Here is a 91,437-nt window from a genome sequence, read left to right on the forward strand (position 1 = left end):
CCTTAAAAAGGGATTACATATTTTAAAAAAATCATTTAATAACATATTAAAATTGCTTTATCAAATGATAGTAACCGTTCATTCAGAGGCTTGCCCCTTTGAGTGAATTTCGTGTGGATCTCTCAGGATCAAGTCGCGGGACGTAGGAAAGGGGTGGGGTTTATACTTATGGGTAATGATATGGTCGTGGGGCGTAGGTGGGGGCTTGGGACGCTACTTTTAGATGGCTTGATTTAAATCAAAAATTGTCTTATTAAATGGCATGTAATATATACCCAAATAATCTGAAACTACCGTTTTTAGTCGATGATCTTTGGCTGCTTTTTGAACCAAAAATTCCTAAGGTAAAACAATTATCTGTCATAATTTTTGGCATCAAAAATCATCTCAAATTTTATGCCTAAAAATCGGCATTTCCAAATCATTTGGGTATATAAGTTTTTATGGATTATTTTTAAATCATGAGTAGTTTTTCAACAAAAATTCTTGATTGGTATCATCACGCTCAAAGAAAATTGCCATGGCGGGCAAAAGATCCTATCAAACCAAATCCCTATCATGTTTGGTTAAGCGAAATCATGTTGCAGCAAACAACAGTTGCAACAGTGATTGCTTATTTTTTAAATTTTACTGAAAAATGGCCTGATGTGAAATTTTTAGCGAATGCTTCAATTGATGAAGTTTTACACGCTTGGCAAGGACTTGGTTATTATTCACGCGCGCATAATTTACATAAAACAGCTCAAATAATTGCAACAGATTACAATGGCATTTTTCCAAAGACAGAAAAATTACTTCTTCAATTGCCCGGCATTGGTCCTTATACATCTGCAGCTATTATGGCTATTGCTTTTAATCAAAAATCACTTGTGATAGATGGTAATGTTGAACGTATTTTAGCGCGTGTTTTTAGGCTTCCTTTTCCTCCTAAAGAGGATATGAAACAATTGCGCATTGTACTTGAAACCCTATCGCCAAACGATAAATTTGGTGAATTTGCTCAATCAATGATGGATCTTGGCGCGACTATTTGTACACCCAAAAATCCAAAATGCGATATTTGTCCCGTGAACAATTTTTGTGAAAGTTACAAGAATCTGACGCAACATCTTTATCCTATTGAAAAATTAAAAGCTAAACGGCCTCAAAAATTTGGATTTGTATTTTGGGTTGAAAATGATAAAGGTGATATTTGGATTCGCAAACGTGAAAATCGATTACTTAAAGGATTGATGGAAATTCCTTCAACCTCGTGGGAAATAGAAAATTGGAAGAAAGAAGAGGCAATCGCAAATTCGCCTTGGCCAGAACATTCATGGACAAATGTTATAGGGCAAGTGAAGCATGTTTTTACGCATTTCGAATTGTATTTGAATATTATTAAAATTAAAAAATCTGGATTAGATTTAGAAGATGGCTTTTGGTGCGCACAAAAAGATCTTAAGGATCACGCTTTTCCAACATTAATGCACAAGGTCATTAAACATCAATTAGGCGCGTTAAACAACAAATAAGATTGTTGTGATCATTGTAAAGGTAAAATTAACGTGAAAATAGAACCTTGATTCTTTCCTTTGCTTTCGGCTATCAAATCACCACCAAGTTCTCTTGCAGCTAAGACGCTACTATGTAAGCCGAATCCATGCCCATTTTCTTTTGTTGTAAAACCAAAAGTAAAAATTTTAGAAATATTTTCGTCTGTAATACCTATTCCACTATCTTCAACAGAAATATTAATAAATTCTTCAGGCGAGTTTTTTTGGACAGAAATAGTTAGTTCTTTATTTTGATTTTCTCTATTTTCAATAATGGCTTCTTTTGCATTTTTAATGAGATTGATCATAATTTGAGTTGCTTTAGATTTATCTGTTAAGACAAAATCATTTTCAGTATAATTTTTGTTTAGTTGTATATATTCTTTTAAATTTTCGCCACCGCTAATTTGCAATGCGTCGTTTATCAGTTCATGCAAAAATGTTTTTTCTTTTAAGCTTACGACACGACTAATGTTTTGCTGTTTTGAAACAATTTCTTTCATATGGTCCAAATGTTTAGAAATATTTTGAATTTCTTGACCAAATATTTCATAATCCTTTGCTAAAGTTTCTCCTATGCTTACTAAATAGCGCGGAACAACTTTGCCTTTAGGATCATCTTTTATATAATCAACAATATTTGGTAAATTATCTTTAATCATTTGTATAACAGCAATAAGTTTTTGATAGTGATCATTTTTAAGCTTTTGTAATATTAAACCTAAAGAAACATTAGCACTGTTAAGTACATTACCAATATTATGTAAGACAGATGTTGCTACATCCGCCATACCTGCCAGTCGCGCTGTTGTAATCAATTTTTGATTTGATACATTTAATTCAGTTTCAAAATGTTTGCGTTTGCTTATATCCATCGCAATGCCAGAAAATATATTACTTGTATGTTCAGGATTTTTATCATACGTAACGCTTATAAAATACCAAAAATAATCATTGTTATTATAATTTTTAACTTTAATCTCACAATCAAAAGGAGTATAATCTACACATATTTTACTTACTTTTTCTTGAAATAAAGTTCTATGTTCCTCATGTATAGATGAAAGAAAATTCTCATAATTTATCGGTGTAATTGATGCATTTAATCCACATATTTCTGATAATGTATTTGACCATTGCACACGATCCTTTAATTTATCATATGACCAATAACCAAGTCGTGAAATGGATTGTGCATTCTCGAGCTTTTCATTTAAAGAAAGCAATTCCTGAGAAGATAATTCCATCGATCGCTCAAGAAGATATCTTTCTTGGTCACTATTCTCGTAAGCATTGCTAACAGATTGTATAAATTGTCGCCATTCTTCTTGATCTGTAGGTAAAGAATCCAGCGTCATGCCCGATCTTTTTAATTGACGCTGGATTAATTTGTTCAATTCCATAAAAATTTCCTAATTCATAATTGCTTATCTTGTGGGTAAATTTGTCATCAATTCAATTTTGTTTTTTTGAAAAGCCTTATACCCAAATAATCTGAAACTACCGTTTTTAGCCGATGACTTTTGGTCGCTTTTTGAACCAAAAATTTCTAAGGTAAAACAATTATCTGTCGAAATTTTCGGTATCAAAAATCACCTCTAATCTCATGCCTAAAAATCGGCATTTCCAAATCATTTGGGTATAGACAAATTTATCCACAAAAAAGCTTAAATTGCATCAATTCTCGTAAAACAATGTTAACGTTAATGTTTGATTATGCAAATCGCATTGACCGGTAGAATAAGGCGATAATTCACCATAGGAATAAAAACCAATCTGATGTGCTTTTGCAGGCAATGTTTCACGAACAGTTTCTACTTCTTCCTCAGTGCGTTCGCCAAGCAACAATCTTCTGCCTACGCAACTAATAGAAATACACGCAACGGGAAGTGCATCTTTGTTACTTTTAGTAATAATTTTCTTAATACTACTTTCACCTGCTTCGCCCGCACTTGCAATTAAACGATCGAAATTAGCGCGCATCAACTGTGCTAAATTCCCCAAAGGAACATCGCCCGCAAAGGTTAAAGATTGATCTTGTTCATTCGTTGCCAATATTGTCCGAACCAATTGCCTAGAATCGTCTTTGTTCGTACGAATAGCAAGTGGATACAAAAGACCAGTTGCTGGTAATCCTTTAGCTTTATCGCCGAGATATTCTTTGTAAAGCTCTAAAGCCGGTCTACCGTCAAGTTCATATAAAATATTATTTTTTGAGCGCGTAATATGGCGCTCTGGACCAAAAATATCCCACCCGCCACGAGACGCATGCGCAATTTCAATGGAATCCCCATATAGACCAACTGCGATAATAGTATTTAAATGTATTTCACCATTTAAAATAGTCCATGTTTGTTTGAAATTACTACCATCACCAGCGAGGCCGCCTGTAATAACAACTTTTTTATCGTCTATTGTATTTAGGCCTTTTACAAGTTCTGATCCATTGACGTTTAAGCCTTCAGACAATACAAAAATGCCCGCAAGACCTTTTCCTTTTAATTCATCAGCTAAATATTTTCCACATGCATATGAATCTTCTGGATTTTTAATTTCTCTTTTAATAGCTTTTAATTGTGTTTTGTCAAAATGAAGGATGGCGACTGTTAGGCTTTTATCATAAATAAAAGATTCAAATATTTCACCAGAACTTGAACATCCTACCATAATAGATTTCGGATAATGCTGACTTAATTCTTTGATAGGTGCCGCATTTCCTATAAATTCAGGTGCAGCAAATACGATGATGAGCGTATTTTCAGAATCCATTTTTGGAAAAGTATCAACTGACCAACCTTTATTTTCCACATATTGAATTGTTTGAATCTGCATAATTTGTCTCCTAGCCCTTGTAATTATTTATATTTTTTTCGGTATTTTATATCCCTTGATTTGGAAAAATATATAACAATCCAGTTATAAATTCATATATTTATAGGGATGTATTAAGTTGTCGCATCTGCTTTTAAAATTATGTCTCATCCTAAAACAAAATGCAACTCCACCAAATACTTGTAAAAAATGTTTATTTTTCACTGAAAACATTAATTTTTTTTTCTTTTTTAAATGGTTCTTGGAATTCTTGAACTATTTTATGACTCAATTCACGCATTGTTTTATAAGAGCGCTCTTTAACGCCAATGGTAATTTTTTGATTGAGACTTGGAAATTTATATGTTCCAAACACATAATCCCAAAACATAGTGCTGACACCAATATTTTTCATTGATTCTTCTATTTTTTGAGAATGATGAATTTCATGTTCCCAAATGGTTGGAAAAATATACCCTAAAATGCTACGTCCCGTTTTAAAATTTGCATGATTCATTGTTGAAACAATAAGGTTAACCATAAAAGGTAAAACCATCGCTTGTATTGGAATACCAAAAAGAATGGGTAAAATCCAAAGCGACGTTGTCGTCATTAAAAAATGAAATGGGTGATTCCAATAAGTGACAAACCAAGATAGTTTTTGCGGCATATGATGTAGGCGATGAATGCGCCACAAGACAGGAATTGTGTGCATAAAACGATGAGACCAATAGCTGCTAAACGAAATACAAAAATAAGCTAAAAAAGATTGAAATAGCCAATGGCTTTCGCGTGGCCATAAATTATAAAAAATACTACCTTCATTAAGGGTAGCTAAATATGGATAGGCAAATTCTAAGATAATAAATCCAAAAAAGGGTTTATAGATAAAACGATCAATGGCAACAAATCCAAGATTGAGTCCAAACTCGCTTTTTGAAAGACAATATTCTTTATTACGAGGGATAAAAAGCTCAAGCAAGGTAAGGACGATACCCATTGCAACAATAAGAATTGTAAAACAAACGCTAATTTCGATATTAAAGCTAAAAAGACATATTAAAAAAAGGCCTATAAAACTGAAAAAGACAAGATTATACAGCATGAAATCCCTATTTTTTTCGTTTTGTTGTAAGCTTTGGTAGCTTAGGTTCGTCCATGCCTATCCAACCTTTTCTTTTGAAGAGGAGTAACATATAAAATGTAATAGCAAGGCCTGAAAGAACAAAAATTGCATATCCCCAAGGCTCATTAAGTTTAATGGGATTCCAACTATCTGATTCAGTATAAAAATTCATGCCAAAAACACCTGTTAAATAAGCAAGGGGCGTAAAGATAGTCGCAACAATTGTTAAAATTTTCATAATTTCATTAAGCTTGTTACCTTGACTAGAAAAATAAAGATCAACAAGACCCGCTATAGATTCTTTATATCCTTCTATAATATCAAGATATTTACTGACTTCTTCCAAATTACTTTGAAATAAACTTAAATGTTTACTAGAAATATAATCAGGGGGCGTTTTTAAAAATACACGTAAAATTTCTGTAAAATGCCCCAATGTTTTTTTTGTTTCTATAAGATGCTTCTTAAGTTCATGAATTGTTAGAAAGGTTTTATTCGTTGGCAATAAAATAGCCTGATCTTCTAATTTATCAACAAGATCTTCATAAACTTCAATAGCAGGTGTGAAAGCATCAATAAGTGTATCCATTAAAATATATGAAAGATAAATTGTATTTTCACTTGCTAATTGATGATTACCTTCCTTAAGACTTTTTTTAACGCCAACAAATATAGGCTCTATTGAATCATGAATAGTTAAAACAAATTTATCATTAAAAATAAAATAAATTTTATCACTTTGTAAATTATGCTGAAGTTTTTTAATCTGTTGAAGCCGTGCAAGTTTTACAATAAAAAATATGTAATCACTTCTTAAATCGCATTTAGGACGTTCATTTATATCATGTATCGTATCAATAGTTGCTGCATCTATTTGAAGAAGCTTTAAAACTTCATGAATTTTTTCCTTTTCATGAAAACCTTCAATATGTATCCATTTTTTATAATCAGACTCTTTTAATTGTTTTTCTAAATCATTAATATTTTCAATGAGTTGCTCATTGTAGTAATTAATTCCATAGTGCATAATGGTAATATTTGTTGTCATTTAACTCTTCCAAACAATGAAATCTTACATCTAAATCCTAGCATCTTTTTTATTATTGTCCATTTTTACCATGCATTTAGATTGCTTTTTTAAATGAAAAATGTATTCTTCACACAATATAGAAAATATGGGACGGAAACCTCGGAAAGTTAGGAGGAAAAAAAAGGAGAAACTAAATGATTCGACAAAAATTAGCAGCAATCTCTCTGTCTGCGATTGTCATTCTATCACTATCAAGCCAAAATCTATTTTCGTCACCTTTAGCTGAAGATAAGACATTTCGTTGGGCAGCATCAGGCGATGCAAACAGCCTAGAGCCCTATGGTGCTTTTGAAGTGCCTACATTAAGTTTTCTTGACAACATATATGAAACATTAGTGCGTCGTAATAAAAAAATGACGCTTGAACCAGCTTTGGCTACCAAATGGGAACAAACTGCACCTGATATCTGGCGTTTTGAATTACGTCAAGCATTGTTCCATGATGGAACGCCTTTTAATGCAGATGACGTTATTTTCTCACTTAATCGTGCGAAAGCTCAAGGATCTGGTATTGCTAATAAATTAGTATCTATTAAAGAAGCACGTAAAATTGATGATCGTACAATTGAGTTTGTAACAGACGGCATTAACCCCATTTTACCTGCAGAAATAGCCCAATGGTACATTATGTCTGAAAAATGGTGTAAAGCGAACAATACTGAAAAACCAACTAATTTTACAAAAAGTGAAGACAATTTTGCAGGTCGTAATGCCAACGGCACAGGACCATTTAAGGTTGTATCGCGTGAACAAGATGTTGAAACTGTTCTTGAATATAACGACAAATGGTGGGATAAAGGCGATTGCAATTTTAAAAGAGCAATTTTTACACCCATTAAATCAGCACAAACGCGTGTTGCAGCTCTTTTAACAAATAAAGCGGACGTCATTTTTCCAGTACCACCACCAGATGTTGAGCGCATTAAAAAATCAAAAGATCATGTTGTTCTTCAAGGTCCTGAATATAGAACAATGATTATTGGTATGAATCAATGGGCTGATGAATTGCCAGAATCGGGTATTAAAGGTAAAAATCCGTTTAAAGACAAAAATGTAAGACTTGCTTTATATCACGCGATTGATATCGATGCGATGTATCAAAAAGTTATGCGCGGTGCGTCTGTTCCAACAGGACTTATTTTTGCGCCAGACACACAAGGCTTTAATGCAGATTTAAACAACAGACTTCCTTATGATTTAGAAAAAGCTAAAAAACTAATGGAAGAAGCAGGCTACAAAGATGGATTTAAAGTGATATTCGATGTACCTACAGATCGTTATGTGGCGGATGAAGAGATTGGTAAGGCAGTAACCGCAATGCTTGCTAAAATTAATATTAAAGTTGAATTAAACGCTCAACCTAAATCAAAATTCATTCCTAAAATATTGTCACGAGATACAAGTATGTATTTGTTTGGTTGGACGCCAATGAGTTTGGATGCTTATGATCCATTATCTACTTTGGTTCAAACGGTTGAGGGTAATATTAAGGGTCTTTATAATCTTGGTAAATATTCAAATCCAACACTTGATGCGCTCATTGATAAAATTCGTATTGAAATCGATCAAAATGTGCGTAATAAGATGATTTACGATGCTTGTAAAATTGTTAAAGATGATGTGGCTGTGATTCCTTTGCATCAGCAAAAGCTTGATTGGGGACATCATAAAAATATTGAATTAACACAAACGGGTGACGATTATTTCCGTTTAAGATGGGTAAGCATTAAATAGTTAATATGTAATATTACCCTAATTACACTAAAACCTTAAGAAAACAAACCGTCGCAGAAATATAAATTACCTTTCTTGTGACGGTTTGTTGTGAACTTACCACTAATCAAATGCTTTTAGATCTATTTATTTCCCCATCGGTTGTCACCATGAATTCGGTTCGGTAGAGTTATTTAGAGATTTCGGGGATTCATTTCAACTGTTTTTGGTTACCAAGAGATGGCATCATGCAGATCCCCGTTTGTAAAAATATGTTTCTCTATATGAAGTTGGAGATAAAAATGAAAAAAAGTGGTTTGCTAATACGGGCAGCTATACCTGTATTCGCCCTCTTGGGAGTTCTAGCGCCTAAGTCAGAAGTTCAAGCTTATGATGCAGGCAGGAGAGTATTTAAATGGGTTGATGTTCAAACAGACGTGAATGTTGGCTATAGAAACGATCAGTTGAAGTTTGAAAATAGAGCAACATCGATTTGGACAGATGTGTTCACTGACAATCTTTATGGAACGGGTCCGCATTCAGCTATTGGTGAATTTGAACAACCTTTTGTTTCGCAAGAGTTTATTAGATCAAGACAGGATCTTATTCAAGCGCGCACTAAAACAACGATTTCAGCTGTTGATGGTGCTTTAACAAATTCCTTTCTCGAAATGATGGCTGATATTGCATTTCCTGTAAGTGAGCATAAAGTTTATCATGGTCATGGTATCGAAGATGGCAATGGTAGCGAGTTTAACAATCGTAGACCAAGATTTAAATTTGATAATGATAACAATCATCATCATGGTAATGGCCACCATCATGGCGATCACCATAACGGAAAAAATGACATAAGTGGTAATGCTCGTGCATTTGATGCGCATGTTATTGTTGGGTATGATATTGCTAAACTTAAAAACCCGTGGAAAGACTTTGCTTTCAAGCCTTTTGCTGGTTATTATTGGATGCGTCAAAAAACATCTAAAAATAACATTCGTGGATTTCACAGGCCAGACGTTCGTCCCGGCGATGTACCTGGATCTGTGATAAGCTCTATTGGTAACAATGTACCAGAAAGCTACCTTTTACAAGGATTTCCATCACGTGCAACTGTTGAAACTTCAGCAAAATGGCATGGATGGTTTGGTGGATTTATCGCTGAATCAACTTGGGGCGATCACACATTATGGGTAAGACCTGAATATCGCGGTGTACATACATCACGCTTCTGGACACAAACACGTATCCATAATGTTACATCAAAAAATCATGTTAAATCAAAACGTGGTAAAAATGGATATGGTTATAATCTAGGTGGTGGTTATAAATATCGCATCGATCCAGATTGGACATTACATTTAGATGGTGCATGGACAACAATGATCTCTAAAAAACCACGCCATAAAGAACTTAGAAAAATTAATAGAACAAACAAAGCAACTTTGCGCTCATATAACTTTAACTTGGGTGTAGGCTTTAACTACTAAGATAATTTAACGAGAAATCGTTAAAATAATCTAAACTGAAAAGGGGCTCTTTTGGGTCCCTTTTTTTATAGTACAAGCGCAAAACCATGGGGCTTACCCCGTGGATGAAGAAGTCCCTCTATTTTTCAAGAGGATTTAAGATGTTTCTGCTTTTCAAATAGAGGGCAAGCTTGCTTGTAACAGACTGATACCACGGGGCTTGCCCCGTGGAGTTTCACTATTATAAAAAGATAACTTAGTTTAAAATTGAATTTAAAATTAAAACTGCCCATTTGATATTTTGGTGGTTTTGATTTAGGTCAAGTGAAGAAATGAAGTGTAGTCTTTAACAATCTACCGTACAATTTTTGACAAATTAACGCTTTTTGCATTAATAAGAGTAACAGTAAATAAAGACAAGCATTTTACTCTTGCAAGATTTATGCTGAAATTCTTTTTTAATAAATAAATTAGAACGAATTGATTGAAACAGATAGAAATAAAAACAAAGAGTCTCGATCGAGTCACCTTAGGTTCATACCATAAGTGACTCAATTCGAAAAGCTATGTTTTTTATAAGGTTAACATTAACTTTTTGGTATTAAGTGAAGTAAAATTGTATTTGCTCATACTACTTAGGGCGTTTAAGAAATTTCTTCCAATTGATCAATATAACGCTCGATCACAGACAAGCCTTTTTTCCAGAAGTTTTTATCACTTGCATCAAGGTCAAAAGGCGCTAAGGCTTCTTTATGATGATGAATACCACCAGAGGATAAAAGTTCCATATATTTTTCAACAAAACCATCTGGTTTGTTTAAATACGTGTCATAAAGCGAATTGACTAAGCAATCACCGAACGCATAAGCATACACATAAAATGGTGTATGGATGAAATGCGGAATATAGGACCAGAAAACATGATATTCTGGATCAAAATCAAATGAATCGCCAAGGCTTTCATGTTGTTTTTCCATCCATATTTTACCTAAATCTTCGACTGTTAATTCAGATGTTTTGCGTTTTTCATGCACTGTTTTTTCAAAGTCACAAAAGGCGATTTGACGTATAACGGTATTCAGCATGTCCTCAATTTTAGACGCTAAAAGAAGTTTTTTAGATTCTTTGTCTTTTGTATTATCTAAAAGTGATTGGAAAGTGAGCATTTCACCAAAAACAGATGCCGTTTCGGCAAGTGTTAATGTTGTTTGGGATAAAAGCGGTCCTTGATTGCTTGCTAATACCTGGTGAATACCATGCCCTAATTCATGGGCAAGGGTCATAATATCGCGTGTTTTACCTTGGAAATTCATAAGGATAAACGGATGGGCTTTAGGCACCATGGGATGTGAAAAAGCACCAGCATCTTTGCCGGATCTAACTTTGGCATCAATCCAATTTTTGTCAAAAAACTCTTTGGCGATATGTGCTAATTTTGGTGAAAAAGATTCATACGCCTTAAGAACGATGTCGCGTGCTTCATCCCAAGAATACGTATTATCCGCATTTTCTTGTAAAGGTGCGTTGCGATCCCAATACGATAATTTAGGTAAACCCAACCATTTAGCTTTTATTTTGAAATAACGGTGGGATAATTTAGGATAATAATCTTTAACCGATTCCATGAGTGTGGTTACAACTTGATCATCGACATAATTGCTTAAATTACGTGAGGACATAGGATGTGCGTAGCTACGTTTTTTATCCTCAATGTCTTTGTCTTTGCACAACGTATTGTAAATATGGGCAAGAAGTTTGCTGTTTTTAGACAATGTTTTTGCAACGGAATGAGCTGCTTCTTCGCGATGCTGACGATTATTATCGCTTAAATATGAAAAAATTTCAGCTGAGGTTAAATCTTTGCCTTGATAAGGGAAACGTAATCCTGCCATTGTTTCATTGAAAAGACGAATCCATGCATTATGGCTTGTAATTGATTTATCAAGCGCATATTGCTCAAGATCATCGCTTAATTGATGCGGTTTGAAAATGCGTATATCGCGTAAAAAAGGTGCATATTTCGATAAAGCAGGATCTTTTTTTTGCGTTGAAAGAGTTGCATCATCAATTTTATTTAGTTCAAGCGTGAAAAATAATAGATGACCTACAATTTCAGTATATTTTTCTTGAACAGATTGATAAAACTGACCAATTTTAGGATCATCCATGCCTATAGCATGATGTAATTGCGCAAAACAAATGATCAGGTCAAGGTCTTCATAAATTTTTTCATAAATTTCAACGGCTTTTCCAAGATCAGCACCTGGTAGGGAGCTCAATTTACCTTGATAAGATTGTTGGAATTTTTTGGCGCGATCTTGAATTTGATCAAGATCTTGATTTATCTGGGGATCATTAATGGATTTATAAAATTCACTTAAATCCCATTGAGGTAATAGGCCTAAATCTTCTTTTTCTTTTTTTAACTGACTTTGTTGCATTTTAATGTCACTCCCACTTTGTGATAATCCTTAAACCATTCAATGAATTTTGGTATGCCTTCATAAATAGTTGTTTTTGGTTTGAAGTCAAAAACTTCAATGCTTTCTTTGATGTCAGCAAAAGTTTCTTTAACATCGCCTGGCTGAATCGGATGAAGTTCGGTCATTGCTTTTTTGCCTAAAGCTTTTTCAATTTCATGAATAAAATCTGTTAATTGTTCAGATCGATGATTACCTAAATTGAATACGCGATGAGGAATAGGTAAATCAATAGGTGGTTTTTCATAACAGGCCAAAATGCCTGCTACGATATCATCGACATAGGTAAAGTCACGTTTCATATCACCATGATTGAATATCTTGATGGGTTTTCCATCTATTATATTTTGAGCGAAAATATAGGCCGCCATATCGGGGCGTCCCCAAGGTCCATAAACGGTGAAGAAGCGTAAACCTGTTAAAGGAAGTTTATAAAGATAGGCATATGAATGACTCAGAAGTTCGCCTGCTTTTTTGCTTGCGCCGTAAGGGGCCAAAGGGCTATCGGTTTGGTCGTCGATACTAAAGGGAAGTTTTGTATTGGCGCCATAAACAGAAGATGAGCTTGCGTAAACAAAATGTTTTAAATGCTTTAGTTTTTTAGCGCCTTCCATAAGCGCAACTTGCCCCGTAATATTGACGCGCACATAATCGTGCGGGTGAGTAAGTGAATGTCTAACGCCTGCTTGAGCACCTAGATGAATAATGCCAGTGATTTCTGGGTATTTTTCTATAAAATCAAATACTTTTTGTTGATCAGAAAAATCCATTTTTTCAAAAATAAAATTAGGATATTGCTTTAAAATGAGGAGTCTGGCTTCCTTCAGTTTTGGATCATAATAATGATTTAAATTATCTATACCGATAATTTTTTGGCCTTTTTGAAGTAATGCTAGGGTTGTATGTAAGCCTATAAAACCAGCACAGCCTGTAACGAGAATTGTCATAATCACCTTCACAATAGATTATTAGAATGTAAACGAAAAAAGCGTAAAGCCCAAGTGGTTTTTGATGCCATGTTTTAAGTATTTACAATTTTAGAGAAATCTTTAGATTATAATTTTTGCTCCTTATGTTTTTAAGTGCCTAAATAACGTTGGATATTTTTTGAATGTATATTCACTTTGACTCCCTTTCTGAAAAGCATTTTTCTCTTATTTTGGAATGGTTTAATTTTCCTCATGTTCAAAAGTTTTATTCTTTAAGATCATGGACTTATGAAGAAGTCGAACTAAAAATGCGTCCTTATATTACAGACGAAAAAAAGGTTTCTGCTTTTATTGCTTATATTGATGGTACACCTATGGCTTCTGTTCAAAAATGTAAAATTTTAGACCATCCTTGGCCTGATATGGAATTATCAGATGAAATTATATCGAAAGCTGCAGGGATTGATTTTTTTATTGGTCCATCAATATTTCTTCGAAAGGGTTTAGGATCAAAAATTATTCATCAATTTCTGAGTCAAGAAATTTGGCCTTTTTTTGATTATTGTATTGTTGATCCAGATGTAAGAAATGTCGCATCATGCAAGTTTTTTAATAAACTAGGCTTCAGAATGGATAAGATAATTCAAACGAAAGATGCTTTGGGTGAAGATGTTGAATTGAATTTGATGATATTAAAAAAAAGTTAATATATATACCCAAATAATCTGAAACTACCGTTTTTAGCCGATGACCTTTGGTCGCTTTTTGAAGCAAAAATTTCTAAGGTAAAACAATTATCTGTCGAAATTTTAGACATCAAAAATCACCTCAAATCTCATGCCTAAAAATCGGCATTTCCAAATCATTTGGGTATATAATAAAACGGGATTTGGTTCCCGTTTTATTATAGCAATAATTAGTTATTTCTTTTTAGTTGCGCTTGATGCATTTGATCCGCTTGTTGAACCGGATTTTGTGCCGCTTGTTTTAGCTGCTTGTGTTTGATTTTGAGCATTTTTAGCGTTTTGTGGATTTACGTTATTGCTCGCATTCTTGCTATTGTGTGCTTGATTTTGTCCAGCGCCCGAATTTTGATTTGGGCCTGATTGTGAACGTGCTGAAGAAGATGCTCTGTCAGCTGCTCTAACTAATTTGGTCATCGTTACCTCCAAAAAGATTATTTCTTACAATATAGTATAGATTTCAGGTTATTTAACGTCAATAGAGTTCGCAACATTGTAATATTGTTACTTGTTTAAATGATATCAATTGGTTGTAAGTAATTAGATAAAATTTTAAATATTAATCTTTATTGAGAAATTGGTGCCGAAGAAGGGATTCGAACCCCCGACCCACGCATTACGAATGCGTTGCTCTACCAGCTGAGCTACATCGGCAAAATTTGAAGACCCATCAGACTTTTTTCGAAACTCTACTACTGTAGACGATTGATGCGTCGCTTCGGTACTCAGATCCTCATGTATGAAGAATACACTGTGGTCTTCCGTGCCGAATCTTCTATCACTCGCCACACATTAGCGAGTTTCGACAAGAAGTCTATCAAATATACCGAAAAAAACTTGCCAATCAAGAGTGTTTGTTTAAAATGATTGATAAGATTTTCTTATATAACTTTTAGAGAGCGATTACGTGAAAACAAAAATTTACCCTCAACCGATCGATACTTCTATCACGCCACGTTTTGCATCATTTGCAACTTTTATGCGATTGCCAATTATTGAAGATTTGTCACAAGTTGATATTGCTCTTTTGGGTCTTCCTTGGGATGGTGGCACTACCAATCGTCCTGGTGCGCGTCATGGACCTCGTCAAATTCGTGAAATGTCAAGCTTTATCCGTAAAATGCACCATGTGAGTAAGATCCCACCATTTTTAATTGCACGTGTTGGTGATTGCGGTGATGTACCCGTTAATCCAATGGATTCCATGGATACGATGATTAAAATTGAAAATTATTATAAAGATCTAAGTCTTGCAAATGTAAAACCATTAACAGCAGGTGGTGATCATTTAATGACGTTACCGATTTTGCGGGGCATTGCAAAAAGTGGCATTCTTAAGAATGAACCTTTGGGTCTTATTCAATTTGATGCACATTCTGATACGCTTGATATTTTTTTTGGTTCAAAATACACCCATGGCACAGGTTTTAGGCGTGCGATTGAAGAAAATTTGTTGGATCCGAAACGTATGGTTCAAATTGGGATTAGGGGCGCTATATATGATGAAGATGATTATAAATTTGCCCGCGATGCAGGCGTTAGAATTATTACAATCGAAAAATTCTATGATTTAGGTATTGAAAAAGTCATCGCAATCACGCGCGAAATTATTGGAGATAAGCCTGCTTATTTAAGTTTTGATGTTGATGGGTTAGATCCTGTTTATGCACCAGGGACCGGAACACCTGAAATTGGTGGCATGACAAGTTTTGAAGCACAACGCGTTCTTCGTGGCTTTGAAGGGCTTCATTTTATTGGTGGTGATGTCGTTGAAGTGTCGCCCCCCTTTGATCCAACTGGCAATACAGCCTTGGTTGCGGCGACTTTGATGTTTGAAATATTATGCCTAATTGCAAAATCGCATGAAATGCGTAAAACTTAGGTATTAAGAGAAAACTTGGGGGATTCTATACCCATACTATTTCAAAATGTGGGTAGGAAGATGAGTGGTGAAGCACACGGAGTGTACCTTTTGTACATGAGTATGCTGAATCCCGAAATATGACGCCCTCCACAGTTGGAAAGAGTATGGGTATATGCAAATTCAAACACCTTATTTATTGTTTTTAGGCGATGTACAAGATTTGTTGTCCGCTAAAACAGCCTTTGGTATTGCCTATTGGCGGCCTGAAAAATGTATGGGGCAATTGCGCCTTCCTGGTTGCAAAGTTGATCTAAAAATACAAGATTTATCTTTGGAAGAAGCTTTTCAAAAAGGTGCAAGGACGTTGATCATTGGTGTTGCTAATCGTGGCGGCATTATTAGTCCTAACTGGATCCCCATACTTCAAAAAGCATTAGTTCTTGGTTATGATCTGGCATCAGGTCTGCATCAGCGCTTAAATGATATTGTTGAATTAAAAGAAACGGCGCAGCTTCATAAAAGATTTTTGTTTGATGTGCGTCATCCTAAGGAAGATTTTCAGGTTGCAACAGGTCTTAAAAGAACAGGTAAAAGATTGTTAACAGTTGGAACGGATTGTTCAGTTGGCAAAATGTTCACATCTTTGGCGCTCGCGCGTGATATGAAAGAAAAAGGTTTTAGTGTCGATTTTAGAGCCACTGGTCAAACAGGTATCTTTATCGCGAGTTCGGGCGTTTCTATTGATGCCGTTATTTCTGATTTTGTGGCAGGTGCTACTGAGACATTAAGCCCTAATAACCAAGAAAATCATTGGGATATTATCGAAGGGCAGGGCTCTTTATTCCACCCATCTTTTGCAGCTGTTACTTTAGGCCTCATTCATGGGTCTCAACCGGATGCGATTATTATGTGTCACGAACCTAATCGTCCACATATGCGCGGTCTTCCACATTTTATGTTGCCCAGTATTGAAGAATGTATCGATCTGAACTTAAAAGCGGCTCGTCTTACAAATCCAAATGTAGAATGCGTTGGTATTTCCTTTAATACATCTTTGATGCCTGTATCCGAGCGTATATCTTTTTTAGAAAATATGGAGAATAAATATAATTATCCATGTATAGATCCAACGATTGATACGCTACCAATTGTTAATCGATTAAAACAATCTTATAAAGTGGCGTGTTAATGATGATTTCGGCTTATGCAGAATCTTGGCCAATTCGAGGAAGATTTACAATTTCGCGTGGTTCTAAAACAAGCGCTGAGGTGATTGTTGTCGAATGCCATAAAAATGGACAAAAAATTGGCTGGGGTGAGGCTGTTCCCTATAATCATTATGGTGAATCAATAGCGCAAAGTTTAGAACAAATTGAAAGCGTTAAAGATAAAATTCAAAATGGATTAACGAGGGTAGAATTAATCAATCTTATGCCACAAGGTGCTGCGCGCAATGCTATTGATTGCGCTTTGTGGGATTTAGAATCCAAAGAAAAAAATGTGCCTGTATGGCGTCTTGCAGGACTTCCAGAACCAAAACCTATGATTACTGCTTATACAATAAGTTATAAATCGTCTATTGAGATGGGGCAAGACGCTGCAATGCATGCGCATCGACCTTTGCTTAAAATAAAACTTTCTAAAGAAGATGATTTAGAACGTATTGAAAATGTGCATAAAAATGCACCTAATAGTAAAATAATTGTCGATGCTAATGAAGCTTGGACGTTAGAAATTCTTGAAAGATTAGCTCCTAAACTAACAGATTTAAATGTTGTGTTGATTGAACAGCCTTTGCCAGCAGACCAAGACAATGATCTCATAGGTAAAACATTTCAAGTGCCGCTTTGTGCTGATGAATCATGTCGTAAAATTGAAGATCTGCCTGATTTAGCTAAAAAATATCAATATATTAATATTAAGCTCGATAAAACCGGTGGCTTAACACATGCTATTGATTTTGTTAAAGAGGCGCAGCGATTAAATTTAAAAATGATGATTGGCTGTATGGTTGCAACTTCATTATCAATGGCACCTGCTATGCTTTTGGGTGCTTATGCTGATTTTATAGATCTTGATGGACCGCTTTTACTTGAAAAAGATCGTGAGAATGCTATTTATTTTGATCATAGCTTGATGCATCCGTCAGCAATATGGGGGTGATACCTTATGTTTAGTATTTTTACTTGTTTTGAATTAGCGCATTATGTAGATTTGAAATTAAGTTTGCCTATTTTTATGATTAATGATAATAATAACGTATAACTAATTATTAATATTTAAGAGTATAATTTTTTATACTATGTAATCTAGAAATGTATGCATTTAGTGGATTACGATAACTTTGTTAGTGATGCGTTTGTGTGGATGTATAAAATTTAATAAGATATTAAATTTTTACAGATATAATGAAGTCGTAGACTTACGTTTAACAACAAAATAAAAGGATGTAAAATGAGTATTTTCTGGAAAAGAATATGGGCTTATCTTATTGATTTAGCGTTTTTTAGTATGTTTTTTTATTTATTTTTTGTTGTAATGAATAAAATACATTTTTTTGAATTATTTTCGTTTGTTCCAAAATACTTTGATGTTGATTTATTGGTTTTTTTATTATTTTTTATTTTATTAAGTGTGTATTTTGCGATTTTAGAAAGTTCGAAATGGCAAACTTCAATTGGTAAAAAAATCATGGGGCTTATTCTGACTGACGCTGAAGGCAATCGACTTAGTTTTTGGACGTGTTTCGCCCGCGCTTTTGTTTTCCAAATCATATTTTGGATAGAAATTTTAGCTTCAGGAGTTTACCAAAAAGAATTTTTTCACGATAAAATTTTTCATCACACTAAAGTAATCTACAAAAGATAAATTATTAAAATTTGTATTTTTATAAAAAACAAAATGATAAATTGAAATAATTTCTTATAAATATTAAAACTATATTCTTTAGAAACCCTAAATATTAAACAATCCTATTCATGAAAAAATTTTTTAAAATTTTCTCACGTGAATGTTCACAACAATCTAAAAAAATGAAGCTTAAAAAAACTATACCTAAATAATTTGGAAATGCTAGTTTTTAGGCATGAAATTTTTGGTTCAAAAAGCGACCAAAGGTCATCGGTTAAAAACGGTAGATTCAGATTATTTGGGTATAAGGTACTAGCGTAATTTTATTCTCTATACTAACATGTTGTAATGAGGGAAAAGTGCATGCTAACCAATAAACAAAAAAAAATAAGCATCTTTTTAATTTTTGCAATCTACGTATCCCCTTTGTTTGCAAGGGATTATATCCATATTGTAGGCTCTAATACCATTTATCCGTTCTCAGCAAGTATTGCAGAAGCTTATGCTCAAAAAACAGGCGTAAAAGCCCCAATTATTGAAAGTATGGGTACAGGCGGTGGTGCCAAATTATTTTGTGCTGGCATTGGTCCAAATAGTCCCGATATTTTAAATGCGTCTCGTGCTTTAACTGAATCCGAAATTAAAAAATGTCGTGAAAAAGGGGTTGATTTTGTTGAGCTCACAATAGGATATGACGCAATTGTTTTGGCGCAATCAATGCAAAGCACGCCAATCAATTTAAATTTTGAAGAAATATATAAGGCTTTAACGAAATCTACATTAAGCAAAGGAATGTTTGTTAAAAATTATTATAAATTATGGGATGAAATTAATAATTCGACATTAAAACGTAAAATTATTTTTTATGGACCGCAAGCAGGATCAGGCACACGCGATGCACTTATTCATATGATTATTGAAAAAGGGTGTAAGGAACTTCCAGCCTATCAAAATTTTAACGAGCGACAAAAAAAAGATTATTGTTATTCAATTCGTGAAGATGAGCATTATGTCGAAATTGGTGAAAATTACCAATTTGTCTTTCACAAAACCAATCAAAATCCAGATGCAATTGGCATTTTTGGGTATAGTTACTTTTTATCAAATAAAAATGTAATTAACGCCATTCCTATAAATGGGTATTTACCTGATATAAAAAACATTTTAGATCATACATATCCTTTAATACGTCCTTTATATCTTTATATCAAAAAAAATAATATTAAACATATTAAGTCATTCAAGTCATTTTTGAAATTCATTAAGAAAAGCAATGCCTTTGCTGCAGATGGATTTTTAATAAAAATTGGTTTTATTCCACTGAAAGATAACGAGTATAAAATTTTTAATGGAGAATTAAATAAGATTATTGGAGATAAAAATGGCTCTTAATCTTATTTTTTTGTTAAGTATTTTTGCTTTAGGATTTGTTGGATATTTTTATGCGACAGCTAAAAAAGAAATAAGTATTGCACATAAAAAAGATCGATTTTTTATTTCATCTTATCTTTTTTTACGCGTGTTAACGTTAAACCTATCGATTTTTATTATTTTTTTATTTTTTGAAAATATTATTAATCAACATATGGATTTAGAAAATAATATTTATTTTTATATTAAAATTATTTTTTTATCTTTTTCCTTTTTATTTATTGTGTTTATGTCACTCAAAAAAATAAGAACAACAACTCAATTTCTTATAAAGCGCGATCAATATCTTAAAATATGGATATCCATACCGCTTTGGATCACTATTTTTTTGTGTTTCGGTATTATTATTATTTTAATTGATGGAACAATTCAATTTTTCCAAAAGGCAAATATATTTGACTTTTTGTTTGAGTTGGATTGGAAGCCTTTTAGTGTGATTACACAATGGGGGCATGATTATGAAGGTGGATTTGGTGTTATTCCGCTGCTTTTTGGTAGTTTTTTTGTAGCTTTTATTGCCCTTTTTTACGCCATCCCTTTGAGTATTTTATCGGCTTTATTTTTAAGCGAATATGCATCGCCCAAATGGACAAATATTCTTAAACCAATCATCGAACTTTTAGCGGGTATTCCAACGATTGTGTATGGATTTTTTGCTGTATTAGTCGTTACTCCTTACGTTCAGTTTTTAGCACATCTTTGTGGTTTTACTGCTTCATCGGAAAATGTACTTTCAGCATCACTCGTTATGGGTATTATGCTGATTCCTTACGTGCTTTCAACTTCATTGGAAGCTTTTCAAGCAGTACCTAAAACGATGCGAGATGCATCATATGCGATGGGTGCCACAAAATGGGAAACGATCTATCATATCATTTTGCCTGAAACGTGGGGGACTGTTTTAGCTTCTATTCTTTTGGCATTATCGCGTGCTTTAGGTGAAACGATGATTGTGGTGATGGCTTTAGGTGTTTCAGCACAATTAAGTCTAAATCCATTGGAATCAACGACTACAATAACTGTTCAAATTTTATCTATTTTGACAGGGGATCAAGAATTTGATAGCCCTAAAACATTGGTGACTTTTGCATTAGCCTTAACGTTGTTTATAATTACCTTTATATTAAACACAATTGCTTACAAAAAAATAAAAGGTAAAAAAAGAAATGGATAATATAAAAAAAAGAAATTTCAAAAATACTTTTTTTAAAATTTTTAGTTTTTTGTTTCTTGTTAAGATCACGTTTTTAGTTTTAATACTTGTTGGGTCTATTTTTTTAAGTGGGTATAGTGCATTTTTTAAAACCACTTTAAATCTTGATGAAAAAAGTCTAAATTTATTTAGTCAAGAAGAAAAAGATCTTTTGTTTATTCAAGATGAGGCAGGCGATTTATTTCCAACAGATGAGCTCGATTTGATCCATAGAGGAACATTTAAAAAAATTAAAAAAGACGAGGATCAAAAGCTTCAAGATCTTTATCAAAAATTAAAGGAACTTAAAGCGATTAAAACCAGTTTTAATCTTGATTTTTTAATACATTCCGACTCAATGAATCCATATAAAGCAGGATTAGGGGCTGCTATTATTGGTACCTTATATATTTTATGTATTGTTATTGTGATAACAGTTCCTTTTGGTATTGCCGCAGGTATCTATTGTCAGGAATTTTTATCGACAAGACTTAAAAAATGGATAGAGCCTTTGATTTTAAATATGGCGGCCATTCCTTCTATTATTTATGGTTTGGTTGGGCTTGTTGTTTTTATACAATTTTTTCATCTTCCACGCTCTAGTGGTTTAGTAGGCGGCCTTGTTTTAAGTTTTCTAGTGCTCCCACAAATGATTGTTATCACGCAAGAAGCTTTAAAATCAGTGCCACAAACTTTGAAAGATGCGACTTTGGCCATGGGGGCAACAAAAATTCAAACGATTTGGCAACATGTTTTGCCTTGGGCTATGCGTCCTATTTTAACGAGTGTTGTTCTAAGTTTTGCCCGTGTTATTGGTGAAACAGCGCCACTTTTAATGATTGGTATGGTGGCTTTTATCGCAAGTCCTGCTTCATCGCCCTTAGAACCAACGTCAACTTTACCAGTTCAAATATTTTTATGGTCTAGAAATCCTGATCCAGCTTTCGTTGAAAAGACATCGGGGGCTATACTTATTTTAATGCTGCTTTTAATATTGGTGAACGCCATTGTAGCCTTTTTAAGGCATAAGATGAAAAGAGTTCAATAATGCCGGTCAAAGAAGATCCTTTTATCATTTGTGCAAAAGATGTTTCTGTTTTTATAGGTAAATCGCAATTAATCCAAAATGTGCATTTAAATTTTCTTAAGAATAAGGTAACGGCTCTTATTGGTGCATCTGGTAGTGGCAAATCAACTTTTTTAAGATGTATCAATCGGTTAAATGATGATGTTGATGGTTTTAAACTTGAAGGCGAAATTTTATTTCATGAAAAAAATATTTATGACAATCAAACAGATTTGGTGAGTCTACGCACTAAAATTGGGATGGTGTTTCAAAAACCAACAGCTTTTCCCAAATCAATTTATGAAAATGTTGCTTATGGTTTAAGATTGCACAATCTAACGAAGTCGGGAAAAGAATGCGACGAAATCGTTGAAAATGCACTTATGCGTGCGTCTTTATGGGAAGAAGTTAAGGATCGTCTTGACGACGAAGCATATCGTTTGTCAGGTGGTCAATTACAGCGTTTAGCCATTGCACGAAGCATTGCCATAGAACCAGAGGTTATATTAATGGATGAACCTTGTTCAGCGCTTGACCCAATTGCAACGGCACGTATCGAAGAATTGATTGATGACCTTAAGCAAAAATTTACGATTATTTTGGTGACGCATTCAATGCAGCAAGCAGCCCGCGTTTCAGAGCGAACAGCTTTTTTTAATAAAGGGATATTAATAGAAGAAGGGCCATCAAACGAATTTTTTACAAACCCACAAAATGAATTAACGCAACGTTATATTACAGGAAGAGGTTAATGAAATGAGTCCCGAACATAAACATATTGTGAAATCATTTGACCAGGATTTACAAAGATTACAAGAGCTTTTTATGGAACTTAATGCGCTTGTGATTCTTCAATTGGAAAAAGCGTCTACGGCTGTCATTGAACATGATAAACATATGGCAAAAGAAATATACGAAGATGACGATAAAGTAGATGCAATAGAATTTGAGATAACACAGTTTTCGCTTAGGCTTTTAGCGCAGCGTCAACCGTTAGGGGAAGATCTTAGACGTATTGTATCTGCTTTTAAAATTGCTACAAATTTAGAACGTATTGGTGATTATGCTGAAAATATGGCCAAACGTATTTTAAAAAGTGAAAATCATCGTAAGCTTCATGAAAGCAATCCATTTAGACAATCTTTTTTAACGCTTACCAAGGTTGTAATGAATCGCTTGGAAGAGGTTATGAAGGCTTATGTTGAAAATGATGCCGAAACAGCCCAAAAATTGTGGAAAAAAGACGAAGAAATAAATGAATTTTATTGGCAATCATTTCAAGAAATTCTTAATTTTATGATAGCACATCCACAAGATATTCCTTTTTATACTGATTTGTTATTTATTTTGAAAAATCTTGAACGTGCTGGCGATCGTATTTCCAACATTGCTGAATCAATCGTGTTTATAAAGTTGGGATCATTGAAGGTAAAAAAAGAGAAGTAATATATTGCTCAATCTACCGGACAAAAAATGAAATTGTTTCGGTTTCACCTCTCCCCTTGTGGGAGAGGTAGGCGCGCAGCGACGGGTGAGGAGTATCTAAAGCGTTCACAAAGAGCAACACCATCATGCCATAATCTAAGCATTGCCAAACAAATACCCCTCACCCGCTCCCTTTGGTCGCGACCTCTCCCACAAGGGGAGAGGTAAAAAAACACCGGTTTTGCCCGGGTTTTTCAAAAGTAATGTGGGAATAAGATTTAGTAACGAAGTTTTATACCCATGGTTAAAGGGAATGATAATGTGCTTTTAGCTGAACGTGTGACTTTGCTATAGGCTTTTAAAACACCTGGGCTTATACGAACTTGATTGAAATGTTTGTTGTATTTTATGCCAGTTGATCCAATTGCTTCTGCCATTGCAACAATCGAAAATACATCAGATAAACGATAATCAAAGCCTAATTGCAATCCACCGCTAAAACCTGTTGAGTTTTTGAAAAATGGCACATGAGTAGGTGTTGGATTTCGGTTACGAGAAGTTAAATTTCTGACTGAAAATTTTCCATGTGTGCGATGTAAGAACCCTAATTTAGCACCAACAAAAGGTGTTACAAAGGAATCAATATCAACGTAAAAACGACCACCTACATAACCTGCATAAGAATTATAATTTTTTGATTTTGATCTAAGTGTATTGTTTCTACCCGCGAAAGTAAAAGGCGTATATCGACGATCATCTGCAGCTGCATAACTATAATCGAAGTTCAAAAAAAGCTCTAAATTATTCATAATACCGTAAGCGATTTCAGCACCTGCTGTAAAAGGAAGATCATAAAGATCGCCCCAATCAAATTTTCTGGAATCTCTATAAACGGATGTGTTGTTGAGGATTGAATAATTGCCACTAGGAATTGTAACTGGTCCCCTTGTAATATTAGCAATGGTGCCAGTTAGTTTAATATCATTGCTAAACATGGTAGGGGCAATACCTGCACGTGCAGCGACACTCCATTGACCTTCGTGAATAGCATAATTTGTATGGCTCGATGTGTTGTCTGCATTAGAATAAACTGTTTTTTGTTGATGGGGACCCATATCCTCCATGCCACCAGCAAAAATAGATGATGAAGCTGTCAAAAAAGCAATAGAAGCAATGGTAGTTACAATGGATTTTTTTAACATGTTAACTTTCCTTATTAAAAATAGAGGGACATTCTTATATTTTGATAAATATACTCAAATAATTTGAAAATGCCGATTTTTAGGCATGAGATTTGAGATGATTTTTGATGCCAAAAATTATGATAGCTAATTGTTTTACCTTAAGAATTTTTGGTTCAAAAAGCATCCAAAGATCATCGACTAAAAACGGTAGTTTCAGATTATTTGGGTAATACCCCTTTCGATTAACGTAGTCTGAAGGGTAAGGATGTTTTTTGTCTATAAATGTGTATAGGTTTAAATAAGAATTTTATGGAGATGTAATAAGACTATCACAGTTGAATGTGATGCGAATGGTTTGAAAGGGAAAGAAGAAAAATGGATATGAAAAACCCCTCAGAGGAGGGGTTTAACATTTATAGTCATAGTGTAAAAGTTCTTAATTACAGACGGACTTTTATGCCTGCAGTAATGGGGAAAGAAAATGTTCCACCGGATGAGCGTGTTGCTCTAGAATATAGACGGTCACCACGTGTATCAGTGAATACATGTGCATCTCTTCTATGTGTATTGGAACGTGTTGTGCCAATAGCTTCAGCCATTACAAACAAAGAAACGGGATCATTGACGCAATAATCAAGCCCTGCTTGTACACCAGCACTAAAGCCTGTTGAGTCTTTATTGTGATGTGCTCTATAACTAGCATCTAAGAGTGTACTACTAGTTTGAGTTATAACTACTCTCACTCTATCTTTGCCATGTTGACGATTAAGAACACCCAATTTACCACCAATGAATGGTGAGAATCTACAATTTAGATCAAAGAAATAACGTCCGCCAAGGTAGAATCCATAAGAATTGAAATCATCTTGCTTGTAGCGTGTTGAAACATAAATTGTTCCTGCTGGATCACTTATACTGCGTCTCGTATGACGATTTTTAGATCCTGACGAAGTCGCAAAATCAAAATTGAAGAATACTTCAACATTGTCCATTGGTACATATCCAAGATCAACGCCTGCTGTAAAAGGTGTATTATGATGATGTACATCATGTGTGTGCGTGTGAATAACACCACCTGTTACGCTATTTACAAACGTCACTTTAGCACGCCCTTTTCTATTCGAAGCTGATGGTGCAATACCAGCGCGTGCTGTGAGTGTCCATTGACCTTCTTTTAAAGTTGGCCCTTCACAAGAACGAGCAACTACTGGTTCTATAGGTGCTGGATGATATACTGGTGCTTGACGTGGCCCCATGTCGCCTGTGCCACCTGCAAAAGCAGGCGTTAATGCTGTTGAAAAGGCAACAGCTGAAATTATTGTCAAAAAAGATTTTCTTAACATGCTTACTTTCCTTCATAAAGATAAGGGGATTTCGTCTCCCAAAACTAGATTTAATTAGTTGTTTTTTTTAGGCAGACAGGTTCTACAGGGTACATTAAAATTGGTTTGATAGGCATACCCTTTTCAATAAAAGTAGTCTGCATTGGAAGAGTATTTTCCGTCTACATGTTACTGTAAGATTAAAAAAGAACTTTGTTGAGATGTTGTAAAGTTGCAATATATGAGTGTATCTTAGATGTGACAAGAAAGAATTAAGATTCAAAAATGGATATAAAAAACCCCTCAAAAGAGGGGTTTTTCATTAGGTACGAAAAGTTTTTAATTACATACGGACTTTGACGCCTACAGTAATAGGGAACGTGAAAGTTGATCCAATTTTATGTGAACCATATGTATAGAGTCTATCAGAACGAGGTGCATCAGTGAAAACGAGTCTTTTGTGTACATGTGAATTGGAGTTTGTTATACCAATTGCTTCACCCATAATAAACAAAGAAACGGGATCACTTACACAATAATCAAGTCCTGCTTGTATACCAGCACTAAAGCCTGTTGTGTCTCTATGTAGAGGTGATCTATAAAGACCATTAATGAGTGTGCTGTTGTTTTGAGTTACAACAACCCTAACATTGTGTCTATCATGGTTACGATAACTAACACCCAATTTTGCGCCTACGAAAGGTGAAAAATTGCAATCATCTAATTCAAAGAAATAGCGTCCACCAATATGGAATCCATAAGAATTTAGATTACCTTGTTTGTAGCGCGTTGAAAGATCGATTGTTCCATCGTGATCAGAAATGCTATTACGAAGGTGTTTTTTTGAACCTCCAGAATAAGCATAGTCAAAGTTAAAAAATACTTCAACATTGTCCATAGGTACATAACCAATGTCAAAGCCTGTTGCGAAAGCTAGGTCATTATGGTGTTTGAATCTATTGTGAACAACACCATGTGTTGAACCATGTGAGTCATATGTTGAACCATGTGAGCCATATGTTGGGCCATATACTGGATCATATGTTGAGCCATATGTTGAACCATTAACAAAAGTTTGTCTTACGCGTGCTTTGTCATCACCATCGGATGTTGGTGCAATACCAGCGCGTGCTGTGAATGTCCATTGACCTTCTCTTAAAGCAGGTCCTTCACACGAGCGAATAACTTGTGTTGGCACTTCAACTGGTGCTGCTGGATGATATACAGGCGCAGGACGATGGCCCATGTCACCCGTTCCACCAGCAAAAGCAGGTGTTAATGCTGTTGAAAAGGCAACAGCTGCAATTGTTGTCAAAAAAGATTTTCTTAACATGTTTACTTTCCTTCATAAAGATAAGGGATTTTCGTTTCGTCTCCCAAAACTAGTTTTTACTAGTTGTTGTGTTCTTAATTAGATCAAGATCCGAAAGGTACATTTAAAATACTTTGATAGACATACCTTTATAAAGATATTATGTATTTGGAAGAACGTTTTCCGGTCTATAAATAAGTGTAAGATTAAAAAAACATTATGTCTAGATGTTATAAGATCTCAACATATGAGTGTGTTATAGATGTGGCAAAAGAGAATCAATTAAAAAAAATGGATATGAAAAACCCCTCAAAAGAGGGGTTTTTCATTAGACAGGAAAGATTCCTAAATTACATACGGACTTTGAGGCCTGCAGTAATTGGGAATGAGAAAGTTGATTTAGGTGAACGTGTTACTTTTGTGAAAACAGTGTGGTTGCTTCCTGTACCTGTTTCACGATATGCAAGATGTGTTTTTTTATGTGTTTTAACACTTGTAGAACCAATCACTTCACCCATGACAAACAAAGAAACTTGTTCGTTTAGGCAATAATCGCCACCAAGTTGTAATCCAGCACTAAAGCCTGTTGAATTTTTGTATAAAGGAGCATTATACCTTTCAATGCTTGTAATACCGTAAATGATGTTAGTGTCAATGATGCTATGTTTTCCATGCGTACGATGAATAAGACCTAATTTAGCACCAACAAAAGGTGAGAATTTGCAGTCTAAGTCAAAGAAATAACGTCCACCAAGGTAGAAGCCATAAGAATTAAAATTGCCTTGTTTGTATTTTGATATTGATGTAATACCATCAAATTTGTTGTCTATGGTTTTTGAGCTTCCGGAAGCATGTGTGTAGTCAAAGTTAAAGAAAGCTTCAACATTATCCATGACAGCATATCCAACATCAAAACCAGTTGTAAATGGCAAACTATTTGATTTTACGTTGTAGGATCTACGGTCGAAACCATTCACATCCGTAATATCTTGATGTCCAACTGGAAAAGTTACAACTTGATTAGGTGTTGTACCAGTATAAGTACGTGTGATACGTGCTTTTTTAGAGCTTGTTGGTGCAATACCAGCGCGTGCTGTTAATGTCCATTGACCTTCTTTTAAAGCTGGACCTTCACAAGTAGGCATTGCTTGTGCTGGCATTACAGCTGGTTCAGCATGTTGTACTGGTTGTTGGTGTGCGCCCATATCCTGAGTGCCGCCTGCAAATACATTTGCAGAAACTGCTGCTAAGAGCATTGTGCTCAATAAAATTCTTTTCATATAAAATCTCCAAAGACATTGAATTATCAACCTGATGTCATATGACATCTTTATTAACCTAAGCAAGGCTGATGAAGGAACAATAAGGGGGAATTTAGGGGAGGGATATTGTTATTGTCATAACTGATGATTTTTAATGGGTGGAATGTTACTTTAAGGCAACATTTTTGACCTGAAAACTGATTATAGGAAAAGTATAAAATACATATAAAACAAATGGTTGAAATGAAAAACCCCTCTTGAGAGGGGTTTGACACGAAGACTTAAAGTTTCTAAATTACATACGGACTTTGACGCCTGCAGTAAGTGGGAAGGAGAAAGCTGTTTTAGGTGAACGTGTCACTTTAGAGAACACAGTTTCATTGTTGCCTCTACCTTGTATGCGATAAACAAGATTTGTTTTCTTGTTTGTTTTAATGCCTGTTGAAGCGATAGCTTCAGCCATTGCAACCAAAGAAACTTGTTCACTTACACGGAAGTCAAAACCAGCTTGTAATCCACCACTGAACCCAATTGAGTTTTTGTAAAGTGGAGCTGAGTATTTTTGAGTAGAATCGAATCCACCATTAAATATTTCTGTATCTTTAATTTTATGTTTGCCATGTGTATGACGAACAAGCCCTAATTTACCACCAACAAAAGGTGAAAATTTAGAATCTAAGTCAAAGAAATAGCGTCCACCAAGGTGAAAACCATAAGAAGCATAATTGCCTTGTTTGTATTTAGAAACTAAATTATATTTTGATGTTGGTAATTTGATTTCTTCACGAATACCAGTTTGTTTCTTCCCACTTGCTTTTGTGTAATCAAAGCCAAAGAATACTTCAACATTGTCCATAGGTGCATAACCAAGATCAATACCAAAAGTGTAAGGCATGTTATGTGATTTTGCGTTATAAGATCTACGAACAAAAGTATTATCAGCAACATCTTGATTGCCAGCAGGAAAGTTTACAACTTGACCTGGTGTTGTTTTAGTAAATGTGCGTGTAACGCGTGCATCTTTAGAGCTTGTTGGTGCAATACCAGCATGTGGTGTTACAGTAAATTGGCCTTCTTTAACAGCAAGTTCTGCATTTGTTTGTGCTGCAAATAAGGTTGTTGCTAAGAGCGCAGTGCTCAGTAAAATTCTTTTCATTGAAAAACCTCCAAAAAATTAAAATATCAACCTGGCGCATGATGTTATAATCATTACGTAGATCCAGTTGATGAAAAAATGATATGTCAGTTAGACAGACAAGGAAATGATGTATGTCATTATTGGCAGTATTTTTAAAAAAGAGTGTAACAATAAGACAACATATATGACATTATATACATTAAATTGAATGCATTAGAAAAAGCGCATTAACTTTTAATTCACTTTTTATCGATAAGATGGTTTTATGATGATGAAAATTGGAGTGTTAAATGTTTAAAAAAACTGGTGTGTATTTATTTTTTATCTCGATGCTTTTAACTCAAGCAGGATGTGTAAGTGATGGATTAATAAACAAAAAAGTTAACTTAAGCTCAAACCATCATCTTGAATTGAAATGTAAGACATTAAAAACGAATGTTGGCATGGCCAACCATCAAGTGAAAATTGTTGAGCGTGAGGCGCACGAAAAATTGGGTAATCGTTTTAATAAGACGGAAAGATCTTTGGGGAAACATCCTGATCTTCTGAACACCTATTCAATATCACTCGATAATTTAGCCCAAGCTGTTCAAAACTATAAAAGCCAACCCTGTCATTAAGAATAAGATAATATGAAATTACTATCATGGCGCGAGATTCTAAAATTATTAAACCCTCCCTTTTGGCCCATTTTTTTTGGATTTTGCGCTATTCTTATTGCAAGTGTAACTTTTTTAGCTTTTGGACTAGGTGTTAAGTTTTTGATTGATAAGGGCTTCGTGAGTCAAAATCCCGAGATTTTAAATCAAGGTCTTCTCTATTTAGGCATCATTATTTTTGTTTTATCGTGTTCAAGTTATGTAAGGTATTATTGTCTTAATTGGGCAAGCGAAAATGCGCTTTTAAAACTAAAAGATAGATTTTTTCAGCATAATATTCACCAAGATCGTTATTTTTATCAAAAAGAATCATTGGGATCGCTTGTTACGCATTTCAGTCAAGATTTAACCTTTGTGCAAACAACACTCAGCCAAACAATGCCTGTTATGGTGCGTAATATATTGCTTTTTATAGGTGGCGTTTTTCTTTTATTTTGGACAAATTTTGAACTTGCAAGTATAGCCTTGTTGCTTATACCGATTATCCTTTTACCAAGTCTATGGATTGCAAAAAAGATAAAAGTTTTTTCGCAAAAAATTCAAATGGATCAACAAGATCAAACGCAGTTTTTAATGGAAGTTTTTGGTCAAATTCCTTTTATTCAAGCAAGTGCTAAAGAAAATTATTTTCATCAATATTATAAGCAAAAATTAAATGCCTTTAAGGATATTATCCAAAAAAGACTTCGCTTGCGCTCTGCGCTCATTATGATTGTTTTTACGCTCGTTTTTGGTGGTATAGGATTTGTGCTTTGGTATGGGGGGCACCAAGTATTTTCCCATGACATAAGTGCAGGCGATTTATCGAGTTTTATTTTTTATGCCATTATAGCCGCGTCTTCACTGAGTGTTATAAGCGAAAGTCATCAAGAGTTTAGTCAAATGAAACTGATGCTCACCAAAATAGCCGCTTTGCTGGATTATAAATCTGAAATATTTTCGCCTTTAAATCCTTTGTTTTTTAAAAATGAAACACCAGAACTTATTTTTGATGCCATCAATTTTGCTTACCCTGGGATGGATCAGGGTCAAAAAGCGTTACAGGATATTCATCTTAAAATTAAAAAAGGTCATAAAATTGGTTTGGTGGGCGCATCAGGCAGCGGCAAATCAACCTTATTTCGTCTTTTGTTGCGCCTTTATGATCCGATCAATGGACAAATTTTGTGGAATGGCATCCCATTAAATCAATTTGATCTAAAGGAATTACGGTCAAAAATAGCTTATATCCCGCAAGAGCCTGTTATTTTTTCAACTACAATTCGTGAAAATTTAACCTTAGGTGAAAAAATTGAAACAGATAGACTCATTGAAGCTGCTAAATTAGGCCAATGCTATGATTTTATACAAAAATTGCCACAGGGTTTCGAAACATTCATCGCAGCATCAAAAGGGGGCATAGGCATCGAATTATCAGGCGGTGAAAAACAACGTCTTGCTTTGACCCGTGCATTTTTACAAAATCCATTGCTTATTTTGCTTGATGAAGTCACGAATGCTTTGGATAATCAAAATGATGCCTTGATTCAAAAAGCATTACATTTTTTGATGCAAGATAGAACGAGCATCGTTATTGCGCATAAATTATCAACAATTGAACAATTAGATTGGATTTTTGTGCTTGATCAAGGAAAATTAGTCGAAGAAGGGACACATCTTGATTTGCTGTCGAAAGATGGGTTTTATGCGAAGCAATATTACGCCCTTATTTAATTATGTTGTAATTTTTTTAACTTAAAGTATATTTCTTTTTTATTGATTTTTTAATTAAGTTGATGTATTAATAATTATCTAATTATTTTTATAAGGAAATATCATGACTAAATATAAAAACATTTCTTCTTTGTTTCTATTGATTTCTGTATTTTGTTGTAATGCAGCATTTTCTATGTATGAAGATGATAACTTTAATCAAAATATCATTGTAATAAATGACGAAAACAGCATAAAAAAATATACTGAAGAATATTATTTGGAATTACTTTCAAATGATAGAACGCAAGAACAAGAAAATGAATTGATTGATCTTATTTATAATGGAGTTGTATTACAACAAATTATTGATCTTGAACAACGAGAAATTATAGATTTAGATAATAAAATAAAAAATGATGAAAGATATTACGGATTATTGACAGCATTTAAAATGAATGATGTGTTGACTAGATGTTATCCAACTATTCTTGAAAAAGCTAAGTCAAATAACGTACATTGCCAAAATATTTTAGGCGTTATGTTTCTCTATGGATTAGGGGTAATGCAAAGTAATATTACAGCATATGCATGGTTTCAAAAAGCGGCAGATAAAGGATATCCACAAGCTTTACACGCAATCGGTTTTAAATATTATGCTATGGGTAATTACATAAAAACATATGAATATGTAAAAAAATCTGCGGACAAAGGATATCCAGTGGCTCAATATTGGATTGCATATATGTATCAGAATGCAATAGGTGTAGAGAATGATTGTAAAAAAGCCTTTAAGTGGCATGAAAAAGCTGCAAATCAAGGATATGCGAATGCTTCATATGATCTTGCTAGGATGTATAATAATGGAATAGGTGTAGATATTGATAAAATAAAAGCGCATGAATGGTATGAAAAAGCTGCAAATAGTGGATATAATCCTGCTAAAGATAAATTTAATTTAAGAAGATGGACGGCAGACTATTTGAATGTTTTAGGTGAATAAACAAAAAATGATGAACTGAATCATTTTATTTATAAAGCTCAAGTGTTTGCGCAATAACAGCTTCAATACTGAAATGATCTTCAACAAGTTTACGGCTTTCTTTGCCCATTTGTTGCCGCAATTGGGCATCGAAAGTTAGTTTTTTGAGGGCCTCTTTAATTGCAAAAGCATCTTTTGCAGGGACAAGAAAGCCATTTAAACCATCAATGCAGATTTCACGACAGCCTGGCACATCCGTTGCAATAATGGGGCGGCCACAAGAAGCTGCTTCAAGCAATGATTTGGGTAATCCTTCCCGATAAGACGGAAGCACTGCAATTTGTGTGCGTGTCCAAAAATCAGCAATTTTTGTTTGATGTCCAAGCCAGGTGATGAGTCCTTGTTGTTCCCAAGTTTTAATATCTTCTTCTTTAAGGGAGGATGGATTATGGGGATCGGGTGCGCCAATAAACAAAATCTTTAGGGGCACATTTTCAGCTTTTAGCATTTTGGCGGCTTCAATAAGTTCAATCACACCTTTGTCTTTAAGCATGCGTGCGATAAATAAAGCTGTAATTTCGCCCTCTGGTTCAGGACTGAAAGGAAAATCTGAAAGATGGACCCCTGATCCGCGAATTAAGTGTAATTTTTCAGTTTTGGCTAATTTTTGTGTTTTAAAAAAATTAAGATCATCCACATTTTGAAGGATAATATCTGATTTTGTGCGTTTAAATATAAATCTAAAAAGATTAAGTGCTACAAAAGAAGCTGTTTTAATGGTGACTTTGGTTGATGTGAATAAATACCCTAACCCTGTAAAAGCATTAATGATTTTTGGTTTTTTCTTTAAAAAAAGTGCGGCAATTGTTCCATACAGAATGGGTTTTAAGGCAACCTGATGGATGATGTCGGGTTGTATTTCAGTGTAAATTTTTTTGATGCTGCGAATATGGTTAAGTTCAGTTAAGGGGTTGGTGCCTTTGCGTTCAAGGCTCAAAGGCATTAGTTTTAAACCTGCATCTGTAATAACAGAACCGTGGTTGTTAACATTTGTCATAACGTAAACATCATATCCGTTTTGGCGTGCTGCTTTAGCGAGTTCAAGGCGATGCGAACAAAAATAATGATCTTCAGTTACAAAATAAAGAAGCTTTTTCTTATCCATTAATGTTTTCCTTTTGCGCCCATTCTGCAAACATTAACATTGTCCATAATTGATGCATGGATTCACTACGTCCTTTTGTAAAACCAATCCATTTTTCTTGAATTAAGGTATGGTTTAAGAAATCAAGATTGCGGAAAGATTTCGAATATAATAGATCCTCAGCCCATCCCCGTAATTCGTTGCTCAACCAATTTTTAAGGGGGATTGCAAAACCTGATTTGGGGCGATCATATAATGCGTTGGGGATATATGATTTGAGCAATGTACGTAAAGCCCATTTGGGCGTGTAATCATTTAACTTCATATCATAAGGCATTGAATTTGCATAAGAAACAACGCGATAATCTAGGAAGGGATTCCGGGCTTCGAGTGCATAAGCCATGGACGCCCGATCAACTTTGGTTAGAATATCGTCAGGCAAATAATATTGATAATCCAAGCTTTGAATAGATTCAACTAAATTTTGAGTATTATTGGGGATAAGATTTAATTTTTTGCCTTTAGATATTAAGGCATCTGTATCTGACCATTGGCCAAAAAGATGGGCATAAAGATCATCAATATTGGATTGCATTAAGCTATTGGAAAATTTGTGAATTTTATCGCCAATCATTTTAGGACGTATTGTTGATGGCAAAAATTTTAAAATTTTATCGTAATGATCAGGGGAAAGAAATAAAAGGGGACTAAGGAGTGCTTTTTTAACTTTGGGTGAATAATCCCAAAATTTTTTGAAGCGTTCCAATATGGGGTAACGATTATAGCCTAAAAACAATTCGTCTCCGCCATCGCCGCTTAAAGCAACCGTTACGTGTTGGCGTGTTAGTTTTGACAAAAGTAATGTTGGAATGGATGAGGAATCGCCAAAAGGCTCATCATAAATGCTATTTAGGTTGGGGATAAGGGCCAATCCATCTTTAGGATCGACATAAAGGCTTTGATGGTCTGTGCCTAAAAAGGCGGCGATTTTTTCGGCATATGGGGCTTCATTATGTTCAGCACTTGTAAAACCAATCGAAAATGTTTTGATAGGTGTTGTGCTTTGTTTTTGCATCATCGCTGTGATAAGCGAACTATCAATGCCGCCAGATAATAAGGCACCAATAGGGACGTCTGAAAACATACGAATTTTGACAGCATCACACATTAAATGATCAAGATTTTGTAAAATATCTTCTCGCGTTTTCGGTATATCCATTTTCGGCATGTGCCAATATTTATGATGTTGAATATCACGTGTTTGAAGGTCGATTTTAAGATAATGGCCAGGCTCTAATTTATGCGTGTTTTGATAGATCGATAAAGGGGCTGGAATAAAGCCCAAGCGAAAATAATTGTAAAGCGCATCTGTATTGAGCTCTTTTTTAAAATCCGGCAAAAATTTTAAGGCCTTGAGTTCTGAGGCAAAGCCAAGAATATCATCATCCCAGGACCAATAAAGGGGTTTAACGCCCATACGATCGCGTACAAGATAAAAATTGTTTCGTGTTTTATCGTAATAAGCAAAAGCAAACATGCCGTTTAATTTAGGTAATGTTTTGTCTATACCCCAATGAATGAGTGCTTTTAAAAGGACTTCAGTATCCGATTGACTTTTGAACGCAATATTGTTTTCTCGTAATTCGTGTTGAATTTCTTTGAAATTATAAATTTCACCATTATAAACAAGGATATGATTATGGTCATTCGAAAGATAAGGTTGATGCCCTAAAGGTGAAAGGTCTAAAATTGCGAGGCGACGATGCCCCAAGGCAATATTTTTTTCAGGTTCAACCCAAATGCCTTCATCGTCGGGCCCACGATGTTGAATAGAATTGATCATTAATTGTGTTATATTGCGAAGGTGTTCTTCGTTCAACCGTTTTTTAAAATCAATAAAGCCTGCAATGCCGCACATTTAATAGGTTTTTCTATGTTAGGTATTTGAGAAAATTCTTTGTGGCATCATAGCGAAAGCAGATGCTTTTGGCCAGTGTTATGCTAAAAACTTTTCTTAATATATTAATCCTTGATAAGACATCCGACATTGCTTTTGCGATTCATGATAATGGTAGTTGCTATAATGCCTAATGAAATGAGCCGTATGGGCATTATTTTACTGCATTGCTTTTTTAATAAATTGTTTTGCCAGGGGGCCTTGTATTACAAGAGTCGCGTCAAAATTATGATAGTCACTTTCTTCGCTTGCTGAAGAAGAAAGCCAATTAAAAGATCCTTCAGCGATCAAATTGTTATCGACAATAAGTGTTTTTTGATGAAAATCATCATCTTCAAATATTTCAATTTTTCCAGATAAATCGGGATCGTTTTCAACTAAACGCCGTAATCTATCTGTCGCATTATTTGACCCAACAAATACTTTAATTAAAACACCTTCTTTAATAATTGAAGCTGCATCTTTTAATCTTTTTTCAGCATTAGCAAAAGTAACGTGAGGAGAATAAATTTTGATTTCATGATTTGCTTTTTTATACATACATCGTAAAAAATCTTCATGCAATTTTAAAGATGTTAAAAAGTGTAATTGTGAAGAATGTGGTAATTCAAGTATAAATTGACGACAAGGTTTAAGACACCCGTCCGCATACTCGAATTCCTTGTGATAAGTTCTTGCCCATAATCGTCTAATATATTCATTGTTTTGAGAAATCTTAAAAGAAGAATCATTCGATTCATTCCTAAAATCTAACCAATTGTGAGATCCAATAATAATACATTTACCATCAACATAAAGGTATTTCATATGCACTTGTTCTTGGGATAAATTAGCTTTAATTTCATTAAAAAATTTTTTCACTGATGAAGGTATATATTTTCGGTAAGAAATACGTATTTCGACGCCTCTATTGTTGAGCTTTCGAAATAAGTTAAAAATATCTTTATCAAGGAATGAAATAGATTCACTTGATATTGATATTTGCTCATGTGCAGATTTCATCATTTTTTTTAATAAAGCCTTATGTGCTTCAAATCCCTTAATATGTTTTATGGAACAATGGGATTTCGTTTGAACAGGCTCTACATGAGATATAATTTGTGGTGGTGCTAAGCTCATTTGCTTTGATGTCTTTTTTTGATCAAGTTCTAACAAAGCTCTTTTTTCAATTTGATCTAATTCTTTTAAAAATTCTTCATCTTCAAAATCATCATCAATGAACGAGTCTAAAGTGACAATTGGTTCTGAACTAGCCAAAAGTGGCAATGTTGGATTTATAATCGGCATACCCAATAAAGTTTTATCTTGATCTTTTTCTTCTATTTTTTTAGGTGAAGTTAATTTAATTTTATCCGCCTGAACTGCACGTGTCTCTAAAGCATGTGGTGAAATTGACTTTATTGAAGATTTTTTTTCTTCTTTCTTTTTAAGCATTTGTTTGTATGGAGAAAGTCTTTGTTTTCGCGGTTTATCGCTTGCAGGATAAGGGTAAAATCCTTCTATATATTTAGGTATAGAGATAGGTTTAGCTTGGGCAAAATAATCGCTAATTTTTTTTTGTGTTGTTTTTTGACCTATTGGTGTTGTAAATGGGTTTGTTTGATGTTTAGGAAGAATCTCCGAGGCTTCGTCTTTTTCTATTTCGTCTGCCTGGGTTTCTGAAATTACAACCGAACTATTATTGGTTGATTCTGGATCAATTTTTCTTATCTTAGCAGGAGGTTTATCTGCAGAACATGGAATATCAGCTGAAATCTCATTTATTGTTCTTTTTTCAATACGTTTTACAGAAAAAGATTTTCCATCCTCACTAAAAATGATTCTGCATTTATATTTATTGTAAGCACATTTTTGATTTCCTTCGTCGTCAAAAACACGAATAAGATCACCATCTTCAACGAGATGATATGACAATACTTCATTGCTACAAAAAAAGATAAATAACATTAAGATAATGCGCATTATAACGTGAACTCCATTAGTCGATTGTATTTGATTAAATTAATTTATGTTATTATATAGCAATATTTTTTATGTATTGTAAATATTTTTAATTTAATACAGTGGTTAAAATTTGATTTTTTCTATTAAAAAAAGATTTTTGTAAAAAAAATCATAATAAATTTTAATACAAACAGCAAACAAATTAATATAATTTTTAATTTATATTGAATTTTATTGAAAATTAAAGTAAAACATAATTTATTAATCGTTTTTTTTGTTTAAGGAAATATGAATGTTGTTATCGTTGTGTAATCTCGTTTTTAAGAAGAATGTTGTTTTATCGATTGTTATTGCTTCTTTTTTTGGATTGCAGGTAGAAGCTGCTCGATACCCTTGGACGCATAGAGGCGACAACATGTACCTCTCGAATCAAGCTGAATTGATCCTTGTCACTAAGCATCATGGCGAAAGGAAGATTGCTCTTTATCCTCCAGATGCTGAACAATATTACAATTATTTAGATCAATTACATTCAAATGATCAGATATTAAGAAAAGACTTTAATTCAAATCATCTTTTGTTATCGTTAAGAATTTCGTATAAAGCGCCAGGCATATCAGGATTACAGGATAAGGTGTTTTCATTATGTATGCGTGAAGAGGATAATAGTTTCTTTTTTAAAGATAATGCTGATTCTAGCCAATATTGTTTGGTTGATTTTTACAACCATGCCTCTCAAGAATGGACTGAAGAACCGGTTGAGGATCTTCAAGGTGGTGTAAAAGCAAAATTTGTGACCTGTGCTTCTTTGTGGCCAGATTGTGATAATAGATCTCATAGTGAAGCTGCAGCGATTGGATTTATGAATGGCAAAAAAAATCTTTTTGTGAAAGCTATTGAGCAACTTCCTGTCAATTCTAAAGTGAAATTACTGCAAATTGGTTTTCATTCTTACTTGGATTTTTGTAAAGATTGTGAAAATATGATTAAATATTTTCAGAATGAATTTAAAACACATCTTGTAACTTATTTAAAAGAAAATTTGCCTGAAAATTATTTTCTTGCTTCGAAGAAAAAAGAAAAATCCGATCAAATTCTTTTTTTATCAACGGGATTTAATGTTCGCCCATATAAATATAATGCATATTTTTTTGGTCCTGAAGATGCTGAACAAGAACACACTTTGTTTGGATATTTTTTTCAACATTATTATCCTTATGCAGGAAAAATTTCTTGTGCTCCCAGTAAACAAGGTGATTTTCGTCTTCTTACTTTTTTAAAAGAAGCTACGCCTTTGTTAAGTTCTTCTGAAATAGATCAAACAGTTTTTGGAAATGATCCTAATTTTAAAATACCTCTTGTTGAAACTGAACTTATAGAGGATATGGAAGATGATATTGTTACTGAAGCGCCTATTGAACAAATACAACTTCGAACACAACCTTTTTATGATGCAGCAAAATGGACGGGAAAAAATTTAAGCGATCTTACGCAACGTGCAAATGAAGGTGATAAAGACGCCCAAGATCAAATTATTGAAGGGTTTTATTGGGGTTTTGTGCAGTACACTCAAGAAAAGGGTCGTTTTGGTCTTAAGGTTTCAACTTGGGACGATATTGAAAATAGAGCAATTTTAGATGATCGATATGCCTATGCTTTAATACATTCTTATGAACATGTCTTGCGTTGGCTTTTCCGTGGGATTGGCAGGAAACCTTTTGTTGAAACTTTTCCAAAACTTTTTAAAGCAATCCAAGAAGGTGCAGAACGAAATGATCCTAATGCACAATTTCTTTTTGGAATATTACATTTAGAATTACAAAATATTGTTGCAACAGGATCTGAAATACCTCCTGCTGAGTATCGTGCAGCTGCTTTGAAATGGGTTAAAAGTGCGGCGGATCAAGGTCACTTACGTGCTTTAATATCGTTAGGTTACATGGTTCAACATGGTAATCCAGAAGGCCGTAGTGAAGTTGAAGCTTTGCGTTGGTGCTTTGCATCACAAGAGACTAAAATTAGTCAAGATGCTTTAAAGACCAAATTGTTAATTGTTAAAGATAGTGCGTTAGAAAAGGCAAATCAAGATGCGCGAAAAAATAGATTATTAAGTGTTGAACAAATCGCATTACAAAAAGAAAATACGTTTAAAGAAAAACTGCAACAGGATATTGAAAAGTTAATATTTTTAGTGGATAGTCACAAATTTCAAAAAGAACTTCATAATCCTGATGGTGGTCAATTTGAAAATCAATTGGCTATTCCACAATTTGCGGAACTTTATGAAAATCTTTTGGGTTTTGAAATTGAAGCGGGTGAATTCTTGACGATGCTTCAAAAAGCGAGGCCTGGATTTATGGTTAATGATATTATGATAAGAGAAATACGAAGTAGGGAGACATTGATAAATATGCAAACTGAACCACATTATGCGTCTGTCAGTAAGTTTCAAGGAGCAGAATATCTTAATTTGGGTGAAGAAAATGTCAAAATGGCAAAACAATTGCTTTCATATAGTGCTGAAATTGATGAAAAATTCGTAATAGCAGAAAAAGCACTTAAGAAGATTAAGAAATATTATAAAATAGCGTTGGATGCCTCTTTATCTAAACTTGCAAGAGCAAGACTTGTTGCGCTTAAGTTTCAAGATGAGGCGTCCGTTCTAAAGTTTAAGAAAAAGGAAGAGCGTCTTAAAGAAGACGAGCTTATATTCCGTCCTTTACTGAATGCAGCGAAGAATGAACGCATGATTTTAGTTGAGGTTAAAAACAATATAAAGAATTTAATTGCTGGTAACGTAAGTAACCGCAATGCTGATTTTTTTGAGGCATATCCTTTTTTCTTAAAACCATAATTCTTATGTATTTTTTGTTTATGTTTTAAGATAATTAGAGTCGATATGTTTATAAACTAGAAACCAGGATCAATTGATGAGCCTGGTTTCTGTTTAAAAGGGTTCATTCTGAATCGATAAAATGCACTCTTCTTACGGAAGGTTAGTAACTATTCCACATTTATAATGCCTAACAGTTCTAATGCTTTTTGAGCGCCTTCTTCTTTTAAAGTGGATTGGTTGTCATCAATAAATGGATCTTCGGTAAAATAAGGTTCCCAATAATTGATATTTGAATCATCCATTGCATCGTTTTCTTTTAGAAATTGAGCAAGTTCTTCGATTGTAAAAAAACTATTTTCTGCTATAGCCTTTTTTGTATTTTCAATAATGCATTCAATAAGATAATGAGGTGTAAACTTCATTAAAAAAGAATCAAGTACTGACCAAGGGTTTCCTTCAAAAGGATCGTTTGTAGGGATAGGTATACGTATTTGAGTTGGGATGTTTTGGCAATAAAGTCCAAGATCATCATTCAAAGACGTTTTGTAATAAGATCTAATTGGAATTTGATATTTTTCGTCAACATTTAATAATGTTGAATCAAAACATAATTCTTTTTTATATACTATAAATTGAAGCAATCTATCTTTTACATCTTCTATAAGATGTAAGTCACTTTTTTGTAATTCTGATAAAGTTGGTTGTATAATCTCTATAGAATTTAAAGGATTAATAACAGCTTGTACTAGGTGTTGCATGAATAAGAAAATAAGTCCTTTATCTTCTTTAACATTAAGTTTTGTAAGGATATAAGCTAATATATTTTTTAATAGCAGTTTGTTTTCATCTAGTATGAAACTTGCTGTTTCTCCTTTGGAAAGAGGCATATTCCAAATTGTTTTAAGAAATCCTTTTGCAAGAGGAAAAACAACTTGTTGAAAACATTTTTTATTTGTAATGGGATCAATATCATCAATCCAGAACCCAGTTATGTCATAAAAATCTAAATACAAAGGTCTGTCGTCACTTTCAAGATTAAGACTTGTGGATAATTTATTAAATAGAGAGATCATTTCATTGCCGTCTAAATCAGCTTCAGGTAAATCTTTTGGACGTATTTCTGAAAGATTATCTAAATCGATATGTGGGTATTTCTTTTCATTTTTTTTATAAACAGCTGATTTTAAAGATTTATTATTAAAATTTGCCGAAAAATATTTTTTTTCTTTTTGTTTTCTTTTTAAAAATTGTAAATCATCTAAACCAATATTTTCTCCTTCACCCATTTTTTGAAATGTATCATTTGATAGAACAATATCACCCCCTGATGAAAGCCAATTTTTAAACTCCTTAGGAATACTTCGTATGAAATTATCCGAAAAAATAAGTTTTTTTATACTTTTATTTTGAACAAGCCATGATGGGATGGCACTGATCCTATTTTTAGATAAGTCAAGTAAGCTTAATGTAGTAAAATTTTTTAAACTTTCAGGTACATCAGTAAATAAATTATTAGAAAGATTGAGTTCTTCGATGTTGTTAAGTTGAGAAAGGTCATCGGGCAAAGAAACAATTTTATTGTTTGAAATATTCAATATTCTTAATTCCTTCATAGAGGATACAAAATCAGGAACATTTTCTAAGTCAAATCCTGATAAATCAATTAACGTTAGCCAAGTAAATATAGCTAACTGATCAAAGCGGGACCTAAGATAGTCTTTTGAGTCTTCATTGGAATGATTATAAGAAAGCTGATTATGATGTGCCAGCCTTGATAAAAGATCATCATGAGCCATGCTGTTTATGTCTTTTATGTCTTTTAAGAATTCTTTGGTAATTTTTTCTTTTTCTCCTCTAGATATTGCGTTTAGATTTAGTGCAAAAACCAACATAAAAATCGTTATACATATACGTTGAATCATAATCTTCCTCTATTGTTGTTAGTTGTATTAGAACGTATTTATTTTTTACAAAAATTTTTTTGTTATATGAAGAATTTATAAAAGAAAATTCTTAAATAGATCAAAAAAATTTTTGTATATAGATTAAAAAGAGTGTGTTAACAAGATATTAAATGAACTCTTTTTAAATATGTTGCTAATTACTCCTCATTAATAATACTAAAAAGTTCTAATACTTTTTGAGCACCTTTTTCTTTTAATGTGGATTGGTTGTCATCAATAAATGGATCTTCGGTAAAATAAGCTTCCCAGTAATTTGGATTTGATCCATCTATTTCATCGTTTTCTTTTAAAAATTGAGCTATTTCTTTAGTTGTAAAAAGACTATTTTCTTCTTTATTCTTTTTTGTGTTTTCAATAATTGAGACGATAAGATAATTAGGTGTAAATCTCATTAAAAAGCAATCAAAGATAGTCCAGGGATTTCCTTCAAAAGGATCATTTGCGGGTATAGATAAACGTATGTGAGGCATTATATCTTGGTAAGAAAGGCCAAGATCTTTATTTAACGATAGTTTATAATAGCATTTAATTGGAATCTGATGGTTTTTGTCAATATTTGATAACGCTAAATCAAGGCATGACTCTTTCTTATAAACTATAAATTGATACAATCTATCTTTTATATCTTCAATTAGATACAAATCTCTTTTTTGTAACTCAAGTAAAGTTGGATGTATAATTTCTAACAAGTTAAATGGATTGATAACTGATTCTATCATCTGATACATAAAGGAAAAAACAAGGTCTTTATTCTCTTTAAGATTAAGTTTTGTAATGATATACGTAAATATTTTTTTAAATAAAAGTTTGTTTTCCTCTATAATAAAACTAGATATTTTTGTTTTAGAAAAAGGCATATCCCAAACTGATTTTAAAAATTCAATTACAAAAGGAAAAGCAATTTCTTGAAAACGTTTTTTATTTGTAATTGGATCAGAATCATTAGGCCAGAATCCAGTCAATTCATAAAAATCTAAATAAAAAGGTTTGTTGTCATTTTGAAGATTAAGCTTTTCAAGCAGTTTATTAAATAGAGAGATCATTTCATTGCCCTCTAAACTAGTTTCAGGTAAATCTTTTGTACGTATTTCTGAAAGATTATCTAGATTGATATGTGGATTTTGTTTTTCAATTTTTTGGTAAATAGCAGATTTTAAAGATTTATTGTTAAAATTTGCTGGAGAATATTTTTTTTCTTTTTGCTTTTTTTGTAAAAATTCTAAATCATCTAATCCTAAGTTTATACCTTCACTTGTTTTTTGAAGTGCAACACCTGAAACGTCAATATAACCACCTAATAAAATCCAATTTCTAAATTCGTAGGGAATATTTCGTATGAAATTATCCTTTAAACCAAGCTGTTTTATTTGTGTTTCTTGGATAAGCCATAAAGGAATTATACTAATCTTATTGTTAGATAAGGAAAGTGAGTGTAAATGTTTTAAATGTTTTAAATTTTTTGGCACTTCTGTAAATAAATTATTAAAAAGATTGAGTTCTCTGAGGCTATCAAGACGTCCAATATAATCAGGTAGATTCTGAATGTTGTTATTAGAAAGCTTCAATACTTTTAATTCGGTCATTGAGGATAAATTAGGAAAAGAGTCTAATTCAAATCCTGATAAATCAAGTTCTTTTAACCAAGTAAGTGTGACTAATTGATCAAGATGAGATTTAATAAATTCTTTATCCTCCTTAGAATAACTACTTAATGGCAGCTGTTCGAAAAAAGATATATGCGATGATAAATTTCGACGAACACTTTCGCTTGCGTCTTTTAAAAACTCTTTAGTGATTCTTTCTTTTTCTTCACGAGATAGGGCACTTACATCAAGTGTAAAAACGAGCATAAAAAGCGTTAAACATATACGTTGAATCATTATTTCCCTCGATTATTGGTTGTTAAATTAGAACCTATTGATTTTCTATAAAAATTTTATTGTTCTAACGTGATGATTTATAGAACGAAATTCATAAACGAAGCAAGAGGAAAAATTTAATGTTTTAAACCTTAATAAGACGCTCGATCATTTCTTTTGCGGTTCATAATAATGGCAGCCATCGCAATGCCGAGTGAAATGAACAACACAATAAGGGTTGCAAGGGCGTTAATTTCAGGGCTAACGCCTGTTCTGATGGACGCATAAATAGCCATGGGCAATGTTGTGGCACCTGGGCCTGTGACAAAGCTTGCAACAACCAAATCATCAAGCGATAAAGTGAAGGCAAGAAGCCATGCGGCGCATAAAGCGGGCATAATGATGGGTAATGTAATTTTAAAGAAGACTTTATACGGTTTTGCGCCTAAATCAAGGGCAGCTTCTTCAAGTGAATAATCAAAGCTTTGTAAGCGCGCACGGATAATAATGACGACATAGGCCAAAGAAAGCGTAACATGCGCAATTGTGATTGTTGAAAAACCTAGATTGCTCGGCCAACCTGTCAAGGATTCAAGGGCTATAAAAAGAAGTAAAAAGGAAAGACCAATAATTACTTCTGGCATAACAAGGGGGGCCGTGACGAGGCCTGAAAATAAAAACCGTCCTTTGAAATTACCAAAACGTACCAAAGCCAAGGCGGCGAGGGTGCCAATAAAGACCGAGATCGTGGCCGTAACCGCTGCAATTTTAATGCTTAAAAAAGCAGCATCAAGAATTTCATCATTTTCAAACAATGTTTGATACCATTTGGTTGAAAAACCGCCCCAGACATTGACGAAACGAGATTCATTAAAGGAGTAAATAATAAGCATTAAAATGGGTAAATATAAAAAGGCGAACCCTAAACCAAGGCTTATGAGTCTAAAATAAGATCTATTTGTCATTATATGATCCTCCAATCGCTGTTCTGCGTTGTATATATTGGAGTATAGCGATGGGCACCATTAAAATAACGAGTAGAACAATGGCGAGTGCTGAGGCTGTTGGCCAATCACGCGTTAGAAAAAATTCTGTCCATAATGTTTTGCCAATCATATTAATGCCCGGACCGCCTAAAAGATCAGGAATCACGAATTCTCCAACAGCTGGAATGAAAACGAGCATGGATCCTGCAATAATACCAGGAATGGACAAAGGTAGTGTTACCGTTAGGAAGCTTTTATAAGGTTTGCATCCAAGATCAGCTGAGGCCTCTAGAAGTGATTCATCAACTTTCATAAGGCTGCCATATAAGGATAGGACCATGAAAGGTAGATAAGAATAGACAATACCGATATAAACAGCAAATTCGTTATTGAGTAAGGCGAGGGGTTGATTAATAAGTCCTGTGTATAAAAGAAAGGAATTGATAATACCATCATCCTTTAAAAGACCGATCCATGCATAAGCCCGAATTAAAAAAGAGGTCCAAAAGGGGAGGATAACGAGTAATAGAAAATAAAAGCGTTTTTTTTCATGTAAACGTGTGATGCCATAGGCTAAAGGATAGCCAATTAAAAGGCATAATATAGTTGAAACAGAAGCAATTTTTAAAGATTTTAAGAATGATTGAATATAAATATTGTCATTAATGATATTCAAATAGCTTTCGAGTGTTAATTTTATGTGAATAAACTTTCCATCTACAAAATCTATAAGATCAGTAAAAGGCGGGCGCTGAATAATGGGTTCGGCAAAACTAATTTTTAAGATGATCAGCAACGGTACGAGGAAAAAAAGAATAACCCAGAAATAAGGAAGCAATATAACAAGATTTTTTGACAATAAAAATCCAAAACCAGATTGATTTTTTTGCCATTTTTCTTGAAGTGTTGATGTTGTTATGTTTTTATTCATGTGTTTTAGCTTTTAATTTCGAAGTTTGATATACATTATACTGTTTTCCTGAACGCCTTGAAGCGAAGCTTCGAAGGCAGATACAGGATCCAGATTAAAATACATGTTCGGAGAGCATGACTCTATTTTTTTAAAGCATGTCATGATCTTCGATCATGAGTACTATCTGGACCCTGAATCGGCATTCGAGCCCTTTGGGCCCTCATTGGTTCAGGGAAACGGCTGAGTGTTGGTATGTTTAGACTTAAAGCCATATTTTGTCCATAATGTGGATAGTTACGTTACCAAGACCACGCCACTGGATGGTTTCCAAGATAGATACACTTCATCATCCCAGGTCATTTCTTGGTCTGTAATTCTGTTAAAATTCGTGACAGTTGCCATAATGATTTTACCTGTTTCAAGGCGTAAATGGTAAATGGATACATCGCCTAAATAGGCAATTTCAACGACGATGCCTTTAGCACAATTGCGTTTTTCTTTAGGCTCATTTTTATGAATCGTGATTTTTTCTGGACGAACAGCTACCCATACATGGGAGCCAATAGGGACAGATACACCATGATTGATATATAGATCGCCATCAATTTCTTCAGAATGAATTAAGGCATGGTCTGGTTCTTCTTCAACCAATACGCCTTCAAACATATTGGCTGTTCCAATAAAGTCAGCAATAAATTTTGTGTGCGGGAATTCATAAATTTCGGTGGGTGTACCTGTTTGAACAATTTGACCTTCAGACATAACAGCAATACGGGTGGACATCGTCATGGCTTCTTCTTGATCATGCGTAACCATTAATGATGTAATATCAACTTTTTCTTGAATATTAACCAATTCAAATTGTGTATGTTCGCGTAATTTACGATCAAGGGCTGCAAGAGGCTCGTCCAGCAATAGTAATTTAGGACGTTTCACAAGACTTCGAGCGAGCGCCACCCGTTGACGTTGACCGCCGGATAATTGATGGGGTTTTCTTTTGCCTAATTCGCTCATTTTGACGAGTTCTAAGATTTGTTCAACGCGATTTTTAATTTCGTTTTTAGGGATGCCATCTTGACGCAAACCAAAACCGATATTTTCTTCAACATTCATATGTGGAAATAAGGCATAAGATTGAAACATCATGTTAACGGGACGATCATAAGGCGGCACATCGGTCATATCGATGCCTTCAATATAGATACGTCCTGTTGTTGGTCGTTCAAAGCCTGCAAGCATGCGTAAAAGGGTTGTTTTGCCACAACCGGAAGGTCCTAAAAGTGAAAAGAACTCACTTTTATAAATAGATAAATTAACGTTTTTGACGGCTGCCACATCCCCAAAATATTTTGAAATATTTTCAAGATGGATATAGGGTTTTTCACGTGGGTTTAGCCAAGGTTGTTCTTGTACTTTTTTATAAAAGGGGATTTTACTTTTACTCATTTAGTGCTTTTAGTCCTTGCTATTACTTTTAAATTGTTCCCACACACGCACACGTTTTTGCTCATAACGTAGGGGTGCAGGATGATCCATGTGAAAACGCTCGATTACTTCAGGTGGTGGGAATAATGTTTTATCATTAATTAAATCTGGTTCTATTAATGAATGTGAGCTTAAATTACCATTTGCAAAACCGGTTTCATTCGTAATGCGGGCCGCAATGTCAGGACGCATCATAAAATTTAAAAATTGATGTGCGCCATCAGGGTTTGGTGCTTCATGGTGGATGGCCATAATATCGATCCACATGGGCGTTAGTTCGTTTGCAAGATGATAAGTAATATTAATACCATTTTTGCTTTCACGCGCGGCATTTCTTGCTTGTAATATATTGCCGGACCAACCTAAAGCAAGACATAAATTGCCATTGGCAAAATTAGAAATATAATTGCTATTATTAATTTCTTTGATATAAGGACGAATTTTAAGAAGTGCTTCTTTGGCGTGATTGAGTTCATCTAATTTTAGACTGTGGGGATTATAGCCTAAATAATGAAGCATAAGGGGGAGAATTTCTGTTGAGGAATCAACCATGGCAATCCCACATTTTTGGAAATTTTTTAAAATATTGGGATCAAAAAAAAGCTTCCATGAGTTTATGGGCGCGTCAGGCATAATTTTCAAGACTTTGTCTTGATTGATGCCAATGCCAGCACTTCCCCAAGAAAAAGGAATCGCATAAAGATTGTCAGGATCATAATTGAGCAATTTTTTCATAATAATGGGGTCTAAGTTATTATGATTAGGCAGTTTTGATTTATCTAATTTTTGGTAAAATTTGGCTTTTAAATGATTGGGTAAAAAAGGGTTTGCCGTTAAAATGATGACATCAAAGCCCGTAAGACCAGCATAAAGTTTTGCTTCAAGCAATTCGTCAGAATCAAAGATAGTGGATATAGTATTAAGGCCTGTTTCTTTTTCAAAATCTGTAAATACGGATTTAGGAATAGCGTTGGCCCAATAAAAAATCTTGACGTCTTTGGTGGCGGCAAAGGAAAGATATGGCGTTAAAAAAAATAAAAAGCAAATTAAATAGTTTTTAGAAAAAAAAGCTGCGTTCAAATTAGGGGGTAACTCCTTATGTAAGATCTACTTATAATTTATATCTTATAAGAGCTACCCAGGCTAGAATTTTTTTAGGCGATAATCTTTTTATCTTTAAGTAATTGTTGTAATTCGCCCGAATCATACATTTCGCGGACAATATCACAGCCGCCGATGAATTCGCCTTTTATATAAAGTTGGGGAATGGTTGGCCAATTTGTGAATTGTTTAATGCCTTCGCGTATTTCTTGGTCATCTAACACATTAATATCTTTAAAATCAAGATTAAAATGGGTTAAGACTTGAACAACATAATTTGAAAAACCGCATTGGGGAAAATCTTGTGTGCCTTTCATATAAAGAACGACATTATTTTCACTAATATCTTTTTTAAATTGATTAAAAACGGGGTTTTCTGACATTTTAAACCTTTCTATTTAATTTGTGTGGTAAGTGCTAAGGCATGCAATTCATTACCCATTTTAGGGCCCAACGCTTTGTAAACGAGCTGATGTTGTTGAATGCGTGTTTTATCTTTAAAGTCTACGCTTGTAATCTTTAAACCATAGTGATTTTGATCATTGTTTAAATCATTGAGCTCAATATCCGCTTCTGGAAAAGCAGTTTTAAGGATGTTTAAAATTTCTTGTGCTGGCATCGGCATTTTTGTGACTCTCACATAGATTCTTCTTGCATTCTTGATATGGGGGATGTAGAAGGATTTGTCAATTGCTTTTATCTATTTTAAGATGTGGTTGGCGTTAGACTTTAAAATAATCAAATACGTTGGACGGGGGACAAAATGACATTTTTAGATAATCTAGAACAAGCCCAAGAAGCAAAGCATTCACAAGAATTAACACATAAATTCAAGATGCTTGCGCGTCGCAATTTTTTGATAGGTTTGTGGTTGGGAGAAAAAATTGGATTGCAGGCGGATGCATTACAATCTTATGCGCATGCAATTGTTGATGCTGATTTTAAAAAACCAGGACATGAGGATGTGATCGAAAAACTATTAGATGATATTAAAAGTAATAATTTGTCTATCAGTGAAGATCAAATTCGTCGTAAAATGGATTACTATCTAGAGAAGGCTGAAGAAGAATTCAAAAGTAAATAATAAAATGTGAGGAAATCATGAAATATATCTATGTCTTCCTTTGTTTTTTATATGCACCAGCTCTTGTGGCTTATGACGATTATATGCCTATTGCACCGGAAGGTGGTGGTGAGAAAGAGATGTTGTGGGAACCAACGGCTGATAAAGGGGATGCACCCAAAAGCGATATACATGAAAATGATGCAGGTCCGGCTGATTAAATACATTTTAGTTAACGATTTATGTTGAATATTAAAAAAGGCGCCTAAGCGCCTTTTTTAATAGGTATCGAAGATAATTGTTAAGCGGATTTACGCTCAACAGATGGTTTTTCGATATTGGCTGGCTCTTTATCTTTTTGCCCGCCAGTTGGTTCTTTGTTTTTAGCAACGAATAGTTTGTTTAAGCCAAAGACTGCCCAAAACCAAATACCTAGTCCTACTAGAACAAGACCTGCAAGATAAGGGGCGATCGTTATTTGTGTGCCTGCTGTTACAACAAGTAATACTTGCTGAAGAAGTGCACCGCCAGATTTACCCAAGCGACCCCCAACAACGTCAACAGCTGCTTTCCCTTTGATTTTCATATCATCATCAAGGGGGATATAGGCCATTTCTTTCGTTGGATCAAATAAAGAATATTTGGTTGATTTAGAGAGGACTTGTTGCCATTGCCCGAACATACAAGCAACTTGTACGGCGGTAAGAGAAATCCCCATTTCCATCATGTAAGGTCTAAACGTATCTGGGAATAAAATCATCGCGAAGAAAACACTACCCGTGAGAAGAATGACAATTGGTGTAATCAGCGCACTTGTAAGCCATCCGAATATACGCAATAGATTCGATCCTAATAACATGAAGATCATGGTAAGGACGGAGATCCAGATGAATACATCACCCATAGCCGCATTATATTCTGCTCTGCTTGGGAAAGCGATTTTCATCTGACTTTTCCATGTTTGTTCTATAAGATTCATCGTAATGCCGTAGATCACAACAAGTAATGCGATATAAGCCAAATATTTGGATGTAAATATTTGTTTAAAGCTATCTCCAAGGGATAATTTAGGCTTGCTTTTTTTCTTGGGTGCTTCACCTTCTTGTGGTGCATATTTAGGATTGGCAATCACTTTGTTGTTTACGAAGAAAAACAACGCCATAATAATAGCGCCACTAATAGCAACTGATCCACAAATCCAACCAATAGTTGTTCCATAGCCATCAATTGTGTTTCCTGATGCAAGTGTTGCTTCTTTACCTAAAGTATCAAAGTATTTTGTTGCAAAACCGGATAACATCACACCCATATTACCAATAAGTCCAAAGAACCCATAGAATCTTTTGGCTTCGTTAACACGTGTGGATAAGTTCGCTAATTGCCAGAAAAGCAGCGATAAGACAACAGAACCCCATAATTCAGCCATGATATAAAATAGAGAATCTGTCCAATTGGCTAGCATTGGTATCAACCATTTTGCGAAAGGATACTCTGCTTGCATAGCAAATAATTTCTCTGGGCCCATATGGAGCGCATCACGATTTGGATAGAGGAAGATTGTGAAAGCTGCAAAAAAGACAACAAAGATCATAATGATCGTGTAGAAAAGAGCCGGCCTGCTTAAAAGGTTGCTCAATTTTGAGTAGAAAAAGAAAAACATGATCGCAAATGGCAAAACGCCCCAAACTTTTAAAAAGCTGGTGACTTCAGAGCCTGAGCCTTCTCCAGAAATGACGAGTGCATCTTTGGTGCCGCGCAAAATCGTGTAATTGAATAGAATGAGAGCCATCATTAATGCCATGGGAATGAATTTTAGATTTTCATTTCCATATACGGGCCATATAACGGCACGAACTTTCGAGAGAAAACTCTCGTTTTTAATGTTCGATTTATCAGCTGTCATGTTTACCTCCAATGCAACTGCTTGAAAAAAACTTTTTTACAAATTTTAGGTCATAAAAGTTACCCAAAATATACAAGAAGGTCAACGGAATGTACATATTTATTTTATAGGTTGTTGACCTAGATTTCTGGATATTTTGTAAATAAATACAAACATCCATACATAAATGATAAATGATGGGTCATTAAAAATTGGTTAAGAGATAGTATTTTTTTATAAAAAAATGCATTTTTTTTCAACTTAAAATTGATTAAATGTGGCTTGAAATCACGCAAAAGTGTGCCTGTATATGAATTTACCCATTTTTATCCACAGACTTGTTCAATGTTTTTGGGGATAAGTTTTTGGAAGCATGAGGATGGAAAAATAGTGTGTGTGGTGCGTGATTTAAATATCACAATTTTTTTAAATGTGACGAAACGTTAACGCAAGGTAACTCACGGGGAGGGAGGGTGAAATTTGAACATCCCACCCCCTACGTCCTGCGACCATATCATTACCTATAAGTATCTTAATCTATTGATATTTAATATAATTTATGATATCTCAATTCAATTTACGGAGCAGTTTTTACAGTCATGTTCGAAATTTTTTCCACTACCATTGTTTCCCTGGACATGCTGAAGCAAAGCTTCATGCGTAGATCCAGGGTCCAGATTAAAATGCATGCTCGTTAGAGCATGTCTTTGTTTTTTAAACATTTAGCCATGATCTTCGATCATGATTATTTCTGGACCCTGGATCCGCATTCGAGCCCTTTGGGCTCTCATTGGTCCAGGGAAACAGTGGGGTATGCTTTGAGAATTAAGACTTGTCGTACTTATGGGTAATGATATGGTCGTGACTTGATCGCGGGATCCATAAAACTTATTGAAAATTAACGATTATGTCTATCATTTTATTTTTTTAGCATGGACCCCGCGGGTCTTGGCGCGGGGCGTATCAGGGGGTGTGGACAATGCAAGTCGAATTCTCAACATGTTTTAGATTTGTTTAAAGCAATGAACGACTGTAGTGTTTTCGCTTTTGGTTAAGAGAAGGAATGAGGAGCTGCGTGTAGTCTCATTCTACATGAGGTGTGCTTACGCTCTATTAACAGTGGAAAGCGCTCTATTGCTTATCCACGTTTCCATGGACCGCCATACCATAATTGTGGACGTGCACCATCATAAGCTTGTTTGCGTGCTTCTTTTTTGAAGTCTTTTTGTTCATATAAAGTTGTAGTGCTTTCTTTATTCGCGTTTGCTTTTTCGAGCGTTTTTTGATCTTCTTTTGCAGTTTTTTTATCAATAGATTCAGGTATTTTGTTTTCTTTTTTGTATTTTTCTTCGTTTGTCGAAATTATTTTTTTGTCTTCATTTTTTGTATTTGTATCGCTTGTTGTTGTCGTTTGGGATGATGCTTCAGTCTTTTTAATGTCTTTTTTCTGCGTTTGGTCAGTTGAGGTTTTTTTGACTTTATCATTTGTTGTGGTTGTAGTTGTTGTTGTAACAATTGATGTATTTGAAGTAACTGATTTAGGCATTGTGGTTGTTTTTTTACCCATGGCTTCATCAAGGTTACGTTTATAAGTGTTGAGCACATTCGAGGAAACACCATTTGCACTTCTACTTTGTCGTGGTTGTTGATGAATATTATTGGTTTTGTAAAGTGGTTCTAGATGATTGCTTAGATGTGGGTCGAGCGGTGTAAGTGGATCTGATTGCGTATAGGCAATGGGTGCTCCATATGCTTCAACATATAATAAATTGTGTGATGAGAGTACAATAAATGCAAGTAAAGAATATTTTCTGATCATCTTAAAACTCCTTTGTATCACTTAAATATAATTTTATATGTTAAATATTAAGAATACGTTAAGGCGTTATTTAGATGATTAGATATGTTTTGATGTTTTTTGAGAAATTAATTTATTATGTGTGGAGGTAATTTACTATGAATGTGAGCCTGGAAATAAAATTGTTGAAAAATAAAATTAAAAGTGGCCCAAATTTTAAAATGGGCCAGCCTTAAAAGGCTATATTTACTTATGAAAAATTAAAGCTCTTTTATTTTACAATATCCAAGTCTTTTGAATAAAATATATCCAAAAGATTTGACCCACCAATGCCATAGCCTTTAACCCAAGGTTTAACAAGTCTAGCTGTAACGCGATTATAAATGGGAATCAGTGGGGCATCTTCAAGCAATATTTTTTCAGCCTGACCAAATATTTCGGCACGTTTTTCTAAATCAACGCTCATGGAGGCTTGTTCTAAAAGAGCGTCATATTGAGGTGAATTATAACCAGTGTGATTAACACCTGAATCCGATTTAAAAATTTCTAAAAAAGTAAGAGGGTCATTATAATCGCCAGCCCAACCGCTACGATACATTTCAATGTTTTTGCCCTCTGATCGTTCTTGTAAGAAGACTTTCCATTCTAAATTACGCAAAGTGACTTCGATGCCTGGGAAAGCATGTTTCCACATATCGATGATTGCCAAGGCAACTTTTTTATGATTTTCGTCTGTATTATACGAAAATTCGAATTTGAGGGGATTTTTAAGATTGTACCCTGCTTTTTCATAAAGTTCTTTAGCGCGTTTAAGACGATCTTCCGTGCTGAGCGCTTGAAAAGAAAGGGATGCGGGTTTTGCGTTTGCGGTCATGGGTGGCACAAAACCATAGGCTGGAATTTCGCCAGCAAGTGTAATGTGATTTACAATTTTTTCACGATCAATAACCATAGATAAAGCTTCACGAAGATCTTTATTTGTACCTAATGGCGACTTTCTCAGGTTAATCCCATAATAATAATTGCTTAAATAAGGATGTATTTTAAGATCTTTGACAAGATCTTTGTCACGTTTGATAAATTGTATTTTTTCAGCTTGAACTTCATAAGTTAAATCAAGCTGCCCTGCACGATAATTTTTAAGTGTTGTATTTTGTTCTTCCGTTGTAAAATATTGTACTTTATCCAATTTTACATTCGTTTGATCCCAATAATGAGGATTTTTACTGAGCATAATGTAATCTTGGGGGCGCCATTCGGTGAGCATAAAAGCACCATTAGACACCATTTTACCAGGTTTTGTAACCTCATTTTTATATTGTTCTAAGGCACCCTTGTGGAAAGGAAAGAAGGAATAATGTAATAAAGAATTTAAGAAATAACCTGTTGGTGCTTTAAGGGTGACTTGAAGTGTTTGGGCGTCAAGTGCTTTTACACCTAAGGCATTTAGATCTTTATTTTCGCCTTTTGAAATTTCATGTGCATTAAGAACAGGATTAAGTATAAAAGCATAAGTAGACGCGGTTTTGGGGTCAAGCAAATGTTGCCAAGCAAATACAAAATCATGAGCCGTAACAGGATCGCCATTCGACCAATTCCCGCGAATATCATGGAAGGTATAAATTTTACCTGTTTCGTCAATTTCCCATCTTTGTGCAGCGCCTGGAATAATTTTGCCATTTTGATCGCAGTTTACAAGGCCTTCATAAAGATCACGTAAAAGCATATTGGAAGGGACGTCTGACGCACGTGCTATATAAAGAGATTGTGGCTCTGTACTATTACTGCGTCTTAAAATTTTTTCATTTTTAATGTCAGGATTAGCATTTAATGTGGTTGTAAAGTCAACGAAGGTTAAAAAACAAATTAAGCTTATTGCAAGTTTTTTGAGCATATTATATTCCGATCTAGAGTGTTCTATAACATTAAATCATAGCAAGTTTGCATTCTTCTGCAAGCAAAAACTGTTATTTTAGGAAAGAATGACTATTTTTTTCGAGACGATTCTTGCTATAAGGAGATGTTAATTTATAAAGACGGTTCGAAACATAAACACGTTGTCCACCATCTTTACTTAAGGGGCGAAGATTATAATCGAATTCTTGACGTGTTGATCCGCCCAATATCCATTCAAGCGGTATTTTGATCCAAAGTCCTTTATCGAACCTTGTTTCATCATATTTTTTGCGATTGATATTAGTTAAAGTTCCAAAAACACCGATTTCAACACCCGTTTTAAAACGTTTAGCAATTTCTAGCGTCCCACCCCAATCTTTGGCGAGATAGCGCCCTAAATGAAGGTGCGTTTCGATATCCCAAAAAGGTAAATCTGTATAAAAACTTGCATGTCCATTTGTTACATTATATTTTTGAAATTCAAAACGTTGGTTAAATGTACGTTGCCATACATGATTCATTTCTATCCCAAAGGCAAAATTACGATCATAGGGTCTATAAAGGAATTCTTGACTTATGCCCCCAAACATTTGCTCAAAATAACCAATGGATGTGCGTGCAAATAAAGAAGAATTAAGTTGAAATAATTTATCAAATTGAAGATGTGTTAAATTTTGACGACCATGTTTCACGTAACTTTTTATATCGCTGCGTACGCGATGTCCCTGATGAGGTGATTCAATTTTAAGATTATCCAGATCATTTAACAGCGTTATACCAATTTCAGCGGCCCCTAAAAAACCATAACCAAATTCAATCTGCGTGCCAATACCAGCACCAATATCAAGTCTTATAGGTTTGTTTTGATCAAAAAGGCTTTGTCTGATTTTGGGTAAAATGTATGGACTAAAAATCGGATATAGATTTCGATTTTTGATAAGATTTGTGGGCAGTTCTGAAGGCACATCACTTGGAAAAAGATGTGGCCATATTTCTTCGATTGAAGATTGACCTTGTACTACTTTTTCAAGTGCTTCTCTTTTTACAATGATTTTTTGAAGATGCAGATTTTTGTCGCTTTGGATGAGTTCAAAAAAATGAATGCGGTTGGGGGCTATTTGTGTAAGCGTGCGTGCAAGACGTCCTAATGCTTGAGTTTGAAGTCGATATAAAGTGTTTTCAAAAACAACAGTAATTTTTGAATTGCCTAAATAAAGAGATTCAATTTTGAATCCTTTTTGAGTTAAAAAAGCGATTATTTGTTGTGCATTTATTTCCTCTTTTTGTATTAGAGGGTTATTGTTGAAGGTTTCAGATCTTGCTTTGATCATGGGAGGTGGGGTTGGACGCGTTAAAGTGGGTAGGTTTTTATTCACATTAGTTAGCAATGAAAGACCTGCCATCCATTGATGACCATTTTCAAAGCCTGTGGATAATTGAAGCCAGGAAAAGGGTTGATAGGAAAGACCAATATTCACAGGTAATTTATGCGCGTATCGTGCTAGTTTTTTTGAAATATTGTGATCGCCAATAGCTTCAATTTTTAAGTTTAAGCCTTTGATGGGTGTTGCATATTCAATGCCTGCAAAAGGAATAATATGCGTATGCCGTTTTAGATTTTTTTGAAATATTTCGGGTGGATTGTAGGTACGTATAAATTTATGGGGATTTTTATAAAGATTATGTAATCCATAATGCCCCCAGATAAAACCCAAAGTGAAGTCCAAATCGTAATAACGTTTTGAAAGGGCTCCATAAAAACCTCTTAATTGAGGCGTGCCTAATCCATCAATAAAGCCCAAAGATGTTTCAGGGATAAAGGCTGATTCTTTGAAGAAACGTATTTTAGCGTCTAAATTACGATTATTGTCGTGTTTTTTGATTTTCCATAAATCTTGCGTGTTTGTATAATGAATGCTGCTTTGAAGCCAAGAAAAAGGCTGAATCATGAGATAGGATATAAAATTGGGATAAGCATAATTGCCACCCATCGAAACTACACCTTCTTCATGCATCCGTGCATTAGGGAGTTCAATAAGGCCTGTTTGTCCATTTCTGGACAAAGAAGGGGTGAATTCACCTTGATATGCAATAAGTGAAAAGGGCATAAGATTTATTAGCAATGAGATTGATAAGCGTATTTTTTTCATTGATGTGTTTGTTTTGCAATGATTTAGTTTAGAGTCACACTAGAGTAAGTTCTGCGAAGTTACAAGATGGATTTTATAAATGTGAACACGCGTTTAAAGCCCCCATATTGGTGGGGGCTTTGTTTTAATTAAAGTCGACTGCGTGATTTAAATGGATTCTCACCCCATTCATTTTTTAGTACGTCTGATGATGCTTCATATCCAATCTGGATTAACTTAAGCGTTTCTTCGTTTAATTTGTTAAAACCACGATAAAGGCCGCATGCAAATATTGTTTTAAAATACTCGGAATCAGGATTTGTAAAATCCTCTTCGGAAAAAAATCTATATTCCATTTCAGCGTTAGCACCGTTAAGGAGTGCGATGAGAAGCAATTTTTTTCTCTCTATAACTGGATATTGAGGTAAATCTTTATCATTTATATACATAAATTGTTCTTTTAACATAGGAACTGCTTTGTTAAAATTAATATTTTTTTGTGCTAATAATTCTATAATGCTGTAACGTTGGAAGTGATCCCAATTGTAGCATCCAAAATGTGCTGGATTGAGTGCTGCATGTGCTAATGTATTGTTTTCATCGAATCCTGCATTCCAAAATTTTTCAGATTTAATCGGTATCATGACTTTTAAAAATTTTTTTGTGCGTCTTAAATCTCCATGTGCTATCGATAGAATAAGTGGGTTAACATTAAATTTGTCATTTTCTAATTGATAAAAATCATTTGGTATATCTTTTTTACCGCGATGATATTTGCTTGAAATGGGTGTTGAAATAATACTTAATTTTTCTTTATCAGTTTCTTCTTTGACAATTAATCTTTGTTCTTCAGTAATATTTTCTTTTTTTATTTCATTAATGAGCTTTCGTTCTACGTCATCGAAGGCTTGTTCAGTTAATGTCAAAATTGTTTCAATGATCATATTTTTTTCATGCTTTGCGTGACTATTTGTGATTGTGCTGAAAAATAAGAACATGCCTAAAAATGATGTAATTAGCTTTGAGGTGAGCGTGGGTCTAAACTTATTTTTCATTATAAAATCCTTACGATGATAGTTATTGTTATTAAATAACGCTATATTCGTATTTTTTTTAAATTTATTGCTATATGAGGAAGAAAAAATTATGGTTTGTTGCTACAAGGCATCAAAAATGTAGTATTTTTTTTTATCAATCTACGGGATAATTTTTCTTTTCATGCTAAAAACTTGCCTGCACACTTTTGTTTTCCTGAACTCGTTGCTACGCTTCTCGCTTGTTCAGGGAAACGGCTGGATATTTGCAGGTTTTAGCAAAGGTTGTTTTTTGTCCCGTAGATTGAGTTTTTATAAAGTATTGTTGATATTTTAAGCAGCTTCTAAACTTGCTCTTAGTGCATTCTTAAGTTTTTCATGTCCTTCTTGGAAGGCTGCATATATTTCTGGATTTAAATTGTCATAGCCGTATATTTCGCCATATACGTGCATTATGTGAAAGCTTTTTGTTCGGGGTGCTTTAAGTCTACTATATTCAATAAAAGATGCATCATTTTGTGGATGTTGCGCATCAAAAAGTGCTGCTATTTCAGTTATTTTTTGTTTTTGTGTTGTGTATTTTTTGTCTAAATATTGAAGCTCATTATAGGCAGTTTCTGGTGTTATATTGAAATGAATTTTTTTATTTATCAAAAGTTGGACGATAGCATAACGATCCAATGAATTTAATTCATCGTCACTTATAAAACTTTCAGCATCTATAGCGACGTCCGCGAGTGTATATGGTTCTTGTTTATCAGAATCGGAATCATAAACGGAAACCCATAAATTTTCATCGTTCACATTGTCGATAATTTCTAAAAATTTTGTTACACGACGTATATCGCCATTTCCAATCGCTAAAGCTAAGGCATTAATATTGTTGTTGTTTTGTTCGAATACAAAATTAAATTTGCTTGAAATAATCTTTATTTTTTCTTCAGTTGTTGCGGCTCTATCAAAATTAGCCTCTTTCACTTGTAAAATATATTCAATAATATTATTGTTGTTGTTTTCAGCATGAATATTGAATATTGCGCTAAAAATTAGCCACATTCCTGAAAGTATAATGATCAGATTTTTATTGAGGGAAGAGAAAAGGTTTTTTTTCATCGTAAAACTCCTTATTGCGACACACAATAATTTATTATCCTCTTTTTATTTTTTTTGTACAAATGATAAATTTTTCATTTTTTTAGGTAATTTGCGATTGAGGTGTATATTGTTATTCTTTAAAATAATCCAAATATTGTTGTGCTAAATTTTGATAATGTTTGGCGGAATGTGAAATATGTAAGGATTCAGCTTCGGTTAAAAAACGCATGAATTTTGCGGGGCTGCCAGCCCATAATTCACCTTTAGGAATGCGTTTGCCGGGCGTTACAAGTGCTCCTGCTGCAATCATGGCACCTTTTTCAACATAGACTTTATCGAGTAGAGTTGCACCCATTCCAATGAAACACTCATCTTCCAATGTGCAATCATGCAAAAGCGCTGCGTGTCCTATGGTTACGTTTTGACCAATATGAGTGCCGAGTCCACCCGTGGTTACATGAATGATTGTGCCATCTTGGATATTGGTGCCTTCACCCACCGAAATTTCATGGACGTCGCCGCGTAAAACGCAATTGAACCATATGTTTGCATGATCACCAATAGTGACTTTACCGATGATTTGCGCAGTAGGTGCTAAGAAAACATTTTCACCAATATTTGGATATATATTTTTGTAAGGAAGGATAAGCGCTTCATTTTTTTTCATTTATTGTCTTTCGTAATGATGTATTTAAATTTGACATGATCTGCGATCATGCATTTTAATCTGGACCCTGGATCTATAGTTGTTTAACTTCATAAGGATACATCGTCATTCCTTGCTCACGTATGAAGAATACGCATCGCGCGTCATTTCTTGTCTGCTTATAAAGTTAAACAACTATACGTATGAAGTTGCGCTTCAACTTGTCCAGGGAAACAAGAGTGTTTGTTTATCTAATTAGTGCATTCATTCTTAAATGAAACTCGCTGCTGTGAGACGAGTGATAGAAGGTTCGGCACGGAAGACCGGAGTGTATCCTTATATACATGAGGATCTGAGTACCGAAACGACGCATCAATCGACCGCAGCAGTAGAGTTTTAATGTTGGAGGACATATGTCCCCGGCGCATCCATCAACGCCGGATATCCTTTTTCAGGCGCCCCCATTCTGGGTAAATCATGTGGACCTTCAGAATGTTTATTTAACCATTCTGCAAAGGGAATCCACCAAGATCCTTCTTGAGTTGGGGTTAAGTTTTTCCAAGCTTCGGGTTCTATATATGTATGATTGTTTTTAGCCCTGACCGATAAACGATAACTTCTTTTTCGGTGTCCTGATTTTGTTATAGGCGGGCTTACAATACCTGCATTATGACCACCTGTTGTGAGTAAAAATGTAATTTCAGGAAAAGTATAAGCATGTATTTTGTAAACTGATTTCCAGGGGGCGACATGGTCTCGTTCTGCGCCAACAACAAAAAGGGGCGTTTTTATTTGTGATAAAGTAATAGGTTTTCCGTCAGTCAAATAATTTCCTGACGCGAGCGCATTATTAAGAATGATATCACGTAAATATTCAGAATGCATTTTAAAGGGCATACGTGTTGGGTCGGCGTTCCAGGCTAAAAGATCGAAGCCCTTTTCCCTTTTGCCCATTAGATATTGGTGAATCATTTTTGACCATAATAAATCATTTGATCTTAAAAGCTGAAAGGCGCCAGCCATTTGTTTTGTGCTTAGATAGCCTTGATCCCACATGATGTCTTCAAGGTAAGTGATTTGGGATTCATCTATAAATAGTTTAAGTTCGGCCGCTTCATCAAAATCAGCTTGGGAGGCAAGTAAGGTGATTGTTTTGAATCGATGATCGTTGTCTCGTTCAAGGGTTGATGCGGCAATACTTAATAATGTGCCGCCAATACAATAACCAATGCCATGGACGCGTTGATGTGGTACAATTGTTTCAACTGCTTTGAGCGCGTCAAGAACGCCTAATTTTCGATAATCTTCAAAACTTAAATCGCGGTCATCATGATGCGGGTTTTTCCAGGAAATCATGAAAACGGTATAGCCTTGATCGCGTAAGAACCGAACAAGGGAATTATCTTCAGATAAATCAAGAATATAATATTTCATAATCCAAGCGGGCACTATTAATATAGGTTCTGCCTTAACTTTTTCAGTTGTGGGTGCATATTGGATAAGTTCGATTAATTTGTTTCGATATACAATTTTGCCAGGTGTGATTGCAAGATTCAAACCAACTTTAAAATCATCTGTTTCAATAGGGGGTTTACCTGAAACCTTTCTTTCACGATCTTCTAAAAAGTTTAAAAACCCGGTGATAAGATTGGTGCCAGCTTGGCGATACGTTTCTTCAAGAATTTCAGGGTTTGTTGCAATAAAATTAGAGGGTGCAAAAACATCCATTAATTGGCGTGCTGAAAAAGAAACAACTTCTTCATGGTGACGTGTGACGCCTCTTACATCATTAGTTGCTGCATGCATCCATTGTTGGCCGAGTAAAAAGCTTTGATGAATCCAATTGAAAGGCCAATTTTGCCAAGATTTATCTTTGAAGCGTGTATCATTGGCTAAAGGTTTTATGCAAGGATCAGCATCTTTATTAGAAATAGAATGTAAACAATAAATGAAAAATCGATAATATTTGCGTAGGGCTTTTTCGGTAAGTTCATTTCGTTTGCCAGGGGAATTCGCTAAATGTAAGGTCCAATCAAGCCAGGCAAGGCTTAAAGAAATAGGTGAAATGCTTAACGTTGATCTTCCTTGCAAGGCATGTATATAACGATCAAGGCTACGCATTCCCAAAGCAGGGGAATTCTCTTCATGTTTATTAAAATCCTCGTCGCAAGGATAAGCACTTGGAGAAGGTTGGGGTGAAAAAAATTGTGGTGGGTTGGGTTGCATTTTTCTTCCCTTAAAAATTCTTAATAGATCTCTTTTGAAACTCTACTACTGTGGTCGATTGATGTGTCGTTTCAGTACTCAGTTCCTCATGTATATAAGGATACACTTGGGTCTTCCGTGCTGAAGCTCCTATCACTCGCCTCACATTAGCGTGTTTCGAAAGAAATCTAATTCTTAACAAGAGTGTAGGCATTTTTTTTAAAGATGCCTAGTCATAAAAGAAACTTTCCTGTAATGTTGATTAAAATCAGTATGAGGAAAATATGGGTGAGGAAAAACTGGTTATCCCGGTTAAAATCAAAAAATATACGAATAGAAGACTTTATAACACCGCCACCAGCGCCTACATTACCCTTGATGATTTAGCTGAGATGATCAAGCTTGGCCAAGAATTTGTCGTCCATGATGCAAAATCTGGTGATGATATAACACGTCATGTTCTTACTCAAATTATTTTAGAAAAAGAAGGTGGTGCTCAAAGTCTTTTGCCCATTGCTTTTTTACGAGGCCTCATTAAATTTTATGATAATAAAAGCCATGATGCGCTTTCAAATTATCTTGATGTCACGATGCAAGCTTTTATGCAAAACCAAAACGTTGTTAAGGATTATATGAACAATACGTTCAAAGGTATGTATAAATTCATGGATGTACATCAAATACGAAAAAAAAATCAGGATGTATTTGCTCAATTAATGACATTTTTTGGCTTGCCAAAAAAAGAGACCTTAGAAGTTGAATTACCTAATCTGGTTCAACTAAAAGAAGAAATAGATGCATTGCAGCAAAAGCTCGCGCAAATAAGTGCAATGCAAACACATAAAACTATTTGAAATTTTTACGAATTTGGTAAAGATAATGTCATACTGAATATCTTTAGGAGGATTACATGGACTGCCTCATTGAGCTTAAGAACTTAGTAAAATATTTTGATACAATTAAAGCAGTTGATGATATCTCTTTTAATGTGCAAAGAGGTGAAGTCCTAGGGTTTTTAGGGCCAAATGGTGCTGGAAAATCAACAACCATGAAAATGGCGACAGGATTTTTATTGCCAACATCAGGGACCGCCAAAATAATGGGCTATGATGTTACTGAAAAACCTATTCAAGCGCGACGTAAAATGGGGTACTTGCCTGAAGGTGCGCCGGCTTATGGTGATATGACGCCTTATGAGTTTCTAACTTTTGTAGCTGAAGCGCGCGGTCTTAAGGGAAATGAAATTGAACGAAATATTAAAATTGTAACTGAAAAAACGCATATCGGATCTGTGCTTAAGCAACAAATTGAAACGCTTTCAAAAGGGTTTAGACGCCGTGTAGGTCTTGCACAAGCGCTTATCCATGATCCTGACGTGTTGATTTTAGATGAACCGACTGATGGTTTGGATCCTAATCAAAAATATGAAGTGCGCAAATTGATTCAAGAAATGGCGAAAGATAAGGCCATTATTATTTCTACTCATATTTTGGAAGAAGTTGAAGCTGTGTGTACGCGCGCAATTATTATTTCGCAAGGCAAAATTACAGCGGATGAAACGCCTGATTCTTTAAAAGCACGTTCAGAACGTCATAATGCGATTTATGTAACAGTCAAAAATGATTCAGCAACGATTGCTCGCACAACCTTCATGCAATTTGATACAGTGAAACGTGTCGAAAAATGTTCGGAAAATGAATCACATGTTGAATATATTATTATCCCTAAAAAGGGATTTAATTTGTTAGATCAAGTGAGTACCATTGTGCGTGAACGTGGTTGGGCAGCAGGTGAATTACGCGTTGAACATGGTCATCTTGATGATGTGTTCCGTCAGATTACCTCCAAGACATTGTCTTAAAGGGAGAAAGTTATGTTTGTTGTTTTTAAAAGAGAGCTTAAAAGCTATTTTGCAACCCCACTTGCAGCAATTTTTATCATCATTTTTTTGGTGATGGCAGGTATTTTTACTTTTTTCTTAGGCGATTTTTTCGCTTGGGGTCAAGCTGATCTTCATGCTTTTTTCATGTTTCATCCTTGGTTGTATTTGTTTTTTATTCCTGCTATTGCGATGCGATTATGGGCCGATGAGCGTAAAACGGGAACAATTGAAATTTTGTTAACGTTGCCTTTAACTGTGACGCAAGTCGTGATGGGTAAGTTTCTAGCTGCCTGGGTATTTACGGGGTGCGCGCTTTTATTAACTTTTCCCATGTGGATTAGTGTTAATATTTTAGGTGATCCTGATAACGGGGTGATATTGACAAGTTATATTGGTAGTTTCTTGATGGCAGGCGCTTTTGTAGCCATTGGTTCGTGCATTTCGGCAATTTCAAAAAGCCAGGTGATTGCTTTTGTGATTTCAGCCACTTTATGTTTTATTTTTGTAGCTATTGGTTCACCTTTAATTCTTAATTTTGCAGGGGATTGGATGCCAAAGTTTGCATTAGATACAATATCAGGGTTTAGTTTCCATAATCATTTTGATTCACTTACACGCGGCGTTATTGATTTAAGCGATGGTATCTTTTTTGTGTCAATGATGGCCTTGTTTATCTTTATTAATGTTGCACTCGTCGATCTTAAAAAAGCGGCTTAGGGAGTTTAGAATGTCACTCAATATTAGTTCGATTCATAAATCCCGCTTTGTCATCGGTATTGTTGCAGCTATAGTTCTTTTTATTGCGACAAACATTTTGTTTAATTATTTTTTAACAAATGCAAGGCTCGATTTAACAGAGAATAAATTGTATACCCTTTCAGAAGGCATGCGCAAAACAATTGAAAAAATTGATGAGCCGATTACATTACGTTTATATTTTTCTGATAAATTACAACGCGCCGTACCAACTTTCGGTGTGTATGGAACGCGTGTAAAAGACTTCCTAACAGAAATTGCTGATTTGTCAAAAGGTAAGGTTAAGCTTCGTGTCTTGGATCCAGAACCATTTTCAGAAGTTGAAGATGAAGCAGTAGGCCTTGGGTTGCAAGGTGTGCCCATAGATAATGCAGGGACAAAAGTTTATTTTGGTCTAGTTGGCACCAATATGCTGGATACAAAAGAAATAATTCCATTTTTTCAACCAGATAAAGAAAAATTTTTGGAATATGATTTAGCGCGCTTGGTAGGTAATTTAGCGAATCCAAAACGTAAAGTGGTTGGTATTTTAAGCTCTATTGCGCTTGAGCAACCAGCTCAAGGGCAAATGCCATGGATGATTGTGAATCAAATTCGTGAAACCTTTATTACGCGTACCCTCTTCAATCCTTTAAAAGAGATTGAAGATGACGTTGATATATTGATGCTCGTTCATCCTGTTGATTTACCAGATGATACGTTGTATGCGATTGATCAATATTTATTGCGCGGTGGTAAAATGATTGCTTTTGTTGATCCGCATTCTGATTATAATGCGATGCAAGCAGGGCCACCTAATCCTTATGCACCACCACAACCCGATGCACCAAAATTATCCTCTGATTTATATAAATTATTTGATCATTGGGGGATTGAACTGGAGCCACAAAAAGTTGTGGGTGATATAGCCTTAGCCCAAAAAGTGAATATGGGTGCACAAGGGGAAATGAATGTTATTCAATATCTTCCTTGGATTAAACTTACAAAGAATAATTTTAATAAAGAAGATTTGGTTACTTCTGATCTTAAAACGATCAATATGGCAAGTGCAGGTCATTTGAAAAAACTTGAGAAATCAAATCTTGAATTTACGCCTTTGATGACATCGTCAACTGAATCTGCGTTGATTGATACGAAAGAATTAAAGGGACAGCCTGATCCTGAAAAATTGTTGAAAAATTTTGTCCCAAGTGGTGAAAAATATAATTTGGCGGCAAGGTTGCGTGGTAAAATAACGACTTTATTTCCTGATGGCAAACCTAAGAAAGCAGAAAACGCACAAGCATCAACACCAGATGAACAACATTCAGATAAACCTTTTGTAAAAGAAGGTACTTTGAATGCTATTATTGTGGCTGATACTGATTTCTTGGAAAACAGATTTTGGGTTCAAGTACAAAATTTCTTTGGTCAACCCTTGATGACGTCACTTGCTAATAATGCTGATTTTGTTATTAACGCATTGGATAATTTATCTGGCAGTAACGAGCTTATAAGTTTAAGAAGCCGTGGTCTTTCAGCACGTCCTTTCACCCTTGTTCAAAAATTACAAGATGAGGCTGAGAAAAACTATAAAGCGCAAGCAGAAGCGTTGCGTGCTAAATTGATTCAGGCGGAGCGTCAAATAGCTGATCTTCAAAGTGCTGATGGAGATGGTAAAATTTTATCGCATGAACAACAATCTGCTATTGAAAATTTCAGACAAGAAGCTGTTGTTGTAAGGCGAGAATTACGTAAAGTACAACTTGCTTTAAGGCAGGATATTAGGTCACTTGAAAAATGGGTTGAATTCTTAAATATTGGATTTATTCCACTTTTAGTCTTTATTTTTGCAATATTTTTTGGCGTTCTTCGTGCTAGGCGTCAACATGCAAAAACAGCGTAACGAAAAGGGCAATTATTATGAGAACTAGAACCCTCTTTGTCGTCATTGTAGTTATGATTTTTGTGGCAGGTGCTGCTTATTACGCTGTTAAGCAGCGTAATGATGAAAGCACAGTGCATTTTGAGACGGGACGTTTTTATCCTGATTTAAAAGACAAATTAAATGATATTGATGCGATAGAAATAATAGCGCCTGATGTAAATATTAAGCTTGCGCGCAAAAATGATCTTTGGGTTGTGCCTGATAAATTTAATTATCCCGCGGATTTTAAAAATATTAAGCGTAACTTAACAGCGTTGTCAGAACTTGTTAAAGCAGAAGCTAAAACGCGTAAAAAAGACTATTTTCCTAATTTGGGTGTTGATGAAATTAAAAAAGATGCAAAGGGCCTAAAATTTATTGTGAGTGTTGGTGCCAATCATCTTGTCGACCTTTACATTGGAACACATGTACCTGGCATTCAAGACGGTTACTTTGTGCGTTCTGAGGGCGATGATCAAGTTTGGCTTGCGCGCGGCAACATTAAAATAAACCCAGATTTAAAAGAATGGTTGCAAAGCGATATTATGTCGGTGGATAAAAACCGAATGGCATCTATGCATTTTACACCTTCGGAAGGTGAAGAATTTAATATTTGGCGTGATGATGCGAAGAAAACATCGTTTCAAATGCAACCTGTGCCTGAAGGGCGTAAAATTAAATCGCCTTACACGGTCGATATGATTGCAAAAGGATTAACAGATTTAAGTTTTGCTGATGTCTTGCCGAAGGATCGCGTTAATTTTCAAGAAAAACCAATCGTCACCTATAAAACTTTTGATGGTCTTTATATAGAAATATTTTTAGGCAAAGCTCATAAAAAAGAAGGTGATGCTGAAATTGAAGCAAAATCAAGTAAAGATTTTTTAAATAAAGCGCCAGGCGGTAAAGCCGAAAGCAATGAATGGGTGTTTTTTAAAGCAAGCTTTGATGCACAGCAGCATGATAAGTTTAAAGATACGCATAAAGGCAATAAAGAAGGTGTTGAAGAGGAAGTTAAAAAGGTGAACACGAAACTTTCTCCTTGGGCGTATCATTTGCCAAGTTACAAATTAGAGATTTTGAAACGTAATTTGGATTCAATGCTTGAGCCTGTGAAAAAAGAAGATGGGGATAGTAAGTTTAAAAAATAGATATGAAAATTTGGATGTGTTGTATGAATCTTATAACGCGAACTCGAAAATTAACACATTGAAAAACAAAAATCTTTCGTCATTGCGAGCGGCTTTGCCGCGTGGCAATTCACAAAAAAACACTTAAAATTGATAAATATTGATTTTAGGACTGGATTACCATGCAGCTTTTGGCTGTTCGTGATGACGAAACCTCTTATTTTAACATGTAATTCAAACATCGTGGCCTTCCTTTTAATTCCCGAGTTCGTATTTTATAGTATAGTAAAAGTGACTTGGGTTGATACATCGTCGCTGCCGCTCTCATGTAGGAAGGACTACACTTCGACGTAGCTCATTGTCTGAATCTTAAGTCACTTTAATATATAACAAGCTTGATTCTTGACTCATTGAAATGTGTAACATAATAGTCAATCAGCTATAAAATGATACGAATTGATGTAGTCATATGACTTTGGGTTGATACATCGAACCATATGATTATATATAAAAAATATTGCATTCTTTAATTGGGTATAGTATCAAAATTATACCAATTATTAATATGTTCTGAGGATTGCTATGAAAAAATTATGTTTTTTTAGTGTGTTGACTTTTTTTTTAATGACAACACAATCGTTTGCAGGTGGTAATGAAGATTACAAAGCTTCACGCGATTTGGTAGCAAATATGCCTGGTTATCTAAATTTGCCATATCAATATTTTGTTTATCTAGATAAAGCTGCACAAAAAGGTCATGCGGAAGCACTCGAAGAATTAAAAAGATATGCTAGGGGCATCAATAAGCCTGAAAATAAAAATATTTTTTGGGGTGAAGATTTAGAAGTGCATAAGAAAATCATGAAAATTTTTTTTAAATACGGATTGAAGGTACTAGAAGTTAATTGATTGTTAATCTTTTTAGGTACTGGTTAACTATTTTATAATTACACTTAGAAAGAAAACAAAATGACACCAAGATTTAAAATATTATCAAGTTTACTATTTGTTTTTACACTTTTTCTATCAGATATGGCTTTTGCTTCTCAGCAAATAGTTGTTTATCGTGATTTTGGTCATAAGGGTGATGAAAATCAAGTGAATGGCGTTTTACGAGCATTTGCAAAAATTGCAGGCGACATAGATGTTAAAGAATTTAATATGGGCCAAGAAAGTGATTTGCGTTTTTATGTTAATACATTACAAAGTAATGTTGACAAAAAACCTATTATTCTTGCTGTTGGTGAAAAAACAGTAAATTCTTTTTCTGAAATGTTGCCTTTTGTAGATACAATTTCTGTTCATTTATGCCATATGGTGACTTCGGATCATCCAAAGCTTGTTGGAAAAGTAGATTTTATGGCGCTTCCAATTCATGCAATTGATCATTTTGATCAAACGATTGCAGGAACTAAAACACAACTAATAAAAACAATTGGTGTTTCACATAATCGTCAGATTGAAACAATAGAACAAATTTATCAAGCAAACAAAAATAAGATCTCAAAAAATGGTCCTTATTTGGGAATCATACTTGGCGGTGATGCGCCAACACCAGAGGGGAAAATTCAATTATTTACAGAAGAAAATGTGCGTCATTTGGCAAATTATGTTGCTGATATGCGTCAAGATCGTCATTTATTGATCATCAATGGTCCAAGAACTGGCAAACACGATGCTCAATTACAAGAAATTAAAACCTCACATCGTGATGGTCAAAAAGATTTTGTAACCCAAGCCTTTGTCGATGAGCTTTCAAAACGAAAAATTTCTGAAGACCAATATACATTATTCGATTTCCAATTTAATGTGCCGAATAATGATATGGATCTTGTATTGGGTGCTTTAAGACAAACGCAATCTTCTGTTTTGGTGCCCGGTGAATCAACATCGTCTATTTCTGAATGTATCGATGTTTTACATCCAAATGCTGTAAGTGTTTATTGTAACACTGCCATGAATTTGGTTCATGGAGCCCATGTAAAAAGCGAGATGGACGCAAATCGTATTAAATTATTATCATTGGATTTAAAGGAAGTGCATGATGATTATAAGATTGATGTGCAACCTGTAAGTTCTGCTGCAGAAACAATAGCATCTGCTCTTTATAAAAAAGTTACTGCAGCTGAATAAAATTTTCTTCAAGTAGAATTAGTTGAAATGGTATATATTTCATGATATATACCATTTTTTTTATCTAGATTTTTAGATTAAACAATCTTTTTTGTATAAAAATTCGATCACCTAAATATTTATCTATGGACATAAAAATTTAAATTCTTCACACTTTATGATACGAAATAATATAAATTTGATAGGTGTTTAAAATGCGTTTATGGTTTTATTTGTTGTGCATTTTTATTTTTTTTGAAGCAAATGCAGCTTTTTTTGAGGAAAAAGCGGGACAAGAAATAAGTATGTTGCCCCCAGATTATGTTTTTCCAATGTTAAGGGGTGTTTCGTTTGATCCGCTTGCATATTACACGAAAGATTTTGACGATGATGGTCATGTAACAAAATTATTTTTCAGTGATCATTGTTTTGATAATGTGAGAAATTTTGAAGAATTTGAATCTTTTAAGCATGTTGAGGGTTTTTATTTTAAGAATTGCAATTTTTCCTCTGTGGCCTTTGATGAAATTTTAGAAATGATGTCTAATAATTGTGAGCACATACGTTTTGTGGGTTTTAGTCATATTTCGCTTAAATCTTCAGAAATTACGAACCTTATGAATTTATTAGCAAAATGCCCATGTCTTGTAGCCATTCGATTTGTGAATAATGGATTGTCTAAGGATGATATTCAAAAGCTTGCTTCAGTTCTTAAGACAAAAAAGATGAAAAAAATTGTGTTGGAAGAAAATTTAAGCGATCAATCGACTAAGGCGCTTATTGGAATATTAAAAGATCAAACAGATTTAGAACATCTCTCAATTTCTTGGGGGCGTCAATGGGATTATTTGTCGTTAAATGAAAAATTGTGTGTAACGCCTGGATGTTTTGTAAATTTTATATCGTGTTTACATGCTTTGCCGTTGAAGGTTTTAAAACTAAAATGTCAGGGGCTTTATGATAGTTTTGATTTTAATTCGATTGTGCCTTATTTGGTTGCTTATTTACGTTCGACAATTGCTCAAACTCATTTAGTGCAATTTAGTTTTTTGACGTCTTCTCAAAATTATTTTCCTTATAAAGCGCAGGAAATAACGTATTTGCCTTTTAATGAAATGGCAAGCCAAGGGATACTCGAAGCTTTACCGCCAGAATTAAGGATACTAAAACTTAGTTGGTTATGTTTTAATGGACGCACGTCTTCTATTGTGAATCACATATTATCCAAAAACAAAGTTGAGTATTTGAAATTAAAAGGCGTAAGATCGGATGTACCGTTTTTTTATGGTAATCATACGAATAAATATACAAAATAAGAACCGATCATCTATAATTGATAAAAAACATCATTGCCAATCCGAAAGGTACTAAAATGTCTCCCGAATCTTGTTTTAATCCGCATCAAGCATTCCAAGAAAAAGCACATTTAAAATTGAATGATTATAACAAAAAATATGATGATTCAGTGCAAGATCCTGATGCTTTTTGGGCAAAAGAGGCTGCACGTATCGATTGGATAAAGCCTTTTTCAAAAGTAAAAAATACAAGTTTTGAAGATCCTATTTCTATTAAATGGTATGAAGATGGGACGTTAAATGTGGCTTATAATTGCCTTGATCGCCATCTTCAAAATTGTCCAGATAAAATCGCTATTATTTGGGAGGGGGATGATCCTAAAATTTCACGCTCGATTACGTATCAAGAGCTTTATCATCATACCTGTCGCTTTGCCAATGTACTTAAAGATTTGGGTGTTCAAAAAGGTGATCGTGTCGTTCTTTATATGCCAATGATTCCTGAAACTGCTTTTGCAATGCTTGCATGCGCGCGTATTGGTGCGGTGCATTCCGTTGTTTTTGGTGGATTTTCACCAGAAGCTTTGAAGGGACGCATTCACGATTGCATGCCTAAAGTTGTGATCACAGCTGATGAAGGATTACGTGGCGGTAAACATATTCCCTTAAAAGTAAATGTTGATAAGGCCTTGGAAGGTAATAAAGATGTTGAAAAAGTTTTAGTTGTTAAGCGCACTGGAACGCCTGTTGCTTGGCATGAACATCGAGATCTATGGGTACACGAGCTACTTGAAAAAGCACCATCTGAAGCGCCATGCGCTGAAATGAGTGCTGAGGATCCTTTATTTATTTTATATACGTCAGGGTCGACAGGCAAGCCGAAAGGTGTGTTGCATACAAGTGGGGGATATCTTGTATATGCAGCGATGACACATCATTATGTTTTTGATCATCAAGAGGATGACATCTTTTTTTGCACAGCCGATCTTGGGTGGGTAACAGGGCATTCTTATGTGCTTTACGGTCCATTATGTAATGGTGCAACGACAATCATGTTTGAAGGTATTCCTACTTACCCTGATGCTTCTCGTTTTTGGCAGATTATTGATAAGCATAAAGTGAGTCTTTTTTATACAGCACCAACAGCTATTAGGGCTTTAATGCGTGAAGGTAATGATTTTGTGCAAAAGACCAAAAGAAGTTCGTTGCGTGTTTTAGGATCGGTGGGGGAGCCGATTAATCCTGAGGCATGGCTTTGGTACCATGAAATTGTAGGCGAGGGGAGATGTCCTATTGTTGACACATGGTGGCAAACTGAAACAGGCGGCATTTTAATTTCGCCAATACCTGGGGCAATTTCAACAAAACCAGGATCGGCGACTTTGCCCTTTTTTGGGATAAAACCGGAAATTGTTGATGTTCAAGGCAATGTTCTTGATGGCGCTGCTGAAGGCGCACTTTGTATAGCAGATTCTTGGCCTGGGCAGATGCGTTCTTTATATAAAAATCATAAACGTTTTGTTGAATCCTATTTTTCAACTTTTAAAGGTAAATATTTTACAGGTGATGGTGCAAGACGTGATGAAGATGGCTATTATTGGATCACGGGACGTATTGATGACGTGATTAATGTGTCTGGGCATCGCTTGGGAACAGCTGAGATTGAATCGGCGCTCGTCAATCATCAATCGGTGGCCGAAGCAGCTGTTGTAGGTTACCCGCATGATATTAAGGGGCAAGGCATTTATGCTTATGTCATTTTGAAAACACCTTTTGTTGGGTCTGTTGCACTTAGGCAAGAGCTTATTCAGATGGTGCGCACACAAATTGGGCCGATTGCGACGCCTGATTTGTTGCAATTCGTACCGAATTTACCCAAAACGAGATCAGGTAAAATCATGCGTCGTTTGTTGCGGAAGATTGCAGCCTTTGATTTGAGTGATCTAGGAGATACATCAACCCTGTCAGATCCACAAATTATTGATATCCTTATTGCAGATCGAAGCAAAGTTGCGTAAGGTAGGCCTCATTCAGTTATGGATTGACCATAAAGGTGGCTAGTTGCTAATCTTTTGCTTTACAGAAGGTGATATGATATGCTAGTTATCTTACTTTGTAATGCGTCTATTGAAAGGAGCGTTTGTTAGAACCGTGCTTGTACATGTTTATGATAATAATGTTGACCAGGCCCTGCGCACTTTAAAGAAAAAGTTGCAGCGCGAGGGTGTGTTCCGTGAAATGAAGCTTCGTCGTAATTTTGAGAAGCCATCCCAAAAAAGAGCACGTGAAAAAGCTGAGGCTGTTAGACGCTATCGCAAATTAATGCGTAAACGTTTACAACGTGAAGGCTTCTAAAGAGCTCGGGAAACTGAGCCTTTTTATTTAGCTTAGATATTACGTTTTTGACTTTAGTTAATTTTTTTTGATTATTAGAGGTTCTGCAAAGGCCTCTTAATATTTATTTGAAAGACTAAAATATATGTCAATTATAGAATTAGCCCATCAATATAACCAATTTCAATCAGACTTTGGTGCTGGTGTTCCTTTGGATTTTAATTCTTTTATTGAGGGTGCATTTTCAGCAGATTTTCAAAAGATTGCAAATGGTCAATCTCTTGTTTCTATGCGCAACGAATTGCATAATCAATTAGACTTCTTTTGAAACTCGCTAATGTGGGGCGAGTGATAGAAGATTCGGCACGGAAGACCGTAGTGTATTCTTCATACATGAGGATCTGAGTACCGAAGCGACGCATCAATCAACCACAGTAGTAGAGTTTCGAAAGAAGTCTATTGAGCAAGTTAAAGATATTGCTGGTTCTTGGACCATTGAGCCAACGAAAATTATTCCTTCAGCTGATAACAAAGAATGCACAATTCGGTATTTTATTGATATTGAAAAAGTGGGCAAATTTGATGTATTTGCTGTCTTGTCTTCTTCAAATGGACAGAATATTGATCAGATTAATGAAATTTATTATCAAATATAATTCGTTCAACTCTTCGTTTTAATTGTATTTTGCATATTACGCCAAATCATCCCAATAAATAATCCTTTAGCGCGTGGTAAAATAATAAGCGAAAGAATGGCGGCCAAACTGGGCCATAATGTCATCGACACCCATTCAGGCCACGTAGCATTGGGTTCATAGATAAGAAGTAATGGGGCAAGAATATGTCCAACTAAAATGATGCTTAGCCAAGCAGGACCGTCTTCAGCTTTTATATGTGCATAAGATTCGTTGCAATGATGACATTCGTCAATTTGACTAATATAGTTTTTTAAAAGCCGTCCCTTGCCACAATTTGGACAAAATCCTAAAAAAGAACGACGCACAACTTGCCATAAATCTATTGGATTATGATTAATCTTTTGCTCTGTCATGGCAAGGTCCTTTTCTGGGAAATATATTTACTCTAGCATATACTTCTCTTCTTTCAAACTGTGGAGGGCGTCAGATTTCGGGATTCGCAATGCTCATGTATGAAGAATACACTCCGCTTGTCTCACCACTCATCTTTCTACCCACATTTTGAAATAATTCGAGTATAGACATTAATTTTATAAAACCTATGGAGATAAATAATCCTATCAATAAGGCAGTTTCAAGATTTTTTTTTGATAAAAATTAATAATATTGCTATTATGATAATAAGGAGATGAATTGTTATGAACAAAGAAATTCAAGAAAGAAAGAAATTTACAAGTGAAGTGAATGTATTGTTGCTTGAAAAAATGTATCTTATTGCTGCAAAAGAAGGTCGTCAATTTCAAGCTGTTTTAGAAGAAGCATTTGATCTTTATATTCGATCTAAAATTAATTTTTTTCCCCGTCAAATTGTAGCAGCTCATTTTAAAGCAAGTATTGAACGCAATAAAAAATTGGGCGAACGTCTTGCAAAATGATATGAATTTTTAAGATTACATAAATCGTAGTTTCCAGACCCCTCAGCATTAATTAACCAGATTATGCGGTAAAGTCTAGAAAAGGTGAGAACCGGCACGGAGTGTACTTAAGTACAGGAGTACCGGAAGCGAAGACTTGACGACGAATTTACCCATAGGTTGGGTAATTAGTATAACTCAGGCATGTCCTACATCTTCAGATAACATATGCACATCAAAGCCTAGACGTTTGAAGGCTTCGTTCCATTTATTTTGAATATCAGTATCAAAAATAATGCTTGGATCCCCAGGAACGCTGACCCAGCCATTGGCATGGAGCTCTTCGTCCAATTGACCTGGTCCCCAACCTGCATAGCCTAAAGCCAAAATACATTTTGTGGGTCCTTTGCCTTGTGCCATTGAATCCAGTGTTTCAAGAGTTGCTGATAATCCAAAATCTTTGTTAATGTGTAATGTTGAATCATGTGTGTAATCATTACTGTGTAAGACAAAACCACGATTGGCTTCAACAGGGCCACCATAATGAATGGGTACTTTTTTATCGTCTGCATCATCACTGCCAAGATGAAGCTCGTTTAAAAGCTGAGAAAAAGTAATAAAATCAACGTGACGATTGATAACGATGCCCATGGCACCTTCTTCATTATGAACACAAATATAAATTACAGATTTCACAAAGCGAGGATCACCCATTTGCGGTGTTGCAATTAAAAGCCTGCCTGTTAAAAATTTTTCTGAGCTGTAATCCATTTGGGTTCTCCCTAAATTTTACCCTTATATTTATATTATAGCGGTAAATAGTTAAAAATTTGTATTAAATTTTGGGTATTTTTAATATTTATAAAGATTTTTTGCGTTGTTTTTAGCTAAAAATTTTTTGGCTGTTAAAGCTGTTGAGTTGTTGTGCGTAGGCTTTTATGGTAGCTTAAAGTTAAGAATTAAGGAGCATTCAATGGCACGTGAAGAAATGAATTATGATCTTTTGATTGTAGGGGCAGGACCTGCGGGACTTGCATCAGCGATTCGTTTTAAACAATTGGCACGCGATCATCATATTGATTTAAGTGTGGCTGTTATTGAAAAGGGCTCCGAAGTGGGTGCCCATATTTTATCTGGTGCCGTTTTTGAACCCCATGCTTTGACGGAATTATTACCCGATTGGAAAAAATTGGGTGCCCCTTTAAATACAGAAGCAAAAGAAGATCATTTTTTATTTTTAACAGAAAATAAGTCATTTAAACTTCCGACGCCGCCTCAAATGCATAATAAAGGCAATTATATTATCAGCTTAGGTAATTTATGTCGTTGGTTAGGTGTTCAAGCTGAATCGATGGGCATTGAAATTTACCCCGGTTTTACTGGCAGTAAAATGCTTTATAATGACGAGGGTCAAGTCATTGGTGTGGGTACAGGTGATATGGGCATCGATAAAGAAGGCCAAAAAACTGCTCAATTTACAGATGGTGTCAATCTTCTAGCGCGTCATACTTTATTAGCTGAAGGATGTCGTGGGTCATTAAGTGAAGAAATTATGGCTAAATTTGATTTGCGTAAAGATCGAGACCCACAAACTTATGGGATTGGTTTTAAAGAATTATGGGAAATCGATCCCCTAAAACATTCTCCTGGTAAAGTTGTACATTCAATTGGTTGGCCATTAGACCGTCATACGTATGGAGGATCATTTTTATATCATTTGGAAAATAATCAGGTGGCACTTGGTTTTGTGATTGGGTTGGATTATCAAAATCCTCATTTAAGTCCGTTTGATGAATTCCAACGTTATAAAACACATCCAAGTATTCGCCATTATTTAGAAGGTGGAAGACGCATTTCATATGGTGCACGTGCGTTGAATGAAGGTGGCTATCAATCTATTCCTAAATTATCATTTCCGGGTGGTGCGTTAGTAGGGTGCGCTGCAGGTTTTATGAATGTACCCAAAATAAAAGGGTCAAACACGGCCATGAAATCGGGCATGATTGCGGCAGAAGCAGCTTTCGCGCAGATGAATCCAACATGTGTGACACCCTTTGATTATGAAGAAGCGATAAAATCATCTTGGGTAGGTCAAGAACTTAAAAAAGTACGTAATATTAGGCCTTCTTTTCAAAAAGGTCTTTATTTTGGTATATTATATTCAGCCCTTGATACTTATATTTTACGGGGTAAGGCACCATGGACATTCAATCATCATGAAGACCATAAAACACTTAAAAAAGCTGGAGATTATTCCAAAATTGAGTATCCAAAACCAGATGGTAAAATAAGTTTTGATAAATTATCGTCAGTTTTTATTTCAAATACGAATCATGCTGAAAATCAGCCTTGTCATTTGAAATTAAAAAATAAAAACACACCTATCGATGTTAATCTTAAACTTTACGATGCTCCTGAACAACGTTATTGCCCTGCAGGTGTTTATGAAATTGTACAGGAAGAAGGATCGTCACATTTACATATCAATGCACAAAATTGCATCCATTGTAAAACCTGTGATATCAAGGATCCAACGCAGAATATTCAATGGGTTACACCGGAAGGTGGAGGGGGACCAAATTATCCCAACATGTAATAGACCTATTTGAAACGCTACTGTTGTGGTCGATTGAGGTGTCGTTTCAGTACTCAGATCCTCATGTATATAAGGATACATTCCGGCCTTCCGTGCTGAACCTCCTATCACTCGACGCACATCAGCGCGTTTCAAAAAAGGTCTAACGTAAAGGTTTAAAATGAAAATAAAAACTCACGTCGTTGCGAGCCCACGTAGTGGGTGTGGCAATCCAGTCTTTAAATCAACTTTCAAAGTCTTTGAAAAGTTTTTTTTCTGGATTGCTTCACGGCTGTGCCGTTCGCAACGACGAAATTCGTTGATTTTTAATCATCTTATTTCAAAAGCATCATTATTAATGTTTATTGTTTTCATGGCAGGATGCTCATCGCCACATCCAAAACATAAAACGAGTGATGTATTTTATGATACAGGGGCATCTTCATATGGTCATTATTTAGCAGGTAAATATGCTTATATTAAGGGTGATTTTGATGCTGCCGTGCAATTCATGGATCAGGCCATCGATTTAGCGCCGCATGAAAAGACGCTTTTACAATCAACTTATTTGACGCATATTGCGCAAGGTGATGTTAAAAAAGCCGTTCAATATGTTCAAAAATTAATTAAAAATGACCAGGCAGATGAATTTGCTTACATGATATCGCTCGTGAATTTTATTCACAAAGGTCAATATAAAGATGGCTTAAAATTAATTGCGCAATATCAAGATAAATTAGAGCCTTTTGCCTCTATCGTGCCGTTGATCAAATTGTGGTTACATGCTGGGTTAAAAGAGGCACTTCCTGTTGCTGAAGTAACAGAATTTGCACAAATGATGACTATCCCACAAACATATGATTATCATATTGGGCTTGTATATGAATTTTTAAATGATCCAAAAAAAGCAGAAGAATATTATAGGAAAGCATCAAATCCCATTGAATCTATGTCTTATAGACTTATCGAGATTATTGGTGGTTTTTTTGAACGTATCGCAAATCTAGAACAAGCTAAAAATATTTATAATAATGCGCAAGATAAAGAAAATGAATTTTTTATTTACGAAACATTTCAAAGCAGACTTAAAGAAAAAATAGCGCCCAATTTTGATATCCATAATGCGCAAGAAGGTATTGCTGAAGTTTTAACACAATTTGCGTCTAGTTATTTATCAATGAATATGTATGATTCATCTCTGCTGTTTATTCAGCTTTCACTTTATTTAAGGCCAAATTTTCCTCTTGCGCAAATGGTTTTGGCAAGCATTTTAATGGATCAAAAAAATTACACTAAAGCGTTGCAGCATTACAAAAATTTTTCGAGTGTTTCTCCTTTTTATTGGTTAGGACAAATGAAACAAGCCGAAATTTTGGTTGAAACAAAAAAAACAAAAGATGCTTTTTTATTGCTCGATGCCATGTCTGTTTCTAAACCCAATTGGGCATCACCTTCTTTATTACGTGCTAATAGCTTGCGTTCTAAAAAGAAATATCAAGAGGCAATTCTTTTTTATAATAAAGCCATTGATATTCTTGAAAAATCGACACAAAAAACAAATTTGTGGCATGCTTATTTTTTAAGAGGCGTTTGCCATGAAATGAATAAAGATTGGCCAAAAGCTGAAAAAGATTTAGAAAAATCAATTCAATTGCGCGATAATTATCCACTTTCTTTAAATTATTTAGGTTTTTTATGGGTTGATAAAGGGGTGTTTCTTGAAAAAGGATTGGATCTTATCAAAAAAGCGGTAGCGCTTGCGCCTGATGATGGCGCCATTGTCGATAGTTTAGGTTGGGCATATTTTAAATTAGGACAAATTGCATTGGCACAAGAACATCTTGAAAAAGCCGTTTTATTGACACCCAATGATCCCCAGATTCATGATCATTTGGGGGATTTATATCTTAAATTAGGCAGAGTAGACGAAGCACGTTACGAATGGAAAAAATCATTATTATTTAATCCAAGTGAAGAAGAAAAAATAAAAACAAGAGATAAATTAGATGCGCTGGTTTTGTAGGGGGCTAATTTTATGAATGATCTTATTAATATTGAGTTTGCCTTAAAAGAAAATCAACGAGTTCGTCATATATGGACACGGATATTAGGGTTAAGAAAAAAGTTACATAAAAGTAGTTATTAGAAAGAAGCTGTCATATATCCGGCATCTAGGTGCCTTAATGCTTTAAGCATTCTGTTTATCCTGGAGTCATACTATCATTGCGAGTTGCCCACCACTATTGTTTCCCTGAACAAGCGAGAAGCAAAGCTTCGAGTAGGATTCGGGGTCCAGATCACACTCATGGTCGAAGATCATGGCAAAATTAATAAACTCTCGCTATGCTCTTTGAGCATGTATTTTAGTCTGGATCCTGAATCTGCGTATGAAGCTGCGTTTCAACGCGTTCAGGAAAACAGTGACGTGGGAATCTAATAAGGGAGTTTTAAATTAAAAATTGTCCCTTAGATTGTTTTGTTATAGATGCTCAGAATCTGTCTTAAAAGGATGTAAAACATAAGACAAGATAGATTTAAGATTATCTTGCCTTAAGCAGGTGTAATATTTTCTTAGGATATAAATATTAAAATATCCAGAAATATGAAGCATATTTGATCATGAAGTCTTCGTCATGAAATGTTTCACTTTTCATAGCCGCTTTGGTTTTCTGCATGATTATTGACATACGTTCATCGCTTTTTTTGCTTTTGTATATTCTCATTTTTTCAAAATTTTTATGTATATTATTAAAACTTTTATTTATATTGATGAATTTTTTATTTGCAAAAGGGTCAATAAGTTGTGGGGTAACTGGAGGAGTAGAATATTTTGAATTGTGTAAGTTTTGTATGTATAAATTGCTGTTTTTTTTGTATTGGTCAACAAGCATTTCATTTTGCGTTGTTCCCAAAGCTGTTTTCGTTATCTCGTGGGCTGCTTTCTGTGCATCTAGTATTTCTCTTAAAAGAACGTCCGAACGTTCTTTTAGCAATAAATGTAGATCTTCATTTGGCATTTTACTGTATATATTGTCACAGATTTGATCGATGAGGTTTATGTATTCGTTTGCTTTATCATCATATTCGTTTGCGTATGTTGTGCTGGTAAATGCAAGAAGCATAAGTAAGATAATTTTTTTCATTTTAGTGTCTTTCTATTTTAAATGTTAATTTATAATGTTAAATTTATATTCAGTTATTATTAAATTTAACAGATAATAAAATATCAAATTATTTTAAAATAAAATACCCGTAAAAAATACTGGGTTTTTTATTTTTTTGAGGGGGTATGTTTGTTTTTTGACAGATTACAGATTTTAATAATAATTTTTAAATTTAAAAAACAAAAACATAAAATAATATTTTTTTATAAAAAAAGAATTAATTTAAGTAAAGTTTCATATAAAATATATTTTGTTAAATAATTATTGATTTTTTTTGTTTTAAAGTTTATACTTATGAAAGTTAATTACATTAAAAGGAGTTTAAAAATGAAATTTAAAATATTTTTGGCGTCACTCATCTTAGGTGTTTTTGCCCATCAGGGCACAATTTTTTGCATAGGTGACGATGAGGAGTTAACCAGCAAGATCGTAGAGATTTTGGATGGTGACGAAGTCGACACAAGTTCATCTTCTTCAAGCTCTATCTCGGAAAAGAGAGAAAATCAAGATGAAGTTATAAATTTTAATTTATTACCACTTGAACTAAAAATACAAATTTTAAAAGAATGTTCTTATTCAGATTTGAAAAATACCAAGAACGCACTCAAGGCTGAGATTAAAGAAAAAATTAAAAGTAAAAATCCTGATAATACGATTTCTGTACCTCTTGAGGTTCGTGAAACAGCACAGGAAATAGATTCTCAATTAAATGGAATAAGACATTATTTAAATCGTCCCATAAATATTATTGTTTGTTTTGCTGATAAAATTGATAGATCTAGGTCTTTTGATTTTTATTGCAATGGAATATTAGTGAAACATGCAGAAATTATAGTGGAAAGAAATACGTTAGATGGGCACTTAAAACCCGCAGAAATAATTATAGATAATTATAGGATCAACGAAACAGATTTGCCGTTGCACATAACATATACTAGTAGGATCATTGATGAAAGAGTTTGGCGTAATCTCGAAAATAGCGGCATCAATCAAGAAGCATATTTAAGATTGATGAATAGATTGCCAAATCCGGAATTGGGAATAATCACCATAGATGATCTTTTGAGTTATAAAGACAATAAATTGCCCGTTGAAGAGATTCGTTTTGTTGAAAAAAAAGAACCGAAAGGTTTTGATATGCAAATCGAAGCTGGGGTGAGTTTGGATTAAGTAAAAATCATTAATTTTTAATAGGTAAAGCAGCTTTGATTAAGGCTGCTTTATCTTAATATATAAATTTAATAAGGGTTATAAAGTAAAATGAAATTTAAAATATTTTTGGCGTCACTTATCTTAGGTGTTTTTGCCCATCAGGGCACAATTTTTTGCATAGACGACGATGCGTTTACCAATAAAAGCATAGATATTTCGGATGATGCCGAAGTCGACACAAGCGCTGAATCTACATCTAGTTCTTCATCTAGCGCAGGATCGTCTGACCTTCTTTTTTCACCGGAAGAAAACTGTTATTTGTTACAAGAATATAATGAAATAACTTGTTTTTTTGAATCGATTAAAGAAGAAATTATTCAAAACGCTTTTATTGAGAGCGATGATTATGAAGTGCATACTGAAGCGTTTCTTACAGAAAAGTTTAATAAGCATCAATTTATAACTAATAATGAAGAAATCCATCTAGCTTTTAATCAAAAATCAGAAAATTTAGATTTAAATGATATTGTTAAATGTAGAAAAATAAATTTACATTTCGATGTTATTAGTGATTTTATGCTTTGTAAAAAATTCGAAATAAAAGAGTTTTTAATTATTGTTTTAGAAAAATTAAAAAACGAAATCGATGAATTAAGAAAATATTTAACTATAAATGAAAATACACCTAACATATATTTAATTCTTAAGAGTGAAATTTTTGTTATAAGTTCTTCTATATATAGAATTTTATCTGATTTGAAAATGCGCAATGAAGATCATGAAGCAGCAATTGAACTTAGGTTAGACTTAATGGGTTTTCCATACAAAAATTATGAATCTTTATTAAAAAAAGCAGATGTTTTTGATTTAATACAAAGAATTTTTGTATATTATTTGAATGGTAATCGAACGGATCTTGAACGATTAAATAAGTTTATTAATTATCAGCAAAAATTTTTTTCTTTTGTAAAAGGATCCATTTGTGATGATCTTAAACATACCGTTTTGAATGCTCTTAATTTCTTGGCTATACAAGAAAAACCAGATCATTTAATTGATATTATTGGACTTCTTCCTGAGGAATTTTTTAGAGATTATAAAGATGATGTTTATAAAGAGCTTATAAAAGCGATTACTGTAAATGGATTAACAGAAAGGTCTTTTATAGGGCTTTTAAACAATTTAGAAAAAAAAGGTGTTTTTAAGGATATATTAACTGATGATTCTAATATCATAAAAAAGAATCCTGATTTGGCCTTTGTTTTTGCAAATATTTATAACGTTATTATGGACTTTGCTAAGGTTTCGGATCTTTATGAAGTCGCATATGATCTTTCTAAAAAATTTGATTATTTGTATCATGCAATTTCAGTAAATATTAAAATAAATAACCCTTCTAGAGATATGATGTTACAATTAAAATTATTTGATTTGAATATAAATAGAAAAGATAAAAATAATGATGTTAAATATTTCAATGGATTATTAGGAAATTTAGAACGTAATATGGATTTTAGTATTTCTATAATTTTTAAAGATATTACAAACAAAATAGGGCTTGATAATATTTTAAGTAATGTTAATATTTCTTTAGAATTAATAAATTCAATTAAAAATGTAGATGTTTGTTGTGATAAATGGAATAGAAAGAAAATTTTAAAACAGTATCTTGATGATTTAAATAATAACTTTCTTGAAATAAAGAATTTAATTGATTCCATTACAAATTTTAATACTAAACCTTCTAGTAGTTCTTCATCTTGCAGTTCTTATTTAAGTTCATCTTCCTATGAGTCGAGCGTTGTTTTAAAAGCCGTTTCATCCAACATCTCTTCTTCAAGTTCATCTTCTTCTGTACGAAATCTAGTTCCAAAAGCCACAAAAAAAAAGAAGACAAAAGACAGAAATGTTGTTTCATCCAACAGCTCTTCTTCAAGTTCATCTTCCTCCGTGCGAAATGTAGTTTCAAAAGCCCCGAAAAAAAAGAAGACAAAAGACAGAAATACTGTTTTATCCAGCAGCTCTTCTTCATCTTCCATCTCTACGCCAAGTCTAATTTTAAAAGCCCAAAAAGTGTTTGAAACGTCTCCAGATCAAACTATTAATACTTCCAGTTCGTCGTCGAATGCTTCTTTTGAGATGAGTATGCCTCTTGTTAAGAGCTCTGATATTGTGCAAAGCGCACGAAGCTATCTGAAGACTCTTGCGCCAAAGAAAGAAAAGAAAAAAACAAAAAAAGACAATTCTTTAAAAGAGGCTGCTTTTTTAGAAAGCAAAAAAATAGAATCATCGTCTAGTCAAGAATTAAAAAAAATTGATTCTAAAAAATTAGATCATGCTGGTTCTTCATTAAGATCTGCTTATAATCATGCCTCAGTTTTTATGCCAGGTTTTATGTCGACAATGCTTCGGGGTGGAAAAAAAGCGAAAACCTTTTTAAGTCGCGTGAAATCGCTTGCGAAATTAAAATGGCGCCCAGAACAAATAGAATCCATGGTGACAAGAATGGGACTAACTTTTAATGTGCAAAGAGGTCATGGTTCTCATGTGATGATTTTTGGAGAAGATATGAAACCTATCACGATGCCAAATCATGGGGATTGTAAAACAGGTGCGCTTGTTCCATTGTTTGAAACACTTCATCAGCGTTCTTTAGTGCCTGACGAAATTGGTAAAAAGATTAAAAATGTTCTGAAAAAAGAGCTTGGTGATCATGGTGAAGACGAAGATGATCAAATTGAAACGCCTTTTCAAGTATCTGTTGATTCATTATCTTTTTCAAGTTTTCCTGGCGATACTTCAGAGAGTGATGATTTAGGTGATGACACAGAAAATTTTGAAGACGACTCTTCTGGGGAAGAGTGAGTTAAATATTTTTTATATTAGACTTATAGTATAAAATGATGATGCCTTATTTAAAGTTGATATCGTCGATTGGAATATGTGTAGCGACGATTTTAAAAAATGATTAAAAAAGACCTTGTTTTGTTTCAACAAAGTGAGTTTGCTGTGGATGTTCAGAATCTGTCTTAAAATCATGTAACCCTAAGACAAGATAGATTTTAAGATTATCTTGTCTTAGGTATTGTAAGATAATTAAGAAAATATTTTTCTTTCTTAATTATTTTGTTATGAAATCACGTGCCCATGTTCCTAAAGTATCTGTGTGTATTTGCATTGCTTTCATTTCATGAAGGGTGTTATTTGCGGCATAGAAATTTATCAATGTGTTATGTAATGCATCGATTGTGTTCTTATGTCGAGTATTCATCCAGTTGCTTTGATTGTTCATTTTTCCAAGTGTGTCAGCAATATTCTGTAACGTTATAGATTCTTCTCTTGAAAGAAGAGTTATTTCATTCCAAATTACGTCTAATTGTTGTTTAAGCATTAGATGTAAATTATGGTTTGGTGCATTGCCTAATATATTGTCGCTCATTTGAGTGATAATATTCCTATGTTCAATTATTTTATCATCTAATAAAGTAGCATGGACAAGGTCTGTGCTAGAAAATGCAAGAAGCATAAGTAAGATAATTTTTTTCATTTTAGTGTCTTTCTGTTTTACATGTTAATTTATAATGTTAAATTTAGATTCAGTTATTATTAAATTTAACAGATAATAAAATATCAAATTACTTTTAAAAAAAATACCCGTAAAAAATACTGGGTTTTTTATTTTTTTGAAAGTGGTATGTTTATTTTTTAATAGGTTGTAGATTTTAATAAAAAAATTTTTGAATTTGTTTTTTATTTAAAATGGTTGTTTTGGTTTTACAAAACCAATTCCCGACATCCCTCTAACCCAATCTTCTCATGGGTTGAAAGTATCGCCACACCCCCCGCTTCAAGATGTTTCATAATAGCGTCTTTCAAAATATCAGATGCCTCTTGATCTAAATTGGTGAAAATTTCATCCATAATCCAAATAGGTCTGTGGCTTGAATTTAAATAATAGGCTAAAAACAATCGTTTTTTTTGGCCTTGCGAATAAGTTCGAATGAAATCATTCGCATTGATTTTAAACGCACTCAAATGATCTTCAATTTGCTTTTTTTTGAATCGATGGTTTGAGATTTTAAGCCAAAAACGAAGCATTTCATAGCCTGTAAGTTCAATGTCCACAGGCAAAGAATGACCAAAATAATGAACATTGTTTTCTTTAATTCTATGGCCTTGCCAATGAATTGTGTCGTCCTCATGCTCCAGCAAACCCGCAATTAATTTTAAAAGGGTTGTTTTGCCAGATCCATTGGCACCTTTTATAAGAAGGGCCTCACTTTTATTAAGTGTAAAAGAAATATTTCGAAGGATGCGTTGCATGCCTCTGAAAAAGCAAAGATTTTTAATGTCTAACATCAGCACTTGTATGATTGTGTAATTTTACCTAAAATAGCGCATAAAAGAATCAAATGTCCATTAATCTTATCAGGAGGAACAAAGTGTCAGATCCCAAAGCCAAAGCCAGGCAAATTCTTAAAGTAGGAAATACTTCCTATACGTATTACAGTTTAGCGTCTTTAAATGATCCTGACATCAATCGTCTTCCTGTGTCATTGAAAGTATTACTTGAAAATTTAATTCGCCATTATGATGGCACGCATGTCAAAGATGCTGATATTAATGCTTTTAAAGCGTGGACAAAAAAGAAATCCTCGAATCACGAGATTTCCTTTATGCCGGCGCGTGTATTGATGCAAGATTTTACAGGTGTGCCAGCTGTTGTTGATTTAGCAGCGATGCGTGATGCTGTGAAAAAATTTGGTGGCGATCCAACGCATATTAATCCTATGACGCCCGTTGATCTTGTGATCGATCATTCGGTGATGGTTGATAATTATGGGACGAGTGATTCTTTCGCACAAAATGTGCATTTTGAATATCAACGCAATAAAGAACGTTATGCCTTTTTAAGATGGGGTCAACAAGCCTTTGATAATTTCCGCGTTGTACCACCAGGAACAGGCATTTGCCACCAAGTTAATTTGGAATATTTAGCGCAAACTGTGTGGACCGCCCACGAAGAAGGCAGCCAAAATCAAGTCGCCTATCCTGATACGCTTGTGGGTACTGATAGTCATACGACAATGGTTAATGGTTTAGCTGTTTTAGGCTGGGGTGTTGGTGGGATTGAAGCCGAAGCTGTCATGCTCGGTCAATCAATTTCCATGATTATTCCTGAAGTTATTGGCTTTAAACTAACAGGCGCATTGCCTGAAGGCACGACGGCCACTGATCTTGTTTTGACGGTCACTCAAATTTTACGTTCTAAAGGTGTTGTCGGCAAATTTGTTGAGTTTTTTGGCTCGGGGTTAGCGTCTTTGCCATTAGCGGATCGTGCGACGATTGCGAATATGGCGCCTGAATATGGCGCGACGTGTGGTTTCTTCCCCATTGATCAAGAAACAATTAAATATCTAGAATTTACCGGTCGTGACGCACAACGCGTAAAACTTGTTGAAGCCTATGCTAAAGCGCAAGGTTTGTGGCGCGATGAAACAAGTCAAGATCCAATATTTACTGAAATTGTTGAACTCAATTTAGCGAACGTAAAATCATCGATGGCAGGACCTAAACGTCCACAAGATCGTGTTGATGTTGAAGCAGCCCCTGCATCTTTTGATACAATGTTTAAAGAATCAGTATCCGACGGTAAAGTTAGAAGTGTTCAAGTTGAAGGTCAAAATTATGCTCTTCAAGATGGGCATGTTGTGATTGCAGCGATTACAAGCTGTACAAATACTTCGAATCCATCGGTGATGGTCGGCGCGGGTCTTTTGGCGCGTAAAGCACTTGCAAAAGGCTTGAATGTAAAGCCTTGGGTTAAGACATCGCTTGCACCCGGTTCTAAAGTCGTGAGTGATTATTTAAGTGCAAGCAAATTAGATAAAGATCTTGATAAATTAGGCTTTAACTTAGTTGGTTATGGTTGCACAACCTGTATCGGGAATTCTGGTCCTTTAAAACCAGAAATTGCGAAAGCTATTGAAAATCAAGATCTCATGGTTGCCTCTGTTCTGTCGGGCAATAGAAATTTTGAAGGGCGTATTCATCCACAATCAAAATCCAATTATTTAGCATCTCCTTTATTGGTGGTGGCTTATGCTTTGTTAGGAACGATGCGTTCTGATATCACGAAAGAGCCTTTGGGATTGGATCAATCAGGGAAACCTGTTTATTTGAAAGATATTTGGCCAAGTCAAAAAGAAATTGAAGAGACCATTCAACAATCTTTAACGCCACAAATGTTTAGGGATCGCTACGCGCATGTGTTTGAAGGCGATAAAGAATGGCAAGCGATTCAAATTCCAAAAGACGTGACCTATGTTTGGGACGAAAAAAGTACTTATGTCAAAAATCCACCTTATTTCGATCAAATGGGCTTAAGTCCAAATGCGATTAAAGACGTGAAATCGGCACGTGCTTTAGCTATTTTGGGTGATAGCATTACGACTGATCATATTTCGCCTGCAGGCAGTATTAAAAAAGACGGACCAGCTGGTAAGTATTTGACAGATCGCAACATTACACCGCTTGATTTCAATTCTTATGGTGCAAGACGTGGTAATGATGAAATAATGGTACGCGGCACTTTTGCCAATATTCGTTTGAAGAACGAGATGGCGCCAGGGACGACCGGTGGTATCACGCGCTTTGTACCGGGTAATGACACAATGTCCATTTTCGATGCGTCGATGAAATATCAAGCGCAACATATTCCTTTGGTTGTGATTGCGGGTAAAGAATATGGCACAGGGTCATCGCGTGATTGGGCAGCAAAAGGCACGATGCTTTTAGGCGTTAAAGCCGTAATCGCTGAAAGTTTTGAGCGTATTCACCGTTCAAATCTTATTGGTATGGGTATATTGCCCCTTGAGTTCAAAAATAATGCAAGTCGCCTCAGTTTAAAACTAACAGGCGATGAAGTGTTTGATGTGATAGGCATTGAAAAAGGCTTAAGCCCTAAAATGGATGTTACGTTCACAATCACAAGACCCAATGGACAAAAAGAAACGATTCAACTTTTATGTCGCATTGACACAGAAGATGAAGTGAAGTATTTCGAAAATGGAGGCATCCTTCATTACGTTTTACGTCAAATTTTGTCCGATACGCCAACACGTAATAATACAAAATTGCGTGCGTCTGCGTCTTAAAATATGTATAGTCAATGGACATTGGAAGGATACATCGTCACGCTTTACTCATGTATATAAGGATACACTTCGTTCGTTGTTCCTTGTCTACTTCTCAAGTCTATTGACTATAGGTAGAAGGAAGGGGGGTTATGCCTCCCTTTTTTTATGTAAGAGATTGTATGTTTTAATAAAATTAATTTTATAAATAAAATATAAATAAATAAAAACTCTTTCTTAAAACAGATAAAAACATAGTATTCTTTACTGTTGCTTTAATAAAAGTAATTTGATACATTGTTTTTTCGCATATTCAGTAATGAAATATGTGTTTTAAATTTAATATCTAGAATAGAAAGAGATAAAATGAAAAAAATAACTTTAATTGCTTTTGCAATTTTTATAAATATATCTTCGCTTCATGCAAACAGAGAAGAAGAAATAACACAACGTCTTAATCAGCTTTATACTGAGATTCTTGAAGCAACACTTATTGATGAAGGTGAAGATGAAGATTATGATTTAGAAACAGGAAAATATAAAGAATTTTTACAGAATATAAAAGAAGCAGAAGTTGCTGGATATAATAATGTTGTGTTTTTAGGAAATCAACTAAAAATTCATTTATTAAATCGTATAAGAGCGTTCTTTTTAGAAATGCTAGAGGAATTAAGACAAGAATCAGAGGTTCTTTTTCAAAAAGGATTAGTACTTTCAGGGCGAATATTGTCACATATGGAATCGGGGAATTTTAAACAAATAGATATTCTTGAAGGTGAGATGCACCGTTTGTTCTATATAGACGATAGTGGATTATTGCCAGAAAACTTTAATCCTGTTGTATATCTTAGTTTGTATCCAGATCTGCAAAATGGATATAGTCGGCTTCCTTCAGATGAAGATAAAATGGATAAGGCTACAGAACATTATATAAATCATGGAAGAAATGAAGGAAGAGCATATTTAGAGCCGCTCCCAGCAGATTTTAATCCCGTAATATATCTTAGTTTGTATCCAGATCTGCAAAATTATGCCGATCAGTATTTTACTTCAGATGAAGAAAAAAAGAATTGGGCTACAAAACATTATTTAAATCATGGAAAAAAAGAAGGAAGACGTTATTTATAAGAAAGTTGAATAGATTACGTTTATTTGCTGACGCGCCGTCACGTAATAATACAAAATTACGTGTATCTGTGTCTTAAAATATGTATAGTCAATGGACATTGGAAGGA

The 91,437-nt window shown here is 34.5% G+C and carries 73 protein-coding genes and 1 tRNA gene; 37 read left to right on the top strand and 37 right to left on the bottom strand.

Annotated elements, in window-relative coordinates; translation table 11 throughout:
- Nucleotides 1-461 precede the first annotated feature (461 nt).
- Nucleotides 462-1,514 carry an A/G-specific adenine glycosylase gene (mutY, locus tag Q8L85_06550; protein MDP1724345.1) on the top strand — a complete coding sequence of 351 codons (1,053 nt, stop codon included), beginning with the start codon at nucleotides 462-464 and terminating at the stop codon, nucleotides 1,512-1,514.
- 11 nt (nucleotides 1,515-1,525) lie between these two features.
- Here the strand turns inward: mutY and Q8L85_06555 are convergent, their stop codons facing one another.
- The 4 genes from Q8L85_06555 to Q8L85_06570 all read right to left on the bottom strand — a co-directional run bounded on the left by Q8L85_06555 (nucleotide 1,526) and on the right by Q8L85_06570 (nucleotide 6,520).
- Nucleotides 1,526-2,938 carry a HAMP domain-containing sensor histidine kinase gene (locus Q8L85_06555; GenBank protein ID MDP1724346.1) on the bottom strand — a complete coding sequence of 471 codons (1,413 nt, stop codon included), beginning with the start codon at nucleotides 2,936-2,938 and terminating at the stop codon, nucleotides 1,526-1,528.
- 274 nt (nucleotides 2,939-3,212) lie between these two features.
- On the bottom strand, nucleotides 3,213-4,367 hold the full coding sequence (locus Q8L85_06560) for an FIST N-terminal domain-containing protein (GenBank protein ID MDP1724347.1): 1,155 nt from the start codon (nucleotides 4,365-4,367) through the stop codon (nucleotides 3,213-3,215).
- A gap of 193 nt (nucleotides 4,368-4,560) precedes the next feature.
- Nucleotides 4,561-5,451, bottom strand: a complete 891-nt coding sequence (locus Q8L85_06565; protein ID MDP1724348.1) for a sterol desaturase family protein — start codon at nucleotides 5,449-5,451, stop codon at nucleotides 4,561-4,563.
- Between the two features lie 7 nt (nucleotides 5,452-5,458).
- The gene (locus tag Q8L85_06570; GenBank protein MDP1724349.1) at nucleotides 5,459-6,520 is read right to left on the bottom strand and encodes a CorA family divalent cation transporter; all 1,062 of its coding nucleotides are present in this window, start codon (nucleotides 6,518-6,520) and stop codon (nucleotides 5,459-5,461) included.
- 176 nt (nucleotides 6,521-6,696) lie between these two features.
- Here Q8L85_06570 and Q8L85_06575 point away from each other — a divergent pair, with 176 nt between their 5' ends.
- Nucleotides 6,697-8,295 carry an ABC transporter substrate-binding protein gene (locus tag Q8L85_06575; GenBank protein ID MDP1724350.1) on the top strand — a complete coding sequence of 533 codons (1,599 nt, stop codon included), beginning with the start codon at nucleotides 6,697-6,699 and terminating at the stop codon, nucleotides 8,293-8,295.
- A gap of 281 nt (nucleotides 8,296-8,576) precedes the next feature.
- Nucleotides 8,577-9,761 carry a hypothetical protein gene (locus tag Q8L85_06580; protein ID MDP1724351.1) on the top strand — a complete coding sequence of 395 codons (1,185 nt, stop codon included), beginning with the start codon at nucleotides 8,577-8,579 and terminating at the stop codon, nucleotides 9,759-9,761.
- Between the two features lie 623 nt (nucleotides 9,762-10,384).
- Here Q8L85_06580 and Q8L85_06585 read toward each other — a convergent pair.
- Nucleotides 10,385-12,181 carry a M3 family oligoendopeptidase gene (locus tag Q8L85_06585; GenBank protein MDP1724352.1) on the bottom strand — a complete coding sequence of 599 codons (1,797 nt, stop codon included), beginning with the start codon at nucleotides 12,179-12,181 and terminating at the stop codon, nucleotides 10,385-10,387.
- Nucleotides 12,163-13,167 (bottom strand): NAD-dependent epimerase/dehydratase family protein, encoded by a 1,005-nt coding sequence (locus tag Q8L85_06590; protein ID MDP1724353.1) that lies wholly within the window; start codon nucleotides 13,165-13,167, stop codon nucleotides 12,163-12,165. Before Q8L85_06590 ends, Q8L85_06585 begins: the two co-directional genes overlap by 19 nt.
- A gap of 164 nt (nucleotides 13,168-13,331) precedes the next feature.
- Here Q8L85_06590 and Q8L85_06595 point away from each other — a divergent pair, with 164 nt between their 5' ends.
- Nucleotides 13,332-13,856, top strand: coding sequence for a GNAT family N-acetyltransferase (locus Q8L85_06595; protein MDP1724354.1), 525 nt, complete (start codon nucleotides 13,332-13,334; stop codon nucleotides 13,854-13,856).
- A gap of 213 nt (nucleotides 13,857-14,069) precedes the next feature.
- On the opposite strand, the gene Q8L85_06600 is transcribed toward Q8L85_06595, so the two are convergent.
- Both Q8L85_06600 and Q8L85_06605 read right to left on the bottom strand, forming a co-directional pair.
- Entirely contained in the window at nucleotides 14,070-14,309 is a 240-nt protein-coding gene (locus Q8L85_06600) for a hypothetical protein (GenBank protein ID MDP1724355.1), read from the bottom strand.
- A gap of 161 nt (nucleotides 14,310-14,470) precedes the next feature.
- Nucleotides 14,471-14,546, bottom strand: a tRNA-Thr gene (locus tag Q8L85_06605).
- Nucleotides 14,547-14,799: 253 nt separating this feature from the next.
- On the opposite strand from Q8L85_06605, the gene speB reads away from it, so the two are divergent.
- The 9 genes from speB to phoU all read left to right on the top strand — a co-directional run bounded on the left by speB (nucleotide 14,800) and on the right by phoU (nucleotide 23,741).
- On the top strand, nucleotides 14,800-15,774 hold the full coding sequence (gene speB, locus Q8L85_06610) for an agmatinase (GenBank protein ID MDP1724356.1): 975 nt from the start codon (nucleotides 14,800-14,802) through the stop codon (nucleotides 15,772-15,774).
- 154 nt (nucleotides 15,775-15,928) lie between these two features.
- Nucleotides 15,929-16,945 (top strand): N-acetyltransferase DgcN, encoded by a 1,017-nt coding sequence (gene dgcN, locus Q8L85_06615; protein ID MDP1724357.1) that lies wholly within the window; start codon nucleotides 15,929-15,931, stop codon nucleotides 16,943-16,945.
- Nucleotides 16,945-17,919 (top strand): dipeptide epimerase, encoded by a 975-nt coding sequence (locus Q8L85_06620; GenBank protein MDP1724358.1) that lies wholly within the window; start codon nucleotides 16,945-16,947, stop codon nucleotides 17,917-17,919. The genes dgcN and Q8L85_06620 overlap by 1 nt, the downstream gene beginning before the upstream one ends.
- Nucleotides 17,920-18,210: 291 nt before the next feature.
- Nucleotides 18,211-18,624 (top strand): RDD family protein, encoded by a 414-nt coding sequence (locus tag Q8L85_06625; protein ID MDP1724359.1) that lies wholly within the window; start codon nucleotides 18,211-18,213, stop codon nucleotides 18,622-18,624.
- Nucleotides 18,625-18,969: 345 nt separating this feature from the next.
- The gene (locus tag Q8L85_06630) at nucleotides 18,970-19,998 is read left to right on the top strand and encodes a substrate-binding domain-containing protein (protein MDP1724360.1); all 1,029 of its coding nucleotides are present in this window, start codon (nucleotides 18,970-18,972) and stop codon (nucleotides 19,996-19,998) included.
- Nucleotides 19,988-21,211, top strand: coding sequence for a phosphate ABC transporter permease subunit PstC (pstC, locus tag Q8L85_06635; GenBank protein MDP1724361.1), 1,224 nt, complete (start codon nucleotides 19,988-19,990; stop codon nucleotides 21,209-21,211). The genes Q8L85_06630 and pstC overlap by 11 nt, the downstream gene beginning before the upstream one ends.
- The gene (gene pstA, locus Q8L85_06640; GenBank protein MDP1724362.1) at nucleotides 21,204-22,277 is read left to right on the top strand and encodes a phosphate ABC transporter permease PstA; all 1,074 of its coding nucleotides are present in this window, start codon (nucleotides 21,204-21,206) and stop codon (nucleotides 22,275-22,277) included. Before pstC ends, pstA begins: the two co-directional genes overlap by 8 nt.
- On the top strand, nucleotides 22,277-23,047 hold the full coding sequence (pstB, locus tag Q8L85_06645) for a phosphate ABC transporter ATP-binding protein PstB (GenBank protein ID MDP1724363.1): 771 nt from the start codon (nucleotides 22,277-22,279) through the stop codon (nucleotides 23,045-23,047). Before pstA ends, pstB begins: the two co-directional genes overlap by 1 nt.
- 4 nt (nucleotides 23,048-23,051) lie before the next feature.
- The gene (gene phoU / locus Q8L85_06650) at nucleotides 23,052-23,741 is read left to right on the top strand and encodes a phosphate signaling complex protein PhoU (protein MDP1724364.1); all 690 of its coding nucleotides are present in this window, start codon (nucleotides 23,052-23,054) and stop codon (nucleotides 23,739-23,741) included.
- Between the two features lie 257 nt (nucleotides 23,742-23,998).
- On the opposite strand, the gene Q8L85_06655 is transcribed toward phoU, so the two are convergent.
- From Q8L85_06655 to Q8L85_06675, 5 genes are all read right to left on the bottom strand, one after another.
- The gene (locus Q8L85_06655) at nucleotides 23,999-24,922 is read right to left on the bottom strand and encodes a hypothetical protein (GenBank protein ID MDP1724365.1); all 924 of its coding nucleotides are present in this window, start codon (nucleotides 24,920-24,922) and stop codon (nucleotides 23,999-24,001) included.
- Between the two features lie 422 nt (nucleotides 24,923-25,344).
- Nucleotides 25,345-26,247: a hypothetical protein gene (locus Q8L85_06660; GenBank protein ID MDP1724366.1), complete on the bottom strand. Its 903-nt coding sequence runs from the start codon at nucleotides 26,245-26,247 to the stop codon at nucleotides 25,345-25,347.
- A gap of 322 nt (nucleotides 26,248-26,569) precedes the next feature.
- A complete protein-coding gene (locus tag Q8L85_06665) occupies nucleotides 26,570-27,559 on the bottom strand; it encodes a hypothetical protein (protein ID MDP1724367.1) in 990 nt (329 codons plus the stop codon).
- 329 nt (nucleotides 27,560-27,888) lie between these two features.
- Nucleotides 27,889-28,818 (bottom strand): hypothetical protein, encoded by a 930-nt coding sequence (locus Q8L85_06670; GenBank protein MDP1724368.1) that lies wholly within the window; start codon nucleotides 28,816-28,818, stop codon nucleotides 27,889-27,891.
- 277 nt (nucleotides 28,819-29,095) lie between these two features.
- On the bottom strand, nucleotides 29,096-29,956 hold the full coding sequence (locus Q8L85_06675; protein ID MDP1724369.1) for a hypothetical protein: 861 nt from the start codon (nucleotides 29,954-29,956) through the stop codon (nucleotides 29,096-29,098).
- Between the two features lie 272 nt (nucleotides 29,957-30,228).
- Here Q8L85_06675 and Q8L85_06680 point away from each other — a divergent pair, with 272 nt between their 5' ends.
- The 3 genes from Q8L85_06680 (at nucleotide 30,229) to Q8L85_06690 (ending at nucleotide 33,292) form a co-directional block, all read left to right on the top strand.
- Nucleotides 30,229-30,558: a hypothetical protein gene (locus Q8L85_06680; protein ID MDP1724370.1), complete on the top strand. Its 330-nt coding sequence runs from the start codon at nucleotides 30,229-30,231 to the stop codon at nucleotides 30,556-30,558.
- A 12-nt stretch (nucleotides 30,559-30,570) separates the two neighbouring features.
- Entirely contained in the window at nucleotides 30,571-32,310 is a 1,740-nt protein-coding gene (locus Q8L85_06685; GenBank protein MDP1724371.1) for an ABC transporter transmembrane domain-containing protein, read from the top strand.
- A 103-nt stretch (nucleotides 32,311-32,413) separates the two neighbouring features.
- The gene (locus Q8L85_06690; protein MDP1724372.1) at nucleotides 32,414-33,292 is read left to right on the top strand and encodes a tetratricopeptide repeat protein; all 879 of its coding nucleotides are present in this window, start codon (nucleotides 32,414-32,416) and stop codon (nucleotides 33,290-33,292) included.
- A 25-nt stretch (nucleotides 33,293-33,317) separates the two neighbouring features.
- Here the strand turns inward: Q8L85_06690 and Q8L85_06695 are convergent, their stop codons facing one another.
- The 3 genes from Q8L85_06695 to Q8L85_06705 all read right to left on the bottom strand — a co-directional run bounded on the left by Q8L85_06695 (nucleotide 33,318) and on the right by Q8L85_06705 (nucleotide 38,334).
- Entirely contained in the window at nucleotides 33,318-34,436 is a 1,119-nt protein-coding gene (locus Q8L85_06695) for a glycosyltransferase family 4 protein (protein ID MDP1724373.1), read from the bottom strand.
- Nucleotides 34,429-36,333, bottom strand: a complete 1,905-nt coding sequence (asnB, locus tag Q8L85_06700) for an asparagine synthase (glutamine-hydrolyzing) (GenBank protein MDP1724374.1) — start codon at nucleotides 36,331-36,333, stop codon at nucleotides 34,429-34,431. The genes Q8L85_06695 and asnB overlap by 8 nt, the downstream gene beginning before the upstream one ends.
- Nucleotides 36,334-36,531: 198 nt before the next feature.
- Nucleotides 36,532-38,334 carry a phospholipase D-like domain-containing protein gene (locus Q8L85_06705; GenBank protein MDP1724375.1) on the bottom strand — a complete coding sequence of 601 codons (1,803 nt, stop codon included), beginning with the start codon at nucleotides 38,332-38,334 and terminating at the stop codon, nucleotides 36,532-36,534.
- A 274-nt stretch (nucleotides 38,335-38,608) separates the two neighbouring features.
- Between Q8L85_06705 and Q8L85_06710 the strand changes: the two genes are divergently transcribed.
- Nucleotides 38,609-41,170 (top strand): hypothetical protein, encoded by a 2,562-nt coding sequence (locus Q8L85_06710; GenBank protein MDP1724376.1) that lies wholly within the window; start codon nucleotides 38,609-38,611, stop codon nucleotides 41,168-41,170.
- A 149-nt stretch (nucleotides 41,171-41,319) separates the two neighbouring features.
- Here Q8L85_06710 and Q8L85_06715 read toward each other — a convergent pair whose 3' ends face one another.
- From Q8L85_06715 to Q8L85_06750, 8 genes are all read right to left on the bottom strand, one after another.
- Nucleotides 41,320-43,074 (bottom strand): leucine-rich repeat domain-containing protein, encoded by a 1,755-nt coding sequence (locus Q8L85_06715; protein MDP1724377.1) that lies wholly within the window; start codon nucleotides 43,072-43,074, stop codon nucleotides 41,320-41,322.
- Between the two features lie 179 nt (nucleotides 43,075-43,253).
- Nucleotides 43,254-44,996: a hypothetical protein gene (locus Q8L85_06720; GenBank protein ID MDP1724378.1), complete on the bottom strand. Its 1,743-nt coding sequence runs from the start codon at nucleotides 44,994-44,996 to the stop codon at nucleotides 43,254-43,256.
- A 131-nt stretch (nucleotides 44,997-45,127) separates the two neighbouring features.
- Nucleotides 45,128-45,940 carry an ABC transporter permease subunit gene (locus Q8L85_06725; protein ID MDP1724379.1) on the bottom strand — a complete coding sequence of 271 codons (813 nt, stop codon included), beginning with the start codon at nucleotides 45,938-45,940 and terminating at the stop codon, nucleotides 45,128-45,130.
- Nucleotides 45,930-46,892, bottom strand: a complete 963-nt coding sequence (locus tag Q8L85_06730) for an ABC transporter permease subunit (protein MDP1724380.1) — start codon at nucleotides 46,890-46,892, stop codon at nucleotides 45,930-45,932. Before Q8L85_06730 ends, Q8L85_06725 begins: the two co-directional genes overlap by 11 nt.
- A 276-nt stretch (nucleotides 46,893-47,168) precedes the next feature.
- Nucleotides 47,169-48,320, bottom strand: a complete 1,152-nt coding sequence (potA, locus tag Q8L85_06735; protein ID MDP1724381.1) for a polyamine ABC transporter ATP-binding protein — start codon at nucleotides 48,318-48,320, stop codon at nucleotides 47,169-47,171.
- A 9-nt stretch (nucleotides 48,321-48,329) separates the two neighbouring features.
- A complete protein-coding gene (locus tag Q8L85_06740) occupies nucleotides 48,330-49,439 on the bottom strand; it encodes an extracellular solute-binding protein (protein MDP1724382.1) in 1,110 nt (369 codons plus the stop codon).
- 74 nt (nucleotides 49,440-49,513) lie between these two features.
- On the bottom strand, nucleotides 49,514-49,843 hold the full coding sequence (gene grxD, locus Q8L85_06745; protein ID MDP1724383.1) for a Grx4 family monothiol glutaredoxin: 330 nt from the start codon (nucleotides 49,841-49,843) through the stop codon (nucleotides 49,514-49,516).
- Nucleotides 49,844-49,854: 11 nt separating this feature from the next.
- On the bottom strand, nucleotides 49,855-50,085 hold the full coding sequence (locus tag Q8L85_06750; GenBank protein MDP1724384.1) for a BolA/IbaG family iron-sulfur metabolism protein: 231 nt from the start codon (nucleotides 50,083-50,085) through the stop codon (nucleotides 49,855-49,857).
- Nucleotides 50,086-50,223: 138 nt separating this feature from the next.
- Here Q8L85_06750 and Q8L85_06755 point away from each other — a divergent pair, with 138 nt between their 5' ends.
- Both Q8L85_06755 and Q8L85_06760 read left to right on the top strand, forming a co-directional pair.
- Nucleotides 50,224-50,544, top strand: coding sequence for a DUF1476 domain-containing protein (locus Q8L85_06755; GenBank protein MDP1724385.1), 321 nt, complete (start codon nucleotides 50,224-50,226; stop codon nucleotides 50,542-50,544).
- 17 nt (nucleotides 50,545-50,561) lie between these two features.
- On the top strand, nucleotides 50,562-50,744 hold the full coding sequence (locus Q8L85_06760) for a hypothetical protein (GenBank protein ID MDP1724386.1): 183 nt from the start codon (nucleotides 50,562-50,564) through the stop codon (nucleotides 50,742-50,744).
- 80 nt (nucleotides 50,745-50,824) lie between these two features.
- Here the strand turns inward: Q8L85_06760 and Q8L85_06765 are convergent, their stop codons facing one another.
- The 8 genes from Q8L85_06765 to Q8L85_06800 form a co-directional block, all read right to left on the bottom strand.
- A complete protein-coding gene (locus Q8L85_06765) occupies nucleotides 50,825-52,426 on the bottom strand; it encodes an Npt1/Npt2 family nucleotide transporter (protein MDP1724387.1) in 1,602 nt (533 codons plus the stop codon).
- 1,117 nt (nucleotides 52,427-53,543) lie between these two features.
- The gene (locus Q8L85_06770; protein MDP1724388.1) at nucleotides 53,544-54,224 is read right to left on the bottom strand and encodes a hypothetical protein; all 681 of its coding nucleotides are present in this window, start codon (nucleotides 54,222-54,224) and stop codon (nucleotides 53,544-53,546) included.
- Between the two features lie 250 nt (nucleotides 54,225-54,474).
- Nucleotides 54,475-56,097, bottom strand: coding sequence for a peptide ABC transporter substrate-binding protein (locus Q8L85_06775; GenBank protein MDP1724389.1), 1,623 nt, complete (start codon nucleotides 56,095-56,097; stop codon nucleotides 54,475-54,477).
- 73 nt (nucleotides 56,098-56,170) lie between these two features.
- Nucleotides 56,171-58,249 (bottom strand): YjbH domain-containing protein, encoded by a 2,079-nt coding sequence (locus Q8L85_06780; protein ID MDP1724390.1) that lies wholly within the window; start codon nucleotides 58,247-58,249, stop codon nucleotides 56,171-56,173.
- A gap of 128 nt (nucleotides 58,250-58,377) precedes the next feature.
- Nucleotides 58,378-59,283, bottom strand: a complete 906-nt coding sequence (locus Q8L85_06785; GenBank protein ID MDP1724391.1) for a hypothetical protein — start codon at nucleotides 59,281-59,283, stop codon at nucleotides 58,378-58,380.
- A 312-nt stretch (nucleotides 59,284-59,595) separates the two neighbouring features.
- The gene (locus tag Q8L85_06790; protein ID MDP1724392.1) at nucleotides 59,596-60,375 is read right to left on the bottom strand and encodes a hypothetical protein; all 780 of its coding nucleotides are present in this window, start codon (nucleotides 60,373-60,375) and stop codon (nucleotides 59,596-59,598) included.
- Between the two features lie 112 nt (nucleotides 60,376-60,487).
- On the bottom strand, nucleotides 60,488-61,024 hold the full coding sequence (locus Q8L85_06795) for a gamma carbonic anhydrase family protein (protein ID MDP1724393.1): 537 nt from the start codon (nucleotides 61,022-61,024) through the stop codon (nucleotides 60,488-60,490).
- A 375-nt stretch (nucleotides 61,025-61,399) separates the two neighbouring features.
- The gene (locus Q8L85_06800; protein MDP1724394.1) at nucleotides 61,400-63,229 is read right to left on the bottom strand and encodes an alpha/beta fold hydrolase; all 1,830 of its coding nucleotides are present in this window, start codon (nucleotides 63,227-63,229) and stop codon (nucleotides 61,400-61,402) included.
- Nucleotides 63,230-63,492: 263 nt separating this feature from the next.
- Between Q8L85_06800 and phaR the strand changes: the two genes are divergently transcribed.
- The 11 genes from phaR to Q8L85_06855 all read left to right on the top strand — a co-directional run bounded on the left by phaR (nucleotide 63,493) and on the right by Q8L85_06855 (nucleotide 74,951).
- A complete protein-coding gene (gene phaR / locus Q8L85_06805) occupies nucleotides 63,493-64,062 on the top strand; it encodes a polyhydroxyalkanoate synthesis repressor PhaR (protein MDP1724395.1) in 570 nt (189 codons plus the stop codon).
- A gap of 56 nt (nucleotides 64,063-64,118) precedes the next feature.
- Nucleotides 64,119-65,069 carry an ATP-binding cassette domain-containing protein gene (locus Q8L85_06810; GenBank protein ID MDP1724396.1) on the top strand — a complete coding sequence of 317 codons (951 nt, stop codon included), beginning with the start codon at nucleotides 64,119-64,121 and terminating at the stop codon, nucleotides 65,067-65,069.
- A gap of 12 nt (nucleotides 65,070-65,081) precedes the next feature.
- A complete protein-coding gene (locus Q8L85_06815; protein ID MDP1724397.1) occupies nucleotides 65,082-65,807 on the top strand; it encodes an ABC transporter permease subunit in 726 nt (241 codons plus the stop codon).
- 10 nt (nucleotides 65,808-65,817) lie between these two features.
- Nucleotides 65,818-67,731, top strand: a complete 1,914-nt coding sequence (locus Q8L85_06820) for a Gldg family protein (protein MDP1724398.1) — start codon at nucleotides 65,818-65,820, stop codon at nucleotides 67,729-67,731.
- 17 nt (nucleotides 67,732-67,748) lie between these two features.
- The gene (locus tag Q8L85_06825) at nucleotides 67,749-68,903 is read left to right on the top strand and encodes a DUF4340 domain-containing protein (protein ID MDP1724399.1); all 1,155 of its coding nucleotides are present in this window, start codon (nucleotides 67,749-67,751) and stop codon (nucleotides 68,901-68,903) included.
- Between the two features lie 561 nt (nucleotides 68,904-69,464).
- Nucleotides 69,465-69,791, top strand: coding sequence for a hypothetical protein (locus tag Q8L85_06830; protein ID MDP1724400.1), 327 nt, complete (start codon nucleotides 69,465-69,467; stop codon nucleotides 69,789-69,791).
- A gap of 60 nt (nucleotides 69,792-69,851) precedes the next feature.
- The gene (locus Q8L85_06835) at nucleotides 69,852-71,015 is read left to right on the top strand and encodes a hypothetical protein (GenBank protein MDP1724401.1); all 1,164 of its coding nucleotides are present in this window, start codon (nucleotides 69,852-69,854) and stop codon (nucleotides 71,013-71,015) included.
- Nucleotides 71,016-71,209: 194 nt separating this feature from the next.
- The gene (locus Q8L85_06840; GenBank protein MDP1724402.1) at nucleotides 71,210-72,310 is read left to right on the top strand and encodes a hypothetical protein; all 1,101 of its coding nucleotides are present in this window, start codon (nucleotides 71,210-71,212) and stop codon (nucleotides 72,308-72,310) included.
- A 56-nt stretch (nucleotides 72,311-72,366) separates the two neighbouring features.
- On the top strand, nucleotides 72,367-74,307 hold the full coding sequence (gene acs / locus Q8L85_06845) for an acetate--CoA ligase (GenBank protein ID MDP1724403.1): 1,941 nt from the start codon (nucleotides 72,367-72,369) through the stop codon (nucleotides 74,305-74,307).
- A gap of 133 nt (nucleotides 74,308-74,440) precedes the next feature.
- Nucleotides 74,441-74,644: a 30S ribosomal protein S21 gene (gene rpsU, locus Q8L85_06850; protein MDP1724404.1), complete on the top strand. Its 204-nt coding sequence runs from the start codon at nucleotides 74,441-74,443 to the stop codon at nucleotides 74,642-74,644.
- 124 nt (nucleotides 74,645-74,768) lie between these two features.
- Nucleotides 74,769-74,951, top strand: a complete 183-nt coding sequence (locus Q8L85_06855; GenBank protein ID MDP1724405.1) for a hypothetical protein — start codon at nucleotides 74,769-74,771, stop codon at nucleotides 74,949-74,951.
- Between the two features lie 333 nt (nucleotides 74,952-75,284).
- Here the strand turns inward: Q8L85_06855 and Q8L85_06860 are convergent, their stop codons facing one another.
- Nucleotides 75,285-75,674 (bottom strand): DUF983 domain-containing protein, encoded by a 390-nt coding sequence (locus Q8L85_06860; GenBank protein MDP1724406.1) that lies wholly within the window; start codon nucleotides 75,672-75,674, stop codon nucleotides 75,285-75,287.
- A gap of 285 nt (nucleotides 75,675-75,959) precedes the next feature.
- On the opposite strand from Q8L85_06860, the gene Q8L85_06865 reads away from it, so the two are divergent.
- Complete coding sequence (locus Q8L85_06865) at nucleotides 75,960-76,196, top strand: hypothetical protein (protein ID MDP1724407.1); 237 nt, start codon at nucleotides 75,960-75,962, stop codon at nucleotides 76,194-76,196.
- A gap of 177 nt (nucleotides 76,197-76,373) precedes the next feature.
- Here Q8L85_06865 and Q8L85_06870 read toward each other — a convergent pair whose 3' ends face one another.
- On the bottom strand, nucleotides 76,374-76,946 hold the full coding sequence (locus Q8L85_06870; GenBank protein ID MDP1724408.1) for a YqgE/AlgH family protein: 573 nt from the start codon (nucleotides 76,944-76,946) through the stop codon (nucleotides 76,374-76,376).
- 202 nt (nucleotides 76,947-77,148) lie between these two features.
- Here Q8L85_06870 and Q8L85_06875 point away from each other — a divergent pair, with 202 nt between their 5' ends.
- Both Q8L85_06875 and Q8L85_06880 read left to right on the top strand, forming a co-directional pair.
- On the top strand, nucleotides 77,149-78,771 hold the full coding sequence (locus Q8L85_06875; GenBank protein MDP1724409.1) for an electron transfer flavoprotein-ubiquinone oxidoreductase: 1,623 nt from the start codon (nucleotides 77,149-77,151) through the stop codon (nucleotides 78,769-78,771).
- Nucleotides 78,772-78,931: 160 nt separating this feature from the next.
- Nucleotides 78,932-80,773: a tetratricopeptide repeat protein gene (locus tag Q8L85_06880; GenBank protein MDP1724410.1), complete on the top strand. Its 1,842-nt coding sequence runs from the start codon at nucleotides 78,932-78,934 to the stop codon at nucleotides 80,771-80,773.
- A gap of 562 nt (nucleotides 80,774-81,335) precedes the next feature.
- On the opposite strand, the gene Q8L85_06885 is transcribed toward Q8L85_06880, so the two are convergent.
- On the bottom strand, nucleotides 81,336-81,893 hold the full coding sequence (locus Q8L85_06885; protein ID MDP1724411.1) for a hypothetical protein: 558 nt from the start codon (nucleotides 81,891-81,893) through the stop codon (nucleotides 81,336-81,338).
- A 348-nt stretch (nucleotides 81,894-82,241) separates the two neighbouring features.
- On the opposite strand from Q8L85_06885, the gene Q8L85_06890 reads away from it, so the two are divergent.
- Nucleotides 82,242-83,084 (top strand): hypothetical protein, encoded by an 843-nt coding sequence (locus Q8L85_06890; GenBank protein MDP1724412.1) that lies wholly within the window; start codon nucleotides 82,242-82,244, stop codon nucleotides 83,082-83,084.
- 90 nt (nucleotides 83,085-83,174) lie between these two features.
- Complete coding sequence (locus tag Q8L85_06895) at nucleotides 83,175-85,931, top strand: hypothetical protein (protein ID MDP1724413.1); 2,757 nt, start codon at nucleotides 83,175-83,177, stop codon at nucleotides 85,929-85,931.
- 256 nt (nucleotides 85,932-86,187) lie between these two features.
- Here Q8L85_06895 and Q8L85_06900 read toward each other — a convergent pair whose 3' ends face one another.
- Entirely contained in the window at nucleotides 86,188-86,613 is a 426-nt protein-coding gene (locus Q8L85_06900; GenBank protein ID MDP1724414.1) for a hypothetical protein, read from the bottom strand.
- 227 nt (nucleotides 86,614-86,840) lie between these two features.
- Nucleotides 86,841-87,425, bottom strand: coding sequence for a heme ABC exporter ATP-binding protein CcmA (gene ccmA, locus Q8L85_06905; GenBank protein ID MDP1724415.1), 585 nt, complete (start codon nucleotides 87,423-87,425; stop codon nucleotides 86,841-86,843).
- Nucleotides 87,426-87,508: 83 nt separating this feature from the next.
- Here ccmA and acnA point away from each other — a divergent pair, with 83 nt between their 5' ends.
- Together acnA and Q8L85_06915 are read left to right on the top strand one after the other, a co-directional pair.
- Complete coding sequence (gene acnA / locus Q8L85_06910) at nucleotides 87,509-90,223, top strand: aconitate hydratase AcnA (GenBank protein MDP1724416.1); 2,715 nt, start codon at nucleotides 87,509-87,511, stop codon at nucleotides 90,221-90,223.
- 345 nt (nucleotides 90,224-90,568) lie between these two features.
- Nucleotides 90,569-91,330 carry a hypothetical protein gene (locus tag Q8L85_06915; GenBank protein MDP1724417.1) on the top strand — a complete coding sequence of 254 codons (762 nt, stop codon included), beginning with the start codon at nucleotides 90,569-90,571 and terminating at the stop codon, nucleotides 91,328-91,330.
- Nucleotides 91,331-91,437 lie beyond the last annotated feature (107 nt).

Source organism: Alphaproteobacteria bacterium (assembly GCA_030680745.1).
Lineage (GTDB): Bacteria > Pseudomonadota > Alphaproteobacteria > JAUXUR01 > JAUXUR01 > JAUXUR01.

Excerpts from the sequence above, each read along its gene's own strand:
- mutY (MDP1724345.1), top strand. The coding sequence starts at position 462 with ATGAGTAGTTTTTCAACAAAAATTCTTGATTGGTATCATCACGCTCAA.
- Q8L85_06555 (MDP1724346.1), bottom strand. The coding sequence starts at position 2,938 with ATGGAATTGAACAAATTAATCCAGCGTCAATTAAAAAGATCGGGCATG.
- Q8L85_06560 (MDP1724347.1), bottom strand. The coding sequence starts at position 4,367 with ATGCAGATTCAAACAATTCAATATGTGGAAAATAAAGGTTGGTCAGTT.
- Q8L85_06565 (MDP1724348.1), bottom strand. The coding sequence starts at position 5,451 with ATGCTGTATAATCTTGTCTTTTTCAGTTTTATAGGCCTTTTTTTAATA.
- Q8L85_06570 (MDP1724349.1), bottom strand. The coding sequence starts at position 6,520 with ATGACAACAAATATTACCATTATGCACTATGGAATTAATTACTACAAT.
- Q8L85_06575 (MDP1724350.1), top strand. The coding sequence starts at position 6,697 with ATGATTCGACAAAAATTAGCAGCAATCTCTCTGTCTGCGATTGTCATT.
- Q8L85_06580 (MDP1724351.1), top strand. The coding sequence starts at position 8,577 with ATGAAAAAAAGTGGTTTGCTAATACGGGCAGCTATACCTGTATTCGCC.
- Q8L85_06585 (MDP1724352.1), bottom strand. The coding sequence starts at position 12,181 with ATGCAACAAAGTCAGTTAAAAAAAGAAAAAGAAGATTTAGGCCTATTA.
- Q8L85_06590 (MDP1724353.1), bottom strand. The coding sequence starts at position 13,167 with ATGACAATTCTCGTTACAGGCTGTGCTGGTTTTATAGGCTTACATACA.
- Q8L85_06595 (MDP1724354.1), top strand. The coding sequence starts at position 13,332 with ATGTATATTCACTTTGACTCCCTTTCTGAAAAGCATTTTTCTCTTATT.
- Q8L85_06600 (MDP1724355.1), bottom strand. The coding sequence starts at position 14,309 with ATGACCAAATTAGTTAGAGCAGCTGACAGAGCATCTTCTTCAGCACGT.
- dgcN (MDP1724357.1), top strand. The coding sequence starts at position 15,929 with ATGCAAATTCAAACACCTTATTTATTGTTTTTAGGCGATGTACAAGAT.
- Q8L85_06620 (MDP1724358.1), top strand. The coding sequence starts at position 16,945 with ATGATGATTTCGGCTTATGCAGAATCTTGGCCAATTCGAGGAAGATTT.
- Q8L85_06625 (MDP1724359.1), top strand. The coding sequence starts at position 18,211 with ATGAGTATTTTCTGGAAAAGAATATGGGCTTATCTTATTGATTTAGCG.
- Q8L85_06630 (MDP1724360.1), top strand. The coding sequence starts at position 18,970 with ATGCTAACCAATAAACAAAAAAAAATAAGCATCTTTTTAATTTTTGCA.
- pstC (MDP1724361.1), top strand. The coding sequence starts at position 19,988 with ATGGCTCTTAATCTTATTTTTTTGTTAAGTATTTTTGCTTTAGGATTT.
- pstA (MDP1724362.1), top strand. The coding sequence starts at position 21,204 with ATGGATAATATAAAAAAAAGAAATTTCAAAAATACTTTTTTTAAAATT.
- pstB (MDP1724363.1), top strand. The coding sequence starts at position 22,277 with ATGCCGGTCAAAGAAGATCCTTTTATCATTTGTGCAAAAGATGTTTCT.
- phoU (MDP1724364.1), top strand. The coding sequence starts at position 23,052 with ATGAGTCCCGAACATAAACATATTGTGAAATCATTTGACCAGGATTTA.
- Q8L85_06655 (MDP1724365.1), bottom strand. The coding sequence starts at position 24,922 with ATGTTAAAAAAATCCATTGTAACTACCATTGCTTCTATTGCTTTTTTG.
- Q8L85_06660 (MDP1724366.1), bottom strand. The coding sequence starts at position 26,247 with ATGTTAAGAAAATCTTTTTTGACAATAATTTCAGCTGTTGCCTTTTCA.
- Q8L85_06665 (MDP1724367.1), bottom strand. The coding sequence starts at position 27,559 with ATGTTAAGAAAATCTTTTTTGACAACAATTGCAGCTGTTGCCTTTTCA.
- Q8L85_06670 (MDP1724368.1), bottom strand. The coding sequence starts at position 28,818 with ATGAAAAGAATTTTATTGAGCACAATGCTCTTAGCAGCAGTTTCTGCA.
- Q8L85_06675 (MDP1724369.1), bottom strand. The coding sequence starts at position 29,956 with ATGAAAAGAATTTTACTGAGCACTGCGCTCTTAGCAACAACCTTATTT.
- Q8L85_06680 (MDP1724370.1), top strand. The coding sequence starts at position 30,229 with ATGTTTAAAAAAACTGGTGTGTATTTATTTTTTATCTCGATGCTTTTA.
- Q8L85_06685 (MDP1724371.1), top strand. The coding sequence starts at position 30,571 with ATGAAATTACTATCATGGCGCGAGATTCTAAAATTATTAAACCCTCCC.
- Q8L85_06690 (MDP1724372.1), top strand. The coding sequence starts at position 32,414 with ATGACTAAATATAAAAACATTTCTTCTTTGTTTCTATTGATTTCTGTA.
- Q8L85_06695 (MDP1724373.1), bottom strand. The coding sequence starts at position 34,436 with ATGGATAAGAAAAAGCTTCTTTATTTTGTAACTGAAGATCATTATTTT.
- asnB (MDP1724374.1), bottom strand. The coding sequence starts at position 36,333 with ATGTGCGGCATTGCAGGCTTTATTGATTTTAAAAAACGGTTGAACGAA.
- Q8L85_06705 (MDP1724375.1), bottom strand. The coding sequence starts at position 38,334 with ATGCGCATTATCTTAATGTTATTTATCTTTTTTTGTAGCAATGAAGTA.
- Q8L85_06710 (MDP1724376.1), top strand. The coding sequence starts at position 38,609 with ATGTTGTTATCGTTGTGTAATCTCGTTTTTAAGAAGAATGTTGTTTTA.
- Q8L85_06715 (MDP1724377.1), bottom strand. The coding sequence starts at position 43,074 with ATGATTCAACGTATATGTATAACGATTTTTATGTTGGTTTTTGCACTA.
- Q8L85_06720 (MDP1724378.1), bottom strand. The coding sequence starts at position 44,996 with ATGATTCAACGTATATGTTTAACGCTTTTTATGCTCGTTTTTACACTT.
- Q8L85_06725 (MDP1724379.1), bottom strand. The coding sequence starts at position 45,940 with ATGACAAATAGATCTTATTTTAGACTCATAAGCCTTGGTTTAGGGTTC.
- Q8L85_06730 (MDP1724380.1), bottom strand. The coding sequence starts at position 46,892 with ATGAATAAAAACATAACAACATCAACACTTCAAGAAAAATGGCAAAAA.
- potA (MDP1724381.1), bottom strand. The coding sequence starts at position 48,320 with ATGAGTAAAAGTAAAATCCCCTTTTATAAAAAAGTACAAGAACAACCT.
- grxD (MDP1724383.1), bottom strand. The coding sequence starts at position 49,843 with ATGTCAGAAAACCCCGTTTTTAATCAATTTAAAAAAGATATTAGTGAA.
- Q8L85_06750 (MDP1724384.1), bottom strand. The coding sequence starts at position 50,085 with ATGCCGATGCCAGCACAAGAAATTTTAAACATCCTTAAAACTGCTTTT.
- Q8L85_06755 (MDP1724385.1), top strand. The coding sequence starts at position 50,224 with ATGACATTTTTAGATAATCTAGAACAAGCCCAAGAAGCAAAGCATTCA.
- Q8L85_06760 (MDP1724386.1), top strand. The coding sequence starts at position 50,562 with ATGAAATATATCTATGTCTTCCTTTGTTTTTTATATGCACCAGCTCTT.
- Q8L85_06765 (MDP1724387.1), bottom strand. The coding sequence starts at position 52,426 with ATGACAGCTGATAAATCGAACATTAAAAACGAGAGTTTTCTCTCGAAA.
- Q8L85_06770 (MDP1724388.1), bottom strand. The coding sequence starts at position 54,224 with ATGATCAGAAAATATTCTTTACTTGCATTTATTGTACTCTCATCACAC.
- Q8L85_06775 (MDP1724389.1), bottom strand. The coding sequence starts at position 56,097 with ATGCTCAAAAAACTTGCAATAAGCTTAATTTGTTTTTTAACCTTCGTT.
- Q8L85_06780 (MDP1724390.1), bottom strand. The coding sequence starts at position 58,249 with ATGAAAAAAATACGCTTATCAATCTCATTGCTAATAAATCTTATGCCC.
- Q8L85_06785 (MDP1724391.1), bottom strand. The coding sequence starts at position 59,283 with ATGAAAAATAAGTTTAGACCCACGCTCACCTCAAAGCTAATTACATCA.
- Q8L85_06790 (MDP1724392.1), bottom strand. The coding sequence starts at position 60,375 with ATGAAAAAAAACCTTTTCTCTTCCCTCAATAAAAATCTGATCATTATA.
- Q8L85_06795 (MDP1724393.1), bottom strand. The coding sequence starts at position 61,024 with ATGAAAAAAAATGAAGCGCTTATCCTTCCTTACAAAAATATATATCCA.
- Q8L85_06800 (MDP1724394.1), bottom strand. The coding sequence starts at position 63,229 with ATGCAACCCAACCCACCACAATTTTTTTCACCCCAACCTTCTCCAAGT.
- phaR (MDP1724395.1), top strand. The coding sequence starts at position 63,493 with ATGGGTGAGGAAAAACTGGTTATCCCGGTTAAAATCAAAAAATATACG.
- Q8L85_06810 (MDP1724396.1), top strand. The coding sequence starts at position 64,119 with ATGGACTGCCTCATTGAGCTTAAGAACTTAGTAAAATATTTTGATACA.
- Q8L85_06815 (MDP1724397.1), top strand. The coding sequence starts at position 65,082 with ATGTTTGTTGTTTTTAAAAGAGAGCTTAAAAGCTATTTTGCAACCCCA.
- Q8L85_06820 (MDP1724398.1), top strand. The coding sequence starts at position 65,818 with ATGTCACTCAATATTAGTTCGATTCATAAATCCCGCTTTGTCATCGGT.
- Q8L85_06825 (MDP1724399.1), top strand. The coding sequence starts at position 67,749 with ATGAGAACTAGAACCCTCTTTGTCGTCATTGTAGTTATGATTTTTGTG.
- Q8L85_06830 (MDP1724400.1), top strand. The coding sequence starts at position 69,465 with ATGAAAAAATTATGTTTTTTTAGTGTGTTGACTTTTTTTTTAATGACA.
- Q8L85_06835 (MDP1724401.1), top strand. The coding sequence starts at position 69,852 with ATGACACCAAGATTTAAAATATTATCAAGTTTACTATTTGTTTTTACA.
- Q8L85_06840 (MDP1724402.1), top strand. The coding sequence starts at position 71,210 with ATGCGTTTATGGTTTTATTTGTTGTGCATTTTTATTTTTTTTGAAGCA.
- acs (MDP1724403.1), top strand. The coding sequence starts at position 72,367 with ATGTCTCCCGAATCTTGTTTTAATCCGCATCAAGCATTCCAAGAAAAA.
- Q8L85_06855 (MDP1724405.1), top strand. The coding sequence starts at position 74,769 with ATGTCAATTATAGAATTAGCCCATCAATATAACCAATTTCAATCAGAC.
- Q8L85_06860 (MDP1724406.1), bottom strand. The coding sequence starts at position 75,674 with ATGACAGAGCAAAAGATTAATCATAATCCAATAGATTTATGGCAAGTT.
- Q8L85_06865 (MDP1724407.1), top strand. The coding sequence starts at position 75,960 with ATGAACAAAGAAATTCAAGAAAGAAAGAAATTTACAAGTGAAGTGAAT.
- Q8L85_06870 (MDP1724408.1), bottom strand. The coding sequence starts at position 76,946 with ATGGATTACAGCTCAGAAAAATTTTTAACAGGCAGGCTTTTAATTGCA.
- Q8L85_06875 (MDP1724409.1), top strand. The coding sequence starts at position 77,149 with ATGGCACGTGAAGAAATGAATTATGATCTTTTGATTGTAGGGGCAGGA.
- Q8L85_06880 (MDP1724410.1), top strand. The coding sequence starts at position 78,932 with ATGAAAATAAAAACTCACGTCGTTGCGAGCCCACGTAGTGGGTGTGGC.
- Q8L85_06885 (MDP1724411.1), bottom strand. The coding sequence starts at position 81,893 with ATGAAAAAAATTATCTTACTTATGCTTCTTGCATTTACCAGCACAACA.
- Q8L85_06890 (MDP1724412.1), top strand. The coding sequence starts at position 82,242 with ATGAAATTTAAAATATTTTTGGCGTCACTCATCTTAGGTGTTTTTGCC.
- Q8L85_06895 (MDP1724413.1), top strand. The coding sequence starts at position 83,175 with ATGAAATTTAAAATATTTTTGGCGTCACTTATCTTAGGTGTTTTTGCC.
- Q8L85_06900 (MDP1724414.1), bottom strand. The coding sequence starts at position 86,613 with ATGAAAAAAATTATCTTACTTATGCTTCTTGCATTTTCTAGCACAGAC.
- ccmA (MDP1724415.1), bottom strand. The coding sequence starts at position 87,425 with ATGTTAGACATTAAAAATCTTTGCTTTTTCAGAGGCATGCAACGCATC.
- Q8L85_06915 (MDP1724417.1), top strand. The coding sequence starts at position 90,569 with ATGAAAAAAATAACTTTAATTGCTTTTGCAATTTTTATAAATATATCT.